General features: G+C 70.9%; 105 protein-coding genes and 4 pseudogenes (2 of these 109 running past the window's edge). 55 read left to right on the top strand and 54 right to left on the bottom strand.

The window, feature by feature from the left end; all coding sequences use genetic code 11:
• Positions 1-464: the 5' portion of a glycoside hydrolase family 75 protein gene (locus ACW4TU_RS42080; protein ID WP_457422309.1), read on the bottom strand. 262 nt of this gene lie to the left of the window's left edge; only the first 464 of its 726 coding nucleotides appear in the window; its start codon is at positions 462-464; the stop codon falls past the left edge of the window.
• A gap of 249 nt (positions 465-713) precedes the next feature.
• On the opposite strand from ACW4TU_RS42080, the gene ACW4TU_RS42075 reads away from it, so the two are divergent.
• On the top strand, positions 714-1,691 hold the full coding sequence (locus ACW4TU_RS42075) for a fibronectin type III domain-containing protein (RefSeq protein ID WP_457422307.1): 978 nt from the start codon (positions 714-716) through the stop codon (positions 1,689-1,691).
• Positions 1,692-1,905: 214 nt separating this feature from the next.
• Positions 1,906-2,439: a hypothetical protein gene (locus tag ACW4TU_RS42070; protein WP_457422305.1), complete on the top strand. Its 534-nt coding sequence runs from the start codon at positions 1,906-1,908 to the stop codon at positions 2,437-2,439.
• A 72-nt stretch (positions 2,440-2,511) separates the two neighbouring features.
• On the opposite strand, the gene ACW4TU_RS42065 is transcribed toward ACW4TU_RS42070, so the two are convergent.
• The 3 genes from ACW4TU_RS42065 to ACW4TU_RS42055 form a co-directional block, all read right to left on the bottom strand.
• A complete protein-coding gene (locus ACW4TU_RS42065) occupies positions 2,512-3,333 on the bottom strand; it encodes a putative protein N(5)-glutamine methyltransferase (protein WP_457422303.1) in 822 nt (273 codons plus the stop codon).
• Between the two features lie 207 nt (positions 3,334-3,540).
• Positions 3,541-4,257 carry a GNAT family N-acetyltransferase gene (locus tag ACW4TU_RS42060; RefSeq protein ID WP_457422301.1) on the bottom strand — a complete coding sequence of 239 codons (717 nt, stop codon included), beginning with the start codon at positions 4,255-4,257 and terminating at the stop codon, positions 3,541-3,543.
• Positions 4,254-5,201 (bottom strand): quinone oxidoreductase family protein, encoded by a 948-nt coding sequence (locus ACW4TU_RS42055; protein ID WP_457422299.1) that lies wholly within the window; start codon positions 5,199-5,201, stop codon positions 4,254-4,256. Before ACW4TU_RS42055 ends, ACW4TU_RS42060 begins: the two co-directional genes overlap by 4 nt.
• 226 nt (positions 5,202-5,427) lie before the next feature.
• On the opposite strand from ACW4TU_RS42055, the gene ACW4TU_RS42050 reads away from it, so the two are divergent.
• From ACW4TU_RS42050 to ACW4TU_RS42040, 3 genes are all read left to right on the top strand, one after another.
• The gene (locus tag ACW4TU_RS42050; protein WP_457422297.1) at positions 5,428-6,033 is read left to right on the top strand and encodes a sulfite oxidase-like oxidoreductase; all 606 of its coding nucleotides are present in this window, start codon (positions 5,428-5,430) and stop codon (positions 6,031-6,033) included.
• The gene (locus tag ACW4TU_RS42045; RefSeq protein ID WP_457422295.1) at positions 6,026-6,811 is read left to right on the top strand and encodes a ferredoxin reductase; all 786 of its coding nucleotides are present in this window, start codon (positions 6,026-6,028) and stop codon (positions 6,809-6,811) included. Before ACW4TU_RS42050 ends, ACW4TU_RS42045 begins: the two co-directional genes overlap by 8 nt.
• A 110-nt stretch (positions 6,812-6,921) precedes the next feature.
• Positions 6,922-7,518, top strand: coding sequence for an Rv1733c family protein (locus tag ACW4TU_RS42040; RefSeq protein ID WP_457422293.1), 597 nt, complete (start codon positions 6,922-6,924; stop codon positions 7,516-7,518).
• A 9-nt stretch (positions 7,519-7,527) separates the two neighbouring features.
• On the opposite strand, the gene ACW4TU_RS42035 is transcribed toward ACW4TU_RS42040, so the two are convergent.
• Positions 7,528-8,886: an 8-oxoguanine deaminase gene (locus tag ACW4TU_RS42035; RefSeq protein WP_457422291.1), complete on the bottom strand. Its 1,359-nt coding sequence runs from the start codon at positions 8,884-8,886 to the stop codon at positions 7,528-7,530.
• 133 nt (positions 8,887-9,019) lie between these two features.
• Between ACW4TU_RS42035 and ACW4TU_RS42030 the strand changes: the two genes are divergently transcribed.
• The 3 genes from ACW4TU_RS42030 (at position 9,020) to ACW4TU_RS42020 (ending at position 12,271) form a co-directional block, all read left to right on the top strand.
• Positions 9,020-9,988 (top strand): acetylxylan esterase, encoded by a 969-nt coding sequence (locus tag ACW4TU_RS42030; protein WP_457422289.1) that lies wholly within the window; start codon positions 9,020-9,022, stop codon positions 9,986-9,988.
• Positions 9,989-10,110: 122 nt separating this feature from the next.
• A complete protein-coding gene (locus tag ACW4TU_RS42025; RefSeq protein ID WP_457422287.1) occupies positions 10,111-11,277 on the top strand; it encodes a serine hydrolase domain-containing protein in 1,167 nt (388 codons plus the stop codon).
• A gap of 172 nt (positions 11,278-11,449) precedes the next feature.
• Positions 11,450-12,271 carry an alpha/beta fold hydrolase gene (locus ACW4TU_RS42020; RefSeq protein WP_457422285.1) on the top strand — a complete coding sequence of 274 codons (822 nt, stop codon included), beginning with the start codon at positions 11,450-11,452 and terminating at the stop codon, positions 12,269-12,271.
• 7 nt (positions 12,272-12,278) lie between these two features.
• On the opposite strand, the gene ACW4TU_RS42015 is transcribed toward ACW4TU_RS42020, so the two are convergent.
• Positions 12,279-13,022, bottom strand: coding sequence for a class I SAM-dependent methyltransferase (locus tag ACW4TU_RS42015; RefSeq protein ID WP_457422283.1), 744 nt, complete (start codon positions 13,020-13,022; stop codon positions 12,279-12,281).
• Positions 13,023-13,098: 76 nt separating this feature from the next.
• On the opposite strand from ACW4TU_RS42015, the gene ACW4TU_RS42010 reads away from it, so the two are divergent.
• The 4 genes and pseudogenes from ACW4TU_RS42010 to ACW4TU_RS41995 all read left to right on the top strand — a co-directional run.
• Complete coding sequence (locus tag ACW4TU_RS42010) at positions 13,099-13,500, top strand: nuclear transport factor 2 family protein (protein ID WP_457422281.1); 402 nt, start codon at positions 13,099-13,101, stop codon at positions 13,498-13,500.
• Positions 13,501-13,540: 40 nt separating this feature from the next.
• Entirely contained in the window at positions 13,541-14,371 is an 831-nt protein-coding gene (locus tag ACW4TU_RS42005) for a class I SAM-dependent methyltransferase (RefSeq protein ID WP_457422279.1), read from the top strand.
• Positions 14,372-14,681: 310 nt separating this feature from the next.
• Entirely contained in the window at positions 14,682-15,827 is a 1,146-nt protein-coding gene (rho, locus tag ACW4TU_RS42000) for a transcription termination factor Rho (protein WP_457422277.1), read from the top strand.
• Positions 15,828-15,936: 109 nt separating this feature from the next.
• A pseudogene (locus ACW4TU_RS41995) lies at positions 15,937-16,761 on the top strand (D-alanyl-D-alanine carboxypeptidase family protein); the annotation flags it as partial.
• 83 nt (positions 16,762-16,844) lie between these two features.
• Here ACW4TU_RS41995 and ACW4TU_RS41990 read toward each other — a convergent pair.
• The 13 genes from ACW4TU_RS41990 to ACW4TU_RS41930 all read right to left on the bottom strand — a co-directional run bounded on the left by ACW4TU_RS41990 (position 16,845) and on the right by ACW4TU_RS41930 (position 32,313).
• Complete coding sequence (locus ACW4TU_RS41990) at positions 16,845-18,233, bottom strand: glycosyltransferase 87 family protein (protein WP_457422275.1); 1,389 nt, start codon at positions 18,231-18,233, stop codon at positions 16,845-16,847.
• Positions 18,230-19,591, bottom strand: coding sequence for a polyprenol phosphomannose-dependent alpha 1,6 mannosyltransferase MptB (mptB, locus tag ACW4TU_RS41985; protein WP_457430581.1), 1,362 nt, complete (start codon positions 19,589-19,591; stop codon positions 18,230-18,232). Before mptB ends, ACW4TU_RS41990 begins: the two co-directional genes overlap by 4 nt.
• 217 nt (positions 19,592-19,808) lie before the next feature.
• The gene (locus tag ACW4TU_RS41980) at positions 19,809-20,762 is read right to left on the bottom strand and encodes a glutaminase (protein ID WP_457422273.1); all 954 of its coding nucleotides are present in this window, start codon (positions 20,760-20,762) and stop codon (positions 19,809-19,811) included.
• A 153-nt stretch (positions 20,763-20,915) separates the two neighbouring features.
• On the bottom strand, positions 20,916-22,319 hold the full coding sequence (gene aspA / locus ACW4TU_RS41975) for an aspartate ammonia-lyase (RefSeq protein WP_457422271.1): 1,404 nt from the start codon (positions 22,317-22,319) through the stop codon (positions 20,916-20,918).
• 261 nt (positions 22,320-22,580) lie between these two features.
• Positions 22,581-23,588, bottom strand: coding sequence for an asparaginase (locus ACW4TU_RS41970; RefSeq protein WP_457430579.1), 1,008 nt, complete (start codon positions 23,586-23,588; stop codon positions 22,581-22,583).
• Between the two features lie 50 nt (positions 23,589-23,638).
• On the bottom strand, positions 23,639-25,150 hold the full coding sequence (locus ACW4TU_RS41965; protein WP_457422269.1) for an amino acid permease: 1,512 nt from the start codon (positions 25,148-25,150) through the stop codon (positions 23,639-23,641).
• Positions 25,147-25,836: a FadR/GntR family transcriptional regulator gene (locus tag ACW4TU_RS41960; protein ID WP_457430577.1), complete on the bottom strand. Its 690-nt coding sequence runs from the start codon at positions 25,834-25,836 to the stop codon at positions 25,147-25,149. The genes ACW4TU_RS41965 and ACW4TU_RS41960 overlap by 4 nt, the downstream gene beginning before the upstream one ends.
• Before the next feature lie 142 nt (positions 25,837-25,978).
• A complete protein-coding gene (locus ACW4TU_RS41955; protein WP_457422267.1) occupies positions 25,979-26,812 on the bottom strand; it encodes an undecaprenyl-diphosphate phosphatase in 834 nt (277 codons plus the stop codon).
• 81 nt (positions 26,813-26,893) lie between these two features.
• The gene (crcB, locus tag ACW4TU_RS41950) at positions 26,894-27,250 is read right to left on the bottom strand and encodes a fluoride efflux transporter CrcB (protein ID WP_457422265.1); all 357 of its coding nucleotides are present in this window, start codon (positions 27,248-27,250) and stop codon (positions 26,894-26,896) included.
• A 118-nt stretch (positions 27,251-27,368) separates the two neighbouring features.
• Positions 27,369-27,827 carry a fluoride efflux transporter CrcB gene (crcB, locus tag ACW4TU_RS41945; protein WP_457422263.1) on the bottom strand — a complete coding sequence of 153 codons (459 nt, stop codon included), beginning with the start codon at positions 27,825-27,827 and terminating at the stop codon, positions 27,369-27,371.
• A 279-nt stretch (positions 27,828-28,106) separates the two neighbouring features.
• Positions 28,107-28,394 (bottom strand): ArsR family transcriptional regulator, encoded by a 288-nt coding sequence (locus ACW4TU_RS41940; RefSeq protein WP_457422261.1) that lies wholly within the window; start codon positions 28,392-28,394, stop codon positions 28,107-28,109.
• A gap of 198 nt (positions 28,395-28,592) precedes the next feature.
• Positions 28,593-30,164: a glycosyl hydrolase 53 family protein gene (locus ACW4TU_RS41935; RefSeq protein ID WP_457422259.1), complete on the bottom strand. Its 1,572-nt coding sequence runs from the start codon at positions 30,162-30,164 to the stop codon at positions 28,593-28,595.
• Positions 30,165-30,291: 127 nt separating this feature from the next.
• Positions 30,292-32,313 carry a beta-galactosidase gene (locus ACW4TU_RS41930; RefSeq protein ID WP_457422257.1) on the bottom strand — a complete coding sequence of 674 codons (2,022 nt, stop codon included), beginning with the start codon at positions 32,311-32,313 and terminating at the stop codon, positions 30,292-30,294.
• A gap of 202 nt (positions 32,314-32,515) precedes the next feature.
• On the opposite strand from ACW4TU_RS41930, the gene ACW4TU_RS41925 reads away from it, so the two are divergent.
• The 5 genes from ACW4TU_RS41925 to ACW4TU_RS41905 all read left to right on the top strand — a co-directional run bounded on the left by ACW4TU_RS41925 (position 32,516) and on the right by ACW4TU_RS41905 (position 37,153).
• Positions 32,516-33,832, top strand: a complete 1,317-nt coding sequence (locus ACW4TU_RS41925) for an ABC transporter substrate-binding protein (RefSeq protein ID WP_457422255.1) — start codon at positions 32,516-32,518, stop codon at positions 33,830-33,832.
• Complete coding sequence (locus ACW4TU_RS41920; protein ID WP_457422253.1) at positions 33,829-34,752, top strand: carbohydrate ABC transporter permease; 924 nt, start codon at positions 33,829-33,831, stop codon at positions 34,750-34,752. Before ACW4TU_RS41925 ends, ACW4TU_RS41920 begins: the two co-directional genes overlap by 4 nt.
• On the top strand, positions 34,749-35,654 hold the full coding sequence (locus ACW4TU_RS41915; protein ID WP_457422251.1) for a carbohydrate ABC transporter permease: 906 nt from the start codon (positions 34,749-34,751) through the stop codon (positions 35,652-35,654). The genes ACW4TU_RS41920 and ACW4TU_RS41915 overlap by 4 nt, the downstream gene beginning before the upstream one ends.
• A complete protein-coding gene (locus ACW4TU_RS41910) occupies positions 35,651-36,682 on the top strand; it encodes a LacI family DNA-binding transcriptional regulator (RefSeq protein WP_457422249.1) in 1,032 nt (343 codons plus the stop codon). Before ACW4TU_RS41915 ends, ACW4TU_RS41910 begins: the two co-directional genes overlap by 4 nt.
• Before the next feature lie 63 nt (positions 36,683-36,745).
• Positions 36,746-37,153 (top strand): MarR family winged helix-turn-helix transcriptional regulator, encoded by a 408-nt coding sequence (locus tag ACW4TU_RS41905; RefSeq protein WP_457422247.1) that lies wholly within the window; start codon positions 36,746-36,748, stop codon positions 37,151-37,153.
• A 107-nt stretch (positions 37,154-37,260) separates the two neighbouring features.
• Here ACW4TU_RS41905 and ACW4TU_RS41900 read toward each other — a convergent pair whose 3' ends face one another.
• Positions 37,261-38,109 (bottom strand): LysR family transcriptional regulator, encoded by an 849-nt coding sequence (locus tag ACW4TU_RS41900; protein WP_457422245.1) that lies wholly within the window; start codon positions 38,107-38,109, stop codon positions 37,261-37,263.
• A 386-nt stretch (positions 38,110-38,495) separates the two neighbouring features.
• Here ACW4TU_RS41900 and ACW4TU_RS41895 point away from each other — a divergent pair, with 386 nt between their 5' ends.
• From ACW4TU_RS41895 to ACW4TU_RS41855, 9 genes are read left to right on the top strand one after another with little or no spacing between them, the layout of a single operon-like run.
• Entirely contained in the window at positions 38,496-39,218 is a 723-nt protein-coding gene (locus ACW4TU_RS41895; RefSeq protein WP_457422243.1) for an alpha/beta hydrolase, read from the top strand.
• Positions 39,215-40,066, top strand: coding sequence for a sulfurtransferase (locus tag ACW4TU_RS41890; RefSeq protein ID WP_457422241.1), 852 nt, complete (start codon positions 39,215-39,217; stop codon positions 40,064-40,066). Before ACW4TU_RS41895 ends, ACW4TU_RS41890 begins: the two co-directional genes overlap by 4 nt.
• 55 nt (positions 40,067-40,121) lie before the next feature.
• On the top strand, positions 40,122-41,003 hold the full coding sequence (locus tag ACW4TU_RS41885) for an ABC transporter permease (protein ID WP_457422239.1): 882 nt from the start codon (positions 40,122-40,124) through the stop codon (positions 41,001-41,003).
• A gap of 5 nt (positions 41,004-41,008) precedes the next feature.
• A complete protein-coding gene (locus tag ACW4TU_RS41880; RefSeq protein ID WP_457422237.1) occupies positions 41,009-41,728 on the top strand; it encodes an ABC transporter ATP-binding protein in 720 nt (239 codons plus the stop codon).
• The gene (locus ACW4TU_RS41875; protein ID WP_457422235.1) at positions 41,725-42,696 is read left to right on the top strand and encodes an ABC transporter substrate-binding protein; all 972 of its coding nucleotides are present in this window, start codon (positions 41,725-41,727) and stop codon (positions 42,694-42,696) included. Before ACW4TU_RS41880 ends, ACW4TU_RS41875 begins: the two co-directional genes overlap by 4 nt.
• Before the next feature lie 23 nt (positions 42,697-42,719).
• Positions 42,720-43,823, top strand: a complete 1,104-nt coding sequence (locus tag ACW4TU_RS41870; RefSeq protein WP_457422233.1) for an LLM class flavin-dependent oxidoreductase — start codon at positions 42,720-42,722, stop codon at positions 43,821-43,823.
• Positions 43,824-43,875: 52 nt separating this feature from the next.
• A complete protein-coding gene (locus tag ACW4TU_RS41865; RefSeq protein WP_457422231.1) occupies positions 43,876-44,892 on the top strand; it encodes an ABC transporter substrate-binding protein in 1,017 nt (338 codons plus the stop codon).
• The gene (locus ACW4TU_RS41860; RefSeq protein WP_457422229.1) at positions 44,889-46,025 is read left to right on the top strand and encodes an acyl-CoA dehydrogenase family protein; all 1,137 of its coding nucleotides are present in this window, start codon (positions 44,889-44,891) and stop codon (positions 46,023-46,025) included. The genes ACW4TU_RS41865 and ACW4TU_RS41860 overlap by 4 nt, the downstream gene beginning before the upstream one ends.
• Positions 46,022-47,398 (top strand): FAD-binding oxidoreductase, encoded by a 1,377-nt coding sequence (locus tag ACW4TU_RS41855; RefSeq protein ID WP_457422227.1) that lies wholly within the window; start codon positions 46,022-46,024, stop codon positions 47,396-47,398. The genes ACW4TU_RS41860 and ACW4TU_RS41855 overlap by 4 nt, the downstream gene beginning before the upstream one ends.
• 11 nt (positions 47,399-47,409) lie before the next feature.
• Here the strand turns inward: ACW4TU_RS41855 and ACW4TU_RS41850 are convergent, their stop codons facing one another.
• Positions 47,410-47,820, bottom strand: a complete 411-nt coding sequence (locus ACW4TU_RS41850) for an SseB family protein (RefSeq protein WP_457422225.1) — start codon at positions 47,818-47,820, stop codon at positions 47,410-47,412.
• A gap of 241 nt (positions 47,821-48,061) precedes the next feature.
• Here ACW4TU_RS41850 and ACW4TU_RS41845 point away from each other — a divergent pair, with 241 nt between their 5' ends.
• A complete protein-coding gene (locus ACW4TU_RS41845) occupies positions 48,062-49,327 on the top strand; it encodes an alpha-L-fucosidase (RefSeq protein WP_457422224.1) in 1,266 nt (421 codons plus the stop codon).
• A 67-nt stretch (positions 49,328-49,394) separates the two neighbouring features.
• Here the strand turns inward: ACW4TU_RS41845 and ACW4TU_RS41840 are convergent, their stop codons facing one another.
• Both ACW4TU_RS41840 and lnt read right to left on the bottom strand, forming a co-directional pair.
• Positions 49,395-49,889 carry an NUDIX hydrolase gene (locus ACW4TU_RS41840; RefSeq protein ID WP_457422222.1) on the bottom strand — a complete coding sequence of 165 codons (495 nt, stop codon included), beginning with the start codon at positions 49,887-49,889 and terminating at the stop codon, positions 49,395-49,397.
• A gap of 66 nt (positions 49,890-49,955) precedes the next feature.
• Positions 49,956-51,566, bottom strand: coding sequence for an apolipoprotein N-acyltransferase (lnt, locus tag ACW4TU_RS41835; RefSeq protein WP_457422220.1), 1,611 nt, complete (start codon positions 51,564-51,566; stop codon positions 49,956-49,958).
• Positions 51,567-51,786: 220 nt separating this feature from the next.
• Here lnt and ACW4TU_RS41830 point away from each other — a divergent pair, with 220 nt between their 5' ends.
• Positions 51,787-52,848 carry an O-antigen ligase family protein gene (locus tag ACW4TU_RS41830; protein WP_457422218.1) on the top strand — a complete coding sequence of 354 codons (1,062 nt, stop codon included), beginning with the start codon at positions 51,787-51,789 and terminating at the stop codon, positions 52,846-52,848.
• 24 nt (positions 52,849-52,872) lie between these two features.
• On the opposite strand, the gene ACW4TU_RS41825 is transcribed toward ACW4TU_RS41830, so the two are convergent.
• Entirely contained in the window at positions 52,873-53,415 is a 543-nt protein-coding gene (locus tag ACW4TU_RS41825) for a hypothetical protein (RefSeq protein ID WP_457422216.1), read from the bottom strand.
• A gap of 84 nt (positions 53,416-53,499) precedes the next feature.
• Positions 53,500-54,285, bottom strand: a complete 786-nt coding sequence (locus tag ACW4TU_RS41820; protein ID WP_457422214.1) for a glutamate racemase — start codon at positions 54,283-54,285, stop codon at positions 53,500-53,502.
• 70 nt (positions 54,286-54,355) lie between these two features.
• Here ACW4TU_RS41820 and ACW4TU_RS41815 point away from each other — a divergent pair, with 70 nt between their 5' ends.
• Complete coding sequence (locus ACW4TU_RS41815) at positions 54,356-55,522, top strand: glycosyltransferase (RefSeq protein WP_457430576.1); 1,167 nt, start codon at positions 54,356-54,358, stop codon at positions 55,520-55,522.
• Positions 55,523-55,532: 10 nt separating this feature from the next.
• Here ACW4TU_RS41815 and ACW4TU_RS41810 read toward each other — a convergent pair whose 3' ends face one another.
• Entirely contained in the window at positions 55,533-56,792 is a 1,260-nt protein-coding gene (locus tag ACW4TU_RS41810; protein WP_457430574.1) for a TerD family protein, read from the bottom strand.
• Between the two features lie 274 nt (positions 56,793-57,066).
• On the opposite strand from ACW4TU_RS41810, the gene ACW4TU_RS41805 reads away from it, so the two are divergent.
• From ACW4TU_RS41805 to ACW4TU_RS41790, 4 genes are all read left to right on the top strand, one after another.
• Entirely contained in the window at positions 57,067-57,498 is a 432-nt protein-coding gene (locus ACW4TU_RS41805) for a DUF6643 family protein (RefSeq protein ID WP_457422212.1), read from the top strand.
• A 41-nt stretch (positions 57,499-57,539) separates the two neighbouring features.
• Positions 57,540-58,364 carry an MOSC domain-containing protein gene (locus ACW4TU_RS41800; RefSeq protein ID WP_457422210.1) on the top strand — a complete coding sequence of 275 codons (825 nt, stop codon included), beginning with the start codon at positions 57,540-57,542 and terminating at the stop codon, positions 58,362-58,364.
• Positions 58,365-58,553: 189 nt separating this feature from the next.
• Positions 58,554-59,159 (top strand): Rv1733c family protein, encoded by a 606-nt coding sequence (locus ACW4TU_RS41795; RefSeq protein ID WP_457422208.1) that lies wholly within the window; start codon positions 58,554-58,556, stop codon positions 59,157-59,159.
• Between the two features lie 117 nt (positions 59,160-59,276).
• Positions 59,277-61,718: a right-handed parallel beta-helix repeat-containing protein gene (locus tag ACW4TU_RS41790; protein WP_457422206.1), complete on the top strand. Its 2,442-nt coding sequence runs from the start codon at positions 59,277-59,279 to the stop codon at positions 61,716-61,718.
• Here the strand turns inward: ACW4TU_RS41790 and ACW4TU_RS41785 are convergent.
• Positions 61,688-64,090, bottom strand: coding sequence for a hypothetical protein (locus ACW4TU_RS41785; protein ID WP_457422204.1), 2,403 nt, complete (start codon positions 64,088-64,090; stop codon positions 61,688-61,690). The two genes, ACW4TU_RS41790 and ACW4TU_RS41785, sit on opposite strands and share 31 nt — an antisense overlap.
• Before the next feature lie 379 nt (positions 64,091-64,469).
• Here ACW4TU_RS41785 and ACW4TU_RS41780 point away from each other — a divergent pair, with 379 nt between their 5' ends.
• The gene (locus ACW4TU_RS41780) at positions 64,470-65,285 is read left to right on the top strand and encodes a DeoR/GlpR family DNA-binding transcription regulator (protein WP_457422202.1); all 816 of its coding nucleotides are present in this window, start codon (positions 64,470-64,472) and stop codon (positions 65,283-65,285) included.
• A gap of 75 nt (positions 65,286-65,360) precedes the next feature.
• Here the strand turns inward: ACW4TU_RS41780 and ACW4TU_RS41775 are convergent, their stop codons facing one another.
• A complete protein-coding gene (locus tag ACW4TU_RS41775; RefSeq protein WP_457422200.1) occupies positions 65,361-66,515 on the bottom strand; it encodes a PLP-dependent cysteine synthase family protein in 1,155 nt (384 codons plus the stop codon).
• Between the two features lie 334 nt (positions 66,516-66,849).
• Here ACW4TU_RS41775 and ACW4TU_RS41770 point away from each other — a divergent pair, with 334 nt between their 5' ends.
• Both ACW4TU_RS41770 and ACW4TU_RS41765 read left to right on the top strand, forming a co-directional pair.
• The gene (locus ACW4TU_RS41770; protein WP_457422199.1) at positions 66,850-67,167 is read left to right on the top strand and encodes a hypothetical protein; all 318 of its coding nucleotides are present in this window, start codon (positions 66,850-66,852) and stop codon (positions 67,165-67,167) included.
• A gap of 241 nt (positions 67,168-67,408) precedes the next feature.
• The gene (locus tag ACW4TU_RS41765) at positions 67,409-67,984 is read left to right on the top strand and encodes an ATP-binding protein (RefSeq protein WP_457422197.1); all 576 of its coding nucleotides are present in this window, start codon (positions 67,409-67,411) and stop codon (positions 67,982-67,984) included.
• A 45-nt stretch (positions 67,985-68,029) separates the two neighbouring features.
• Here the strand turns inward: ACW4TU_RS41765 and ACW4TU_RS41760 are convergent.
• The 4 genes and pseudogenes from ACW4TU_RS41760 to ACW4TU_RS41745 form a co-directional block, all read right to left on the bottom strand.
• Positions 68,030-70,178, bottom strand: a pseudogene (locus tag ACW4TU_RS41760) (ABC transporter permease); the annotation flags it as partial.
• A 65-nt stretch (positions 70,179-70,243) separates the two neighbouring features.
• Positions 70,244-70,561, bottom strand: coding sequence for an SHOCT domain-containing protein (locus tag ACW4TU_RS41755; RefSeq protein WP_457422195.1), 318 nt, complete (start codon positions 70,559-70,561; stop codon positions 70,244-70,246).
• Between the two features lie 425 nt (positions 70,562-70,986).
• Positions 70,987-72,207, bottom strand: a complete 1,221-nt coding sequence (locus ACW4TU_RS41750; protein WP_457422193.1) for an ROK family protein — start codon at positions 72,205-72,207, stop codon at positions 70,987-70,989.
• Positions 72,208-72,255: 48 nt separating this feature from the next.
• Positions 72,256-72,897, bottom strand: coding sequence for an alpha-ketoglutarate-dependent dioxygenase AlkB family protein (locus ACW4TU_RS41745; protein WP_457422191.1), 642 nt, complete (start codon positions 72,895-72,897; stop codon positions 72,256-72,258).
• Between the two features lie 76 nt (positions 72,898-72,973).
• Here ACW4TU_RS41745 and ACW4TU_RS41740 point away from each other — a divergent pair, with 76 nt between their 5' ends.
• Positions 72,974-74,110, top strand: a complete 1,137-nt coding sequence (locus ACW4TU_RS41740) for a methyltransferase (protein ID WP_457430573.1) — start codon at positions 72,974-72,976, stop codon at positions 74,108-74,110.
• Between the two features lie 64 nt (positions 74,111-74,174).
• Here ACW4TU_RS41740 and ACW4TU_RS41735 read toward each other — a convergent pair whose 3' ends face one another.
• Genes ACW4TU_RS41735 through ACW4TU_RS41725 form a run of 3 tightly spaced genes read right to left on the bottom strand, consistent with a single transcriptional unit; the run spans position 74,175 to position 76,792 of the window.
• The gene (locus ACW4TU_RS41735; RefSeq protein WP_457422189.1) at positions 74,175-74,963 is read right to left on the bottom strand and encodes a helix-turn-helix domain-containing protein; all 789 of its coding nucleotides are present in this window, start codon (positions 74,961-74,963) and stop codon (positions 74,175-74,177) included.
• A 28-nt stretch (positions 74,964-74,991) separates the two neighbouring features.
• A complete protein-coding gene (locus ACW4TU_RS41730; protein ID WP_457422187.1) occupies positions 74,992-75,840 on the bottom strand; it encodes a class II fructose-bisphosphate aldolase in 849 nt (282 codons plus the stop codon).
• 52 nt (positions 75,841-75,892) lie between these two features.
• Positions 75,893-76,792, bottom strand: coding sequence for an SIS domain-containing protein (locus ACW4TU_RS41725; protein WP_457422185.1), 900 nt, complete (start codon positions 76,790-76,792; stop codon positions 75,893-75,895).
• A 147-nt stretch (positions 76,793-76,939) separates the two neighbouring features.
• Here ACW4TU_RS41725 and ACW4TU_RS41720 point away from each other — a divergent pair, with 147 nt between their 5' ends.
• On the top strand, positions 76,940-77,719 hold the full coding sequence (locus tag ACW4TU_RS41720; RefSeq protein WP_457422183.1) for a DeoR/GlpR family DNA-binding transcription regulator: 780 nt from the start codon (positions 76,940-76,942) through the stop codon (positions 77,717-77,719).
• A gap of 44 nt (positions 77,720-77,763) precedes the next feature.
• On the opposite strand, the gene ACW4TU_RS41715 is transcribed toward ACW4TU_RS41720, so the two are convergent.
• The 3 genes and pseudogenes from ACW4TU_RS41715 to ACW4TU_RS41705 form a co-directional block, all read right to left on the bottom strand.
• Positions 77,764-78,219, bottom strand: coding sequence for an RpiB/LacA/LacB family sugar-phosphate isomerase (locus ACW4TU_RS41715; RefSeq protein ID WP_457422181.1), 456 nt, complete (start codon positions 78,217-78,219; stop codon positions 77,764-77,766).
• Between the two features lie 41 nt (positions 78,220-78,260).
• Positions 78,261-81,470, bottom strand: coding sequence for an amidohydrolase family protein (locus ACW4TU_RS41710; protein WP_457422179.1), 3,210 nt, complete (start codon positions 81,468-81,470; stop codon positions 78,261-78,263).
• A gap of 214 nt (positions 81,471-81,684) precedes the next feature.
• Positions 81,685-82,069, bottom strand: a pseudogene (locus tag ACW4TU_RS41705) (carbon starvation CstA family protein); the annotation flags it as partial.
• 43 nt (positions 82,070-82,112) lie between these two features.
• Here ACW4TU_RS41705 and ACW4TU_RS41700 point away from each other — a divergent pair.
• The 3 genes from ACW4TU_RS41700 (at position 82,113) to ACW4TU_RS41690 (ending at position 84,224) form a co-directional block, all read left to right on the top strand.
• Positions 82,113-82,988, top strand: a complete 876-nt coding sequence (locus ACW4TU_RS41700) for an alpha/beta fold hydrolase (RefSeq protein ID WP_457422177.1) — start codon at positions 82,113-82,115, stop codon at positions 82,986-82,988.
• Positions 82,988-83,737 (top strand): maleylpyruvate isomerase family mycothiol-dependent enzyme, encoded by a 750-nt coding sequence (locus ACW4TU_RS41695; RefSeq protein WP_457422175.1) that lies wholly within the window; start codon positions 82,988-82,990, stop codon positions 83,735-83,737. The genes ACW4TU_RS41700 and ACW4TU_RS41695 overlap by 1 nt, the downstream gene beginning before the upstream one ends.
• 163 nt (positions 83,738-83,900) lie before the next feature.
• Positions 83,901-84,224, top strand: a complete 324-nt coding sequence (locus tag ACW4TU_RS41690) for a DUF6332 family protein (RefSeq protein WP_457422173.1) — start codon at positions 83,901-83,903, stop codon at positions 84,222-84,224.
• Here ACW4TU_RS41690 and ACW4TU_RS41685 read toward each other — a convergent pair.
• The 3 genes from ACW4TU_RS41685 to ACW4TU_RS41675 form a co-directional block, all read right to left on the bottom strand.
• Positions 84,185-84,850: a response regulator transcription factor gene (locus tag ACW4TU_RS41685; protein WP_457422171.1), complete on the bottom strand. Its 666-nt coding sequence runs from the start codon at positions 84,848-84,850 to the stop codon at positions 84,185-84,187. The two genes, ACW4TU_RS41690 and ACW4TU_RS41685, sit on opposite strands and share 40 nt — an antisense overlap.
• Positions 84,847-86,097: a sensor histidine kinase gene (locus ACW4TU_RS41680; RefSeq protein WP_457422169.1), complete on the bottom strand. Its 1,251-nt coding sequence runs from the start codon at positions 86,095-86,097 to the stop codon at positions 84,847-84,849. Before ACW4TU_RS41680 ends, ACW4TU_RS41685 begins: the two co-directional genes overlap by 4 nt.
• 123 nt (positions 86,098-86,220) lie before the next feature.
• Positions 86,221-86,922, bottom strand: coding sequence for a TetR/AcrR family transcriptional regulator (locus tag ACW4TU_RS41675; protein WP_457422167.1), 702 nt, complete (start codon positions 86,920-86,922; stop codon positions 86,221-86,223).
• Between the two features lie 195 nt (positions 86,923-87,117).
• Between ACW4TU_RS41675 and ACW4TU_RS41670 the strand changes: the two genes are divergently transcribed.
• Positions 87,118-87,573, top strand: a complete 456-nt coding sequence (locus ACW4TU_RS41670) for a nitroreductase family deazaflavin-dependent oxidoreductase (protein ID WP_457422165.1) — start codon at positions 87,118-87,120, stop codon at positions 87,571-87,573.
• Between the two features lie 31 nt (positions 87,574-87,604).
• Here the strand turns inward: ACW4TU_RS41670 and ACW4TU_RS41665 are convergent, their stop codons facing one another.
• Positions 87,605-88,813 (bottom strand): geranylgeranyl reductase family protein, encoded by a 1,209-nt coding sequence (locus tag ACW4TU_RS41665; RefSeq protein WP_457430571.1) that lies wholly within the window; start codon positions 88,811-88,813, stop codon positions 87,605-87,607.
• A 135-nt stretch (positions 88,814-88,948) separates the two neighbouring features.
• Here ACW4TU_RS41665 and ACW4TU_RS41660 point away from each other — a divergent pair, with 135 nt between their 5' ends.
• A complete protein-coding gene (locus tag ACW4TU_RS41660) occupies positions 88,949-90,304 on the top strand; it encodes a dipeptidase (RefSeq protein ID WP_457422163.1) in 1,356 nt (451 codons plus the stop codon).
• A gap of 19 nt (positions 90,305-90,323) precedes the next feature.
• Here the strand turns inward: ACW4TU_RS41660 and ACW4TU_RS41655 are convergent, their stop codons facing one another.
• The 3 genes from ACW4TU_RS41655 to ACW4TU_RS41645 form a co-directional block, all read right to left on the bottom strand.
• Positions 90,324-91,382 carry an NUDIX hydrolase gene (locus ACW4TU_RS41655; protein ID WP_457422162.1) on the bottom strand — a complete coding sequence of 353 codons (1,059 nt, stop codon included), beginning with the start codon at positions 91,380-91,382 and terminating at the stop codon, positions 90,324-90,326.
• A 144-nt stretch (positions 91,383-91,526) separates the two neighbouring features.
• Positions 91,527-91,730: a hypothetical protein gene (locus tag ACW4TU_RS41650; RefSeq protein WP_457422160.1), complete on the bottom strand. Its 204-nt coding sequence runs from the start codon at positions 91,728-91,730 to the stop codon at positions 91,527-91,529.
• A 334-nt stretch (positions 91,731-92,064) separates the two neighbouring features.
• Positions 92,065-93,021, bottom strand: coding sequence for an ROK family protein (locus ACW4TU_RS41645; protein WP_457422158.1), 957 nt, complete (start codon positions 93,019-93,021; stop codon positions 92,065-92,067).
• A 223-nt stretch (positions 93,022-93,244) separates the two neighbouring features.
• Here ACW4TU_RS41645 and ACW4TU_RS41640 point away from each other — a divergent pair, with 223 nt between their 5' ends.
• Together ACW4TU_RS41640 and ACW4TU_RS41635 are read left to right on the top strand one after the other, a co-directional pair.
• Positions 93,245-94,309 carry a LacI family DNA-binding transcriptional regulator gene (locus tag ACW4TU_RS41640; RefSeq protein WP_457422156.1) on the top strand — a complete coding sequence of 355 codons (1,065 nt, stop codon included), beginning with the start codon at positions 93,245-93,247 and terminating at the stop codon, positions 94,307-94,309.
• 8 nt (positions 94,310-94,317) lie between these two features.
• Positions 94,318-95,127 (top strand): hypothetical protein, encoded by an 810-nt coding sequence (locus ACW4TU_RS41635; protein WP_457422154.1) that lies wholly within the window; start codon positions 94,318-94,320, stop codon positions 95,125-95,127.
• Here the strand turns inward: ACW4TU_RS41635 and ACW4TU_RS41630 are convergent.
• A pseudogene (locus ACW4TU_RS41630) lies at positions 95,073-95,234 on the bottom strand (serine/threonine-protein kinase); the annotation flags it as partial. The gene ACW4TU_RS41635 and the pseudogene ACW4TU_RS41630 sit on opposite strands and share 55 nt — an antisense overlap.
• A gap of 641 nt (positions 95,235-95,875) precedes the next feature.
• The gene (locus ACW4TU_RS41625) at positions 95,876-98,014 is read right to left on the bottom strand and encodes a pentapeptide repeat-containing protein (protein ID WP_457422152.1); all 2,139 of its coding nucleotides are present in this window, start codon (positions 98,012-98,014) and stop codon (positions 95,876-95,878) included.
• 74 nt (positions 98,015-98,088) lie between these two features.
• Here ACW4TU_RS41625 and ACW4TU_RS41620 point away from each other — a divergent pair, with 74 nt between their 5' ends.
• The 3 genes from ACW4TU_RS41620 to ACW4TU_RS41610 all read left to right on the top strand — a co-directional run bounded on the left by ACW4TU_RS41620 (position 98,089) and on the right by ACW4TU_RS41610 (position 100,781).
• Positions 98,089-99,003, top strand: a complete 915-nt coding sequence (locus tag ACW4TU_RS41620) for a hypothetical protein (RefSeq protein WP_457422150.1) — start codon at positions 98,089-98,091, stop codon at positions 99,001-99,003.
• A gap of 38 nt (positions 99,004-99,041) precedes the next feature.
• Positions 99,042-100,319, top strand: coding sequence for an IS701 family transposase (locus ACW4TU_RS41615; protein ID WP_457422148.1), 1,278 nt, complete (start codon positions 99,042-99,044; stop codon positions 100,317-100,319).
• 102 nt (positions 100,320-100,421) lie between these two features.
• Positions 100,422-100,781, top strand: a complete 360-nt coding sequence (locus tag ACW4TU_RS41610; protein WP_457422146.1) for a hypothetical protein — start codon at positions 100,422-100,424, stop codon at positions 100,779-100,781.
• A gap of 52 nt (positions 100,782-100,833) precedes the next feature.
• Here the strand turns inward: ACW4TU_RS41610 and ACW4TU_RS41605 are convergent, their stop codons facing one another.
• Positions 100,834-101,319: a hypothetical protein gene (locus ACW4TU_RS41605; protein ID WP_457422144.1), complete on the bottom strand. Its 486-nt coding sequence runs from the start codon at positions 101,317-101,319 to the stop codon at positions 100,834-100,836.
• Positions 101,320-101,637: 318 nt separating this feature from the next.
• On the opposite strand from ACW4TU_RS41605, the gene ACW4TU_RS41600 reads away from it, so the two are divergent.
• From ACW4TU_RS41600 to ACW4TU_RS41575, 6 genes are all read left to right on the top strand, one after another.
• Entirely contained in the window at positions 101,638-102,243 is a 606-nt protein-coding gene (locus ACW4TU_RS41600) for a hypothetical protein (protein ID WP_457422142.1), read from the top strand.
• Positions 102,240-102,851: a toxin gene (locus ACW4TU_RS41595; RefSeq protein ID WP_457422140.1), complete on the top strand. Its 612-nt coding sequence runs from the start codon at positions 102,240-102,242 to the stop codon at positions 102,849-102,851. Before ACW4TU_RS41600 ends, ACW4TU_RS41595 begins: the two co-directional genes overlap by 4 nt.
• Positions 102,851-104,041, top strand: coding sequence for an MAB_1171c family putative transporter (locus ACW4TU_RS41590; protein ID WP_457422138.1), 1,191 nt, complete (start codon positions 102,851-102,853; stop codon positions 104,039-104,041). The genes ACW4TU_RS41595 and ACW4TU_RS41590 overlap by 1 nt, the downstream gene beginning before the upstream one ends.
• Positions 104,034-105,437 carry an NAD(P)/FAD-dependent oxidoreductase gene (locus tag ACW4TU_RS41585; protein WP_457422136.1) on the top strand — a complete coding sequence of 468 codons (1,404 nt, stop codon included), beginning with the start codon at positions 104,034-104,036 and terminating at the stop codon, positions 105,435-105,437. The genes ACW4TU_RS41590 and ACW4TU_RS41585 overlap by 8 nt, the downstream gene beginning before the upstream one ends.
• Positions 105,438-105,916: 479 nt before the next feature.
• Complete coding sequence (locus tag ACW4TU_RS41580; protein WP_457422134.1) at positions 105,917-106,582, top strand: TRADD-N-associated membrane domain-containing protein; 666 nt, start codon at positions 105,917-105,919, stop codon at positions 106,580-106,582.
• 52 nt (positions 106,583-106,634) lie between these two features.
• Complete coding sequence (locus ACW4TU_RS41575; protein WP_457422132.1) at positions 106,635-107,573, top strand: hypothetical protein; 939 nt, start codon at positions 106,635-106,637, stop codon at positions 107,571-107,573.
• Between the two features lie 2 nt (positions 107,574-107,575).
• On the opposite strand, the gene ACW4TU_RS41570 is transcribed toward ACW4TU_RS41575, so the two are convergent.
• The 4 genes from ACW4TU_RS41570 to ACW4TU_RS41555 all read right to left on the bottom strand — a co-directional run bounded on the left by ACW4TU_RS41570 (position 107,576) and on the right by ACW4TU_RS41555 (position 110,134).
• Positions 107,576-107,788 (bottom strand): helix-turn-helix domain-containing protein, encoded by a 213-nt coding sequence (locus tag ACW4TU_RS41570; RefSeq protein WP_457422130.1) that lies wholly within the window; start codon positions 107,786-107,788, stop codon positions 107,576-107,578.
• A gap of 111 nt (positions 107,789-107,899) precedes the next feature.
• Positions 107,900-108,511: a hypothetical protein gene (locus ACW4TU_RS41565; RefSeq protein ID WP_457422128.1), complete on the bottom strand. Its 612-nt coding sequence runs from the start codon at positions 108,509-108,511 to the stop codon at positions 107,900-107,902.
• Between the two features lie 661 nt (positions 108,512-109,172).
• Positions 109,173-109,850, bottom strand: a complete 678-nt coding sequence (locus tag ACW4TU_RS41560; RefSeq protein WP_457422126.1) for a hypothetical protein — start codon at positions 109,848-109,850, stop codon at positions 109,173-109,175.
• A gap of 68 nt (positions 109,851-109,918) precedes the next feature.
• The gene (locus tag ACW4TU_RS41555; protein ID WP_457422124.1) at positions 109,919-110,134 is read right to left on the bottom strand and encodes a hypothetical protein; all 216 of its coding nucleotides are present in this window, start codon (positions 110,132-110,134) and stop codon (positions 109,919-109,921) included.
• Between the two features lie 509 nt (positions 110,135-110,643).
• On the opposite strand from ACW4TU_RS41555, the gene ACW4TU_RS41550 reads away from it, so the two are divergent.
• Positions 110,644-110,781, top strand: coding sequence for a hypothetical protein (locus tag ACW4TU_RS41550; RefSeq protein ID WP_457422122.1), 138 nt, complete (start codon positions 110,644-110,646; stop codon positions 110,779-110,781).
• A gap of 244 nt (positions 110,782-111,025) precedes the next feature.
• Here the strand turns inward: ACW4TU_RS41550 and ACW4TU_RS41545 are convergent, their stop codons facing one another.
• Positions 111,026-111,352 carry a hypothetical protein gene (locus ACW4TU_RS41545; RefSeq protein ID WP_457422120.1) on the bottom strand — a complete coding sequence of 109 codons (327 nt, stop codon included), beginning with the start codon at positions 111,350-111,352 and terminating at the stop codon, positions 111,026-111,028.
• A protein-coding gene (locus tag ACW4TU_RS41540; RefSeq protein ID WP_457422118.1) for a hypothetical protein crosses the window boundary here: on the bottom strand, positions 111,349-111,822 show its 3' portion. 525 nt of this gene lie beyond the right edge of the window; the window shows 474 of its 999 coding nt (coding positions 526-999); its start codon lies beyond the right edge, outside the window; the stop codon is at positions 111,349-111,351. The genes ACW4TU_RS41545 and ACW4TU_RS41540 overlap by 4 nt, the downstream gene beginning before the upstream one ends.

Raw genomic sequence — 111,822 nt, 5'->3', positions numbered from 1 at the left:
TGCACACGGTCCTTGTAGATGACGGCGGCGACCGAGCCGCCCCGGATGCCGTGGTCGCGGTAGTTCCAGATGCCGCTGGCCATCGGGACGACGATGAACGGCAGGCGTTCGGGGTCCAGATAGCGGCCGTCGGACTGCTGGAAGGCGGTGGAGTCGGCGAAGTACGGGTCGGTGCGTCCGTTGCACCGTGGACCGGGCCGGCCGTCACAGTCGATGTCCATGTCGGCCTTCCAGAAGACGGCGTCCTCGGTGCCGCAGACGGGGATGTCCGCGCGGGCTCCGGAGTCGCTGCGGTAGTGGCCGTTGGACACGGGAGCGCAGTCACGCACCCTGGCCAGCAGGTCGGAGGCCCGGACGCTGCCCTCGTACCGCACCGGCTCGTTCGGGCGGACGGCGGCGGGCAGCGTGGTCGGGGCGAGCAGGGCGGCGCCGGCCACGGCGAGCGTCAGCGTCTGGACACGCACGATAGGGGCCTCTCCTGGGGGATCTGACGGACACTCGGTCCAATCTGGTGCCGGTCCGATCACGCGGCCACCGTTAGGGGGCCGTACGGTGCATGCCCCGAACTCCCGACAGGGATTGGGCACCTGAGTACGTGTCGGCTCGGGTCCGGCGACGACAGTTGTTCCGCACCCCTCTTGATGCACACGCCCCACCAGGTCCATATTGGTCCGGACCAATGCCGCGCAGGGAGGTCGGAGGGGGGAGCAGCTGTGCGACGCGTCGCCCGGTACGTCACGTCCGGCTGCGGGGCACTGCTGCTCACCGTCTCCTGCGCCTGGAGCGGGGACGGGAGCGGCACGGACGGCCGACTCCCGCCCGCCCCGGCCGGGGTCACGGCCGCCGCGGGCAGCGCCACGAGCGTGCACGTGATGTGGAACCGGGCGCCGGACGGGCCCGAGGCCGCCGCGTACGAGGTGTATGGCGGCTCGGTGAAGGTCAAGGAGGTACCCGGCTCGGAGTACATGGTGGACGTCGTCGGCCTCGCCCCGTCCACCGCGTACGTCTTCACCGTGCGGGCGCGGAACACCGACGGGCGCTTCGGGCCACGCAGCGAGGGTGTCCGGGCGACGACCCCCGCCTCGTCCGCCACGGACACCACCGCCCCCACCCGCCCCGGCAGCACGCGGGGCACACCCGCCGGCAGCCGGTCGGTCCAGCTGTCCTGGGGCGCGTCGACGGACGAGCGAGGTGTGGTCTCGTACGACATCCACCAGGGCGGGTCGAGAATCCACACCGTCGGCGGGGACCGGACGACGGCCATGGTCACCGGGCTGCGGCCGGGCACCCGCTACACCTTCACCGTCCGCGCCCGCGACGCCGCCGACAACGTCTCCCCCGCAGGCGCACCCGTACGGCTCACCACCGCCCCCGGCACCGACGACGGTCGCGCCACCGCCCCCACCGCCTTCCGTACGGCGACCCGTCGCACGGACGGGGCGTACTACCTCGACCTGTCCTGGACTCCGCCGCGTACCGACGGTCTGATCACGGAGTACGAGATCCAGCTCGACGGGCGTTCGGCCACGTCCCTCGTGTGGGGCGGGCCCGCCCCGCGCGAACGGGCGTCGTACAGCTTCTACGTGGGCCGGGAGACGGGGGCCGCGTACCGGGTGCGGATCAGGGCGCGGCTGCCGGACGGGACGTGGGGCGGGTTCTCGGCGGAGCGGACGGCGGTGACGGCGCCGTAGGGCGTGCGGGCGACGCAGTCGGGCCGGGGCCCGGATCGTCTTGACAGCCCATCAGCGGTGCGCCGTACGAACGAATCCGTCACCTGCCCGGTGGCTGTCCAGGTGCGGGCCGGGCCGGGAGCACTTTGGCTGGCTCCGAGGCGGCACGGGCGATCCCCGACCCTCGGCGGCGCATGGGACGTACCGCCAACCGTGCCACCGAAGGGCAGTCCACATGCGAACCGTTCCCCTCCTCCTCCGATCCGGCCCGACCGTGTCAGCCGCCTTGCTCACGCTCGCCCTGACCGCCCAGACGGCTTCGGCGGCCGGGATCTCCGTGAGCACCAGCGGCTCCACGGTCTCGGTGACCACCAGCGCGTGCCCCACCAGCAGCGGCAGCGGCTACGGCAGCGCCTCGCTCCTCGACAGCAGCCAGCGGTCCTTCGCCGACGGGCGTGTCGTCACGCTCTCGGGGACGAGCACCAGCCAGTCCGCCGTCTGGTCCAACGTGGGAACCGGCACCTACACCGTCACCGTGCGGTGCGCGAACGGCGCCACCGCCGGTTCCCAGGCCGTCATCGTCAGTACCGCCTCGACGCCCACCATCTCCGCCACGGCCTCCCCCACCCGGGGCGTCATGGGCGGTCTCGGGGGCGCCGCCGAGGACTACGGCACCCTCACCTTCGCGGCGGGCGGCGCGCTGGTCGCGTGCGGGCTCGTGGCGACGGCGTGGGTACTGCGCCGGCGTTCGAAGCCCTACCGGCTCTGAGCCCGGACCACACACGGCCGGTGGCCGTCCGCGCGAGCACCCTCGCGCGGACGGCCACCGGCCGTTGCGCGCCTAGGGCCGGACTCCGACCACCACATGCGCGTACATCTCCTCGGACACCGCGAGCCGTGTGACCAGGCGGCCGGCCTCGAAGGCCGCGACCGCCGCCGGCGCCTGGCGTTCACTCGTCTCGACCAGGAGGCAGCCGCCGGGAGCCAGCCAATGCCGTGCCCCGACAGCGACCCGGCGCAGCACGTCGAGGCCGTCGCCGCCGCCGTCCAGGGCGACCAGGGGTTCGTGGTCGCGCGCTTCCGGGGGCAGCAGGCCGACCTCCTCGGTGGGCACGTAGGGCACGTTGGCCGCGAGGATGCCGACCCGGCCCCGCAGGTCGGCGGGCAGGGCGTCGAACAGGTCGCCCTCGTGGGCATGGCCGTCGTACGCGGCGACATTGCGGTGGGCGCAGCGCACGGCCACGGGGTCGATGTCGGCGGCGTGCAGTTCGACTCCGGTGAGTACGGCGGCCAGCGCGGCGCCGACCGCGCCCGAGCCGCAGCACAGGTCCACGACGACGGACGCGTCCGGGGCCTGGGCGAGGGCCTCGGCGACCAGGAACTCGGTACGTCGGCGCGGCACGAAGACACCGGGCTCCACGGCGATGCGCAGGCCGCTGAAATCGGCCCAGCCGAGGACGTGTTCGAGCGGCAGGCCCGAGGCGCGGCGGGCGACCATGGCGGCCACCTCCGCCGGATCGTGGGCGGCGGAGAGTATCAACCGTGCCTCGTCCTCGGCGAAGACACAGCCGGCCGCGCGCAGGGCGGCGGCGACGGAGGCCGGGGAGGAGTCGAACGAAGAGGAACTGGAAGAACCTGAAGAACTGGAAGATCTGGGTGGCATGAAGCCGAGAGCCTTTCGGAAGCCGAAGGGCGCTCTCGCGGTCGCCTAGCGGAGGCGGTCCGTGCTGCCTTGAGGTGAGAGCACCCGAGCTGACACAGCGGTAATGGGTCTCACCTCCCAGGTGATGTCCGGCTGGGGCGTTCCACAGCCGGACGGCAACAGTACCCGAACAGTTCGGTCCGGGCGCCCCAACTCCAGTCGCACCGGCTACGGCACCGCCAACTCCCGCTCGTCGCCCAGGCGTTCGGGTACACGGGCGCCCATGAACGCGGTGGTGCGGCGCAGCCGGAAGCCGAGGGACTCGTACAGCCGGATGGCGTTGGTGTTCTCGGCGGCGGTGTGCAGGAACGGGGTCTCACCGCGGGTGCGGATGCCGTGGGCGACGGCGAGGATCAGCCGGGTCGCGAGGCCCTCGCCGCGCGCGGCCGGGTCGGTGCAGACCGCGCTGATCTCGGTCCAGCCCGGCGGATGCAGCCGCTCCCCCGCCATCGCGACGAGCGCCCCGCCCCGGCGGATCCCGAGGTAGGTACCGAGTTCGATGGTGCGGGGCAGGAAGGGGCCGGGCCTGGTGCGGTCGACCAGGTCCAGCATCTCGGGCACGTCGGCCGGGCCCAGCTCCACGGCCTCCGGGTCCGGGGCGGCGGCCAGTCCGTCGTCCACGAACTGCACGCCCTCAGCGTGGAACGTGATCTCCCAGCCGTCCGGGACCTGCCCTTGGAAACCCAGCAGCGGGACATCGGCGCCGGGGCCGGCGAACGCGGCGAGGTCCGCCCAGTCCCGGTCGTCCAGTTCGGCGGGCAGGGCCAGCCAGGGCGTCACATCGACCGGGTAGCGGACGATCCGGCCCCGCCATTCGGCGAAGTGGGCGTGCGGGCCCGTAAGGGCGGCGAGCGCGGGCTGATCGAGAGGGTGTGGCGTGCTCATGCGCCGGCCTCGGTTTCCGCCGCCGCCCCGACCACGAGGACCGTCTTCCCGCGCGCGTGGCCCTCCTCGACCGTACGCAGCGCCTCGCCGGCCCGGTCGAGCGGGAAGGTGCGGGTCACGTGCGGTGTGAGGTCGCCGCGTACGACGAGGTCCGCGACCGCTTGGAGGACTGAGGCGTCGCGGGCACGGGCGACCCGGGCACCGCCGAGCCGCTCCGCGACGTCCGCGGGCGCGCCCGCCGTGATCAGTTTCGTGCGGTCGGTCAGCAGGGTCGCCGCCTCGGCGAGCACCTCACCGCCGACCAGGTCGTAGACGCCGTCGACACCCTCCGGGGCCGCCGCCCGCACCCGGGCGGCGAAATCGGGGCCGGAGGGGACGTGCACCGCGCCCAGCGACTCGACGAAGTCCTTCTTGCCGTCGCTCGCGACCCCGACGACGCGCAGTCCCCGGGTCCGGGCGATCTGGAGGATCGCGGCGCCGACCCCGCCGCCCGCGCCGGTGACCACCAGGGTCGCGCCCTCCGGCAGGGCGAGCTGGTCGACCCCGTCGTACGCGGTGGCCGCCGCGACGGGCAGGGCCGCCGCGTCCGTGAAGGACAGCGAGCCGGGCTTGGGCGCGGTCACCGTGACGGGCAGCAGCGCGTACTCGGCGTAGCCGCCGGCGACCGGGTTGCCGAAGACCGCGTCCCCGACGGCGAAGCCGATGACGTCCTCGCCGATCTCCGCGACCACCCCGGCGACCTCGTTGCCGAAGACTGCGGGCAGCTCGCGCGCCGCGCCGCCCGCACGGGCGTAGCCGGTGCGCTGCTTCCAGTCGACGGGGTTCACGCCGGCCGCGCGCACCGCCACGAGCAGCTGTCCGGGACCGGGGCGCGGCCGGTCCACGTCGACGAACGCCTCGGTCTCCGGACCGCCGAACCGTGTGAAGACGTACGCCTTGGGCATCTGCTCCCACTCTCCATAGCCAACAGACCGGCCGGCGCCGATCACCACAACCCGCACTCACGGCAAGGCCGATCGCGGGAGTGCTATTCCCGGGGTTGCAGAGACCTGGGGAGAGTTCATACGCCCGCAATGATCACCGCGGGCCCGGGGTCAGGGGCAGGCGCGGCGACCCCGTACGGTGGTACGCGTACCCACTGACCAGGCCTGACCGTGAGGCGCCCACCCTATGAACGTCACCCGAGGCTTCACCGGACGCCCGCGCGTCCAGAACGCCGGGTTGCCGCCCGGCCAGTACGACGCGGGCGACGACTGGCCCGTCCTGTCCGCCGAGGTCACCCCCGATCTGACGCCCGCGGACTGGTCCTTCCGGATCGACGGCCTGGTGGCCGCGCCGCACACCTGGGACTGGGCCGAGGCCCACGCGCTGCCCGCGTCGGCGTACGAGGGCGACATCCACTGTGTGACGAGCTGGTCGAAGTTCGGGGTGCGGTTCGGGGGCGTGTCCCTGGACGCGTTCCTCGACGCGGCGCGGCCCGACGCGTCCGCCACCCATGCCGTCGCCTACTCGCACACCGGGTACACCACGAACCTCCCGCTCGCCGACCTCACGGGCGGCCGGGCCTGGATCGCCTGGGAGTACGACGGGCGGCCACTGGCCGCCGAACACGGCGGCCCGGCACGGCTGCTGGTGCCGCATCTGTACTTCTGGAAGAGCGCCAAGTGGATCGCCGGCCTGCGGCTCCTCGACCACGACGAGCCGGGGTTCTGGGAGCAGAACGGCTATCACGCGCGCGGGAACCCGTGGGAGGAGCAGAGGTACTCCGGTGACTAGGAACACCTCCGACACCACGTCGGCCGACACCTTCGTGCCCCCGACCCGGTTCGCCGTGCCCGGCCGCATCGCCGTCAGCAACCGCGAGGCGGCCCGCTGGCAGACGGCCACACTCACCGAGGTCCGGCGGGAGACGCCCCACGCGTCCACCTTCCGGTTCGCGGTGCCCGGCTGGGCGGGTCATCTGCCCGGCCAGCACCTGATGCTGCGGCTGAGGGCCGACGACGGTTACACGGCCCAGCGGCACTACTCGATCGCCTCGCCCCCGGAAGACGCCGGGCACGTCGAACTGACCCTGGACCATGTCGAGGGCGGCGAGGTGTCCGGCTGGTTCCACACGCTGGCCAAGCCCGGCGACGAGGTGGAGGTACGGGGTCCGCTCAGCGGCTTCTTCGCCTGGCCGGGCGACCGTCCCGCGCTGCTGATCGGCGCCGGCTCCGGGGTCGTACCGCTGATGTCGATGATCCGGCACCACCGCAAGCGCGGACTGACCGTGCCGCTGCGGCTGCTGGTGTCGGCGCACAGTCCCGAGGAGCTGATCTACGCGCGGGAGTACGGGGCCGAGACCACGCCCGTCTTCACCCGCCGGGCGCCCGAAGGTCTGCCGGTCGGGCGGCTGGCGGCCTCCCAGGTGGCGCCGTTGCTGGCCGCCGAGCAGCCGCCGGGCGGGTGGGAGGCGTACGTGTGCGGCTCCAACGCGTTCGCCGAGCACGCCTCGCGGCTGCTGGTGGCGGCGGGCCAGCCCGTGGACCGGATCCGGATCGAACGCTTCGGCTGAGGACGCAGCCCACGGTGGTGCGCCGGACCCACGGGGGCGCGGGCGGGTCGCACGGGCCGACCCTCGTGCGCGGCTCCCGTCGGGCCGGTGTCGCGCGCGACGATGGACGGGTGGCGGTCCGAGGGCGAACGCGGGTGTACGGCTGGCGCTGGCGGCGGAATCCGCTGCGCCGCCGGTCGGACGTGGTGGAGGCGTGGGCGGTGCTCGCCGTCGCCGTGGTGCTGTGCGTCGGCGCGCCCCTGGTCGGCGTGGTCACGGCCCGGTGGGCGTACGACGAGGCGCGGGCGACGGCCACCGTTCAGCGGGCCGAGCGTCATCGCGTCCATGCGGTGGCGGTCGGCGGAGCCGGGGCAGCGGCGCCCTCGGCGGTGGCCGGCAGACAGCACCTGTACCGGGTGCGGGTGCTGTGGACGGAGCCGGGTGCGGGGGCGCGTACGGCTACGGCGCACGTGCCGCCCGGTACGCGGCGCGGTGACACCGTCGTCCTGTGGCTCGACGCGCTCGGGCGACCCGTCGCGCCGCCGCCCAGCGCCGTCGCGGTCCGGCAGCACACGGTGGCGGTGGGCATCTGTGCCGCGGGCCTGGCCGCCGGGGTCGTCCTCCTCGCCCGAACCGCCGTACGCCGTACGGTCGTTCAGCGCCGGCTCGTGGAGTGGGAACGCGCGTGGGCGCGTACGGAGCCGAAGTGGACGGGACGGCGGGCGTGACGGTGGTCCCTACACCATCTCCTGCATCCGGCGGGCGATCCGGCGATGGTCGGTGAGCGCGTCCCGCAGGCCCGGCAGGACGGGCTCGCCCCGGTCGACCAGGACACGGCCGGCGACGACCGTCGTCCACGCGCGGGCCGGTCCGCAGCGCAGCCACGCCTCCACGGGGTCGCTGAGCGCACCGGCGAGCGCGACCTCGTGCAGGTCCCACACGACGAGGTCGGCGCAGGCGCCGGGCCGCAGATGCCCGATCTCGTCGGCGCGACCCAGGCAGCGCGCCGAGCCCCGGGTGGCGATGTCGAGGGCGTCGCGCGCGGTCATCGCACCGGGCCCGCCCCGGTAACGGCCGAGGAGCAGGGCGCCGCGTGTCTCCATCCAGAGCGAGGCGTGGTCGGTGGAGGCGGAGCCGTCGCAGCCGATGCCGACGGGCAGACCCAGTTCGCGCATCTCCTTCACGCGGGCGGTGCCCCCGCCGATGAGCATGTTGGAGCTGGGGCAGTGCGCGACACCGACGCCCGCGGCGGCCAGTCGGCGCAGTTCGGCGTCGTTGGGATAGATGCAGTGCGCGACCCAGGTGCGGTCGCTCATCCAGCCGGCCTCCTCGAAGTACTCGACGGGCCGGCAGCCGTAGGTCTCCAGGCAGTACGTGTCCTCGTCGTGGTCCTCCGCGAGGTGCGTGTGGAGGCGTACGTCGTACCGCTCGGCGAGTTCGGCGGTGGCCGTCATCAGCTCCCTGGTCACCGAGAAGGGCGAGCAGGGCGCGAGGGCGACCCGGATCAGCGCGCCCGGCTCCGGGTCGTGATGGGCCTTGATGAGGCGCTCGCTGTCGGCGAGGACCTCGTCCTCGGTCTGCGTGACGCTCCGGGGCGGCAGTCCGCCGTCCTCCACGGACCGGGTCATCGAGCCACGCGTGGCGTGGAAGCGGAAGCCGATGTCGCGGGCGGCGCGGATCTCTGCGTCGACGAGTCCGGGGCGCGGATGGACGTAGAGGTGGTCGGAGGAGGTGGTGCAGCCGCCCATGAGGAGTTCGGCCATGCCGACGTACGCGGACACGTACGCCGCCTCCTCGTCGAGTGCCGCCCACAGCGGGTAGAGCGTGGTCAGCCAGTCGAAGAGGCTGCCGTTGACGGCGGGCGCGTAGGAGCGGGTGAGGTTCTGGTAGATGTGGTGGTGCGTGTTGATCAGGCCCGGGGTGACGAGCCGCCCGGCCGCCGACACGGTCGTCCGGGCCTCGGGCTCGGTCCCGGCGGCGCCCACGGCGGTGACGCGCCCGCCGTCGACGGCCACCCACCCGCCGGGAATCTCGCGCACGCCGTCCACGACAAGCAGCTCGGCGTCCCTGACCAGGAGTTCCACAGCAGTCGGCATGGCGTCATCGTAGAGGTGAGCGGTCCTCGCGGGGGCCTTGCCCGGGGTATGAGGCCTGGCGGGTCGCCGACCCGCCCACGTACGGTGTGATCATCCGCAAGCGCTTGCCACCACCCCGCAAAGGCGGTCCGACATGGCCCGGTTCGACCTCCCTCTCGACGAACTCCAGGAGTACCGCAGCGCGTCCGTCGAGCCCGAGGACTTCGACGCCTTCTGGTCCAAGACCCTCCAGGAGACGCGGGAACACGAGCTGGACGCCCGTTTCGAGCTGGTGGACACGGGCCTGACCACCGTCGACGTGTACGACGTGACGTTCGCCGGATTCGGCGGTCACCCGGTGAAGGGCTGGCTGCGGCTGCCCGCCGGTGCCTCGGAGCCGCTGCCGGTGGTCGTGGAGTTCATCGGCTACGGCGGCGGGCGTGGTCTGCCGCACGAACACCTGCTGTGGGCGTCGACCGGCCGCGCCCACTTCGCCATGGACACGCGCGGCCAGGGCAGCGCCTGGGGCGGCGGCGGTGGTACGGCCGACCCGGTGGGCAACTCGCCCTCGTACCCCGGATTCATGACCCGTGGCATCGACGCCCCCGAGAACTACTACTACCGGCGGGTGTACACGGACGCGGTGCGCGCGGTGGAGGCGGCCCGCTCGCATCCGCTGGTCGACGCGGCGCGCACGGTGGCCCTCGGTTCCAGTCAGGGCGGCGGGATCACGCTCGCGGTCGGCGGACTGGTCCCCGACCTGGTCGCGGTCGCGCCGGACGTGCCGTTCCTGTGCGACTTCCCGCGCGCTGCGACCCTCACGGACCGTCACCCCTACCGCGAGATCGGCAGCTACCTCAAGACCCACCGGGGCCGCACCGCCGACGCGCTGAACACACTCGCCTACTTCGACGGCGTGCACTTCGCGGCCCGCGGCCGGGCCCCGGCACTCTTCTCGACGGCCCTGGAGGACCAGACCTGCCCGCCGTCCACGGTCTTCGCGGCCTTCAACGCCTGGGCGAACGACGACAAGAAGATCGAGGTCTACGACTTCAACGACCACGAGGGCGGCGGGCCGTTCCAGGAGGCGACGAAGGTGAGCTGGCTGCGCTCGTACGCCTGACGCGCTTGTAACCCGGAACTGGTCGTTTCCGACACCTTCCACGCGATCCGACCAGTCGGTATGTTCATCGGTGCCGGGTCACAGCGTCGTGGCCCGGTGTTCCGGCGGACCACGGAGGGCCCATGTCCGAGCACGTGCCACACGCTCACGGCGACTGCGACGCACGCTTCTCGGCGGTGCGCACGGCGTTCGAGGAGAACTTCCGTGACCGTGGGGAGCTCGGCGCGGCGGTGAGCGTCACGGTCGGCGGCGAGACGGTGGTCGACCTGTGGGGCGGCTGGGCCGACGCGGGGCACACACGCGCGTGGGAGCGCGACACGCTCGTCAACGTGTGGTCGACGTCCAAAGGCCCGGTGGCGCTGTGCGCGCACATCCTCGCCGACCGGGGGCTGCTCGACCTCGACGCCCCGGTGGCCGCGTACTGGCCTGAGTTCGCTGCGGCCGGCAAGGAGGGCGTGCTGGTACGCCACCTGCTGTCGCACCGGGCGGGCCTGTCCGGCCTGCGGGAGCCGCACTCGCTCGCCGACCTCTACGACTGGGAGCTGACGACCCGCCGACTGGCGGCGACGGAGCCCTGGTGGGAGCCGGGGACGCGGTCCGGCTATCACGCGCTGACGTACGGCTTCCTGGTCGGTGAGGTGGTCCGCCGGGTGTCGGGACTGCTGCCGGGCGCCTTCCTGGAGCGGGAGGTGACCGGGCCGTTGGGCATCGACTTCACCATCGGGCTGCCGGAGAAGGAGGCCGGGCGGGCCGCCGAGCTGGTGCGACCACCGGCCGCCTCGACCAGCGAACAGGCCGCGATCTTCGCCCAGTTGACGCCCACGGCGATCGCCGCACTGGCCAATCCCCTCACGGGCCCCGTGGAGGCGAACAGCCCCGAGTGGCGGGCCGCCGAGATACCGGCGGCCAACGGCCACGGCACGGCACGCGCGATCGCCGCGCTGTACGGCGTCTTCGCCGGCCAGGGCTCGTACGGCGGCCTGCGCGTCCTCTCCGCCGAGGCGGCCGAGCGGGTGCGCGAGGGGCAGGGCAGCTGCCGGGACCTGGTGCTCGGCGCCGGTTTCGACCACGAGACGGAGATCGCGCTCGGGCTGTGGCTGAGCGGTACCAACGGCTCGTACGGGCCCAACCCGAGGGCGTACGGCCATGACGGGTTCGGTGGTTCCTGCGGGCTGGCCGACCCGGACGGCGGAGTGTCGATGGGCTATGTGATGAACCGTATGGGTCCTCGTATCGCCGACGACCCGCGGAAGATGGCGCTGATCGACGCCGTGTACAGCGCACTCTGACGCGAGTAAGGACTGAAAATGAGCATTGGGTCGTACAGGGTGAGTGGCAGGTGCAGTCAGATGACAGATTCAGTGGAGGTCGTGGGCGCATAGCGTCGGGGTATGACCGGACGGCGCGCGGCAGATCGTGTGCCTGTCCGATTACGCCCTACCTTTCGAAAGGCACACCCCCATGAGTACGTTCACCACCTCCGACGGCACCGAGATCTTCTTCAAGGACTGGGGCACCGGGCAGCCGGTGGTGTTCAGCCACGGCTGGCCGCTGAACGCGGACGCGTGGGAGGGCCAGTCCCGTCTGGTCGCCGAGCACGGCTTCCGGGCCATCGCGCACGACCGGCGCGGGCACGGCCGTTCCGCACAGCCGTGGCAGGGCAACCACATGGACCAGTACGCGGACGACCTGGCCGAACTGATCGAGTCGCTCGACCTCGACAACGTCATCCTCGTCGGTCACTCGACCGGCGGCGGCGAGGTGACCCGCTACATCGGCCGGCACGGCACGGGTCGCGTCGCCAAGGTCGTGCTGCTGGGCGCGGTGCCGCCGCTGATGCTGAAGACCGACACCAACCCCGAGGGCACGCCCATCGAGGCCTTCGACGGTATCCGCGCGGGCGTCGAGGCGGACCGTTCGCAGTTCTACTGGGACCTCAGCGAGGCCTTCTTCGGCTTCAACCGGCCGGACGCCACCCCGTCCGAGGGCATGCGCCGCGCGTTCTGGCTGTGGAGCATGCAGGTCGGGCTCAAGGCGGCCTACGACTGCGTCAAGCAGTTCTCGGAGACCGACTTCACCGAGGACCTGGGCCGCATCGACGTACCGACGCTGATCGCGCACGGCGCCGATGACCAGATCGTGCCCATCGCCGCGTCGGCGGAGAAGACGGCCCAGCTGGTCAAGGACTCGACGCTGAAGGTCTACCCGGGTGCCCCGCACGGCCTGGTGGGCGACTTCGAGAAGGCGTTCAACGCCGACCTGCTGGAGTTCATCAAGAGCTGACAGGTTGTCACCCGACGGGTGTCCGCGTCGCCACCACCATCCGGCAGCGCGGACTGCCGTCGGGCCTGCGCCCGAACTCGGGCAGGGCACGGGTCTCCACGTCGAAGCCGGCGTTCGTCAACTCCCGTCGTACGTCGCCGAGTCGGAAGGCCCGGTAGTACATGACGAACGGCGGCTTCCACACGGCGTTGCGGACCCTCATCACGGCGTCGAAGCCGAGCAGCGCCCAGTACACGCGCGTTCCCGGCCGGGCCGGCGCCACTACGGGGAACGCGAAGCGCCCGCCCGGCCGCAGTACGGAGTGGACCTGGGCGAACAGCCCCGGCAACTCGCCCGGCAGGAAATGTCCGAACGCCCCGAAGCTGACGACCAGATCGAAGGCGGGGGCGGACGCGAAGGGCAGGGCTCGGGCGTCGCCGCGCACCAGGGTGACGCGCGGACCGCCGGGGCGTTCGCCCGCCCGCCGCCGGGCAACCTCCAGCATGCCCGCACTGATGTCGATGCCGGTGACACTCCCCCGGCACACCTCCTCCAGTACCGCCAGACCGGCGCCGGTACCGCAGCACAGGTCGAGGCCGTCACCGAAGGGCCCGAGGGGCCGAAGCGCCGACGCCACCGCGTCGAGAATCGTGTCCGGCGTACGGAACGGAGTCCGGTCGAACTTCGGCGCCAGCAGGTCGTAGCCACGCTCGACGGACGACAGCGCCTGCACGGCGAGTTCACGGAGGGTGGGTCCTTCGGGGCTGAACATCGGCCCAGTTTAGAAGGAGACCGTGGGTCGCCACCTCGGACACCCGCTGGGGACATTCACCCCTTGGGGTGAGCGGATGCGCGCATTTCGTGAGGCAGTAGAGGCCGGGGATCTCGACGCCGTCGAGAAGCTGCTGGCGGAGAACGTCGTGTTCACCAGTCCGGTCGCGTTCCGGCCGTACCCGGGAAAGGCGATCACCGCGGCGATCCTGCGCGGTGTGTCCCGGGTTTTCGAGGACTTCCGGTACGAGCGGGAGATCGGCGCGTCCGACAGCCGCGACCACGCGCTGGTGTTCACCGCGCGGGTCGGCGAGCGCGAGATTCAGGGCTGCGACTTCCTGCACCTCGACGAGGACGGTCTGATCGACGAGTTGACGGTCATGGTCCGTCCGCTGTCGGCCGCGCAGGCGCTGTCGGCGGCCATGGGCGACCAGTTCGAGCGGATCGCACAGGAGGCGCAGGCCGCCGGGTCCGCCTGAGCGGAGGCGGCCGGCGGGCGCGTTTTGGTTGGATGGCCTCATGACCACAGACGAGCACGCGCGGATGATGCGGGCCAACGAGGCCAACTGGGACGCCCGCACCCCCGTCCATCTCGCCAGCCGTTTCTACGGCCTGGGCGAGAGCCTCGACCCGTCGCGCTGGTTCGCCTCCTGGGAGTGGGAGGACCTCGGCGAACTGGCCGACCGCGATGTGCTCCACCTCCAGTGCCACCTCGGCACGGAGACCCTCGCCTTCGCCGAGCGCGGGGCGCGGGCCGTCGGCCTCGACATTTCCGAGGCGTCCGTGACGGCCGCGCGCGGCATCGCCGCGAAGGCAGGCCTCGACGTGACATACGTACGGGCGAACGTGTACCACGCCGTGGAAGCCCTGGAGCAGCGGGTGTTCGACGTCGTGTACACCGGGAAGGGCGCCCTGTGCTACCTGCCCGACCTGGACCGCTGGGCGGAGACGGTCGTCCAACTCCTGCGCCCCGGCGGCCTGTTGTACATCGTGGAGTTCCATCCGCTGCTCAACTCGCTCGGCCCGAAGCCCGCGCCGGACGACACCGGTGAACTCCTGCTGCGGCACGACTACTTGGGCGCGCCGGGCGTCGCCGTGCACCGCGACGCGACGTTCACGTACACCGACGGGCCGGCCGTGGCCGGGGCCACCGACAGTTTCGAGTGGATGCACGGAATGGACGAGGCGGTCAACGCGTTGATCGGGGCGGGACTGACCATCCGTCGGTTGCGTGAGAGCGACGAACTGCCCTGGCCACGCTGGCCCCGTATGGAACGTACGCAGTCTGGCTGGTGGCGGTTGCCCGAGCCGCGCATCCCGCTCCTGTACGGGCTCCTCGCGAGCCGCTGAGTCACCGTTCACCGCCATACCCGCGCCTCGTGTGGTACGGTGCTGTCAGCACTTGTGTACGCCCCGTTTCGGGCGCCGGTGCAGTTCTTCCTCAGTTCGCTGACCCGCCCGTCGGATTCCGATCGGCGCATCGGCTCTCCCGGTACCACCTCACCAGCTGCGACGTAGTTCTGTCGTACCCGAGGTGTTGCTGTCTCCCGCCGCCCGTCAGCGCGTCCAGCGCGCTCGGTTCTCGCGGCTCTCCCCCTTCCTGTTTCCTCCGCGTGCCTCATGCGGCATGCGTCTTCCGTCCTTGAAAGGACTCCCGACCATGACCACCACACTCGAACACCCCCCAGTAGAACAACTGCCCCCGACCCGGATCGCGACCGGTGTCCTCGACATCGACGGCAACGGGAAGGGGTACCTGCGGGCCGCCGGCAGCTTCCTGCCCACGCCCACCGACCTCCAGGTCTCCCCGGCGCTGATCCGCCGCCACGGTCTGCGCAAGGGCGACCTCGTCGTCGGCGCGCACGGCGGCCAGCGTGCCCTGACCGAGATCGGACTGGTCAACGGCCGTGCGCCCGAAGAGCTGCGCGGCCGTCGCCACTTCCGTGACCTCACCCCGCTGCACCCACGCGACCGCCTGCGTCTCGAACACCCGGCGGCCGGACTCACCGGGCGCGTCACCGATCTGATCGCACCTGTCGGCAAGGGCCAGCGCGGACTGATCGTGGCCCCGCCCAAGACCGGCAAGACCGTACTGCTCCAGCAGGTCGCGGCGGCCGTCGCCGGCAACCACCCCGAGTGCCGCCTGATGGTGGTGCTGCTCGACGAGCGACCCGAGGAGGTCACCGACATGCGGCGCTCCGTGCGCGGCGAGGTGTACGCCTCGACCTTCGACAAGACGCCCAAGCAGCACATCGCGCTCGCCGAACTCGTCGTCGAGCGGGCCAAGCGGCTCGTCGAGGCGGGCGAGGACGTCGTCATCCTCCTGGACTCCCTGACCCGGCTGTGCAGGGCCCACAACAACGCGGCGGCCTCCGGTGGCCGCACCCTCAGCGGCGGGGTCGACGCCGCCGCGATTCTCGGGCCGAAGCGGCTGTTCGGGGCCGCGCGCCTGGCCGAGGAGGGCGGTTCGCTCACGATCCTCGCCACGGCCCTGGTGGAGACCGGCTCCCGTGCCGACGACTTCTTCTTCGAGGAGCTGAAGGGCACGGGCAACATGGAGCTGCGGCTGAGCCGCGAGCTCGCCTCCCGGCGGGTCTATCCGGCCGTCGACATCAACCCGTCCGGCACCCGTCGCGAGGAACTCCTGCTGTCCCCGGCCGAGTTGACGACCGTACAGGGCCTGCGGCGGGCCCTGCAGACGCGGGACGGCCAGGCGAGCCTGGAGACCCTCCTGGAGCGGCTCCGCGACACCCCGGACAACGCGACCTTCCTACGCCGCATCCAGCCGACACTGCCCGCCGAGTAGCCACACCTTTGGGCGCCTGTGTGCTCCCCGGTGTGGCATCCGGGTGTTCGGGGCCGGTCTTCGGCCCCGGCAGCGCCTCGTGCGGCACGTCCATTCTTACGTTTGCGGTATGACCATCAGATTCTCTTCCCGGATCGCCGCCTCCTGCTGTGCGCTGTGCGTGACGGGCGTGCTGGCGCTCACGCCCGTCACGGCGTCCGCCCGCACCGGTGCCGACCCGGTCACGCCGACGGCGGCGGGCGCGCGGCTGCTGTACCGCTCCGGCACCCAGGCCCGGCTCCGCCCCGGAGCGCCCCGCCTTCCCCGGGACGTGTCCGCGCTGTCGTGGCTGGTGGCCGACGCCGGCACCGGTGAGGTGCTCGCCGCGCACAACGCGCACCGCAAACTGCCACCGGCCAGCACGCTCAAGACACTCTTCGCCCTCACCGTGCTGCCCACCCTGCCCGCGGGCCTGCGGCACAAGGTCACCGAGGCCGATCTGGCGGGCATCGGGGCCGGCAGCAGTCTGGTCGGGGTCGCGGCGGGGCGTACGTACCGTGTCTCCGACCTGTGGCGGGGGGTGTTCCTCAACTCCGGGAACGACGCCGTGCACGTCCTATCCGCCATGAGCGGGGGCTGGCGCGACACCGCCGTCCGGATGCAGGCCAAGGCCCGCTCGCTGGGCGCCCGCGACACCCACGTGCGTTCGCCCGACGGCTACGACACGTCGGGGCAGGTGTCGTCGGCGTACGACCTCGCGGTGTTCGGCCGGACCGGGCTGCGCAACGCCGACTTCGCCGCGTACTGCGGCACGGCCTACGCGAGGTTCCCGGGCGGGGGCGGCTGGTCGTACGAGATCCAGAACACCAACCGGCTGCTGACCGGCGCCAACGGCGTCGAGCGCTACCGGGGGGTGATCGGCGTCAAGAACGGCTACACCAGCAAGGCCGGCAACACACTGGTCGCCGCCGCGCGCCGGGGCGGGCGCACCCTGGTCGTCACGGTGATGAACCCTCAGGACGGCGGTGGGTTCGCCGTCTACGAGGAGGCCCGCTCGCTGCTCGACTGGGGCTTCGGGGCCGCCGGACGCGTGACTCCCGTCGGCTCGCTGGTCGCCGCGCGGCCTGTGGCGCAGGCGGGCCCGGAGGCATCGGTGCCGGTGCCGGTGCCGGTCCCCGCCACCGTGGCGTCCGACAGCGGGCCGGGCTGGCCGGAGACCTGGACGATCCTCGGAGCGGCCGTGGTCGGTGCCGGAGCGGTGTCGCTGGTGTTGCGGATCGTGGTCCCGAAGCGGGTCTGAACGGCGTCGTCCACCGGCAGCCACAGCAGCAGCCCGAGGGTGACCCAGACGTACGCGCTGCCGCCGACGAAGCCGTCGACACCGGACGCGTCGTCGAACCACAGCCACACGACACTCGTACACAGCACCGCGTACACAGCGCCCGCCACGCGCGCGTGCCCGGTGCGCAGCAGGACGGCGAACGACGGGAGCAGCCAGACGAGATGGTGGACCCAGGTGATCGGGCTGACCAGACACGCGGTCAGCCCGGTGAGGGCGAACGCGGCCCACCAGTCCCCCACGGCGACGGCCCGGCGAGCCCGCCACGTCCAGACAGCGAGGACGACCACCACCAACACCAGCCACACGGCACGGCTGGGTTCACCCGGTGCCGCCAGCCGCGCCAGCACACCCTGGAGCGACTGGTTGGAGACGTACGCCGCCTTCCCGATGCGCTCGGTGTCCCACAACGCATCGCTCCAGTAGAAGCGCGAGGCGTCCGGCGCGACCCACACCGCGAGCGCGGTGGCCGCCGCGGCGACGGCCGTCGCGACCCCGGCGGCCCGCCGCCGCCCGGCGAGCAGCAGCAACCCGATGAAGAGCGCGGGAGTCAGCTTGATGGCAGCGGCGAGCCCGATCCCGATCCCCGCCCAGCGGGTCCGCCCGGTCGTCAGCAGCCAGGCGTCGGTGAGGACGAGGGCCAGCAGGACGAGGTTCACCTGGCCGAAGCTGACGGTGTCGCGGACGGGTTCGAACAGTGCCAGCACACAGCCGGTCAGGGCCCAGCCGTACCAGCCGTACGGGCGCAGCACGGGTCCGGCGGTCATCCACACCACCGCGCCGAGCGCCGCCAGGTTGAGGAGCAACGCGGCGGTGATCGCGGCGCGCAGCCCGAGCAGCGCCATCGGCAGCATGCTGACGGCCGCGAACGGCGGATAGGTGAAGCCGTACGTCGTGCCGGGCACCCGGTAGTCGTAGATCCGGCCGCCGTGGTGGACCCAGGTGTCGACGGTCCCGTAGTAGACCCGCAGGTCGAACCAGCCGCGCAGCAGCGGCACGGTCGCCGTGAACACGGTCACCGTGACGACGAGGACGAGCACCAGGAGCAGCCGTTCCCGGTCGGTGCGGGGCAGTCTCACCGGGCTCATACCGTGCTCTCCCTCAGAGGTGTCCTGGCCGTCTGGTGGGCCTGCCAGAGGACGACCACGGCCAGCGCGCCACCGGAGACGGCAAGGATCAGTTCCTCGGTCCCGGCGGGCGCACCGCTCGGCATGGCCAGGAGCGCGACGACCCCGGTGACGGCGGCGAGGCGGTGGCGTACGGAGGTGCTGGGCGCCGCGGCGGCGATGAGGAACAGGGCCCACAGGGCGTACCAGGGCCGGATCGCCGGGCCGAGGACGACCACGACGGCCAGGCTGAGGCCGAGGGCGTAGAGCGGGCTGAGTCGTGGGCGGCGCAGCCATATGAAGGCGACGGCGAGGACCGTGACGGCGATGCCGAGCAGATGCCAGGCCGGGACGGCGAGCGGTGCCAGATCGCTGCCGATCTTCGTGAGCGCGGCGGCCGTCGCGCGCCCGAGAAGACTGGTGAGAGCCCAGTTCTGGGGTGACACCGGGGTTTTCAGGGCGCCTATCCAGCCGTAGCCGGTTCCGGCCAGCGCGGTGACGCCGACGGTGGTGGCGGCTGCCGCGCCCGCGGTGGTCAGTACCGCCCGCACCGGGCTGCGGCCCGCGCGGATCTGGAGCGCCACGACCGCGGCGAGGCCGAGAACGGCGGGTGCCTTGACGAGGGCGGCGAGCGTGACGAGTACGGCGCCGAGTACCGGCCACCGGCCCAGCGCGGCCACCAGGCCGACGCCGAGCAGCCCGAGCATGATCGCGTCGTTGTGGGCGCCTGCCACCAGGTGCAGCAGGACCAGCGGGTTGAGGGCACCGAGCCAGAGCGCGGCGGCCGGGTCGGCGCCGCTGTGCCGGGCGAGACGGGGCAGGGCCGCCGCCATCAGCGCCACGCCGAGCAACGCGACCAGCCGCAGGCCGAACAGGCCGGCGGGGATCTCGCCCCGGGTCAGTCCGGAGAGCCCGGACGCGACGGCGAGGAACACCGGGCCGTAGGGGGCGCCGGTCTGCTGCCACACCGGGGCGACCTCGGCGGCGAGCGGCCCGCCGAGCAGGGCGGGGCCTTGCGTGTACACATCCATGTGCGCGTCGACCATCGCGCCCTGGGCCAGATAGCTGTAGACGTCCCGGCTGAACAGGGGTGGGGCGAGGAGGAGCGGGGCCGCCCAGACGACGAGGACGAGCATCAGGGACCGTACGGTGGGCGGCTCCGGGCCCCGGACGAGTCTGCCGAGCAGGATCCAGGCGGCTATCAGCAGGACGACGCCGAAGTAGACGCCTACCAGGCCCAGTGCGGCGCGGCCGGTGGAGGGTGCGATGAGTTCCCGTACGGGGAGGGCTCCGGCGGTCTCGCCGCCGAGGGCGAGGCATGCGGTGCCGATCAGGCCCATGGCCTGGCATCGGGAGAGGGTTGTCGGGGGAGCCTTCACCTGTGCAGCGTGGCAAGGGTTGGTGGACGGAGGGCTACGGGGTGCCTTCCGGGTGGGGGCCTGTGCGTTACCGCTGGGTGGGTGTGGTCGGCTGCCGGCCGGTGGGGCTTGTCACTCCCCCACTCTCGGCGGTAGCCGCATCACGCACAGCCCCGCGCCCCTGGGGGCGCGCCCCTCATCAGAAGACCGATACTCCCGTCAGTGTCGTGAAGCGGTCCAGGGCTGCCACCCCAGCCACCGAGTTGCCCCGCTCGTCCAGCCCTGGGCTCCACACGCACAGCGTGCAGCGGCCCGGGACGATCGCGATGATGCCGCCGCCCACTCCGCTCTTGCCGGGGAGGCCCACGCGGTAGGCGAAGTCGCCTGCCGCGTCGTAGGTGCCGCAGGTCAGCATGATGGCGTTGATCTGTTTGGACTGGCTCTGGGTAAGGAGTCGGGTGCCGTCGGCCCGGACACCGTGGCGGGCCAGGAAGGCCGATGCGAGGGCGAGGTCGGCGCAGGACGCCTCGACCGAGCACTGACGGAAGTACTGCTCCAGCAGCTCGGGGACGGGGTTGTCGATGTTGCCGTACGAGGCCATGAAGTGGGCGAGGGCGGCGTTGCGGTGACCGCGTCCGGCCTCGGAGGCGGCCACCTCCTTGTCGAAGGTGAGCCCGGGGTTGCCGGACTCCGTGCGCAAAAAGTCGAGGAGCGTGCCGGCCGCGTCCCCGGTACGGGTGTGCAGGCGGTCGGTGACGACGAGGGCGCCCGCGTTGATGAACGGGTTGCGCGGGATGCCGCTCTCGTACTCCAGCTGGATCAGGGAGTTGAAGGGATTGCCGGACGGTTCGCGGCCGACGTGCTCCCAGAGTTCGTCGCCCTCGCGGGCCAGGTCGAGGGCGAGGGTGAAGACCTTGGTGACGGACTGCGCGGAGAACGGTTCCCGCCAGTCCCCCACCCCGTACACCGTGCCGTCGAGTTCGGCGACGGCCATGCCGAAGCTGCGTGGGTCGCGGGCGGCGAGCGCCGGGATGTAGTCGGCGGGGCGCCCGCGGCCGGGAGTGCGTTCGATCTCCTCGGCGATGCGCTCCAGGACCGGCAGGAAGGTCGGGGGCGAGGACGAGGGCGAAGGAGCTGGTGCCATGATCGCCATTCTCCCTTCGTACCGGTCCTGGTGCGCGTTCGTGCCTGAGCGGTCCTGGTGAAGTCGCGTGCGCGACAACGCCCCGACAGGGGCGCGGGGCTGTGTCGATATGCGGCTCCGCCACACGGGCACGACCGGCCCCCGCCGGCCCGCAGCGGAGCGCTATGCGCCGTTGCCCGCCAGGATCTCGGGGCGCAGCAGGTCGGCGAGTCGTTCGGCGGGCAACAGACCCTTTTCCAGGACGAGTTCGGCGACGCCCCGGCCGCTGACGAGCGCCTCCTTGGCGATGTCGGTGGCCGCCGTGTACCCGATGTAAGGGTTGAGAGCGGTGACCAGGCCGATGGAGTTCTCCACGCTTGCGCGCAGCGCCTCGGTGTTGGCGGTGATGCCGTCGACGCAGCGTTCGGCGAGCGTGAGGCAGGCGGCGCGCAGGTGGGTGATGGACTCCGAGAGGGAGTGCAGGATGATCGGCTCGAAGGCGTTGAGCTGGAGCTGTCCGGCCTCCGCGGCCATGGTGATGGTGACGTCGTTGCCGATCACCTCGAACGCGACCTGGTTGACGACCTCGGGGATCACCGGGTTCACCTTGCCGGGCATGATCGACGAACCCGCCTGCACCGGCGGCAGGTTGATCTCGCCGAGCCCGGCGCGCGGCCCGGAGGACAGCAGGCGCAGGTCGTTGCAGCTCTTGGAGAGCTTGACGGCGACCCTCTTGAGCACCCCCGACATCTGGACGAACGCCCCGCAGTCCTGGGTGGCTTCGACCAGGTTGGCGGCCGTGACGAGCGGCAGTCCGGTGATCGCGGAGAGGTGACGGCGGGCCGACTCGGCATATCCGGCGGGGGCGTTGAGGCCCGTGCCGATGGCGGTGGCGCCGAGGTTGATCTCGTGGATCAGCTCGACCGCCTCCGCGAGACGGCTGCGGTCCTCCTCGATCATCACGGCGTACGCCGAGAACTCCTGCCCGAGTGTCATCGGAACGGCGTCCTGGAGCTGCGTACGCCCCATCTTCAGCACGTCGTGGAACTCGACCGCCTTGCGGGCGAAGGCGTCCTGGAGCACGGTCATCGCCTTGAGCAGTTCCCGCACCGCGAAGACGGTCGCGACCTTGACGGCGGTCGGGTAGACGTCGTTGGTGGACTGTCCGAGGTTGACGTCCTCGTTGGGGTGCAGGTGCTGGTACTGGCCCTTCTCGTGGCCCAGCAGCTCCAACGCCCGGTTGGCGACCACCTCGTTGGCGTTCATGTTCGTCGAGGTGCCCGCCCCGCCCTGGATGACGTCCACCACGAACTGGTCGTGCAGCCCGCCGCCCCGGATCTCCCGGCACGCCTCGGCTATCGCGGCGGCCTTCCTCGGCTCCAGCAGCCCGAGTTCCTCGTTGGCGAGGGCGGCGGCCTCCTTGACGGCGGCGAGGGCGTCGATGAGGTGCGGGTAGGCGGAGATGGTCATGCCGGTGATGGGAAAGTTCTCCGTGGCGCGCAGGGTGTGGACACCCCAGTACGCCTCGGCGGGAACGTCACGGTCGCCGAGCAGGTCGTGTTCGCTGCGGGTGGCTGCGGCGGTCATGGCTGGGTGGGCCTGCTTTCGTGAAGGGGGCTGGCGATTCAGCCCGTCTGGGGGTACCCCCCTCTGGGGGAGTTCGAGAACGAGGCCCGCCTATCCAGCCCGTCCGGCGTTTGAGGACGAAGCCCACCTATCCAGCCCGTCCGGCGTTTGAGGACGAGGCCCCTTCAGGGCCGAAGGGGGGTCTGGGGGCGCAGCCCCCAGGAACGGGATGGGCCGGGCAGGGCAGGGGCGGCGGGGGCGAAGAAATCCGCGCGGATCCCCCTACCGCCGCGGTACCGGATCGAGCGCACGGGCAGGTCGGACCCGTCCGACCTCACGGCCGCCGCCCAGCAGAGCCTCACCCGCGAACTCGGTGAGCAACTCCGGGTCCACGCCGACCCGGGCAAGTGCCGCCGCCGTCACCGGAACGCGGGCCCGGTTCGCGCCGTCGGCGATCTTCACCGCGACAGCCCGGCCGTCCGGGAGGGCGGCGACCTGGACGCCCTCGAAGCCGTCCTTGCTGAGCAGCCCGGGTACGGCCCGCATCAGCGCGGCCACGTCCCGGCCGGAACCGGAGGCCATCTCGGCGTGGTCGCGCATCGCGTCGGCGACCAGCGCCTCCGGGGTGCCCGGGGCGGCGGTGGTGATCCGGGCCGCGGCGCGGGCAAGGCCATGCAGGGAGATGGAGAAGAGGGGTGCTCCGCAGCCGTCGACGGTCACCCGGGCGATGCGCTGGCCGGTGAGGTCCTCGACGATCTCGGCGATCGCCTGCTGGAGGGGGTGGCCCGGGTCGAGGTAGCTGTCGAGGGGCCAGCCGCCCAGCTCGCAGGTGTAGAGCATGGCCGCGTGCTTGCCGGAGCAGTTCTGGGCGAGACGGGAGGGCAGCCGGCCCTCGCGTATCCAGGTGTCCCGGACGACCGGGTCGAACGGCAGGTCCGGCACGTTGCGCAGATCGTCCTCGGCCAGGCCGGCCAGCTCCAGGATGCGGCGCGAGCCTGCCAGGTGGCGTTCCTCGCCGGAGTGGCTGGCGGCGGCCAGGGAGAGCAGTTCGCCGTCGAGGGGCAGTCCTGCCCTGAGCATGGCCACCGCCTGCACCGGCTTCAGGGCCGAGCGCGGATAGAAGGCCGCCTCGATGTCGCCCACCTGCAGCTCCACCTGGCCGTCGGCGCCGAGGACGACGACGGAACCGTAGTGGATGCCCTCGGTGACCCCGCCGCGCACCAGGTGCGCGACGGGCGAGTGGAGGGGTTCGCGGATCGCGGGGGCGTCCGCCAGAGAACTGCCGTACATGGCTGTCTGCGCTGCTTCCTGCATTACTTCATCCTGCATCACCGCGTGGTTCACGCGTCGGCTCCGGCCGACCCGCCGGCTTGGGTGGATTCGCCGGCCGCGTTCGCTTCGGCGGCCTTGCGGGCCACCTGTCCGCGGACGCCGTACCAGCCGGCGACCAGTACCCCGGCGATCAGCGGGAGACACAGCACGGTGGTGCGGCCGGCGCCGCCGTCGGCGTACATCAGGACGAGGACCGAGGCGAGGAAGGCCAGCGTCACGAGTTCGGTCCACGGGGAGCCGGGGAGGCGGTAGCTCGGGCGGGTCAGCTCGCCGTTCTCGGTCTTCCGCCAGAACACCAGGTGGCAGACCATGATCATGCCCCAGGTGGCGAGGATGCCGATCGCGGCGAAGTTCAGCACGATCTCGAACGCGTCGGCGGGGACGACGAAGTTCAGGCCGACACCGAGTACGCAGAAACCGCTGGTGAGCAGGATGCCGCCGTACGGGACCTGGCTGCGGCTCATGTTGCCGGTGAACTTCGGCGCGGAGCCGGACATCGCCATCGAGCGCAGGATGCGGCCGGTGGAGTACAGGCCCGAGTTGAGGGACGACATGGCCGCCGTGAGGACGACCAGGTTCATCACGCCGCCCGCTGCCGGGATGCCGATGTTGGACAGGACGGTCACGAAGGGGCTCTCGCCCGACGTGTACTTGTTCCACGGCAGCAGCATCGAGAGGAGGACGACCGAGCCGACGTAGAAGAGACCGACACGCCACATGATCGAGTTGATCGCCTTCGGCATGATCTTCTCGGGGTTCTCGGTCTCGCCCGCCGCGACACCCACGAGTTCGACGGAGGCGTAGGCGAAGACGACGCCCTGGATGATCAGCAGCATGGGCAGCAGGCCGTTGGGGAAGACGCCGCCGTTGTCGGTGATCAGGGACGGGCCGGGGGTGGTGCCGTCGACCTCGTGCTGGGTGACCAGCAGGAAGATGCCGATCAGCATGAAGACGACGAGGGCGCTGACCTTGATGATGGCGAACCAGAACTCCATCTCGCCGAACATCCTCACCGAGATCAGGTTCACGGTGAGGACGACCGCCAGGGCGATCAGCGCGAGCACCCACTGCGGGATGTCGGAGAACAGGCCCCAGTAGTGGGTGTAGAGGGCCACCGCGGTGATGTCGGCGATGCCGGTGGTGGCCCAGTTCAGGAAGTACATCCAGCCTGCGATGTAGGCGCCCTTCTCGCCCAGGAACTCACGGGCGTACGACACGAAGGCGCCGGACGAGGGCCGGTACAGGACGAGCTCGCCCAGTGCCCGGACGACGAGGAAGGCGAAGACGCCGCAGACCGCGTAGGCGATGAAGAGGGACGGGCCGGCGTCGGCCAGCCGGCCGCCGGCGCCGAGGAACAGGCCGGTGCCGATGGCTCCGCCGATGGCGATCATGTTGACGTGCCGGGCCTTCAGCGACTTGCTGTAGCCCGCGTCCCCGGCGTCGACGTGTACGGCCTTCTTCTGCGCCGTACCGTTCGCCGCACTGTTCTTCGTGCCGTCCTGCAGGGATTGCTCGCTCACGCCTCGGGTCCGCCTTCCGGGGATGTCTCGTGGGGGGTGTCCGTGTGCGCGGCGCGCACGATGTCGGTGAGGGTCGTGGAGACCCGGTCGAGGTGATGGGACATGGCCGCGACCGCGTCGTCCTCGCTGCGGTCGATCAGCGCCTCGACGATCGCCCGGTGCTCGCGGTTGGACTGCTCGCGTCGGCCGCCCAGTTCGTTCAGGAAGGCCGACTGACGGGCCAGCGCGTCCCGGATCTCCTCGATCACCCGGCGGAACACCGGGTTCTGGGCGGCCTGCGCCACGGCCAGATGGAAGAGGGTGTCCATGGCGACCCACGCGGTGGTGTCGGTCTCGTGCTCCATGCGGTCCAGCAGGTGCGCGAGGTGGTCGAGGTCCTCGGGGGTCCGCCGCAGGGCCGCGTAGCCGGCGACCGGGATCTCGACGTGCCGGCGGACTTCGAGGAGGTCGCTGGCCGCGTAGTCGCCGAAGGTGGGGTCCTCGACGGTGCTGGACACCACGAAGGTGCCCTTGCCGGTCCTGGAGACGGTCAGGCCCATGGTCTGCAGGGCCCGCAGGGCCTCCCGCAGCACGGGCCGGCTCACCTCCAGGCGTCGGCACAGCTCGGCCTCGGAGGGGAGCTTGTCCCCGACGGCGTAATCTCCGCGCTCGATGGCGCTGCGCAGATGACCGAGGACCGCTTCCATCGCGCTGACGCGCCGCGGCACCGAGCCACCTGTCTGGCTGTCTGACAGGTTCACGGGGGTGATCCTGCGGGTGAAGGGACGGCACTGTCAAGGGTGTGAGGCCGGGGACCGCCTTTCGCCCCGGCCTCGGACCCCGGCCGGCTCAGTTCAGTACACCCGCGCCCAGCAGCCCGAACAGCAGTACGCCCACGACGATCCGGTAGATCACGAAGGCGTTGAAGGAGTGCTTGGCGACGAACTTCAGCAGCCAGGCGATGGAGCCGTAGGCGACGACGAAGGACACCGCCGTGCCGACGGCCAGCGGCGCGACGCCCACGCCCGCACCCAGGGCGTCCTTCAGCTCGTACAGCCCGGCGCCGGTCAGGGCGGGAATGCCGAGGAAGAAGGAGAGCCGGGTGGCGGCGACCCGGTCGAGGTCGAGGATCAGCGCCGTCGACATGGTGGCGCCGGAGCGGGAGAAGCCGGGGAACAGCAGGGCGAGGATCTGTGAACTGCCCACCAGCATCGCGTCCTTGAAGGTGGTGTCGTCCTCGCCGCGCTTGTGCCGGCCCATCTGGTCCGCGGCCCACATCACCCCGCTCCCGACGATCAGCGAGGCGGCGACCACCCACAGCGAGGCCAGCGGGCCCTCGATCAGCGGCTTGGCGGCGAGGCCCACGACGACGATCGGGATGGTGGCGTAGATGACCCACCAGGCGAACTTGTAGTCGTGGTGGTCACGCTCGTCGCGGTTCCGCAGGCCCCTCCCCCAGGCGGAGACGATCCGGACGATGTCCTTGAAGAAGTACACGAACACGGCGGCGATCGCGCCGACCTGGATGACGGCCGAGAACCCGACCACGGCGTCGTCGTCGACGGGGATACTCATCAGCCCCTCGACGATCTTCAGATGGCCGGTCGAGGAGACCGGCAGGAACTCGGTCACCCCCTCGACGGCTCCGAGGACGACGGCCTGACCGACGGAGATGGCGCTCATGGAATCCAGTTCTGCTGGGGAGGGACGGGCAGCGGCGGGGTCAGTCCTACTACACACCGGCAAGGCCCGGACGCCCCCTGTCTACAGCGCCCCGCCCACCCACACGCCCGCGAAAGCCGCCCCGAGACCGGCCACCACGCTCACCATGACGTTGGCGACGGCGAAGAGACCGGCCCCGTCCTCGGCCAGCCGCAGCGTCTCGTACGAGAAGGTCGAGTACGTGGTCAGCGCGCCGCACAGTCCCGTACCCAGGAGCAGCTGGAGGTTCGGGCCCGGGGCGGCGCCGGTGAGCAGGCCGAGGATCAGGCAACCGGTGACGTTGACGGCGAGGGTGCCCCAGGGGAGGACCGTGTCGTGGCGGGACCGGACGATCCTGTCGGTGAGATAGCGGAGGGGCGCGCCGACCATTCCGCCCGCGATCACGAGCAGCCAGTTCACAACGAGTTCTTACCTTTCCCATCCGTTTTGCCCGGTTCGGCCTTGGTCCGGCGGACATTCCGGATGACCTCGCCGTCGATGAGGAGGGTCACACACGGGGCGCCGCCGGTCAGCCTTGTCATCGTCGCCTCCGCTTCAGGACCCGGCGGGTCGCGGTCGCGGCGAGCGTCACGGCGGCGAGGGCCGCGAGCAGGGTCGTGGCGAGGTACGCGAGCCCGGTGCCGGGGTGGCCGTGGTCGACCAGTTTCTGGATGTCGACGGCGTACGTCGAGAAGGTGGTGAAGCCGCCGAGCACTCCGGTGCCGAAGAAGGGGCGTACGAGGCGGCGGGCGGTCCAGATCTCCGTGACGGCCACCATGAACACGCCGATCACGGCACAGCCGACGACGTTGACCCAGAAAGTGGTCCAGGGGAAGCCGCCGGTCCGCGCGGGCCACGCCAACGAGGCCGCGTACCGGGCGCAGGCGCCGATCGCGCCGCCGATCGCGACCACCGCGACGACGGGTGCCTGCCCGAGGAGGACGGATGGGCGCGGCTGGGCGGCGGCGGTCCCGGTCGGGATGTCGGGGGCTGTCATGGCCGTACGTCTCCTACGCGCCTGTATGCGCAAGCAGGGACTCGGTTCGGATACGGCGGGCCCCACCGCCGCGCCGCGCGCGGGGATCGCGGCCGGTCAACAGGGTAATGCGGGGGGTACGGGGGCCGCGTCCCGACAGGGGCGCCGGGCCGTACCGATCTGCGGCTCCGCGCGATGGGGGTCCCCCAGGCCCTTGAGGCGCTGAGGGAGAAGCCCTGAGCGAGGGGGCGACAAGCCCCCGCCGGCCCGCAGAACACTCCGCCGACGGACAGCCCTCTACTACCAACCCTTCTCGAACATGCGGGCCACCTCCGCGATGCGCACCTCGTCGGGCCGATAGAAGGTGCGCCAGCGGATCCGTTTCGTCCGGACCGCGCCGATGCCCGCCAGAAGGCCCAGATGGGTCGTGGCGACGGAGAGGGGGACGCCGAGTTTCGCGGCGACGGCCGCCGCCGTCACGCCGTCCTCGACGGGATCGCCGTGTCGTTGGGGCGGGAAGTGCGCGCCCGGGTCCTTCAGCCACTCCAGGATCTCCAGGCGTTGCCCGCCTACCGGTCTCTTCAGCATCGCGCCTCCTCGTCCCGGTCACCGCGTGCCGTGTCTCCCAATGTCCCGCAGTCGGGGCCGCCGCGTCCGGGGCTTCGCTCCTCTTGGCCGAGGTCGAACTCTTTCCGTCACGCACGTGAGTTCGAACAAGCCCTTGCATCCCCACGCGCAGAGGCCCGGCCACCCCCCTCAGGCAGCCGGGCCCCGGTCACTTCCGGCTCAGCGGTGGCTGAACCACGTCATCGCGGGGAGCGCCTTGTCGTCGTAGCCGAACAGGGCCTGGTTCTCCCAGCCGTTGCCGGAGGAGGCGTCCGTGGGGTCCCAGCCGTTGCCGGTGACCGCGGTCCAGGTCGCCTCCCAGTAGAAGACCCCGAGGCCGCGGCCGTTCGGAACGGCCTCCACGATGTTCAGGATGTCCCGGAACCAGGCCGACTGCCCGGCCGTGGACGCCGCGTACCCGGAGACGAGCTCACCAGTCGTGTCGATGATGTTCTCGTGCGCGTCCTTGCTGTCCAGCCGGAACGGGTAGGCCGTCTCGGCGACGAACACCGGCTTGCCGTAGCGGGAGGCCGCGTCGTCCAGAGTGGTCTGGAAGTCGTAGAGCGAACCGTGCCAGTAGCCGTAGTACGACAGGCCGATGGCGTCGAACTTCACGCCGTTGGAGACCGCGCTGTCGAACCACCAGCGGGTGCCCGACAGATCGCCGCCCTTGGCCAGGTGCAGCGCCACGGCCGTGCCGGAGTTGACCGCCTTGACCGCGTTGTAGCCGGAGTTGAGCAGCCCGGCGAGCTGCGACCAGTTGTCGGTCGAGCCCTCGGACCACAGCATGCCGCCGTTGATCTCGTTGCCGACCTGGACCATGTCGGCGGTGGTGCCCTGGGACTTGAGGGCGCCCAGAACGTCGTACGTGTGGTTGTAGACGTCGGTCTTCAGCTGGCTGTACGAGTGTCCGGCCCACGCGGACGGCTTGGTCTGGGCACCCGGGTCGGCCCAGATGTCCGAGTAGTGGAAGTCGACCAGCAGCTTCATGCCCTGCGCCTTGATGCGCTTGGCGAGGGCGAGAACGCGCGCCTTGTTGTTGTAGTTGTCGGCCGGGTTGACCCAGACCTTGACCCGCGCGTAGTTCATGCCCGAGTTCTTCAGGACGGTGAGCGCGTCCGAGGTCGTACCGGAGCTGGTCTTGTAAGTGCCGCCCAGCGCCTCGCTCTTGGGAAGGGAGGAGATGTCGGCGCCCTTGACGGACAGCCCGCCCGTGCCGGAGGCGAAGGCCAGGTCGTCGACGTTGATCCAGTTGCCCGCGTTGGCATCGGAGTTGACGCTGATCGTGCACTGGTTGTTCGTCACCGCGATCGGCACGACGATGCGGATCCAGCCGCTGGCGGAGACGGGCAGGTCGGTGCGCTGCTCGGCGCTGCCGCAGTTCTTCAGCGCTATGTAGGCCGACTTCTGGCCGCCACCCGAGCGCACCCACGCGGTGAGCTTGTAGTTGCCGTTGGTCAGCCCGGACAGGTACTGGTAGGTCTCCACCTTGTAGGCGGAGGCGGAGTAGTGGGACAGGCGGTAACTGCCGCCGTGGCCACCGGACTCCACGTAGGAGGCAGCCGTGTCGCCGTACTCCGACCAGCCGCCCGGGACGGCCGCGCCCGAACCGTCGGCCTCGAAGCCGCCGTTGGTGAGCGTACTGGCCGCCTGGGCCGAGGTGGCGGGGAGCGCGGTGAGGGCGAGGCCCGCGGCGAGCGGGAGCAGCAGGGCCCTGAGTGTGCGCCTGGGTGTGCGTCTGGGATGGAACATCGTCGTCCGTCGTCCCTTCGACGTGATGGGTTGGGGGTGTCCCTCCCGAGGGGTAGGAGGGGCCCCTCCGCCCGCGGCTCTCGTGGCACGCACGGGCGGAGGGGAACTTGCGGCTCAGCCGTCGAGTTCAGCCGTCGAGTCGTACGACCCGGACGGCCCCGGCGGGCAGCGCGAGGCGGCCCGCGGCTCGTTCGCCCGTCAGCAGTTCGGTGCCGGGTGCCTCCAGGGGCACCTTGGCGTCCGACGCGGTGTGGTTGACGGCGAACAGGTAGGTGCCCGACTCGCCGGTACGGCGGACGAGTTCGACGTCGTGCGGGAGGTCGGCGCGGGCTGCGATGCCGGCCTCCTCGGCGGCCCGGCCGAGCAGGGCGTCCAGGCCGTGCGCGTCGAGGCGGGTCGACACGTACCAGGCGGTGCCCTCGCCGAGGCGGTGGCGGGTGACGGCAGGTTGGCCGGCGGTGAGTCCGTCGGCGTACGTCCAGACGGTCTCGGCGCCGCGCGGCACGACGAACTCGGTCCACACGTCGCCGGTCAGCTCGGAGCCGTCGGGGCCGGTGATGCGCACGGAGTCGCCCTGGAGCAACGGCGAGAACTCCTCGACGGTCAGGCCGAGTACGTCGCGCAGGGCACCCGGGTAGGGGCCCTCGTGCACGGCGTCGTGCTCGTCGACGATGCCGGAGAAGTACGAGACGACGAGGGTGCCGCCGTTCTCGACGTACTCCCTGAGGTTGTTCCCGGCGGCCTCCGTCATCAGGTACAGGGCGGGAACGACGACAAGGGGACAGGCCGACAAGTCGGCTTCCGGGTGGGCGAAGTCGACGGTGAGGTGGCGGTCGTACAGGGCCTCGTAGAAGGCGTCGGCGCGCTCGCGCGGGTCGTGGTCCTCGCTGGGGCGCCACTGGAGGTTCTGCGCCCACCAGGAGTGCCAGTCCCACAGGACGGCGACGTCGGCGACCGTACGGGTGGCGCGGATGGAGGCCAACGAGTCGAGGGAGGCGCCGAGCTCGACGACCTCGCGCCAGACGCGGGTCTCGGTGCCGCCGTGCGGGAGCATCGCCGAGTGGAACTTCTCGGCGCCGCGCCGGGACTGGCGCCACTGGAAGAACATCGCGCCCTCGGAGCCCCGGGCCACATGGGCGAGGGAGTTGCGGGCCATCTGGCCCGGTGCCTTCGCGGGGTTGCGGGCCTGCCAGTTGACGCCCGAGGTGGAGTGCTCCAGCAGGATCCAGGGGGCGCCGCCGCCGACGGAGCGGGTGAGGTCGGCGGCCATCGCCAGGTTGACGTGGGTGCGGCGGCCGTCGGTGATCAGGTAGTGGTCGTTGGTGACGATGTCGACCTCGCGGCCCCAGGCCCAGTAGTCGACGGAGTCGCACTGGCTGAGCGCGGTCATGAAGTTGGTGGTGACCGGGATGCCGGGCGCCAGACGGTGCAGGATGTCCCGCTCCATCACGAAGTTCTCACGCATGGTGGCGTCGGCGAACCGCTTGTAGTCGAGGGCCTGGCCCGGGTTGCCGACCGTGGGTGCGGCGCGCGGCGGGTTGATCTGTTCGAAGGTGGTGTACCGCTGGCCCCAGAAGGCCGTTCCCCAGGCCTCGTTGACGCCGTCGACCGTCCCGTACGCCGTCTCCAGCCAGCGGCGGAAGTGGGCCGCGCAGGAGTCGCAGTAGCAGGCGGAGACGGGGACGCCGTACTCGTTGTGCACGTGCCACATGGCGAGCGCCGGGTGGGCGCCGTAGCGCTCGGCGAGCCGCGTGGTGATGTCGGCGGCGGCGGCGCGGTAGTCGGCGTTGCTGTGACAGATCGCGGCGCGGGAGCCGAACTCGTAGCGCACGCCCTCGGGCGTGACGGGCAGCGCGTCCGGGTGCTCGCGGTAGAACCAGGCCGGCGGGGCCACCGTGGGCGTACCGAGGTCGGCGCGGATGCCGTTCTCGTGGAGCAGGTCCAGCAGACGGTCGAGCCAGCCGAAGTCGTACACCCCGGGCGCGGTCTCCAGCAGGGCCCACGAGAAGATTCCGACGCTGACCATCGTGACGCCGGCCTCACGCATCAGCCGGACGTCCTCCGGCCAGACGCTTTCCGGCCACTGCTCGGGGTTGTAGTCCCCGCCGAAGGCAAGCCCGGTGAGGCCTGTGGGGGTGGTCTCCGGCATGGAATGTCTCCCGGTTGGTGGGTCACTGTGGAACATATCTTGGGAACGTGCACACACAGCTTTCGCGGTGCGGGCCCTAGATAACCGCACTGAAACAACCATTGACAAGTGTCCGGTGTGTTTCTCTACTGTGAACGCTCACAGAAGGATGGCGGGTCTTCGCAACAGGCGAGGACCCCACCAGGTCAGGGGAGAACGTTCCATGCCGAACACGAAGCAGTGGCGCCTCGTGGCAACCGCAGTCGCCGTCACGCTCGGCGCCACCACACTCGCCGCTTGCGGGTCGGACGACGACAGCGAAGCCCAGTCGGGCCCGGTGTCGCTGACGTACTGGACCTGGACGCCCGGCATGGACAAGGTCGTCGACCTGTGGAACAAGGGGCCGGGCAAGGAGCAGCAGATCACCGTCACGGTGAAGAAGCAGGCCTCCGGCGACACCCTGGTCACCAAGATCCTCACCGCGCACAAGGCCAAGAAGGCGCCGGACCTGGTGCAGGCCGAGTACCAGGCGCTGCCGACCCTGGTCAGCAATGACGCGCTCGCGGACATCTCGGGCGAGGTCGGCGACGTGAAGAAGGACTTCGCCGACGGTGTCTGGCAGCAGACGACGCTGGGCACGGACGCGGTGTACGCGGTGCCGCAGGACATCGGGCCGATGATGTTCTACTACCGCGAGGACCTCTTCAAGGAGTACGGCCTGAAGGTCCCGACCACCTGGGCCGAGTTCGCCCAGACCGCCCGGGACCTGAAGAAGAAGGCCCCGGACAAGGACCTCACCACCTTCTCCGCCAACGACTCCGGTCTCTTCGCGGGTCTGGCCCAGCAGGCCGGCGCCAAGTGGTGGACGACCTCCGGCGAGAAGTGGAAGGTCGGCATCGACGACGCGGCGACCGAGAAGGTCGCCAAGTTCTGGGGCGACCTCGTCAAGGAGGACGCCATCGACAACCAGCCGATGTACACCCCGGCCTGGAACAAGGCGCTCGACACCGGCAAGCAGATCGCGTGGGTCAGCGCGGTGTGGGCGCCGGGCACGCTGACGACGGCCGCCCCGGACACCAAGGGCAAGTGGGCCATGGCCCCGCTCCCCCAGTGGTCGGCGAGCGAGGACGTGACGGGCAGCTGGGGCGGCTCCTCCACCGCCGTCACCACCGACTCGGGCCACAAGTCGGCCGCCGCGAAGTTCGCCGCCTGGCTGAACACCGACCGTGCCGCGCTGGCCGCGCTCGCCAAGGAGGGCGGGATCTACCCGGCCGCCACGGGCGCCCAGCTCAGCGGCGCGTTCGTCAAGTCGCCCGACTTCTTCTCCAACCAGGCGGACTTCTACACCCAGGCCGCCGAGATCGCGAAGACCACGGCGCCCTCCGCGTGGGGCCCGAACGTGAACGTGGCGTACACCTCGTTCAAGGACGCGTTCGCCTCGGCCGCGAAGAACAAGTCGGACTTCGGTGCCGCCCTGAAGACGATGCAGGACGACACGGTCGCCGACCTGAAGAAGCAGGGCTTCGGGGTCGCGGAGTGACCAACGCACGCCGGAGGTCGTACGGGGTCAGGTCGGCCCCGTACGCCTTCCTCCTTCCCGCGGTGATCCTGTTCGCCCTCTTCTTCGCGCTGCCCATCGGTTACGCGCTCTGGCTGAGCCTGCACAAGGTGAAGGTCTCCGGCCTGGGCCTCGGTGCCGGGGCGCGCAAGGAGGTCTGGGCGGGCATCGGCAACTACACCGACGCCCTCACCGACAGCGAGCTGCTCAGCGGCGCCCTTCGCGTGGTCGGCTACGGCGCGATCGTGGTCCCGGTGATGCTGGGGCTCGCCCTCGTCTTCGCGCTGATGCTCGACGCGGAAAAGGTGCGGCTCACCCCCTTCACCCGGCTCGCGATCTTCCTGCCGTACGCCGTTCCGGGTGTCGTCGCCGCGCTGCTCTGGGGCTTCCTGTACCTGCCGGACGTCAGCCCGTTCTACTTCGTCCTCGACAAACTGGGGATGCCGCAGCCGGACCTGTTGGACGGCGGTCCGCTGTACATCGCCCTCTCCAACATCGCGGTGTGGGGCGGTACCGGCTTCAACATGATCGTCATCTACACCTCGTTGCGGTCCATCCCGGCCGAGGTGTACGAGGCGGCGAAGCTGGACGGCGCCACCCCGCTGCAGATCGCGCTGCGGATCAAGATCCCGATGGTGGCGCCCTCGCTGGTGCTGACATTCTTCTTCTCGATCATCGCGACGCTCCAGGTGTTCAGCGAGCCGACCACCCTCAAGCCGCTCACCAACTCCGTGTCCACGACGTGGAGTCCGCTGATGAAGGTGTACCAGGACGCCTTCGGCAGGGGCGACATCTACTCGGCCGCGGCCGAGGCGACGATCATCGCGATCGTCACGCTGGTCCTCTCGTTCGGCTTCCTGCGAACCGCGAACTCCCGTAACAAGCAGGAGGCAGCACGATGAGTTCTCTTGCCGTGGGCAAGGCCGAGACGGCGGCGGGCACCAGGCCGGGCACCACGCAGCGCCCACCACTGCGCAGCCGGATCGCCCTCGTCCCGACGATCACCCTGCTGCTGGGCGCCCTGTACTGCCTGCTGCCGGTGGCGTGGGTGGTGATCGCGGCGACGAAGTCGGGCAGTGAGCTGTTCTCCACGTTCACGTTCCTGCCCGGCAGCGGCTTCACGGACAACGTGAAGGAGCTTAGCGCCTACCGCGACGGCGTCTACTGGAAGTGGATGGGCAACTCCGCCCTCTACGCCGGCCTCGGCGCCCTCCTCTCGGCGGCCGTCTCGGCGGTCAGCGGCTACGCGCTGGCGATCTACCGCTTCCGGGGCCGGGAGACGGTGTTCAGCGTCCTGATGGCGGGTGTGCTGATGCCGCCGGTGATCCTCGCGATCCCCCAGTACCTGCTGCTGGCGAAGGCCGACATCACGGACTCCTACGCGTCCGTGCTGCTGCCGCTGATCCTCTCCCCGTACGGCATCTACCTCGCGCGGATCTACGCCGCCGCGGCGGTGCCTGCCGACGTGGTCGAGGCCGGGCGGATGGACGGCGCGAGCGAGTGGCGCATCTTCACCAGGGTCGCGCTGCCGATGATGATCCCTGGCCTCGTGACGGTGTTCCTGTTCCAGTTCGTGGCCGTGTGGAACAACTTCCTGCTCCCTTACATCATGCTCAGCGACGACGAGAAGTTCCCGATCACCCTGGGTCTGTTCACGCTTCTGGAACAGGGAGCGAACACCCCGGCCCTCTACACACTGGTGATCACGGGCGCGCTCCTGGCGATCATCCCGCTCATCGCTCTATTCCTGGTCATCCAGCGGTTCTGGAGCCTCGACCTGCTCTCCGGAGCCGTAAAGTCATGACCATGAGCAATACCGCGGGCCGGCGCAAACCGCCGACGATCCACGACGTGGCACGCGAGGCGGGAGTGTCCCGAGGCACCGTCTCGCGCGTGCTCAACGGCGGGCACTACGTCAGCCCGACCGCCCACGAGGCGGTGAACGCCGCCATCCGCAAGACGGGTTACGTGGTGAACCGCCACGCCCGTTCGCTCATCACCGGACGTTCCGACTCGATCGGCTTCCTGCTGACGGAGCCTCAGGAACGCTTCTTCGAGGACCCCAACTTCAATGTCCTGCTGCGGGGTTGCACCCAGGCACTGGCGGCGCACGACATCCCGCTGCTGCTGATGCTGGCGGGCACGGACGACGAACGGCGGCGCATCACGCGGTACATCACCGCCGGCCATGTCGACGGGGTACTGCTGGTCTCCAGCCACTCCGGTGACCCGGTCGCGCAGGAGCTGTGCGAGGCGGGCGTACCGCTGGTCGCGTGCGGCAAGCCGATCGGCCTCGGCTCCAAGGTGAGCTACGTGGCGGCGGACGACCGGGACGGCGCCCGGGACATGGTCCGCCATCTCCTGTCGCTGGGCCGCCGCCGCATCGGCGTGGTGACCGGCCCGCTCGACACCCCGGGCGGTGTGGAACGCCTCGCCGGTTACCGCGAGGTTCTCGCCGAGGAGGGCATCGACTACGACGACCGCCTCGTCGTCTCCGGCGACTACAGCCGGGCCAGCGGCGAGGCCGGCGCGGAACAGCTGCTGGCCCGGGCCCCGGACCTGGACGCCGTGTTCGTCGCGTCCGACCTGATGGCACAGGGTGTGCTCACGGCACTGGAGCGGGCGGGACGCAGCGTCCCAGGGGATGTGTCGGTGGGCGGCTTCGACGACTCCTCCGCCGCCCTGGCCGCCCGGCCCCAGCTGACGACCATCCGGCAGCCCTACGACCGGATCAGCGCCGAGATGGTCCGGGTACTGCTCGCCCAGATCGGCGGCGAGGACCCGGCGGCGGTCATCCTGCCCACCGAGCTGATCAAGCGGGGATCCGCCTGAGCCGCCGGTCACATATCACCTCGGCCACGTCGTTTTTTATGCATACGCATTAACATGGGGTGCATGGCAACGAACAAGGCCGGTGCGGGGCTGGCGGACCAGTGGCGGGACATCCTGGCGGCGCACGCCCGCACGATGTGCGAGATCGACCGCGCACTGCATCCGCACGGTCTGGGCGCCAGTGACTTCGAGGTGCTCGACGTCCTAGTCGCCGAGGCGGCCTGTGCGGCGGACGCCTCCGACCCGGGCGAGCAGTGCCGGGTGCAGGACATCGCCGGGCGGGTCCATCTCAGCCAGAGCGCCCTGTCGCGGCTCATCGGGCGGCTGGAGAAGGACGGGCTGGTTGAGCGGAGCATGTGTGTGGAGGACCGGCGGGGGGTCCGGGTCGCTCTGACCGCTCGGGGGCGTGAGCTGCACGAGGAGGTTCTGCCGCTGCAACGTGCCGCTCTGGCGCGGACGTTGGGAAGCTGAGCCGATAGGTAGCTCGTTTGCTGCGGGCCGGGTGAGGGCCTTTCGCGCAGTTCCCCGCGCCCCTATCGGGGCGCTGTACCGCACCCCTGATTCATCGATCCGAGCACTCAGCTCAACAATTGTCGTACTGCCGCGAAAGCCGCCTCCACCGTCGCCGGGTCCGCTCCCGGGCGGGCCAGGGCGCTCATCGGAATCGGAGGCACCGGCGGCAGGCCCTCGTACGGGGTGAGGCCGTCGGGGGCCGGGCCCACCGTGGCCAGGAGGGCCACGCCCCGGCCGGTGCGGGCCAGGTCGAGGACGCCCGCCAGATAGCCCGCGTCGCCGACCACCGATGCCGCGACGCCCTGCTCGGCGAGGGTCGCGATGGCCCGGCGGCGGATGGCGCAGGGGTCCTCGATCGCGACCAGCGGAACAGGCGCCGGGGCGGCCGGGGGCGCCCAGCCGGGCGGAGCGTGCCAGGTCAGCGGCAGGCCACCGACCGACGTGCCCTCCGTCGCGGCGGCCTCCGTGACGTACACGGCGACATCGACGCTGCCGCGCTCCACCGCCTCCACCAGCCGCGCCGACCGGTCGATACGGAACCGCACCCGACAGCCGGGACGCACCGCCTCGACGGCCGCCGTCAGCAGGGGCAAAAACTGGTCGGCGGCGTGCTCGGTGGAGCCGAGGGTGATGGTGTCGCCGTCGACGTCGAGCAGGGTGCGTACGGCCTCGTCGTGGACGGCGAGGACACGGCGTGCCTGTTCGAGCAGCAGCCGGCCCTCGGGGGTGAACCGCGTGCCCCGGCCCTCGCGCTCGACGACGGGCTTGCCCAGCATCTTCTCCAGGCGGCGGACATGCTGGCTGACCGCGGACTGGCTGAGGGCGAGCGCCTGGGCCGCGCGATGGAAGCCGCCGTGGTCGGCGATCGCGGTCAGGCTGCGCAACGCCACGATGTCGAGCACTGGTTGGGGCATAGGGCGACCGTAGCCCGCACGGATCTCCGATCGCCATTCCCGATCGATCACGGATTCCGATCGATTTCGATGCGGAATCGTCGTTGGACGTGGCGCACCGGTGCCGGTCATGATGAGCGCATGGCGTATCCGACCGCATTTGCTGCTCTTCTCACGCAGCGCCGAGTCATTGACTTCGGCGTGGCGTGCACAGCGCGCTGTCGTTGATCCCACGCCGCCTCCCGGCGTTTCCGTACGGCCTCCACTGATCGGCTTCCCGCTGCTCACGTGCCGGTAGGCCGTCCCCCCGCTCCCCCCTTCCTCTCCGTTCTCTCTCTCCATTCCTTCTCCCCATCCCCTCTCTCCGCGCGCCCTTTTGCCTGCCCTGAAACGGGAGTTGCCCCCTCATGTCCTCTTCCTCGCCCTCCTCCGCACCCACCTCCTGGGACGAACCCGAAGGTCTCGCCGCGCGCGGCACGCTGATCGTGCTGCCGGGCCGGGGCGAACACGGCGGTGTGTACGAGCGGTTCGGCCGCCGTCTCGCCTTCGACGCCTACCGTGTAAGGGCGTTGGGCGACCCCTCCGCCGATCCGTCCGTGCTCGACGAAGCGGCCAAGCTCCTCGCCGACGAGTCGCTGCCGGGCCCGAAGGTACTCGTCGGCTCGGACACGGGTGCCCGGTACGCCCTTCAGGTCGCCGCCGAGCACCCGGCGGGCGTCGACGCGCTGATTCTCGTGGGCCTGCCCACCGGCCCCTGGGAGTCCGGGAGTTGGGACGACGAGCTGGCGGCGCGAACCGCCTGCCCGACCCACCGGGCCCGCCTCGCCAACGATCCCGCCTTCCGGCGCGGCGCGATCGAGGCGGCCGTCGACCTGCCGGAGCCGCACCTCGACCGGATCCAGCTGCCCATACTCGCCCTGCACGGCAAGGACGACCCGGTCAGCCCGCTCGACCGGGCGCTGAGCGTCTACGAAGGCCACGGACACGTCCGGGCCGTGACCTTCGACGGTGGCCGCCACGACGTGCTCAACGACGCGCTGCATCGCACCGCCGCCGCCACGGTCGTCCTCTTCCTCGAACGGCTGCGCCTCTCCCCCGAGCTGCCCGCGATCGCGGAGGGTCTCGCATGAGCCGGTCACGTGTGACGACGACCGTCGCCGAGTTGCGCGACGCCCTCACCTCCGAGAACCCGCCCCTCGTCCTCGACGTCCGCTGGGCACTCGGCGACCCGTACGGCCGCGACCACTACGCGGACGCGCACATCCCGGGTGCGGTGTACGTCGACCTGGACACCGAGTTGGCCGGGCCGCCCAGCCCGGAGGGCGGCCGGCATCCGCTGCCGGAGCTGGCGGAGTTGCAGGCGGCAGCCCGCAGTTGGGGGCTCGGGCAAGGCCAACCGGTGGTCGTGTACGACGACTTGGGCAACACCGCCGCCGCTCGGGCCTGGTGGCTGCTCCGGTACGCCGGAGTGACCGACGTGACGCTGCTGGACGGGGCGTTGGGTGCCTGGCGGTCGGCGGGACTGCCGCAGGAGTCCGGGATTCCCGCCGATCGGGAACACGGCGACGTCGTTCTGAGCCCGGGCGGACTGCCGCTCACCGATGCGGACGGTGCCGTCGAACTCGCCCGCGACGGGCTCCTGTTGGACGCCCGCGCCGGCGAACGGTACCGGGGCGAGGTGGAACCGGTCGACCCACGCGCGGGACACATCCCGGGCGCGGTCTCCGCACCCACCGGGGAGAACCTCGCGGCCGACGGGACCTTCCTGTCGCCCGAGCTGCTGCGTAAGCGGTTCGAGGACCTGGGTGCCGGGGACGCGTCGTGCATCGGCGTGTACTGCGGTTCCGGTGTCACCGCCGCCCACCAGATCGTCGCGCTCACCCTAGCCGGTTTCGACGCGACCCTCTTCGCCGGTTCCTGGTCCGCCTGGTCCGCCGATCCCACCCGCCCGGCCGCGACCGGACCCGCCTCCTCCTGACCCCTGGGCCCACAGCTGCCCCCGGGCTCCAGGGCCCCGCGAGAGGAACCCCACCATGACGACCAAACCGCTCGACGCGGCGCCCCTGGCCCCGCCGCCGCCTCCCGACACTCCCCCGGACCGGGCACCCCGGGTCACGATCCGCGGCGCCGCCCGCACCACACTCCGCTTCCAGCTGCCGCGTTCGGTGCGCCGGGCCGCCGGACCCGTGGGCCTCGTACTCCTCTGGTTCCTGACCTCGGCCACCGGTGTGCTGCCCGAGTCGGTGCTCGCCTCCCCCGTGGACGTCCTGAAACAGGCCGTCGACCTGACGAAGAACGGTGAACTGCCCAGCGCCATCGCCGCGTCGGGCCGCCGGGCCGCCGTCGGCTTCCTCATCGGGGCGACCGTCGCGCTCGTTCTCTCCCTGCTCGCCGGGCTGTTCCGGCTCGGCGAGGACGTCATCGACTCCTCGATGGGCATGTTCCGGGCGATCCCCTGGGTGGGTCTGATCCCGCTGTTCATCGTCTGGTTCGGCATCGAGGAGACCCCGAAGATCGCGCTGGTCGCCCTCGGCGTCACCTACCCGCTGTACTTCAACATCTACGGCGGGATCAGGTCCACCGACGCCCAACTCGTCGAAGCCGCGCGGATGATGGGACTCGGCCGGTTCGGGCTGATCAAGTACGTCATCCTGCCGAGCGCACTGCCCGGAGCACTCGTGGGGCTCCGGTACGCACTCTCCACCGCCTGGCTCGCCCTTGTCTTCGCCGAGCAGATCAACGCGGACGCGGGGCTCGGCTATCTGATGAGCAACGCCCAGCAGTACTTCCGTACCGACATCATCGTGCTCTGCCTCGCCGTGTACGCACTGCTCGGCCTCGCCTGCGACTTCGCCGTACGGGTCCTGTCCCGCCGCCTGCTGACCTGGCGGGCCAACTTCGAGGGCGAGGCGTGATCGCCATGGCCAACAGCGTGGAAATACGGGGGCTTTCGCGGGCCTTCGACGGCAACACCGTGCTGCACGAGCTCGATCTCGACATCAAGGAGGGCGAGTTCGTGGCCCTGCTCGGGCACAGCGGCTGCGGCAAGTCGACGCTGCTGCGCGTCCTCGCCGGGCTCGACGACGAGATCGGCGGTGAGGTGACGGTGCCCGCGCGGCGCAGCGCGGCCTTCCAGTCGCCACGGCTGCTGCCCTGGCTGAAGGTGTGGCGCAACGTCGTCCTCGGACTGCCCGGGCGGCCCGACCGGGCACTCGCCGCGAAGGCGCTGGACGAGGTCGGTATCGCCGACCGCGCGACCGTCTGGCCCAAGACGCTGTCCGGCGGCCAGGCCCAGCGGGTATCGCTGGCCCGCGCCCTGGTCCGCGAACCCGAACTCCTGCTCCTCGACGAGCCGTTCGGGGCGCTCGACGCGCTGACGCGCGGCAAGGTGCAGCAGCTGGTCGCCGAGCTGTGGCAGCGCCACGGCTGCGCGATCCTCCTGGTCACCCATGACGTGGAGGAGGCACTGCTGCTCGCCGACCGCGTCCTGGTGATGGACGAGGGCCGTATCGCCCACGACCTCACCGTCGACCTGCCCCGCCCGCGCGATCTCACCTCACCCGAGTTCGTCACCCTCCGCGCCCGCCTCCTCGGCTGGCTCGGCGTCACCGCACACACCCTCGAAGGGACCCCCTCGTGATACGCAGACTCGCCACCGCCGCGCTGAGCGTCACCGCCCTGCTGGCGCTGACCGCCTGCGGCGCGGACTCCTCGGCCGACGCCGCCGGGAGCAGCTCCCGGGTGACCCTCACCCTCGGCGACCAGGCCAAGACACTCCAGACGCTCGTCAACGCGTCCGGCGCTCTCAAGGGCGCCAAGTACAAGGTGAAGTGGGCCGAGTTCGAGGGCGCTGCCCCGCTGTTCCAGGCCGTGCAGGCGGGCGCCGCCGACACCACCTTCTCCGCCGATCTGCCCGCGTTGCAGGCACTCAGCGGTGGCGTGAAGTTCAAGAACGTGGCCGCGCTGAAGAACGACGGCCACCACACCGGGATCATCGTCCGCAAGGACTCTGACGTGCGAAGCGTCAAGGACCTCAAGGGCAGGAAGGTCGTCGTGTCCTCGGCCAAGGGCAGCATCGCCGAGTACCTGCTCGCCAACGTGCTGCGGCAGAACGGCCTCAAGTACTCCGATGTGAAGGTGCAGTACCTGCTGCCCACGGACGCACAGGCCGCGTTCTCCTCCGGGAAGATCGACGTCTGGGCCACCTTCGGCGTCTACCAGGCGGTCGGACTCCAGCAGGGCGGCCGGCTGCTGATCGACGGCGCGGACGGCAGGATCAGCGGCTACGGCTTCATCGGCGCCTCCGAGAAGGCCCTCGCCGACCCCGCGAAGAAGGCCGCGCTCGGTGACTTCCTGAAGCGGCTCGGTACGGCACTGACGTGGACGAGCACCCACCGGGACGCGTACGCCGACGCCATCGTCGAGCGCAACGGCGCCGACCCGGCGATCGCGAAGACGCTCGCCTCGGCCGTGTACAGCAAGGTCCTGCCGATCACGCCGGAGGTCAGCTCGACCGTCCAGGACGTGGCCGACCTCATGAACGGCATCGGAGTCCTCGATCCGAACGTCGACGTGGCGAAGTCGGCCGACACCTCCGTCCTCAAGTAACCGATACCGCAAGGGAGTTCATCATGACTGTCGAGTTCATCAGTGCCGTGCACACCGACTCCGGGGCCTCCGGCCCTGCCGCGGCCGGCCGCACCGGGTTCGACCCCGACCACCTCCGCAAGTACGCCCGCGCCCTCGACGACGGCGGCTTCGACCACACCCTGGTCGCCTACCACTCGGCCTCGCCGGACGCCTTCCAGGTGGCCCAGTTCGTCGCCACGCACACCGAGCGGGTACGGCCGATCCTGGCCCACCGGCCCGGCGTGATCTTCCCGACGCACGCGGCCCGGGCGCTGGCCACGCTGGACCGGATCAGCGACGGCCGGCTGACGCTGCACATCATCTCCGGGGGCAGCGACGAGGAGCAGCGCCGTGAGGGCGACTACCTCGACAAGCGGGAGCGGTACGAGCGTTCGGACGAGTACATCCAGATCCTGCGCAAGGTGTGGCAGGCCGAGGGGCCGGTCTCGCACGAGGGCAAGTACTTCCGCTTCGAGGGCTACTACTCCGATGTGAAGCCGGTGAACGGGCTGGTGCCGATCTCCGTCGGCGGGTCGTCCCAGGACGCCTACCGGGTCGGCGGTCAGCAGGGCGACATCTTCGGGCTGTGGGGCGAGCCGCTCAAGGAGACGGCCGAGCAGATCGCCGCCGTCAACGCGGTCGCCAGGGCCGCCGGACGCCCTGACCCCCGTATCTGGGTGTCGTTCCGCCCGATCATCGCGCCCACCGACGAACTGGCCTGGGAGAAGGCGCACCGCACGCTCGGCGTGCTCAAGGACCAGTCGTCGAACACCGAGATACTGCGCCACTACCGGACCAACGGCCGCCCCGCGAACGTCGGTTCGCAGCGGTTGCTGGACATCGCCGAGCGGGGCGAGGTCCACGACCGGTGCCTGTGGACCGCCCCGGCCGTCGCGACCAACGCGGCCGGCGCCTCGACCGCACTGGTCGGCTCACCCGAGACCGTAGCCAAGGCGCTCCTCGACTACGTCGACATCGGCTGCGACCTGCTGTCCATCCGCGGCTACGACCCGCTCAACGACGCGATCGACTACGCCCGTTACGTCCTTCCGCTGGTCCGCCAGGAACTCGCCCACCGCGCGGCGACGACCGCCCGGGCCGCCTGACCCCACCAACTTCCCACCCCGTCCCGTTTGTGAACACCCCTATGGAGACCCCGTGTTCCGCCGCTCACGTTCACTACGCACGTCCGCCGCCGTCCTGCTGCTCGCCCTCACCGCGGCCTGCGGGAGCCAGGCCCAGGCCGAATCGCCGTCCGACCAGTCCGCCGTCACCCTGAAGGTCGGCACTACCGGCTGGAAGGTCGAGGAGGCGATTCTGAAGTTCGCCCACCTCGACGACACCCCCTACAAGGTCAAGTGGAACGTCTTCCAGGGAGGTGACCTCCAGCTCCAGGCGATCCGCGCCGGCGCCCTCGACGTCGCCACCTCCAGCGAGATCCCGCCGATCTTCGCCGCCGCCGACGGAAACCCGAACTTCAAGGTCGTCGCCGTGCAGCGCGCCGCCACGCTCAATCAGGAGGTCGTCGTCCCCAAGGGCTCGAAGGTGACCGACATCGCAGGCCTGAAGGGCAAGAAGGTCGGCTACGTCCAGAACACCACCGCCCACTACTTCCTCTACCAACTGCTGAAGCAGGCGGGCCTGAAGTGGTCCGATGTCGACGCCAAGCCTCTTCTGCCCAACGACGGCCTCGCGGCGCTGAACGGCGGTGGCATCGACGCCTTCGCCTCCTACGGCACGTCGATCATCACCGCCCACCAGCAGGGCGCCACCACGGTCGGCTCGGGCAAGGACATCCTGTCGGGCAACTTCCTCTGGACAGCCCGCGACAGCGTCCTGAAGAACCCCGCCCAGCAGGCGGCGACGGCCGATCTGATCGCCCGGATCAACCAGGCGTACGCGTACGTCAGGGACGGCCGCGAGGCCGAGTTCGCGAAGATCGTGTCGTCCAACACCCACCAGCCCCTGGCCCAGGCCAAGCAGGACCTGGTCGCCCAGCAGGCCCAGCGCCCGACACAGGCCCGCACGGTCGGCGACGACACCATCGCCTCGCAGCAGAAGGTGGCGGACGTCTTCACCGAACTCGGCGCGCTCAAGGAGCACTTGGACGTGAAGTCGTTCTGGTCCACCAAGCTCAACACCGATCTCGCCGCCGACCTGAAGAAGACACTGTGACCGCCCGCATCGCCGAACTGGCCGCCGACCACGACCGGTCGGGCGCCTTCCCCGCCGAGTCCCTGAAGGTCGCCCACGAGGCCGGCCTGCTCACCGCCACCATCGGTGAGCGGTACGGCGGCCAGGGCGCCGGCGTCGAGGAGACCGCGCGCATCCTGCACACCCTCGGCCAGGGCGACCCGTCCGTCGCCCTGATCGCCGCGATGACCCTCACCACCCACGGCCGGCAGTCCGTCCAGCCGCACTGGCCCGAAGAGCTGTACGCGTGGGTCGTCAAGGAGTCGTTCGTACGACCTGTGCTCATCAACCACGCCCGCGTGGAACCCGAGTTGGGCTCCCCCGCCCGGGGCGGGCTGCCTGCCACCCGGGCCCGGCGCACCGGGGACGGCTGGTCGGTCAGCGGGACGAAGCGCTTCGTCACCGGCGCCGAGGGCCTGGACTGGTTCCTGGTGTGGGCCACCACCGACGAGCCGGAGCCGCGCGTGGGCACCTTTCTGGTGCCCGGCGACTCCCCCGGCATCGAAGTCACCGGCCACTGGGACCAGTTGGGGCTGCGGGCGAGCGGCAGCCACGACGTGACGTTCCGGGACGTGGAGGTGCCGTACGAGCACGTCATCGGGCTCGCGCCGTACGGTCCGGCCGCCGAGCAGGACAACCGTGCGGGCGCCTCCCTCCATCTGCCGCTCGCCGCCCTGTACTTGGGGGTCGCACGGGCCGCGCAGGCGTACTTCCACACGTTCGCGCAGACCCGGGTGCCCGCCAACCTCGGGCATCCCGTGGCGCGTACGGAACGGTTCCGGCGGACAGCCGGGGAGATCGAGGTGCTCCTCAACGGAGCCGAGCAGCTCGTCTTCGGCGGTGCGGCCCGGGTCGACGCCGCCGACACCTCGTACACCCCCGAACAGGCCCTGGGGGCACGGGTGTTGGCGGACCGCCACGGCGTACAGGCGGTCGGGCTGGCCGTGCGGCTGCTCGGCAATCCGGGGCTGGCCCGGGGCAACCCGCTGGAACGGCACTTCCGTGACATCCAGTGCGCGCCCGTGCACGCGCCGCAGGAGGACATCTCCGTACTCGCGATCGGCACCAAGGTCTTGGAGGCGAAGACGTCGGCCGCAGCGGACGGGGCCCGGTGACCGCCCCGACGACGACCGCGTCCGCCCAGCTCCTGGGCCTCCTGGCTCGCGACCTGCCGCCCGACCGGCTGGCCACCGACCCGGTGACGCTGGCCGCGCACGCCACCGACCGCTCCGGCACCAGGGCGTACGGCGGTCCGCTCGCCGTCGTGCACGCCCGGCGGACCGAGGACGTGACCGTCACCCTCCGGCACGCGCACGCCCTGCGCGTACCGGTGGTGCCGCGCGGCGCGGGCACCGGTCTGTCGGGCGGTGCGACGGCCGGCGAAGGCACCCTTGTACTCGACCTTTCCGGCATGAACCGCATTCTGGAACTGTCGGCGGACGACCAGCTCGCCGTCGTCGAACCCGGCGTCATCACGGCCGAGTTGGACCGGGCGGCGGGCGCGCACGGCCTGCGGTACGCACCCGATCCGGCGAGCGCGGCCCTGTCGACGATCGGCGGGAACATCGCGACCAACGCGGGCGGACTGCGCTGCGCCAAGTACGGGGTGACGCGGGACAGTGTGCTCGGTCTGGAGGCGGTCCTCGCGGACGGCACGGTGGTGCGCACCGGCCGCCGTACCGTCAAGGGCGTCACCGGCTACGACCTGACCGCGCTGCTCACCGGCTCGGAAGGCACCCTCGCGGTGATCACTTCGGCGACGCTTCGGCTGCGCCCGCTGCCGGTTGCCACGGCCACCCTCGCCGCCTACTTCCCGTCCTTCGAGGCAGCCGCCGAGGCCTCGTACGCGATCGGCAGGGCCGGGGTCGTACCGGCGCTGGCCGAGCTGGTCGACGGGCCGGTGCTGCACGCCGTCGACCCGGCGCTGCGGGAGCGGGGCGCGGCGCTGCTGCTGGTGCAGTGCGACGGGGCCGGTGCCGGGGTGGAGGCGGCGGCGGTCGCCGAGGTCCTCGCCGGGACGGGGGCGACGTCGGTCGAGCGGACCGAGGACCCGGCCGAGGCCGAGGCTCTGCTCGCCGCCCGCCGGGGCGCCCTGCCCGCGCTGGAACGGCTGGGCCGCCCGCTGATCGAGGACATCGCGGTACCCCGCTCCCGGCTCGCGGAGGCGGCCCGGGAGATCCGGGCCATCTCACGGCGCCACGACGTCCCGGTGTTCACCATCGCCCACGCGGCGGACGGGAACCTGCACCCGATCATCGTCGTCGACCCGGTCCTGGACGGGCTGCCGGACGCGGCCTGGGAGGCGGCGGGCGAGATCTTCGCCCTGGCGCTGCGGCTCGGCGGGACGCTGACCGGCGAGCACGGCGTGGGAGTGCTGAAGCGGCAGTGGGTCGCCGACGAACTGGGGCCCGCCGCCCATGCGTTGCAGCGGCGCATCAAGGACGCGTTCGATCCGCGGGGCATCCTCAACCCGGGCAAGTCCCTCTAGCCGGGCGGGGTTCAGTACTCGAACGGCCTGGCCAGCAGGTTGCGTACGCCCTCGGAGGTGATCGTCAGACCGTGTGGGGAGGCCGCGTCGATGGTGAGCGCGAGGTCGCCGGCGGGCCACTGGTCGGCGAGTGCGCCCAGCGGGATCAGACGGTAGCGGGAGACGGCCGGCAGCAGCCCGGCCAGCTCCGGCTCCGAGGTGAACACGGGCACGGCCTCCCGCCCGTCCCGCTCCTCCAGGACGGGCAGTGCCACGGTCGAGGGGTTGCCGGCGTCCACGTCACTGACGTCGTCCGGTACGGGCACCAGCACGTCGCTCATCGCGAGGACGTCCAACGCGGTCGGGTCCTGGTTGTCGTCGGCCAGGGCGTCGAGTGCCCGACGGGCCGATGTGGCGGTGTGATGGTGTGCGGGCGTCTCCATGGTGGGTCCCCTGGTAGCTCTACGGTTGTACGGGCCGCCCGGGACACGGTCGGCCCCGGGCATGGTGCCAGGCGCCTACCCGGCCGGGTCCAGGGCATGCAGGACCCGGCGCGTCAGCGAAACCGCCGCCCTCGCCGTCACGCGAACCGATCGCACAGCGATCGCCGCGATGGTGAAAACGGACCAGTGATGGTGACCGGCGCCCACGCGCGCGCCGACAGCCCGTGCCTAGCGTGGGCGTATGCCGATGCAACCCTGGTTCCCCGATGCCAAGCTGGGCATCTTCATCCACTACGGCATCTACGCCGTGGACGGCTGGGCCGAGTCGTGGTCCTTCTTCACGGGTGAGGTCACGCACGAGGAGTACATGAAACAGCTCGACCGTTTCACCGCCTCGCGCTACGACCCGCAGGCCTGGGCGGAGCTGTTCGCCCGCGTCGGCGCCCAGTACGCCGTCCTCACCACCAAGCACCACGACGGCGTGGCCCTGTGGGACACCGGCCACCGCGGTCTGGACGTGGTCCGGGACACCCCGGCCGGCCGCGACCTGGTCACCGGCTTCGTCGACGCCCTGCGCGAGCGGAACCTGAAGGTCGGCCTCTACTACTCGCACTCCGACTGGAACCACCCCGACTACGCGAGCGAACGCCACCCCGGCCCCCACATCGTCGAGCCCAACGACTACTCCCACGCCCGCCCCGGCGAGGAGGACCCGGAGGCCTGGGCGCGCTATCTCGCCTACCGCGACGGCCAGGTGGGCGAGCTGGTCGAGCGCTTCCGCCCCGACGTCCTCTGGTTCGACGGCGAGTGGGAGCGCACGGAGGAGCAGTGGCGGATGCGGGAGCTGTCCGAGCTGATCCTCGCGGGCAACCCGGACACCATCCTCAACGCCCGGATGCTCGGCTACGGCGACTACGCCACCCCCGAGCAGGGCGTTCCGCTGATCGCCCCGGACGGCCCGTGGGAGCTGTGCCTGACGATCAACGACTCGTGGAGCTACCGGGCCAAGGACCGCGACTTCAAGTCGGTCCGCCAGCTCGTGCGCTACTTCACGGAGACGATCGGCATGGGGGGCAACCTGCTGCTGGGGGCCGGTCCGATGGAGGACGGCACGATTCCGCCGGAGCAGGTCGAGCGCCTGGAGGGCCTCGGCACCTGGGTCACGAAGCACGCCGACGCCGTGTACGGCACGATCGCGGGGCTGCCTGCCGGGCACCACTACGGTCCGAGCACGCTCTCCGCCGACCGGCGCACCCTGTACCTGGTCTGCTTCGACGCGCCCCGCGAGGCCGTGTCGATCCGGGGCCTGCGCAACGCGGTCCGGCGCGTCTCGGTGGTCGGCACGGGCACCGAGCTGGGCCACCACGTCACCGGGGGCCTGGACAAGGTGCCGGGCGTGACCTGGATCGACGCGCCCGGGGCGGCCGACCTCGACGAGTACGCGACCGTCCTGGCCGTGGAACTCGACGGCGAGCTGGACCTCTACCGGGGCACGGGCCGGGACTGACGGGCGAACGCGCGCAGGACGGCTCACGGCCGTCCTGCCGCCGGCCCCGGAACGAGAAACGGTCAGGTCATTCGAAACTCGCGAAACCCGTGGCGTCGAACCAGGTGGGCGCCTCGCCGTCGGACATCGCCTGCTTGATCCGGAACAGCGCGAACTCGTTCAGTTCCGGCAGCGCGTCCACCGCGAACCAGCCGACGTCCAGCGACTCGTCGTCATTGACCCGCGCCTCCCCGCCGACGGCCCGGCAGCGGAAGGTGATGTCCATGTACTGGCAGACGTCCCCGTTCTCGTACGTCACCGGGTCCAGGGCCTGGACGAGCACGACCCGTTCGGGTACGCACCGGACCGCCGTCTCCTCGTAGACCTCCCGCACCGCGCAGGCCGCCGGCTGCTCGCCCGGGTCCGGGATGCCGCCGACCACCGACCACTCGCGGGTGTCGGTGCGCCGGCCCAGGAGCACTCTGCCCTCGTCGTCGAAGACGAGGGCGGTGACACCCGGGAGCCAGAGCAACTGGCGTCCGGCGGAGGCACGGAGAGCGCTGATGAAGTCAGGAGTAGCCATGCCCCGACCCTAACCGGGCGGCCCTGTCACTCCTGTTGATCACGGGGGCGGGCACCCGGCGTACGGCTACACGCCACCGGCGCGCCGCCCGCGCACACCGGCGCCGATCGCCCAGCCGAGACCGCCGGCGGCGACCAGGACGAGGAGCATCTCGGGCAGGATGCCGAGCCTGGTGGCGGGCGTCTCGGAGGAGCGCAGGGGCACCTTCTGGACGAGGGAGTCGGCGACGAACATGCTCGTCTTCTGGCTGATCCTCCCGTCCGGCATGATGATCGCGCTGACGCCGCTGGTCACCGGGACCGTGACGGTCCGGCTGTGCTCGACGGCGCGGACACGGGACATCGCGAGCTGCTGGTAGGTCATCTCGCTGCGGTCGAAGGTGGCGTTGTTGCTCGGCACGGAGATCAGCTGGGCGCCGTGGGTGACGGTGTCGCGCACCGCCCAGTCGAAGGCGGCCTCGTAGCAGGTGGCCAGGCCGACCTTGGCGCCGTCCATGGTGAACACACCCGGCTCGGTGCCCCGGCTGAAGTCCTGGCGGACCATGGTGGTCCAGTTCTTGTTGATGTGTCCGAGCATCGAGCGCAGCGGGAGGTACTCGCCGAAGGGCTGCACCTGCCGCTTGTCGTACGTGTCGGTCGGGCCCTTCGCCGGGTCCCACAGGATCTGCTCGTTGTAGAGCTTGCCGTCCCGTTCGACGACACCGCCCACCGAGATGGGCGCGCCGATCGCCTTGGCCGCGTCCTCGATGACCGCGGCGGCGTCGGGGTTGGCGAAGGGGTCGATGTCGGAGGAGTTCTCCGGCCACAGCACGAAGTCGGGCCGGGCGACCTTGCCCGCCCTGACCTGGGCGGCCAGCCGCAGGGTCTCACGCGCGTGGTAGTCGAGCACGGCACGCCGCTGGGCGTTGAAGTCGAGGCCCGCGCGGGGCACGTTGCCCTGGATGACGGCGACGGTCGCGGTGCCGTCCTCGGCCTTGTCGCTCACCAGTGTCCGCGCGGCCAGGGCGCCCACCACGGGGACGGCCACGCTCAGCGCGGCGACGATCGCGGTGACGCGCGGTACGGCACCGGTACGGCGCCACTCGATCACCCTGCGCACGGCCTCGTACAGCCCGAATCCGCACAGGACGACGGCGAAGCCGAGCACCGGGGTGCCGCCCAGCGCGGCGAGCGGCAGGAAGACGCCGTCCGCCTGGCCGAAGGCGATCTTGCCCCAGGGGAAGCCGCGGAACGGCACGCGCGCGCGTGCCGCCTCGCCCGCGATCCACACGGCCGCAGCCCACAGCGGCCACCCGGGCAGCTTCGACACGGCGGCGATGCCCGCGCCGACCAGCGCGACGAAGACCGCCTCGATGACGACCAGTGCCAGCCAGGGCCCGGCGCCGACCTCCACACCGGTCCACACCAGCAGTGGCAGCAGGAAACCGAGACCGAACAGGTAGCCGAGACCGAGCCCCGCCTTCCAGGACCGGCCGCGCAGCACCCAGCCGAAGAGCCCGAAGGCCGGCAGGGCGAGCCACCACAGGGTGCGGGGCGGGAAGCTGACGTACAGCAGCACTCCGGCGAGCGCGGCGGTGGCGGCCGGCCAGAGGCGCAGCAGCCGCGCACGGCGCGAAGCGGGCGCGAGCTGCGGTTCGAGCTGGTCGGGCTCGTCTATGGAAGGAGCGGTGGCGGTCACTCCGGGAGTGTACGGCGCCTCCCCCCGGCGCCGACAGCACGGTCGAGCCCGTACAGGTAGGCCCGCCACCGCCCGTCCGCTCCATCGTTTCTGCGCGACTCGTCCACAAATGCCACATCAGCCGTTACGGTGTGCCGGAGCCTCTGACGTGCGCGCCTTGACGGCCCCGTGCGTCAGGGCCCGTCACAGGTCGGGGGGCGGCGGGGTGGGGTCCACGGGGATGGCGTCTGCGGCCGGTGCGCCGCCGGACGGTGAGCGACGAAACGTTTCCGACGCGGCGGGTGTCGTCGTGCTGGGCGCCTGTGCGGCCTGGTCGCTGATCACAGCGGCCACCCATGACGGCCGTCCCGAGGGTGTACTGCTGGCAGTCCTCGCGGTGGCCGCCGGTTACGCGGCCGGACGGATCTGCGGGGCGCTGCTGCCGGTCGCCGCTCCCGGTGCGGCGGCGCTGGCCGGGCTGGGCCTCGCGGTCGCCGCGCCGCACACGCTGCCGGGGCCGCAGACCACCGCCCCGCCCGGGCACCTCGGGGGCATGGCCGCGCTGCTGGTCCTGGCGACCGGCGCCGTCTGCTGCGCCGCCTGGGAGGCCCGCCCGCCGTTGCGACTGGCGCTGCGCGCCCTGGCCGTGGTGATCACGGTGGCGTCGGCGGTTCTCGGCCCGCTCGCCGGATTCGTCCTCTGCTCCGCAGTCCTGCTCTGCTCGCTCGCCGCCGGCCACATGCCGCGCCGGGGCGTGGGCCTCGCCGGGCTGGCGCTGACGACGGCCCTGGTGACCGGGACGGCGTGGGCGGTCGCCGAGGACGTACTGCCGACCGGACTCGCCGATTCCCTGGAGGGGCAGGTCGGCGGTCACCGGCTCGACCTGTGGCACGACGCCCTGCTGCTGGCCCACAGGGATCCTGCGACGGGGGTGGGACCGGGCAGGTTCGGGGAACTCGGCCTGACGGCCTCCCAGTCGCTGCCGGTCGAGGCCAGACCGCACTCCGCGCCCCTTCAGCAGGCCGCCGAGCAGGGCGTGGTGGGCGTGGCCCTGCTCGCGGCGGTCTTCTGCTGGGTGCTGTACGCCCTGTGGCACAGTCCGCGTTCCACTTCCGTCGCACTGACCGCGGGCGCGGCCCTGACCGGTCTGGCGGCGCTCGCGACGGTCGGCAACGTGCTGAGCTTCACCACGGTGACCGTGGGCGCGGGCCTCCTCGCGGGCCTGGCGACGGCCCGTCCGTTCGGCTACGAGACACCGGACACGGCGCCGACACGCGCGCGGGAACAACGGGAACACCGGTAGGGCGCCGGGAGAACGGCCGGCACGTCAGTGCGCGGCCCCCGCCGCACCCGACCGCAGCCGGTCCCTGATGACGCGTACGGCCACCTCGGCGTTGTCCACCGTGATCGTGAACGTGTGCCCGTCGCCGAGGCGCAGCACCACGCCCTCACCCCGGCGGACGACGACCGCGGTGCCCTGCTGGGGCCGCCAGCGGTAGCCCCATCCGCCCCACTGGCGCGGGGTGACCCTTGCCACGAACTCGGCGCCGACGATCTGGGACAGCGGAATACGGCGGCGCGGCACACCGATGTGGCCGCAGCGCACCTCGAGGGAGTCCTTGTCCACCTTCACGGCGACATGCACGAACGCGATGGTGCCGAAGAGGACGAGCAGCCCGGCCGCGATGCAGCCCACGACGGACATGGCGAGCGGTGCGACGCCGGACGTCCACGCCGAGTCGACCGCCAGTTCGATACCGAGCGCCATGAAGGCGCAGCCACCGAGCGCCAGCAGCCACTGGGCACGGTTGGTCGCCCGGCCGGTCCAGATCTCGGTCGGCACGGTTTCGTCGTGGGAGGTGTCCCTCATGCCTACGAGACTACTCAGGTTCCGCTGCGCGGGCACCGGCTTGCGGAGGGTGACTGCTCCGCCCGGCCGCCCCGCGCCCCTCGCTCAGCGGACGGGGGTGGCCGCCTGCAGCAGCCGGCCTTCCTCGTAGGTCAGCGCGGCGGCGGGCAGCGGGCCCGCGGTGCCGTTCAGCAGGGCGGTGAGGGTGCCGTCCGCCGGCGCCCCGGGGGCGGCGTGCGCGCCGAGCCTGCGGAGCGTCTGCGCGGCCACCGCGTCGGCCGAGCCGTGCAGGACGAGCGGCGGGCGGCCGGGCTGCTGGACGGCCTCGCGGATGCGTTCGGCGACGAGTTCGTAATGGGTGCAGCCCAGGACGACGGTCGTTACCTCGTCGGGGGTGAGGGCAGCCGCGGCGGCGATGGCGGCTTCGATCGCCGACTCGTCCGCGTGTTCGACGGCCTCCGCCAGTCCCCAGCAGGGCACCTCGGTGACCGCGACACCCTCGGCGAAGTCCCGGATGAGGCCGCGCTGGTAGGGGCTGCCGGTGGTGGCGGGGGTGGCCCAGATCGCGAAGGGCCCGCCTCCCGCGGCGGCGGGTTTGATCGCCGGGACCGTACCGATGACGGGAAGCTCCGGTTCGAGGCGGGCGCGCAGGGCGGTCAGAGCGTGCACGGTCGCGGTGTTGCAGCCGACGATCAGGGCGTCGGGCCGCTGCGCGGCGGCGGCCTCGGCGACGGCGAGCGCGCGCTCGGTGAGATCCTGCGGGGTGCGCGGGCCCCAGGGCATGCCCGCGGGGTCCAGGGAGAGCACGAGATCCGCGTCGGGCCGCAGCCGCCGTACCGCCGCGGCCGCCGGCAGAAGTCCGATTCCGGAGTCCATCAGCGCGATCTTCACCCGGTCACTATAAACGGGGTCCCCCTACGGGCCTCCGGGGTGGGGCAGACTGCGGCGGGTGAGCGCCGTTGTGTGGATCGCCGTCGGATCACTCGCCGCCTGGCTGTGGCTGCTGCTGTGCCAGGGTTTCTTCTGGCGTACGGACGTCAGACTGCCGTCCTACGCCCGGGAGCCGGAGTCCTGGCCCGCCGTCTGTGTCGTCGTGCCGGCGCGCGACGAGGCCGCCGTACTGCCCGCGAGCCTGCCGTCGCTGCTCGCGCAGGACTATCCGGGGCGGGCCGAGGTCTTCCTGGTCGACGACGGCAGTTCGGACGGCACCGGGGAACTGGCCCGGGAGCTGGCACGGCGCCACGGTGGACTGCCGCTCACCGTGGACTCGCCCGGTGAACCGCCCGCGGGCTGGACGGGCAAGCTGTGGGCCGTACGCCATGGCATCGGCCTGGCACGCGCGCGTGGACCCGAGTTCCTGCTGCTGACGGACGCGGACATCGCCCACACGCCGGACAGTCTGCGGGAGCTGGTGGCGGCGGCGCTGGGCGGCGGCTTCGACGCCGTGTCGCTGATGGCCAGGCTGCGGGTGGAGAGCGTCTGGGAGCGGCTCGTCGTGCCGGCCTTCGTGTACTTCTTCGCGCAGCTCTATCCCTTCCGCCGGATCGGCAGAAAGGGGACCCGGACGGCGGCTGCCGCCGGCGGGTGCGTGCTGCTGCGCACGGAGGCGGCCGAGCGGGCGCGGATCCCGGACGCCATCCGCCACGCCGTCATCGACGACGTGGCGCTCGCGCGGGCCGTCAAGGGCGGCGGGGGCCACATCTGGCTGGGGCTCGCCGAGCGGGTGGACAGTGTGCGGCCCTACCCGCGGCTGGACGACCTGTGGCGGATGGTCTCGCGCAGCGCGTACGCGCAGTTGCGCCACAGCCCGCCGCTCCTGCTCGGCACGGTGCTCGGCCTCGCCCTGGTGTACCTGGTGCCCCCGTTCGCCGTGCTGGCCGGGCTCGCCACCGGGACGACGGTCGCGGCGGTGTGCGGCGGCCTCGCGTGGCTCGTGATGGCGGGGACGTACGCCCCGATGCTGCGCTACTACCGGCAGCCGCTGTGGCTCGCTCCCCTGCTGCCGTTCACCGCGTTCCTGTACCTCCTCATGACGGTCGACTCGGCGGTGCAGCACTACCGGGGGCGCGGCGCCGCCTGGAAGGGACGGACGTACGCGCGTCCGGAAACCGCAGCGGACGAGAGCTGAGCCGCGTGGGTCACTTGCGGCCGGGGGTCCAGTTCATGCCCCAGCCGTAGACGTGGTCGACGGTCCGCTGCGGGCTCACCCCGCGGTCGGGCACCAGATAGCGGGCCTCGCGCTGGACGATCAGATCGCCGCCGTTGTTAGTGATCAGGGCGAGCGCGCACACCGTGGAGGGCACCGTGCACTCGTCGAGCGAGAAGTCGACCGCCGCTCCGTTCGCCGGGGTCAGGGTGACCGTGGCGTGCAGGTCGGCGAAGGAACGCGCCCCCGCGTAGATGGTCACGAAGATGAGGATGCGCCGGAAGGCCTGCTTGTGGTCCAGGTTGACGGTGAGGTTCTCGCCGCTGGACACGGCTCCGGTGCGGTCGTCGCCGTCGAGGTGGATGTACGGCGGCTGGTGCAGCGCGCCGAAGGCGTTGCCGAGGGACTGCACGACGCCCTTGCTGCCGTCGGAGAGTTCGAAGAGGGCGCACAGGTCGAGGTCGAGATCGGAGTGCTGGGCGACCGCGCGGCCGAGTTTGCTGCCCCACCCGGAGAACTGCTTGTGGACCTGCCAGTTGAGGTTGACGCGCAGGGCGCCCGAGGTGCCGCCCTGCTTGGTGAGCGAGACGGACGGGGCCTCCTTGGTGAGCGTCACCTTGGTCAGGCGTACCGGCGTCGCGGGAGGCGCGGTCACGGGCCGTGCGGGCGGCGGGGGCATGGTCACCGGAGGTGCGACGGGCGGCATGGCCTGCGGGGCGGGCGGCGCGGGCCGGGGCTCGTCCACGGTGATGCCGTAGTCCGTGGCCAGGCCTGCCAGTCCGCTGCTGTAGCCCTGTCCGACCGCGCGGAACTTCCAGGCGCCCTGGCGACGGTAGAACTCGCCGAGCACGAACGCGGTCTCGACACTCGCGCCCGCGTTGTCGAAGCGGGCGACCACCGTGCCCTGAGCCGCGTCGCGGACCTCGATGTACAGATCGGGGACCTGCCCGAACGTTCCTCCGTCGGCGGAGGCGGCGACGACCACGGTCTCGACGGCCGGCTCCACGCGCGCGAGGTCGACGAGAAGGGTGTCCGTCACCCGGCCTCCGCCGTCCCGCTTGCCCTCGTGCCGGACCGCCTCGGAGGAGTGCACGGGCTGGTTGTAGAAGACGAAGTCGCTGTCGGAACGGACCTTTCCGGCCACCAGCAGCAACGCGGAGGCGTCCGCGTCGGGCACGCCCGGCCCGGAGCGCCAGCCCAGCTCGACCCGGAGCGCCGCCGTGGGCACCGGAGCATTCGATCCCTTAGCCATGGACATGACCGCCCCCATCTCTGCTGGACTCGCGACCAAACCTATTCTCCCGGGCCTGTGAACTCCTGTTGAACTGACCTGCCGAACGCGGGAAGAACGCGGGGCGACCCGTCGGTAACCCGCCCGGAACCTGGCCTTTACCTGATGTCGGCATGACCCGATGCCCCTTTTTGGCGAGTTCGCTCGCATTGGGGGTCCCACGTCGCTGCCGACACGGAAAACAACCCTCTTATCGGTCTCCCCAACCAGCTCATGTGGGTTTAACTTATGTGCCATGACCTCCCCCCGCTCCACCTACGGCGGCGGCTACTACTCCGCCTTCCCGGACACTCCGATCTACGACTCGCTCGTCGCCGAGCGGGGGGCCCCACAGATCGCACCGATCCGGGTCCCCGCCGCGTACGACACGGGCAACAACCTGCCCGCGCTGCCGTCTGGGCTTCCCGCACTGCCGGCCGGCCCGTCCCAGCAGGCCCCCTCCTACGGCTACCAGCAGGCGCAGCAGCCCTCGCCGCTCCAGCAGGCCCCGGCGGCGTACATCCCGCAGCAGGCACCGCAGCGCGGTTATCCCGGCGGCGGCCAGCCGGTGCAGCAGCAGCGTCCGGCGGCGGCCACCGGTTACGAGGCGATGCGTCCCGCCGCTCCCCGGCCCGCGCAGCCGCAGTACCAGGACCCGTACAACAACCAGCAGTACCGCGGGTACTGATCTCACCCCGGAGTGTCCGTGCCTGCTGGCACGATGGCGGTATGGGGAATGCGGAGCTGCACTCGATTCACATTCATCCGGTCAAGGCGTTCCGGGGCCAGGCACCCCGGCAGGCCGTGGTGGAGCCCTGGGGGCTGGCCGGAGACCGGCGCTGGGTACTGACTGACGCCGGGGGAAAGGTCGTCACTCAGCGCCAGCAGCCGCGTCTGGCGCAGGCAGCCGCCGAACTGCTGCCCGGCGGCGGAGTCCGTCTGTCCGCACCCGGTCGCGCGCCCCTGACCGTGCCCGTCCCGGAGGTGACGGGCACGACGACGGTGGACATCTTCGGCACCAAGGTGCAGGCGGTCCTCGCGGGCGACGACGCGCACGACTGGTGCGGCGGGTACCTGGGCGAGGACGTGCGTCTCCTGCACATGGACGACCCCGCCACGCGCCGCGCGATCGACCCGGAGTTCGCGCGGCCCGGCGAGACCGTGAGCTTCGCCGACGGCTACCCGCTGCTCCTCACCGCACTCACGTCGCTCGACGCCCTCAACTCCCTGATCGCACAAGGCGATCAGCCGCAGGAGGGCCCGCTGCCCATGAACCGCTTCCGGCCCAACGTGGTCGTGTCGGGGACGGCCGCCTGGGCCGAGGACGGCTGGTCCCGGATCGCCATCGGCGAGGTCTCCTTCCGGGTCGCCAAGATGTGCGGGCGGTGCGTGGTGACCACCACCGACCAGGACACCTCCGAACGCGGGCGGGAACCGCTGCGCACGCTCGGGCGCCATCGTCGTTTCGGCAACCAGCTGGTCTTCGGCCAGAACCTGGTGCCCGAAAATCCCGGCACGATCAGCGTCGGCGATCCGTTCAGGATTCTCGAATAGGCGGGCACGATCCTCCGATTGGTCCCGGGGGGCGGGAACACCGGCACAGGGCCTGGCCGTTGGGTTCGTGAGAAGTTCACGAGACGGCCGGTGGGATCCGGTGAGGGGTGATTTCACTCTCTCTTCGACCGGCATCGTGCGTGAACTGCTCCGACCGGGGTTATCACGGAGCGGGAAGGGGGTGCGGCTGTGCGGGCGATCGTCGGACTCTGGCGCTGGCGCCACAATCCGCTGCGCCGCGCGACCGACCTCGCGGAGGCCTGGCTGGCGCTGGCGGCCCTCCTGCTGATCCTGCTGGCGGCGCCCCTGCTCGGCGTCCTCGTCGGCGGTGCCGCCCAGGGCGCGCTGCAACAGGCCGTACGGGACCAGCGCGAGGCCCGCCATCTCGTGACGGCCACCGTGGTCAAGAAGCTGGCCCGCTCCCCGCTGGAGCCCGACCCCGAGTCGGCGTCCCCCCGGGAGGCGCAAAGCCGCGTGGAGGCGGACTGGGCGGGGCCGGACGGCACGGAGCAGCACGGCACGGTCATGGCGAGCCTCAAGTCCCCGCATCCCGGCGACCACTTCACGCTGTGGACGGACGCACACGGGCGAATAGCCGCCCGACCCCTGGACACCGCCACCGCGACGACGCACGCGGTCCTCGCCGGGTTCGGTGCGACCGTCCTGTCGGCCGGGTTCGTGGAGGGCGGTCGGCGCCTGATCCTCTGGCGCATGGTCCGTCGCCGGCACGCCCGTTGGGACCGGGCCTGGGACCGGGCCGGACCCGACTGGGGCCGGACCGGGACAGGCAGTTGACCGCCTTCCGGCTCTGGTCAACCCACCGTGCCCGCGCACGCTACGGTGGACCGGCCGACATCGTGCGGCACCTTCCGCTACATCCCGCGTTCCACGAGGTGGGGGCACAGCAGCGCCATGGCACAGGGCACGGTCCAGGTGACGCACACCGGTACATCGAGGTGGCGGCGCCGCACGGGTGAGTACACGTCGCTCGCCGCGGCCCTGGAGGCCGCGGCGGACGGTGACGTCCTCATCGTCGCGCCCGGCACCTACCGGGAGAACCTCGTCGTCGAGCGGGCGGTGACGCTGCGCGGCCCGGAGGGCTCCCCGGGCTCGGTGCGCATCGCGCCCGTGGACGGCGTGCCGCTCACCGTGCGCGCCTCGGCGGTGGTCCAGGACCTGCATGTGGAGGGCCAGGACTCGACGGCGGCGGCGGTGCTCGTCGAGGAGGGCACACCGGAGCTGCTGGACCTGCGGATCGTCACGCGCTCCGCCGCGGGCATCGAGGTGCGCGGCGGCGCCCGACCGACGGTACGGCGCTGCACGATCGACAACCCGGCGGGCGCCGGCATCGCCGTACTGGACGACGCGGGCGGGGTCTTCGAGGAGTGCGAGGTCGTCGCGGCCGGCCAGGCGGGTGTGACCGTGCGCGACGGCGGCCATCCGCGTCTGGAGCGCTGCCGGGTGCACCACGCCTCGGGCGTCGGCCTGTCCGTCTCGGGCGAGAACTCGGCGCTGGAAGCGGTCGGTTGTGAGATCTACGAGGTCAAGGGCAGCGGCGTCCAGATCACCGGCCGGGCCACCGCCCACCTCACCGACTGCGATGTGCACCGCACGTCGGCGGACGGCGTGACGCTCGACACCGACGCCGTGCTGACACTCGCCGACTGCCGCATCCACGACATCCCGGAGAACGCGGTCGACCTGCGCTCCCGCTCGGTCCTCACCCTGACCCGCACGACGGTGCGTCAGTTCGGGCGCAACGGGCTGTCGGTGTGGGACCCGGGCACGCGCGTGGACGCCAACCAGTGCGAGATCTTCGACAGCACCGGCGACTATCCGGCGGTGTGGATCAGCGACGGCGCCACGGCGGTTCTCGAGTCCTGCCGGGTGCACGACGTGCCGGACGCCCTGTTCGTGCTCGACCGGGGCTCCCGCGCGGACGTCATCGACAGCGACCTCTCCCAGGTCCGCAACACGGCCGTGTCGGTCAGTGACGGCGCGACGGCGCAGCTCGACGACTGCCGGATCCGGGACGCGGCGACGGGCGCCTGGTTCCGCGACCACGGCAGCGGCGGCACGCTCAACGGCTGCACCGTGGTCGGCACCCAGACGGGCGTGATCGTCACCAAGGGCGCCGATCCCACCATCGAGCGCTGCACGGTCGACTCCCCCGCCGAGGCGGGCTTCTATGTGTCGGCGGGCGGCCGGGGCAGCTTCCTGCAGTGCCGGGTGACGGGCAGTGAGGGCTACGGCTTCCATGTGATAGACGGCTGCCGTTCGACGCTCACGAAGTGCCGTACGGAGCGGTGCGCGCGCGGTGGTTACGAGTTCGCCGACGGCGGGTCCGGCGCGGCCTCCGGTGGCGGGCCGCTCGTCGAGGACTGCACCAGCGACGAGAGCGCGGCACTGCGGACCCCCTCGCCGCCGGAGACGGCGGTCCAAGCGGCGGTGGCTCAGTCGTCGGGGCTGCTGGGCTCCATCCCGGGCCGGCGCACCGCCGAGCCGGAGCCGGTGGTCACCGGCCCGGAGTCGGAGGTGGCCGCGCGGTCCCCCAAGGACGTCCTCGGCGAACTCGACGCGCTGGTGGGCCTGGAGAGCGTCAAGCGCGAGGTGCGGGCCCTCACCGACATGATCGAGGTCGGCCGACGCCGGCAGCAGGCGGGCCTCAAGGCGGCCTCCGCCCGACGCCATCTGGTCTTCACGGGCTCCCCCGGTACCGGCAAGACGACGGTCGCCCGGCTCTACGGCGAGATCCTGGCCGCGCTCGGCGTCCTGGAGAAGGGCCATCTCGTCGAGGTGTCCCGGGTGGACCTGGTCGGCGAGCACATCGGTTCGACGGCGATCCGCACCCAGGAGGCCTTCGACCGGGCGCGCGGCGGGGTGCTGTTCATCGACGAGGCGTACGCGCTGTCCCCGGAGGACTCCGGCCGTGACTTCGGCAAGGAGGCCATCGACACGCTGGTGAAGCTGATGGAGGACCACCGGGAGGCGGTGGTGGTGATCGTCGCGGGCTACACGGCCGAGATGGAGCGCTTCCTGTCGGTCAACCCCGGTGTCGCGTCCCGTTTCTCGCGGACCATCACCTTCGGTGACTACGGCCCCGAGGAACTGCTGCGGATCGTGGAACAGCAGGCGGAGGAGCACGAGTACCGGCTCGGCCCGGGCGCCTCCGACGCCCTGCTGAAGTACTTCGAGGAGATCCCCAAGGGGGCCACGTTCGGCAACGGCCGCACGTCACGGCAGACGTTCGAGGCGATGGTCGAGCGGCACGCGGGCCGGGTCGCCCAGCACGTCGAGCCGAGCACGGACGACCTGACCCTGCTCTACCCGGAGGACCTGCCGGAACTGCCCTGAGCCCCGCCCTCGGGCCGCGGCCCGGGCAGCGACTCGCGGGGCAGCAGCCGCCCGAGCAGCTCTTCGCGCTCCTCGGCGAATGCGGGGTCGGCCTGGTAGTCGGAGTGGCCGAGGATCGGCGAGGGCAGCGGATGCTCCTTGTTGCGGCCGTAGGAGAGCGGGTCCCTGAGCGGCGCGCGGTCCACCTCGGGGCCGCAGTCGCCGGGCAGGTGTACGGGGCCGCCGATGGGGTCGGTGAGCCGGTACAGGTTGCGCCAGCAGGCCACGTCGTGATGCAGCGAGGTGAGCGCGGCCGGCCCGAAGTGGGCCGGGAACCAGCGTCCGTACAGGCGCTCCAGCGGTGAGCCGTACGTCAGCAGAGCGACGCGCGCCCGCACGGCGGGTTTCAGCTGCCAGGCGGCGGCTGCCGCGAGGACGCTGCCCTGGGAGTGCCCGGAGATGACCAGGCGCCCGCCGGTGGCCTCGGTCCAGGTAGCCATCCGCCAGGTCAGGTCGGGCACGGCGCGCTCGGCGTAGCAGGGCGGTGCGAAGGGGTGGGAGGCGCGCGGCCAGAAGGTGCCGACGTCCCACAGGATGCCGATGGTGCGCCGCGCCGCCGGGTCCTTGTAGGCGCGCCGCCCCCAGGTGACGAACAGCAGGAAACCGAATCCGATCAGCCAGGACCCGAGGGCCTGGGCGGTCTCGGCGGCGCCCTGGACGACCCCGTACGCGCCGTGCGAGGCCTCTCCCGGCGTGTCGTCCGTGGTCCGGGCGCCGACCAGTGCGGCGGCGCCCAGGAACAGCGTCACCGTGGAGGTGATGCCGACGATGCGGGGAGCCCGGTCGGTGAGCGCGGCCATCGCGCGCATGCCGGCGATCCGGCGGGTGCGGGTGACGTCCATGGGCTCCCCGGAACCGTCGTCGTAGTCCTGCTCCACGGCGTCCAGCTCGGTCCGGCGCAGTTGCAGGGTGCGCCGGGCAAGCCAGCCGACGAGGCCCAGGACGACCAGGAGGACGGCCGGGATCACGGATGCCTGCCAGGTCAGCAGGACGGGCGGGCCCGCGATGGTGCCGCCGGTGCCGTCCAGCCAGTCGGCGACGCGCTGGGACACGCCGCCGGACATCACGCCGCCCAGCGCGCAGGCGAGCGTCGTGACGGCGGGTCCGCCGAGGCCGCGCATGGCGGACCGCGGGTCGGGGTGGGCGCTGTAGAGCAGGTGGGCGACGAGGGCCAGGACGATGACGACGATGCCCTGGAGCAGGGTGAGGGCGCCGAAGGTCGTGTCGCCGGGCAGCCGCCCCGCCGACCGCCACCCGGGGCGCGACCAGCCGGCGTACACGGCCGTCAGGAGCAGCAGGGCCAGCGCGCCGCCCGGGAGGAGGCGGACGAGCCGGGCGTCGAGTTCCTGGTCCAGGCGTCTCTCGCTGCGTCCTCTGCGGCACACCACCCACACCACGGCGACGGCCCCGGCGACCAGCGCCATGTACAGGAGCCCGGCCAGGGTCGCCAGGGCCGCCGGGCCGCCGGGCTCGCGGTCGTGACGGGCGGCGGTGGAGCCCAGGGCGGCGGCGACCGTCAGCAGGCCGGCCGCGGTGTGCGCGGCGCGCAGCCGGGCGACCAGCCGCCGTCCGTACCAGAACCCGGGCCGCCCCAGCGCGGTACGGATGTTCTCGTCGGCGGGCTCGGAGGCGCGGGCCATCGGCCGCTGGGACTCGTACGCGCTCCAGGTGCGGCGCGACAGGAACCACAGCAGGCCGGTGAGCGCGGCGGGCACCACGGCGGCCAGGGCCAGGCGGCGGCCCGGCGCGCTCCACCAGCCGCCGCCCGACTCGGTCGGGGAGAGGAAACCGAGCCAGGAGTGCGCCTCGGCGCACGCACGCGTGCCCGCGCACTGCCAGGCCGTGAGATCAAGGGCCACCTCGCAGGCGGCGGCGACCAGGAGCACGGTGAGGCTCAGACCGGCGAGGCGCACCAGGAGGCCGTAGAGACGGACCGTGCCCTGCCGGTTGCGGGCGGTCGGGCGCATCCAGTGGGCGAGGTTGACCACCATGAAAGGCAGCAGCAACAGCCACAGGGCGCGTGTGCCGTTGCCGGAGGTCAGGTTGCACCAGACGTACGCCTCGCGGACCGGTGCGCCGTGCGGGTCGGCCGGCCCGTCCTCCGCCCCGGCGTCGTCCGCGCGCCGGAAGACGGCGGCCGTTTCGTCGCCGGTGATGCGGACGGTCCGCGGATCGTTGAGCATCTTCTCGGGCGTGGCACCGCCCACGCCGTGGACCAGTAATTCCAGGGCGATGCCGGTGGTCGTCCCCGCCCCGGTCCGCTCGGCCCCTCCGCGCGGCTCGGCCGCGCCGTTCACCCCGGTCGTCGAGGCCCCTTCCTGTGCACGCTCCACTGTTCGCCCTTCCCCCGTTGTTCGTGCTTCCCCCGTGCCACACGGGCGGCCCGCGCCCTGTCCGCGGCGATGCCGCGCGGGACTGGAGGATCTCCGCCCGGTGGGCTCCGTACACCTGTCGGCACGGAATCTCCCTGATCCGTGTGACGAACGGGGAGCCGGTGTTGCCAGAGTGACATGTTCGCGTCGTGACGGGCAGTGGCGCGACGAGTACCGGCCCATGCGAGTATGGGACGTCCGCCGGGCCGCTAGCAGGAGGAAAGTCCTTGTCGGAGCGGGTTCGCAGCAGGTTCGCAGCGGGTGTGCGGGACGTGTCGGAGATGGTGGGGGCGAGTGGACCGACAGGCCCGAAAGAACCCCGGAAGGACGTGGAGCGGTCGTGAATGACAACCAGAACCTCCTCGCGGAGCAGCGCCGCGCCCTGATCCTGGACGAGGTACGACGCCGTGGGGGCGTGCGCGTCAACGAACTGACCCGCAAGCTCGGCGTGTCCGACATGACGGTCCGCCGTGACCTCGACGCGCTGGCCCGCCAGGGCGTCCTGGAGAAGGTGCACGGCGGTGCGGTGCCGGTGGTCGAGGCAAGCACCCACGAGCCGGGGTTCGAGGCGAAGTCCGGCATGGAACTGACGGCCAAGGAGGACATCGCCCGGGCCGCGGCGGAGCTGGTCGCGCCGGGCTCGGCGATCGCCCTGTCGGGTGGTACGACGACGTACGCGCTGGCGCATCAGCTGCTGGACGTGCCGGATCTGACCGTGGTGACCAACTCGGTGCGCGTGGCCGATGTCTTCCACACCGCGCAGCGCGTGTCGGGGCAGCGGCAGGGGGCGGCGACGGTGGTGCTGACCGGTGGGGTGCGGACGCCGTCCGACTCGCTGGTGGGGCCGGTGGCCGACCAGGCCATCGCGTCGCTCCACTTCGACGTGCTGTTCCTGGGTGTGCACGGGATATCGGTCGAGGCGGGGCTGTCCACGCCGAACCTCGCGGAGGCGGAGACGAATCGGCGGCTCGTGCAGTCCGCTCGGCGGGTCGTGGTGGTTGCCGACCACACCAAGTGGGGGACGGTGGGGCTCAGTTCGTTCGCGGCGTTGGAGCAGGTGGATACGTTGGTGACGGACTCGGGACTGGTGCCTGAGGCTCGGAGTGAGGTTTCGGAGCATCTGCGGCGGCTGGTCGTCGCCGGTGAGGCTGCCTGAGAGGGCGCGTCGGCAGGTGCGTTCACGGGTGCGGGTCCGCTGTGGCTTGTCGCCCACGCGGTGGAGCCGCACATGTCACCGCCCCGCGCCCCTGGGGGAGCCGGTCCACACGCCCGATTCCAGCAGAGCCTCGATGGCGCTCAGGTATGGGGCGATGTCCAAACCCTGCTCGGCCAGCCATGCGTCCGAGTAGTACTTGTCCAGGTAGCGGTTGCCGTGGTCGCACAGAAGGGTGACGACGCTGCCCCGCCGGCCCTCCGCGATCATCTCCGCGACGATCTTGAGGGCGCTCCACAGGCCTGTGCCCGTGGAGGCGCCCGCCTTGCGGCCGATGGCTCGGTCCAGGGCTCTCACCGCGGCGATGCTGGCCGCGTCCGGGACCTTCATCATGCGGTCCACCGCGCCGGGGACGAAACTGGGTTCCATGCGGGGGCGGCCGATGCCCTCGATACGGGAGCCGCAGTCACAGGTGACGTCCGGATCGCCGGTGGTCCAGCCCTCGAAGAAGCAGGAGTTCTCCGGATCGGCGACACAGATCCGGGTGTCGCGCTGCGTGTAGTGCACGTAGCGGGCGAGCGTCGCCGAGGTGCCGCCGGTGCCGGCCGTGGCGACGATCCATACCGGCTCCGGAAAACGTTCCGACTCCAGCTGCCGGAAGATGGATTCGGCGATGTTGTTGTTTCCGCGCCAGTCCGTGGCCCGTTCCGCGTAGGTGAACTGGTCCATGTAGTGGCCGCCCGTCTCCGCGGCTAGGGCTGCCGAGGCCTCGTACATCTTCCGGGAGTCGTCCACGAAGTGGCACCGACCGCCGTGGAACTCGATGAGGCGGCACTTCTCGGCGCTGGTCGTACGGGGCATCACCGCGATGAAGGGCACCCCGATCAGTTTCGCGAAGTACGCCTCCGAGACGGCGGTGGAGCCGCTGGACGCCTCGATCACCGGGCGGCCGGGGCGGATCCAGCCATTGCACAGACCGTAGAGGAAGAGCGAGCGGGCGAGGCGGTGTTTGAGGCTTCCGGTGGGGTGGGTCGACTCGTCCTTCAGGTACAGGTCGACACCCCACTCCTCGGGCAGCGGAAAGCGCAGCAGGTGCGTGTCGGCCGAGCGGTTGGCGTCGGCCTGGACCTTGCGGACGGCCTCTTTGAGCCAGGCGCGGTAGTCGGCGTCGCTTCGGTCCACGTCGAGCGTGTCCGGGGTTTCGGCGGTCCCGGTGGGGTCGGGGTTGCTCACGTCAGGCTCCTTGCGCTGCACGGCACCGGCGGCTTCTCCGGCGGCCGGACACAACCGATCATAGACACCTTCCGCACGCTCCTCACCTGCATAAACATCCCTTTGGGCGGCTCAAAGGCCGGCCTGGGGTGAGGGGGCGGGGGCAGCCGGGCAGCGGCCGGAAGGGCCCGGGGCGCATCCCGGTGAGTGCTTCCACCGGTTGCCGGAGAGCGCCGTACGCACTGGTGCTCGACGCCGGGGGCGGGCAGACTGCTCGGCACGGGGGCGCACACTGGATCACGTTCCACGGGATCACCACGCATCTCGGCGGAAGCCGACAAGGGGGCGGAGCATCATGGCGGAGCCGGAGTTCACGGCCACGGGCGTGCGGATCGGGAAGAGGCTGCGCTCCCTCACCCGGGCCGGGCAGGTCCGGATCAGCGGCGGCAGGCTGGAGTTGCTCACCAGTTACGGCAGCGAGATCGACAGCGCTCCCGTGCAGGCGGTGCGCGCATCGAAGCCCTGGTTCGCGGCCGACGACCGGGCACTGGCGGACCTCAACGGCAAGCGTTACCAGCTGACGCTGGGGGAACACGACCCCGCGCCGGGCCGGCCCGGGCCACCCGCGGCGCGCCGGTTCATCGAGGCCGTGCGCAGGGCGGCGGGGCACTGAACCGGGCGGGGACGGTGGGGCCGTACCTCGCGTGACACCGGGCGTGCCGGGAGAACCGTGCCGCGAGTTGCGGGTTTCCGTCCCCTGAGCCACGCTTGTCACACATCACTCTGGGTTTACCGGCGATAACGCTGCGAACCAGCCCGCCGGCCATCGACAGCAGGCGGCCCATGCACTCAGGCACTCTGCTGGATCGGATCTCGTGTCTTCTTCCGGACCTCAATTCGGGGAGTCGCAAGCCGTGATCAGTCACCCAAGCAGGCAATGCACGGTGGAGCTCCAAGCCCTGCCGTCGCGGATCGGCCAGGTCCGCAGAATCGTCTCTGCACAATTGCGCTACTGGCATCTGGATCCCTTGATAGACCGGGCCTCGCTCGGTGTGACCGAACTGCTCACCAACGTCCACCGGCACGCGCAGCCCGACAAGATGTGCACCGTGGACATCGAGGTCCTGCTCGACCGGCTCACGGTCTCGGTGCACGACCACGACCCGCGCATTCCCGAGCTGCGGGACGCGGATCCCACCGCCACCTGTGGCCGCGGCCTCGCGATGGTCGCCGCCGTCAGCGAGAGCTGGGGAGTGCGGCCGGACGGCGAGTCGGGCAAGGTCGTGTGGTTCACCCTGCCGACGCTCACGCCGGTGGTGGCGACCCCGGAGACCAGGCCCGCGACCGCGGCGCCCGCACTCCGGCCGTTCGACGAGCAGCTGTGCGACGGTCCCGGGTACGACGAACCGCCGTACGACAAGGGACACAAGCCGGGGGTACTCCGGCGCAGGCCGGAACACGCTCCCGCCCGGTCGGCCGTTGGCGGCTGACCGGGCGGTGACCAGCGGTGTCCCTCCCCCGCCCGCGTCCGTACGTCACTCGGTCGCGATGGCACGCAGTACGTCCAGACGTGCCGCCCGCCGGGCCGGGCGCAGACCCGCGAGCGCGCCGGCCGCGACGCCCACCAGGGCCACGATCACGAGCTGTGCGGGCGGCAGCGCGAAGGTGAACACACTGTCGCTCGCGCCGTCCGAGGCCCTCACCAGCACCCAGCCGAGAAAGCCGCCGAGGGCGAGCCCGCCCACCGTGCCGAACGCGGCGACGAGGACCGACTCCCAGCGGACCATGGCGCGCAGTTGGCCGCGGGTCTGACCGACCGCCCTCAACAGGTCCAGTTCGCGGGTGCGTTCATGGATCGCGAGGGTCATCGTGTTGGCGATGCCGAGGAGTGCGATGAGCACCGCGAGGGCGAGCAGCGCGTAGACGAGGGTCAGCATCATGTCGATGCCTCCGGCCGACGACCGGGCGTACTCGTCGCGGGTCTGCACCTCGGGGTCGCCGTACCGTGCGGCGACCCGCTCCACGACGGCCTTGCCCGCGTCCGTGCTCACGCCGTCCTTGAAGGAGACGGCGACCAGCGTGTCGGAGTCCTGGGTGCGGTGCGGGGCCCAGGCGGCGCGGGTGATGACGTACTCGCCGGCGAGTTCCGGCCGGCCGTAGACCGCGCGGACGGTGAAGTGCTCCTTCCGGCCGTCGGTGAAGGTGAGCCGGGTCGTGTCGCCGGCCTTCAGACCCTGTCGGTCGGCCTCCGCCTCGGTGACGGCGATGCCGTCGGTGCCGAGGTCGTCAAGCGAGCCGCGGATGTCGCCGAGGTCGAAGACCCTGCCGGGGGTGACGAGGCCGGTGACGGTCGCCCTCCCCTTGCCGTCGACTTCGGCGACTCCTCTGCCGAGCCCGACCGCGTCCGCCACCTCGGGGCGCTGGGCGATCGCGGGCGCGAGGGCGGGGCTGAGGCCGCTGCCGCCCGCCCCGAACGACGGGGTGCTCACGGCCACATCGCCCGCGAAGGACCGCGACACGGTCTGGTTCATGGTGGCCTTCAGCCAGGCGCCGAACACGGTGAACAGGGAGACGACGGCAACGCCGATCATCAGTGCGCTCGCCGTGGCGGCGGTCCGCTTCGGGCTGCGCAGGGCGTTGCGCCGGGCGAGGCCGCCGGTGACTCCGCGCAGCCGGTCGAGGGGGCCGCCGAGGACCCGTACCACCGTCGTCGACGCCACCGGGCCCAGGACCACGAAGGCCGCGAGGGCCAGTACGGCGCCAAGTCCCGCCAGCCACAAGGACGGTGAGATGAGGACGCCGGTCAGCGTCATGGCGAGCGCGGGGGCGCAGAGGCCGACGCCGGTGACCGCCCGGACGAGGCGCCCGACCGGTCGACGGCTGCCTCACGGAGGGCGGCCAGCGGTACGGTGCGTCCGGCGCGGACTGCGGGCAGCAGGACGGAGCCCAGACAGACCGCGATGCCGACCGCCAGTGGCAGCAGCATGGACAGCCGGCTGATCACCAAGTCGCCTTCGGGGAAAGGGAATCCGATGGCCGGGAACAGTGCCTGGAGGCCTGCGGCGATGCCGATGCCGCCCGCGAGGCCCGCGATCGACGCCGTCACGGCGACCGCGATCGCCTCGGTGAGGGTGGCCGCGGTGACCTGTCGGCGGGAGGCCCCCAGCGCCCGCAACCGGGCGTTCTCGCGGGGGCGTTGGGCGACGACGATCGCGAAGGTGTCGTGGATGGAGAAGGTCGCGACCAGGATCGCCACGCCCGAGAAGACCAGGAGGAAGAGGGTGAAGATGGTCAGGAACCGGCTGGAGATCATCTCGGTGTTCTCCTCGGCCGAAGCCTGACCGGTGATCGCCTCAACTCCCTTGGGCAGCACGGACGTCAGCCGGTCGGCCAGTTCCTGCTGACCGACCCGGGGCCTGCCCTCACCTGGATGCTCGCCGCCTCACCGGGCTTCGCGGTCAGGAAGCCCATCCGGTCGCGGCGCAGGAGCGTGAGGCGGCGGTCGTCGAGCGCGCCCAGTTCGGTGTCGCCGATGAACGCTGCTCCGGAGGTGAGGGTGTCCAGGCCTGCCACGCAGTGCATCAGGGTGGACTTGCCGGAGCCAGACGGCCCCGTGATCGCGGTGAACCGCCCGGCCGGAAAGCCGACACTCACCCCGTCGAGGGCCCGTACGACGGTGTCGCCACCCCCGTACACCTTCACCGCGTCGACGACCCGGGCCGCCGTACGGGTCGTGGTGGAGGTGGTGGTCATACCGCACCGCCCTTGCCCGCACGGCCGCCCGCGCCACCGAACTGCTCGTCCAGGACGGAGAGCCGCCGCCAGTACTCGTCCTCGTCGATCTCGCCGGAGGCGAAGCGCCGGCCCAGCACGGCGAGGGGCGCGTCGCCCGCGAGGCGGTCCTGGGCGTCGTGGCGGCCGTCCATGGCACGCCACGGGCCACGGGGACCGCGCCCGGCCGTGCGGCGCAGGACGGTGACGACGCCGATCACGACGGCCGCCCAGATCAGCGGGAAGAACAGGATCCACGGGCCGGGGCCGCCGTTCCAGTTCGCGAGGGTCTGCATGTCGAGTCATCTCCCGGGTCGGGTTTTCGGTTGATGACCCGAGGTTCGCGCCGGGAGGGGGTCCGGGTCGTCGTACGGCCGGCGGCAGTGGGCGTACGTCCCCGGGAGTACGTGGGGCTCCTGCGGCTGCTTCCCGGGGGTGTCGGGCCACGGGGATGTCCACGGGCGGCGGCGGGACCGGTGGCGACTGCCGGGTCAGCCCGGCGGCGCTCACCCGGTACGGGCAACGGCTGGAGTCGGCCACCGGCTGTTGGGCCGGGGGCCACGTGAGGTGTGCCGCGTGACCGCCCAATCCGACAGTCACGAAGCGTTGTTGACGCTGGTCGCCCTGGACAGCGGGACGGGGATCGTGCCCGTCCCGTTCAAGGGCGCAGGGCCGGGCCCGGTTTCGATCGGGCTGTGCGTGCGGCGGGCCCCGACGGCGACTACGCCAGTGCCCCGAGGGGATCGTCCAGCACCGGCTGCCACGCCAACTCGGCTGCTCCGACCAGGCTGTTGTGGTCCAGTGTGCAGGCGAGGATGGGGACGCTGCCGCTGCGGCCCCACAGGCTGCGGTCGGCGACCACCGCGCGCAGGCGGTCCGGGTCGGCGTCGAGGAGGGTGCGATGCAGGCCACCGAGGATGACGCGGTCCGGGTTGAGGATGTTCACGAGACCTGCCAGGCCCAGGCCAAGGCGGTCGATGAGGGTCTCGGTGGCCGTACGGATCGCCGGGTCGGTGTACTGGTCGCGGATCAGGTCGTTGGCCTGCTGGAGCAGGGACACCTCGGGGCCTGGGTCGCGGCCCGCCACCGTGAGGAAGGCGAGCGGGTCGGCCTCGACGTCCAGGCAGCCCCGGCCGCCGCAGTGGCAGGGACGCCCCTCGGGGTTGACGGTGAGGTGACCGACTTCGAGCGCGAGGCCCGAACTGCCCGTGTGCAGACGCCCGTCGAGGACCAGCGCGCCGCCGACACCCCGGTGCCCGGTGGCCACGCACAGCAGGTCGCGGGCGCCGCGTCCGGCGCCGTGCCGGTGTTCGGCGAGCGCGGCGAGGTTGACGTCGTTGCCAGCGAAGGCCGGTCCGGCGATGCCCGCCGCCCGTACCCGCTCGGCGAAGATCTCCCGTACCGCCGCGCCGGCCGGCCAGGCGAGGTGCAGCGGGTTCAGGGCCAGGCCCTCGGGTTCGGCGACGGCCGACGGCACGGCGAGACCGGCGCCCGCGCACCGGCGCCCGGTTTCGTGCAGCAGGTCGGCGCCCGCCTCGACGACGGAGCCGAGCACCTTCGCCGGGTCGGCGTCGACCGTCTCGCAGCCGGGCGCGGTGGCGACGATACGCCCGCCGAGCCCGACCAGCGCGGCCCGGAACCCGTCGGCGTGCACCTGTGCGGCCAGCACGACCGGCCCGTCCTCGGCGATGTCGAGCCGGTGCGAGGGGCGCCCCTGTGAACCGGCCGCCGCCCCGGGCCGCGCGTCCACGCTGATCAGCCCGAGCGCCTCCAGCTCGGCGGCGACCGCACCGGCCGTCGCCCGGGTGACCCCCAGCTCGGCGGTGAGCACGGCCCGGGTGGGCGCCCGCCCGGTGTGCACGAGCTCCAGGGCGGGCCCGAGTGCGCCGCGCCCCCGGTCCAACCGCGTCCTTGAGGTGGTCCCCTCGCCCTTGCCGCTCATGAGGGCGAGTCTCCCATGATCCGTACGGGCGCCGACCGCGGCGTCGGCCTAGAAACCGCTGGCCCGAAGCGTGATGTTCAACCGGCCGGTCAGCCCCAACTCGGGCGGCGCCGTGTCCTCGTACACCCGCGGTACCCCGTGGTACGCGAGCCGGGACGCGCCGCCGAACACGAAAAGGTCACCGCTGCGCAGCTCGACGTCGGTGTACGGCCGGGTTCGCGTCGCCGTGTTCCCGAAGCGGAAGAGGCAGGTGTCGCCGAGACTCAGGGACACCACGGGCGCGTCCGACTTCTCGTCGCTGTCGCGGTGCATGCCCATGCGAGCGTCGGCGTCGTAGAAGTTGATCAGCGCGATGTCGTAGTCGACGTCACCGTCGTACGCCGCTGCCGTGGCCGCCTTCCTCCCCAGCTCGCCCAGCCACTCGGGGAACGGCTTCACGGGCGAGCCGTCGCCGTCGACGACCGTGCTCGCATAGCCGTACGGGTACCAGTGGCGGCCGAGACAGACCTGCCGGGCGGTCATCGTGCCGCCGCCGGGCGTCCGGACCGTGCGCAGACCGGCGGGCGGGCGCGCCCAGTCGCGGCACGCGTCCAGCAGCTCGCGCTGACGCCCCGCGTCCAGCCAGTCCGGCACGTGCACCGCGCCCGGCGCGATCTCCGTACGGGCTCTGGGAAACAGCTCGCCGTCCATGGTTCCCATCCTGCCCGACCGGGCCGACGGGGCGTGAGCTGCGGATCGGTAGGGTGGGACCACGATGACCGACCGTATGGCGACTCCCTGGTCCGAGCTGACCCTGACCCGTTTCCCCGCCGACCCGCGTGAGCGGATGCGCGCCTGGGACGCCTCCGACGACTACCTCCTCGGGCATCTCGCGGAGTCCGGGACCGATCTGTCCGGCACGGTCGTGGTCGTCGGCGACCGCTGGGGCGCGCTCACCACGGCGCTCGCGGCGCACCGGCCGACGCAGATCACCGACTCGTTCCTGGCCCAGGAGGCGACGCGGGCGAACCTGCGGCGAGCCGGCGCGGACGAGGATTCCGTACGGCTGCTCACCACCCAGGACCCGCCGCCCGAGCGGGTCGACGTGCTGCTCGTCCGGATTCCGAAGAGCCTGGCGCTGCTCGAGGACCAGCTGCTGCGGCTGGCGCCCGCGCTGCACGAGGGCACGGTCGTCGTCGGCGCCGGCATGGTCAAGGAGATCCACACCTCGACGCTGAAGCTGTTCGACCGGATCATCGGCCCCACCCGGACCTCCCTCGCGGAGAGGAAGGCCCGGCTCGTCCACGCCACCGTCGATCCGTCGGCCGACCGGGGTGCCAGTCCCTGGCCGTACCGCTATGAGCTGCCCGACGGCATCGGCCCGGCGTCGGGGCGCCCTGTCGTCAACCACGCGGGCGTCTTCTGCGCCGAGCGCCTCGACATCGGCACCCGGTTCTTCCTCCAGCATCTGCCGGAACCGTCGGGCGCCGCCCGGGTGGTGGACCTGGGCTGCGGGAACGGTGTGGTCGGTACGGCGGTGGCACTGGCCGCGCCGGAGGCCGAGCTGCTGTTCGTCGACGAGTCGTTCCAGGCGGTGGCCTCGGCGGAGGAGACGTACCGGGGCAACGGGCTGCCGGACGGGCGCGCCGAGTTCCGGGTCGGGGACGGGCTGGCCGGGATCGCGGACGAGAGCGTCGACCTCGTGCTCAACAATCCGCCGTTCCACACCCACCAGGCGACGTCGGACGCCACGGCCTGGCGGATGTTCACGGGCGCGCGGCGGGCGCTTCGGCCGGGCGGTGAGCTGTATGTGATCGGCAACCGGCATCTCGGCTATCACCTCAAGCTGCGGAAGCTGTTCGGCAACAGCCGGCTCGTCGCGAGCGACGCCAAGTTCGTGGTCCTGAAGGCCGTGAAGCAGTGAGGTGGTCGGGTGGTCGGCCAGGTAGTCGGGTAGGCGGGTAATCGAGTAGTGAATTTGGACCACTTCACGGAATGGTCGGGGCTGTCTCTCCCCTGAGGGCGCGGGGTGACGCGCCGAGTTCGCGGCGGCAGGCCTTGTTGAAGGCCTGCAGGTCGGGGATGCCCACGGAGGCGGCCACGGCGGGGATGGAGAGGGTCGAGGCGCGCAGCAGGTGGCGGGCGCGGTCGAGTCTGCGGCGGCGGACGTAGCCGACCACGGTGTCGCCGGTCGCGGCCTTGAACAGCCTGGTCAGATGGTTGTGCGAGACGCCCGCCGCCTGGGCGACGGCGGGCACGGTGAGCGGGGCGGCCAGCCTGCCCTCGATGTACGCGATGGCGGCACCGACCGCCGGATGCGGGCCGGGACCGGGGCGTTCGGTGTCCGGGGTGAGGTGGGCGATGCGCCACAGCGCGGTCCAGATCTCGGCTCTGGTGTGCTCGGGTGCGCGCGGCACGGCGGCGATCGCCGCGAGCAACAGACCGGTGAGGTTGGGGAGTTCGGGGCCGGCGTCCTGGACGACGGGCACCGTGCGGGACGGGCCGACGGCCGGGACGCGCAGGTGCGCGTAGAGGTGCTCGGAGCGGCCCTGGTAGCGGTAGCGGACCGTGCTGCCGGGTGGTACGAGGCTGACCCGGCCCGGGCGGACCGCGTGCACGGTGCCGTCGACGGTGAGTTCGGCCTCGTACTGGTAGAGGTGCAGCTGCCACAGCTCCGGCAGCCGGAAGACGTCGGTGCGGCTCGCGACGCCGTGCACGCCGACGCCGGCGTTCGCCACATGGGGCGGCTCACCGAGGTACAGCTCAGTTTCACGCATGGTGAAAAACTACCAGCGTTTCCCTCTGTCAGCTCAGCACGCCGATGATCTGTGTCACCGCACGGGCCATCGCCTCCCGGCCCACGCTGAGGTACCTGCGCGAGTCGACCGCCTCGGGGTGGGCGTCAAGGAACTCCCTGATGGCGCCGGTCATGGCGATGTTGAGGGCCGTACCGACATTGACCTTGGTGATGCCGGCCGCGACAGCGGCCACGAGCTGGTCGTCCGGTACGCCCGACGAGCCGTGCAGGACGAGCGGGACGTCCAGGGTGGCGGACAGCCGCTTCAGCAGGTCCTGGTCGAGGGCTGCCGTACGGGTGGTCATGGCGTGCGAGCTGCCGACCGCCACGGCCAGGGCGTCTACCCCCGACTCGGTGACGAAGGCACGGGCCTCGGCGGGGTCGGTACGGGCACCGGGTTCGTGCGCGTCCAGCGGGGCCCGTCCGTCTTTGCCGCCGACCTGTCCCAACTCGGCCTCGATCCAGAGCCCTTGGGCATGCGCCCAGTCGGCGGCGGCCCGCGTCGCGGCGAGGTTCTCGGCGTACGGCAGCCGGGCCGCGTCGTACATCACGGAGCTGAACCCGGCGCCGGGTGCCTGCCGCAGCAGGTCGTCGCTCTGTACGTGGTCCAGGTGCAACGCGACGGGTACGGCGGCACGTTCGGCGGCCGAGACTGCGGCACGGGCCAGCGGGAGGAGCCGTCCGTAGCGGAATCTGACGGCGTTCTCGCTGACCTGGAGGACGACGGGTGAACCCGCCTTCTCGGCACCGGCGATGACGGCCTCGACATGCTCCAGGGTGATGACGTTGAACGCGGCGACCGCCGAGCGCGCGGTGGCGGCCCGGGTGATGAGCTCGCCGGTGGTGACGATCGGCACCTGTCACTCCTTTCGGTCAACAACTGCGTGCGAACTGGATGTCGACGGGTCCTCAGGGCGTGAGGATCACCGAGCGGGTGAGGTGACGCGGGCGGTCCGGATCGAGGCCCCGCGCCGCCGCCACCGCGACCGCGAGGCGCTGCGCGCGCACGAGTTCGGCGAGCGGATCGAGAGTCCCGGCCACCCACAACGCCCCGGTGTCCCGCACCTGTTGGGCCAGCCCTTCCGGTGCCTCGCCGAACATCCAGGTCGCCGTACCCCGGGTGGTGACGCTGATGGGACCGTGCCGGTACTCCATCGCCGGGTACGCCTCGGTCCAGGACAGGGACGCCTCACGCATCTTCAGTCCGGCCTCGTTGGCGAGCCCCACCGTCCAGCCCTTGCCGAGGAAGGTGAACTGCGCGCACTCGACGAGCCCTTCGGGCAACGGAGTCGCCAGTGCCGTACGGCAGTCGTCGACCACGCCCTCGTCGTGCAGTCCCAGGTGGGCGCGGAGAAGCGTGAGGGCGGTGGTCGCGAACCGCGTCTGCACGACGGACCGTTCGTCCGCGTAGCCGAGGACGACGAGGTCATCGGCAGCTTCCCGTACGGGAGTTCGCGGGTCGGCGGTTATGGCGGTCGTCCGCGTCCGCGCACCCGCGGGCGCGGCGCCCCGCAGTCGTCCGAGCAGTTCGAGCACCTCGGTGGTGGTGCCGGAGCGAGTGAGGGCGACCACCCGGTCGTACGGGCGGCCGTACGGGAACTCGGAGGCGGCGAAGGCGTCCGTCTCGCCCTGGCCCGCGCCTTCCCGCAGGGCCGCGGCGGCCTGCGCCATGAAGTACGAGGTGCCGCAGCCCACGATCGCGACCCGCTCCCCCGCCTCCGGCAGCGCACCGGCGTGTCCGGCCGCCTCCGTTGCGGCGCGGGTCCAGCACTCGGGCTGGCTGTTCAGCTCGTCCTCTACATGGGTCATGCCCTGCTCCTCCCCCAGAGAGTCAATGTGATGCTCTTTTCTGCAAGATATAGCTAGCTTTCGAGCAAAATCAAGCATTCAGATGAAGGAGTGATGAGAACTTTCGGTGCGCTAAGGTCGCCGAAGATCGAGGAACGGAGAGTCCGGATGTCCCAGGACGCCCGCTGGAAGTCCCTGCTGGAGCTGCTCGTCGAGCGGGACCGGCTGGAGGTCGAGGAGGCGGCGGCCGAGCTCGGGGTGTCGGCCGCGACGATCCGCCGCGACTTCGACCAGCTCGCCGAGCAGCAGATGCTCGTGCGCACCAGGGGCGGCGCGGTCGTGCACGGCGTGTCCTACGAACTGCCGCTCCGCTACAAGACCGCTCGCCGCGCCTCCGAGAAACAGCGCATCGCGAGAGCGGTCGCGGGCCTGGTCACCCCCGGTGAGGCGGTGGGCCTGACGGGTGGCACGACCACGACGGAGGTGGCGCGCGCGTTGGCCGTACGCGGCGATCTGACCGCCGGGTCGCCCGCGCTGACGATCGTCACGAACGCGCTGAACGTCGCCAATGAGCTCGCCGTACGACCCCAGTTCAAGATCGTGGTGACGGGCGGGGTCGCTCGCCCGCAGTCGTACGAACTCGTCGGGCCGCTCGCCGACGGGGTGCTGGGCCAGATCACGGTCGACCTGGCCGTGCTGGGCGTGGTCGCCTTCGACGTCAGGCACGGAGCGGCGGCGAACGACGAGGCGGAGGCCGCGATCAACCGGCTGCTGTGTGAGCGCGCCGAGCGCGTGGTGGTCGCCGCCGACTCCAGCAAGCTGGGGCGGCGGGCGTTCGCCCGGATCTGCGCGGTGGAGGCCGTGGACACACTGGTCACGGACACGGCGGCGGACGAGGAGACGGTGGGACGGTTCGAGGAGGCCGGACTCAGGGTCATCACGGTCTGAGCGGCGCACCGTCGCCCGGTACCGGCCCGCTCAACTCCCTTGATTCACTCGGCACTTCTGCCGTTGTCCAGTCGTTCGACCCGGGCCACGTTCTCCCGGTCCGCGGTGTCCCCGCTCGCCTCGGCGGCGAACCAGGCGTCGAGGATCTCCTTGAGCAGCGGCTCCGACGTCAGACGCAGGCTGAGCGCGAGCACATTGGCGTCGTTCCAGCGGCGCGCGCCGTCCGCCGTGTAGGCGTCCGTGCACAGGGCCGCGCGTACACCGGGCACCTTGTTCGCGGCGATGGCCGCGCCCGTACCGGTCCAGCAGCACACGACGGCCTGGTCGGCGCTTCCGGCGGCGACCTCGCGGGCCGCCGCCGCCGAGCAGGCGGCCCACTGCGGATCGTCGCCGGGGCTCAGCGCCCCGTACGTCACCACTTCGTGGCCGCGGTCGCGCAGTTGCCCGAGGAGCGCGCGAGCCACGGGTTCGTCCATGTCCGAGGAGACGGAGATCCGCATGCCCTGAGACTACCCAGCCGAGGGACGGCCGACGGCCTCGGTCACCCCCCGCTCTCGGGGGAGCAGCAGCCCTCCCGTCGCATCTGGCGGCTGACCTCCAGCCAGTCCTCGGCCGAGGCCGACCGCCGTGGGTCGAGGTCACGCGTGGAGGTGGACTCGAAGGCGTCGACCAGATCCGCCTGCTCGAAGGGGATGCCGCCGCGCAGGACCGTCACGGTGCGGATCAGGGTGGCGAAGTCGGTGAACGGGTCGCCGTCCACGACCGTCAGGTCGGCGAGCTTGCCCTCCTCCAGCGTGCCCAGATCGGCGTCGGCGCCGAAGACCCGTGCGGGCAGGAGGGTGGCGGTGCGCAGCGCCTCCGCCGGTGACAGGCCGGCGCGGTGCAGTGCGCGCAGGGCCAGGTGCAGGTGCAGGCCCACCGGGACGAGCGGCTGGTCCGTGCCGAGCGCGACCAGGCCGCCCGCCCCGAGGATCCGTAGGTAGACGGCCAATTCCCGGTCCAGAGTGGCCAGTTGGGCCTCGGTGGGCGGCACCGCGGCCTGCTGCCGGACGAGGGCGGTGTCCCACGGTGGCATGAGTGTGGTGACGCGTGGGTCGTCCGCGAGCGCGGGGTCGGCGCCGAGCAGCGGAAACGCCGTGAACGGGGTGGCGACGAGGTGGAAGTCGGTACGGGTGTAGATCTCCTCCACGTCCTGGTAGGCGCGCCCGGTGGCCGTGGTCGCGTGCCCGAACTCCAGTCGCTGGGTGGCCTGCAGATGGGTCGTCAGATCCTGGGCCAGCTGTACGCCAGGGCTGCACAGATGGCTGCCGCTGCGTACACCGAGCCGGTCGTGGGCGAAGTCGGCGGCCTCCTTCATCACCCAGCCGGGGGCTCGTACGTACGTCTTCACGAAGTCCCACTCCAGCGCCTCCGCACGCGCCAGCGAGCGGCGCAGGCCCTCGGGGGTGCGATGGGCGCGGGCCATGCTGTAGGCGACGCGATCCCCGTCGAGCAGTTCGCCGGTGGACAGCAGCCGGGGTCCGGCGAGTGCGCCCGCGGCGACCGCCTCCCGGATGCGGGCCTGCTCGTAGGCGAAGCCGCCGAGGGAGACGGCCGTCGTGATGCCGTACGCGACCTGCAGCGCGGTCTGACGGCCGCCGTACGTCGACTGCCAGGGGTGGGTGTGCGCGTCCCACAGGCCCGGGATCACGGTGCGTTCGCTCGCGTCGATCCGGCGCACGGCCGGGCGGCCGGCCCGGTGCGGGGCGACCTCCGCGATCCGGCCGCCCCGGACCACGACGTCGACGTCCTCACGGACGTCGGGCCCCGTGCCGTCCCAGAAGCGGCCCGCGTGCACGACCGTGTCGGCCGGACGGGGCCTGCGGTAGTCAAGCGGGACGCGGAAGGTACGAGTACTGCCGTCGGTGATGTCGATCAGGCGCGGGGTGCCCGCCGAGAGGTAGAGGATGGTCCGGGCGTCGGCGGACCAGGACGGATGATCGGCCGGTTCGGTGGTGAGCCTGCGGGGCTCCCCGTCCGGGGTGCCGTCGGCGCGGACCGGCAGCAGCCAGAGCGCCGACTCGACGACGACCGCCATCCAGCGGCCGTCCGGGGACCAGACGGGGCCACAGGCGTAGCGGTCGGCGATCGAGGTGTGCGGGGCGACGGCGTGCAGGGCGGCGGTGCCGGTGGCGGTGTCGACGACCCGGATGAGGTTGTGGCCCTCACGGAATCGCTGGTTGACACGGTTCCGGTCGCACAGGGCGACGTACCGGCCGTCGGGCGACCAACTGGGCCTGCCGGGCAGGCCGCCGGCGCCGAGCGCTGCGGCGAGGATCCGTTCGGCGCCGTCGGGCAGGTCCCGCACCACGAGGTTGCCCGACATGTCCAGGCAGGCCAGCCGTGTCCCGTCGGGCGAGAGGGCGGGGAAGACGCGTCCGCCCTCCGCGAGCACCGTTTCCGCGCCGGAGCCGAGGTCGCGGCGCCGTACGGTGAACAGGCCGTCGCGGTCGTCGGCGTACACCAGCGCTGTGCCGTCGGGGGTCCAGGTCGGCGCCAACACGTAGCGTGTGGCGGGGACTTGGAGAATCCTGCGGGGCGGACGCCCACCCTTGGTGCCGACGGTCCACAGCGCGTTGAGCGCGGCGAAGGCGACGGAGCGGCCGTCCGGGGAGAGGGTGGGCAGATGGAGGGCGCGGACGGGACGCACGCCGGCACCTTCGAAGTCGTACGCCTTGGTGCGGTAGTCGGGCCGGTGCACGGGCAGCGTGGCCGTGAACGGGATCTCCTCGCCGTCGTCCGGCGCGTCCGGGTCGACCAGGCGGAAGTGGCCGTCGATGTTCAGCAGCAGCCGCTCACCGTCCGCCCAGCGGGGCGGCGCCGGGAGAAGGTCGCCCTCGACGGCGACCGGCGTGCCGTCCACGACGAGGGTGCAGGAGGCGGCCGGCGCGGCCGTGGTGCGGAGGTGGACGAGGCGTCCGGCGGGCGAGACGGCGGGGGTCATGAGCTGGGCGCCGGAGCCGTCGGTGTGCTCCGTGGTGACCGGGCCCGAGCCGTCGGCGGCCACCGACGCGATGGTGGCCGCGCGCAGGGTGCCCGGCACGGGGACGGTCGCGCGCACAAACAGCACCCGCTCACCGTCGGGCGACCACGTGGGATCGAAGTCCTCCCAGGCGGTGTCCTGACCGGGACCCTGCTGGCCGGGGCGCCCGGTGAGCCGGGTCGGCGCGCCGGTACGCACGTCCACGATCCAGACTCGGTACGGGGCGCCGGTCACGGTGTCGCCCCCGCGCTCGGAGGCGAACACGATCCGGGTGCCGTCCGGGGACCAGGCGGGCCCTCGGTCGTCCCACGGCCCGTCGGTGAGCTGCCGCAGCCCGCTGCCGTCGGGACGCAGCGTCCAGAGGTGGAAGCCTCCGCCTCGGTAGGCGCATACGACGAGACGGCTGCCGTCGGGCGAGAACTGCGGGCGTGTGGGTTCGAGACCGGGCGAGGTCAGCGCGACGGCGGTTCCTCCGGTGCGCGGCACGGACCACAGCACGTTCTGGACCTCGGCGATCAGCCGGTCACCGGAGGGGTCGAGGGTCGCGGAGCCGCCAGTGGCGGCGGTGAAGGTGAGGCTGGTCGCCGCAGGGGGCGTGGCGGACGCGACCGGCGTACCGGCGGTGGCGAGCGCGGTGGCCGTCGCGGTGGCCTGGAGGAATCTGCGGCGGGAGAGCGGGTCGAACCCGGTGTCGTCGTCCGAGGTGCCTGAGGTGTCTTCGGTGGCCAAGGGAGCTCCCGGTGGGCGGAGTTGGCATGTCGGACAGGTCGGACAGGTCGGACAGCAGCGACCAGTGGGGAAACCGTACGGGGTGGAGCCCGTTCCCGGACGCCGCCCCGATGCTTCTCGGCCGGTCGCCACCAGATCCCGGAGACTGCGGGCCAGGAGTCAGCAGCGGCTCCGGGGGTGGGTCTCCCGGTGCGGGGTGCGCAGTACGGCGACTCGTCGTCGGGAGCGGAACGGGCGAACGCACGGCTCGTACGCCCACCACGGCCGCGTTGGCGATGACCACCGGGACCAACAACTGAACAGGGCGGTCAGGACACCGTCGACCGTGGGGTCGGTGACCACGGTGTGCGTGTCGTCGAGGTCTTGGCGGGCGGCAGGGCCTGACCGGCGTCGATGACGTCGGCGTACTTGGCGCGCTGGGCGGAGAAGCCGATGGGCTTCCGGACGTTGCCCGGCATGTCCTGGAGCATGAAGCGTCCGGCCCTGGTGCCCGCGTCGACCGTCGCGAGGACGAACAACGCCTCGAACATGATGGCGAAGAGGTACCAGAAGGCCTTCAGGGCCACCCCGCCGAAGACTGCGGGTCCGGCCTCGCCCAAAACCCGGTTGCCCGGTCGGAACTCCGCTGCGACAGTCATGGCCATGTCTGTCTTCTCCGCGTACGACGGAACCAAGCTGGCCTGTCGCGAACTCGGGGAGGGGCCGCCGCTGGTCTGTCTGCCCGGCGGCCCGATGCAGGACTCCGTCTATCTCGGGGACCTCGGCGGCCTGTCCGCGCACCGGCGGCTGATCATGCTCGACCTCCGCGGCACCGGTCGCTCGGCGGTCCCGGAGGACCCGGCGTCCTACCGCTGCGACCGCCTCGTAGAGGACGTCGAGGCCCTGCGCGAGCACCTCGGCCTGGACCGGCTTGACCTGCTCGGCCACTCCGCGGGCACCAACCTGGCCGTGCTGTACGCGGCCCGGCACCCCGAACGCGTGGGCAGGCTCGCGCTGATCACCCCCAGCGTGGCGGCCCTCGGCATCACCGTCACCGGCGACACGCGGATCGGGACGGCACGGTCGCGCCGGGACGAGCCGTGGTTCCCGGAGGCGTTCGCGGCCCTGGAGAAGCTCGTCGCCGGCCAGGCCGGCGACGACACCTTTCAGGCCATCGCCCCTTTCTGGTACGGCCGTTGGGACGAGAGCGCCCGGGCTCACCGGGCCGCGGAGGACGGGCAGCGCAACGCCGAGGCCGCTGCGGTGTTCGCCGCCGAGGGCGCCTTCGACCCGACCGGCACCAGGGCGGCACTCGCCCGCCTCCCCTCACCGGTCCTCGTACTGGCCGGGGAGGTCGACCTCAACTCCCCGCCGCCCGCGATGGCCGAGCTGTCGGGGCTGTTCCCGCGCGCCCGGCTGGTCGTCCAGGACGGGGCCGGACACTTTCCGTGGCTCGACGACGCGAAGCGGTTCGCGGCAACCACCGAAACGTTCCTGAGACAGGGAACCACCTCGATCCCACAATGGAGAATGCCTTGATGGAGACCGCGCGCTTCGTGGAAATCCTGGACGTGGAGGGCCAGTTGCTGGCCGCTGCGGCCGAGCAGGCGGGGACCGACGCCAAGGTGCCCACCTGCCCGGACTGGCAGGTCCGCGACCTGGTGCGGCACATGGGCGCGGTGCACCGCTGGGCCACGTCGTACGTCGCCGAGGGTCACACCGCGCCTCAGCGCCTCGGCGTCCTGCCCGACCTCGACGGCGGCGCGCTGCTCACCTGGTTCCGGGAGGGCCATCGCACCCTCGTCGACACCCTCGCCTCAGCTCCGTCCGACGTCGAGTGCTGGAGTTTCCTGCCCGCCCCCTCACCGCTCGCGTTCTGGGCCAGGCGGCAGGCCCATGAGACCGCCGTCCACCGGGTGGACGCCCAGTCCGCCCTCGGCACCGCGCCCTCCCCGCTCGACCCGGACTTCGCCACCGACGGCATCGACGAACTCCTGCTCGGTTTCCACGCCCGCGCCAAGAGCCGGGCCCGCACGGACGAGCCCCGGGTACTGCGGGTCCGGGCGACCGACAGGGACGACGCGGTGTGGACCGTACGGCTCTCGTCGGAGCCACCGGCGGCCGAGCGGACCTCGGAGCAAGCCGATCAGGCGGCCCAGGAAGCCGACTGCGAGGTGACCGGCCCCGCCGCCGCTCTCTACCTGGCGCTGTGGAACCGGCAGCCGTTCCCCGGCGTGCACGGCGATCCCGCGCTCGCCGCCCTGTGGCAGGCGAGGTCCGCCGTCTGAAGCCGACCTCCTCATGTGACGCGCCGGCTGGTCGCGCTCATCTGCCGTACGAGCATTACATGCACTTGCATTCGATGTATGCCCGCGACCAGGAACCGCTCCGACGTGTGTGCCCGGCCGGGATCGCTTGCCCGGCCGGGCACCCGCCTGTTTCACTCGGCGGATGGACAACCACGGGGGACACATGGGCCAGGGCCGCGCTCGGGGCACCCAGGCGCGGCGGGACGCGGTCACCGTGGAGATCGGATACGCCCTGTGCAGCGCCCTGCTCCTGGCGGCCCTCGTCTTCGGGGTGGTGGCCGGACCTGCGTGGGTCTTCGCACTGTCCGATTCCGTGCGGGACACGCTCGTCGCCTCGGGGGCGACACTGGGCGCCGTCCTGTTCACCGTGCGGGTGGTGAGCGTACTGAACCGCTTCGCCCGCGAGGACGACGGCACCGGCGGGGCTCAGCCCAGCCAGCCCGGCCGCACCAACCCCGACTCGTAGGCCAGCACGACCAGTTGAGCCCGGTCGCGGACCCCCAGCTTCACCATCGTGCGGCTCACATGGGTCTTCGCGGTGAGCGGGCTGACGACCAGGCGCCGGGCGATCTCCCCGTTGGACAGGCCGAGTCCGACCAGGGCCATCACCTCCCGCTCCCGCTCGGTGAGCCGGGCAAGGACGTCAGCGGCGACCGGTTCCTTCGAACGGGCGGCGAACTCGCCGATCAGGCGCCGGGTGACCCCGGGCGAGAGCAGCGCGTCACCCGCGACCACCGCCCTTACGGCGCGCAGGAGTTCGTCCGGTTCGGTGTCCTTCACCAGAAAGCCGGAGGCACCGCAGCGGATCGCCTCGAAGACGTACTCGTCGAGTTCGAAGGTGGTCAGCATGACCACCCGGACATCGTTCAGCGCCACGTCACCGGTGATCCGGCGGGTCGCGGCCAGCCCGTCCAGCGCGGGCATCCGGATGTCCATCAGGACGACGTCGGGGCGCAGTTCACGTACCCCGCGCAGCGCCTCCTCGCCGTCGGCGGCCTCCCCGGCCACCTCGATGTCGGGCTGCGCGTCGAGCAGCGCCCTGAACCCGGCGCGGACCAACGACTGGTCATCGGCGAGCAGTACACGGATCACCGGTCCTCCTTCACCCTGAGCGGCAGCACCGCCAGCACCCGGAATCCACCGTCCGCGCGCGGCCCCGCCTCGATCGTGCCACCGAGCGCGGCGGCCCGCTCCCGCATCCCCGCCAGGCCGTTCCCGCTGCCACCCGCGTCGGCGCCGGTCGCGGGCCCGTCGTCGTCGACGCACAACCGCAGGGCGCCGTCCGCCTCGTCGACCCGCACACGCGCGTGCCGTGAACCCGAATGCCGTACGACATTGGTGAGGGCCTCCTGGACGATCCGGAAGGCGGCCAGACCGGTGCCCGGCGAAAGCTTCGGGGCCGTGCCCCGCACCTCGACGTTCAGTCCCGCTCCCGCCGCCTGCTCCACCAGCTCGGACAGCCGGTCGAGCCCAGGCGCCGGAGCGCGCGGCGCGTCCCCCGGCGTACGCAGCGTGTCGAGCACCTGACGCACCTCCCCGAGCGCCTCCTTGCTCGCCGCCTTGATGGTGGTGAGCGCGCTCCGGGCCTGCTCGGGGTCGGAGTCGAGCAGCGCGAGACCGACCCCGGCCTGCACGTTGATGACCGAAATGCTGTGCGCGAGTACGTCGTGCAGCTCGCGCGCGATCCGCAGCCGCTCCTCGTCGGCGCGCCGCCGGGCGGCCCGGGCGCGCTCGGCGCGCTCCCGGTCCCACTGCTCCCGCCGTACCCGGACCAGCTCGGCCACCGCCACGACGGCCATCACCCAGGCGGCGGCGACGACCTCCTGGCCCCAGGGGGCAGCCTGGTCGCCGGACGGCGGCAGCCACCGGTACAGCCGGTGGGCGATCAGGACATGCCCGGCCCAGAGCATCCCGACGGCCGTCCAGGCCGCCTTGCGGTGCCCGGCGACGACAGCGCCGAAGCAGCCGAGGGCCACGGTCAGGAAGACCGGCCCGTACGGGTACCCGGCGCCGAGATAGACCATGGCGGCCGTGGCCGTGCCGAAGACGACGAGCACCGGGTACCGCTGCCGCCACAGCAGCAGCCCCGAGCCGGCGACGAGCAGGAGCCGTGCGAAGAGGTCCAGGTGGGCGCGCCCGCCCACCTGTTGGTCGGCGGCGAACTTCGAGCCGGCGAGCACGAAGGCGGTCAGCAGGACGGTGGAACGCCAGGGCCAACGGCCGACGCCCCTGTCCGTCCCGGGCCGGCCCTCCCCGTACCGGCGCTCCCGCCACGGGGGCCCGTGCCCCCACCACCGAGGCGGGCCTCCCCCGCTTTCGCGCACCCGCTGCTCGTCCATGTCCGCCACGCTAGACGGCCCCACCCGGCGACGGCGTCCGCCGGGCGAGGTGATCACCCGTACTCCCCGGGGAGTACGGGGCCCGTGGCAGCTCGCGCCTGCGCCCTCCCCTGTTCCCGCCCCCTAGTCCTTCTCGGGGAAGACCAGTCCCACCCCGTGGGCGATCCGGCTGACCGCATACCGGAAGAACCTCTCCCGGTCCTCCACCACGCGGTTGAACTGGCCGAACAGCTCGAACCCGACCAGCCCGTACACCTGCGCCCAGGCCGCGACGAGCGCCATCGCCACCTCCGGCGGGAGGTCGGGGGCGAGGTCGGCGGTCAACCGCTCGGCCTCGGGGCGCAGTTCGGCGGGGATCGGGGTACGCGCCACCCCGACGCCTCGGTGGGCGTCACGCACGATGCCGGTCAGCAGCAGGCCGACCCGGGAAGCGGCCGGCACGGTCGTGTCGGGCGCCTTGTAGCCGGGGACCGGCGAGCCGTAGATCAGCGCGTACTCGTGGGGGTGGCCCAGCGCCCAGCCTCGCACCGCCTCGCACACCGCGACCCAGCGCCGCAGCGGGCCGGTGTCCTCGGCGGCGGTGTGGGCGGCCTCGGCGGCCTCGCCCAGGGAGTCGTAGGCGTCGATGATGAGAGCGGTCAGCAGGTCGTCGCGGCTGGGGAAGTAGCGGTACAGCGCGGAGGAGACCATGCCGAGCTCGCGGGCGACGGCCCGCAGTGAGAGCTTGGCGGCGCCTTCCGCCGCGAGTTGTCTGCGCGCCTCGTCCTTGATCGCCGAGGTGACTTCGATCCGGGCGCGGGCGCGGGCTCCTTGTGCGGTGCTCATGGATGCGAGTGTTCCATGTTTTCAGAGCAGTGCACACAAACAAGAGCACTGAACTAAAAAGAGAGCAGTGCTCTTGCGTTGGATCACCGATCTCCGACAGACTGTTCTCAAGCGAGAGCAGTGCTCTCGCAAGCAAGGCTCCAGCGCTCCGGCATTGTCTGATGCCACGTTTCGCCAGGTCCCCAGGAGGACACCATGCCGTCACCGTCGACCCACTACGTGAAGCCCAAGGGCTTCGACAAGGTCATGAACGGGTTCATCGGCTGGCTCGCTCGCCACGGCGTGAGCCTCATGGGCACAGCCGAACTCTCCGTGCTCGGCCGCAAGAGCGGCGAGTGGCGCCAGGTGCCCGTCAACCCGCTGCCCTACGAGGGCGGCCCGTACCTCGTCTCGGCGCGCGGCCACTCCGAATGGGTCCGGAACATGCGCGCCGCCGGCGGCGGACAGCTCAAGGTCGGCCGCCGGGTGCAGGAGTTCACCGCGGTCGAGCTGCCCGACGCGGAGAAGCCGGTCGTGCTGCGCACCTACCTCAAGAAGTGGGGCTGGGAAGTGGGGCGCTTCTTCGGCGACGTCGACGTGAACTCCACCGACGAGGAACTGCTCGCCGCCGCTCCCAAGCACCCCGTCTTCCGGATCACCGTCAAACCGTGACCGCCCCGCCGGACCCGTACGAGGCGAGGCCTCAGGGCCGGTCGAGCACGGTCAGGGCGCGGCCCGCCATGGGGTGGCTGCGCACCAGCTCGCCCAGTGAGGTGGAGCCGCGGGTGATGTCCCGGAAAGCGTTCCACGCGGGGCGGAAGCCGGTCAGAGCGGCGTGGAACATTCCGGGGCGCCGCTCGAACGCCTTCAGCATGCTCCGGCCGACGGCCATCTCGACGCCGAGCCCCGCCTTGATCGCGAACGCGTAGTTCAGGGCCTGGCGGCGCGTGTCCACGGCGTCGTGGGCCTCCGCGATCCGTACCGCCCACTCCCCCGCGAGCCGCCCCGACCGCAGCGCGAACGAGATGCCCTCGCGGGTCCACGGCTCCAGCAGGCCCGCCGCGTCACCGCAGACCAGCACCCGGCCCCGGGAGAGCGGCGAGTCGTCGGCGCGGCAGCGCGTCAGGTGGCCCGAGGAGATGCTCGGTTCGAAGCCGGCCAGCCCCAGCCGGGCGATGAAGTCCTCCAGGTACCGCTTGGTGGCCGCGCCCTCACCACGCGCGGAGATCACACCCACCGTCAGCGTGTCCCCCTTGGGGAACACCCAGCCGTAACTGCCGGGCATCGGGCCCCAGTCGATGAGCACCCGCCCCTGCCAGTCCTCCGCGACGGTCTCCGGCACCGGGATCTCCGCCTCCAGGCCGAGATCCACCTGGTCGAGTTTCACCCCGACGTGTGCTCCTATGCGGCTGGCGCTGCCGTCCGCGCCCACGACGGCGCGGGCGAGCACGGTCTCGCCGCCCTGCAGGACCACGGCGACCGTCCGCCGGTCCGGCACCGCAGAACCGTGCTGCTCGACCCGCGACACCGTGACACCCGTACGCAGCTCGGCGCCCGCCTTCTGGGCGTGCTCGACGAGCTGCTGGTCGAACTCGGGCCGGTTGATGAGGCCGAACAGCATCTGCTTGGAGCGGCGGGTGCGGGTGAAGCGGCCGTTGTTGGAGAACGTGACCGCGTGCACCCGGTCCCGGAAGGGCAGTTCGAATCCGGGCGGCAGGGAGTCCCGCGAGGGGCCGATGATCCCGCCGCCGCACGTCTTGTAGCGCGGCAGTTCCGCCTTCTCCAGCAACAGCACACTGCGGCCCGCGACCGCCGTGGCGTACGCGGCCGAAGCCCCCGCGGGTCCCGCGCCCACCACAACGACGTCCCACACCTGCGCCACGTCGTCCGCCGAAGAGTTCTCGCTGCTCACGATGGTCTGCTGCTCCTGATCCATCCGCCTGCCGCACCTGTTCCTCCGCATCCTACGGCGGGCTTCGCCGCAGTCCGCTGTGGGAGGATCACAGGACTTCCCTCGTACAACGTCGCACCCACAAGGAGCGTGCCCATGTCCTCGAATCCGGTCGCCGAGACCGTCGCCTCCCTCATGCCGAGGGCACGGGCGGAGCTCACCGAACTGGTGGCGTTCAAGTCGGTGGCGGACTTCGAGCAGTTCCCGAGGAGCGAGAGCGAGGCCGCCGCGAACTGGGTCGCCGACGCGCTGCGCGCCGACGGCTTCCAGGACGTGGCCCTGCTCGACACCCCGGACGGCACGCAGTCGGTGTACGGCTTCCTGCCCGGCCCCGAGGGCGCGAAGACGGTCCTCCTCTACGCCCACTACGACGTGCAGCCGCCGCTCGACGAAGCGGGCTGGGCGACCCCGCCGTTCGAGCTGACCGAGCGCGACGGCCGCTGGTACGGGCGCGGCGCCGCCGACTGCAAGGGCGGCCTCATCATGCACCTGCTCGCGCTGCGCGCCCTGAAGGCGAACGGCGGCGTCCCGGTCAACGTCAAGGTGATCGCCGAGGGTTCGGAGGAGATGGGCACGGGCGGTCTGCAGCGGTACGCCGAGCAACACCCGGAGCTGCTCGCCGCCGACACGATCGTCATCGGCGACTCCGGCAACTTCCGGTTGGGTCTGCCGACGGTCACCGCGACGCTGCGCGGCATGGCTCTTGTACGCATCCGCATCGACACTCTCGAGGGCAACCTCCACTCGGGCCAGTTCGGCGGGGCCGCGCCCGACGCGCTGGGCGCGCTGATCCGCGTACTCGACTCGCTGCGGGCCGAGGACGGTTCGACGACGGTCGACGGGCTGACGGACGAGGCGTCGTGGGACGGGCTCCAGTACGACGAGGAGCAGTTCCGTACGGACGCCAAGGTGCTCGACGGTGTGGAGCTGATCGGCTCCGGCACGGTCGCCGACCGGATCTGGGCGCGTCCGGCGGTCACGGTCCTCGGCATCGACTGCCCGCCGGTGGTCGGCGCCACCCCGTCCGTGCAGGCGAGCGCCCGCGCGCTGGTCAGCCTGCGGGTGCCGCCGGGCGTGGACGCGGCGGCGGCGACCAAGCTCCTGGAGGCGCATCTGACAGCGCACACGCCGTGGGGCGCGCGGGTGAGCATGGAGCAGATCGGCGAGGGCCAGCCCTTCCGAGCCGACACCGCCAGCCCGGCGTACGCGGCGATGGCCGAGGCCATGGCGGTCGCGTACCCGGGCCAGGAGATGCAGTACGCGGGCCAGGGAGGCTCGATCCCCCTCTGCAGCACCCTCGCGTCGCTCTACCCGCGGGCCGAGATCCTGCTGATCGGCCTGAGCGAGCCGGAGGCACAGATCCACGCGGTGAACGAGAGCGTGTCCCCGGAGGAACTGGAGCGCCTGTCGGTGACAGAGGCCCTGTTCCTCCGGAACTACGCCGCGTCCTGAGCCCGCCGGGAAACCTGCCCTACTCCACCTCGGCCTGTCCCACCGCCACCCCCGCCTCCAGATAGAGCGCGGCGCCCCGTTCGCGGGCCCGCAGCGCCCCGCGCAGACGCTCGTAGCGGACGGGAGGGAGCAGGCCGGCGGCCTCCTCCTCGGTGACGAAGCGCCAGTCACGCAGTTCGGGGCCGGGCAGCAGCAGCCGCCCGGCCTCGGCGCTGTCGAGCCGCCCGCCGTCGAAGAGCAGGCGCAGTCCGCCGTATCCGGGTGGTGCGGGCGGCTCCCAGTCGATGACGAGGAGCCGGGGTACGTCGGTGAGGTGGATGCCCGTCTCCTCGGCGACCTCGCGGATGCCCGCGCGCGCGGGTGCCTCGCCCCGCTCGACGACCCCGCCGGGGAACTCCCAGCCGGCCTTGTAGGTCGGGTCGACGAGCAGGACCCGGTCGTGCTCGTCGAAGAGCAGGACCCCGGAGGCCACCGTCTCGCCGGTGGGTTCCGGGGTCTGCACGATGTCGCACACGGGCGCGGTCCCGGTGCTGACGGCTTCGGCGATCCGTACGGCCGTCTCGTACGGGGTGAGGGCACTGGTGTCGACCGGGTGGGCGTCGGCGGTGAGCCAGGAGGCGAGCGCCGTCCGGTACGGCTCAATCTGGTCGTACGACCACTGCCGTACGCGTATCTCGCCGTCCGGGAGGTCCGGTGGGATCTCCCGGGTGGCTATTCGCTCGCGCAGGATCGTTTCCGCCGGAGCGAGGAGCACATGCCGGACCGCGATCCGGCGGGCGGCGAGACCGCCGAAGATCTCGTCGCGGTACTCCTGGCGGAGCAGCGTCATGGGCACCACCAGGGTGCCTCCGAGCTCGGCGAGCATCGCAGCCGCGGTGTCCACGACGAGCCGCCGCCAGATCGGCAGGTCCTGGAAGTCGCCGACCTCGGCGAGGCGCTTGGGCGGGAGCAGGTGCGCGAGTGCGCCGCCGATGACCTCGGGGTCGAAGAGCGTGCTGTTCGGGATCAGTTCGTTCAGTTCCCGTGCGGTGGTGGTCTTCCCCGCGCCGAACGCGCCGTTGACCCAGACGACGATCACGTTTCCCCCTCTTCTGTTGGACCCCTGAGGCTTGCCCGCTCCACCCTGCCACGGAAACCAGATCCAGTTGAGGCCGCCGACACAGTGGCGCCGGTGCCCCGTCACACGGGTGCACCGGCGCCACTTCGACCACATTTGGGCTCGTCAGCCGGTGGTGCTGTCGCCTCCCAGCGGGTTCTGGTCCACGGCCAGGCTGTCGCTGGCGACGGTGTGGTCGAGGGCGCTGAGCGTGTCGTCCACGCTCAGATCACCGAGGGCGTCGGCCCCGAGACCGTGGGAGGGGGTGATCGCCGCGACGACGAACCCGGTGGCGAGGGAGGCGATGGCGAGCATGCTGCGCTTCTTCATGCCCGGTTCAACTGTTGAACCGGGGCCGGGGTCACGGCGTTCGCGCATCGCGTCACATTTCCGGTGGCCGCACCGTCCTACTACTGAGGCACACTCCACGGATCGCGGATGTCGACGCCCCGGATCGCCGGGATCCAGGGCGTCGTCAACGCCCTCTCACAGCCGCGCCGGCCCGGCACCCAGCCGACCCGACACCGCACGGCACGGCAGAACCCCCCGGCACAGCCGGACGCCGCCAACACCCCTGCTGCTGCCAGGAGGTCCCTGTCGTTCGCGTCACTTCACCGGCTTCCACCGGCTCCCCACCCGGATCGGGCGAGTCGGCTCGTGGTTCTCAGACGCTCGCCTCGGCCGTGTCGTCCGCCCTGCGTGTCAGAGCCGCCGCTGCCGCGCCGACCAGGCCCGCGTCCGTGCCCATCTGCGCCGGTACGATCTCCAGGCGCTGGACGAACGAGAGCGTGGCGTAGGTCTTCAGGGCCGCGCGCAGGGGCGTGAACAGGACGTCGCCGGCCTTGCCCACGCCGCCGCCGATCACGGCGACGTCGATCTCCACGAGGGTCGCGGTGGCGGCGATGCCCGCCGCGAGCGCCTGGGCCGCCCGCTCGAAGGAGGCGACCGCGACCGGGTCGCCGGCCCGCGCCGCCTCGGCCACGGCTGCGGCCGAGATGTCGCCGCCGGGGCCCGGCTGCCAGCCGTTCGCCAGTGCGCGGCGCGCGATGTTCGGACCGCTGGCGATGCGTTCCACGCAGCCCCGGGAGCCGCAGGCGCAGAGCTCACCGTCGAGTTCGACGCTGATGTGCCCGATGTGGCCGGCGTTGCCGGTGGGCCCGGGGTGCAGCCGTCCGCCCAGGACCAGGCCACCGCCGACGCCGGTCGAGACGACCATGCACAGCGCGTTGTCGTGGCCTCGGGCGGCGCCCTGCCAGTGTTCGGCCGCCGTGATCGCCACGCCGTCGCCGATCAGTTCGACGGGCAGGCCACCGGTCACGGCCCTGACGCGTTCGACGAGCGGAAAGCCGCGCCAGCCGGGTACGTTCACCGGGCTCACCGTGCCCGCGGAGGCGTCCACCGGCCCCGCGCTGCCGATACCGACGGCCGTCGCGCGTACCCACAGCGGCGATCCGGTCAGCTCGGCGACAACCTCCTCGACGGCCCGCATCACGCTCTCGCCGGCCTCCAGCGCGGGCGTCGGGCGCTGTGCGCGCAGCAGGATCCGGCCGTGGCCGTCCACCAGCGCTCCGGCGATCTTGGTGCCGCCGATGTCGAGCGCGGCCACGAGGTCGGTGTGCATCAGTGTCTGATCTCCCTGTCAACCATGGCAAAAGCGGGCAGGCCGGTCTGATGGTGGGGGCCCAGGCCGGAGTTGGCGGTGGACAGTGTCTCCTGCATCTGACAACGTTGTCCAGGCTCTATGCTCGACGCCACATCCTCATACACAACCTGGGACGACGCATCCCCCGTACGCATCACGGTCCGGAGCATCGCAGTGATCGCCGCGGACCGGCCGTCATCCCGTGGACGACAGGACAGGACAGCGCATCGTGGCCGACATTGCCCGCCGCCCGGAGAACCGCTACGGCAACCGTCCGACCATGAAGGACGTGGCCGCACGCGCCGGGGTCGGTCTGAAGACGGTCTCGCGGGTCGTCAACGCCGAGCCGGGGGTCACCCCGGAGACCGAGCGGCGCGTCCAGGAGGCCATCGACGCGCTGGGGTTCCGCCGCAACGACAGTGCGCGGGTGCTGCGCAAGGGCAGTACGGCGAGCATCGGCCTCGTCCTCGAGGACCTCGCCGACCCGTTCTACGGCCCCCTGAGCCGGGCGGTCGAGGAGATCGCCCGGGCACACGGCGCCCTGCTGATCAACGGGTCGAGCGCCGAGGACCCGGACCGTGAGCAGGAGCTGGTGCTGGCGCTGTGCGCACGGCGCGTGGACGGGCTGGTGATCATTCCGGCCGGTGACGACCACCGGTACCTGGAGCCCGAGCTGAAGGCGGGCGTCGCCACGGTGTTCGTGGACCGGCCGGCCGGGCAGATCGACGCCGACGTCGTCCTGTCGGACAGTTTCGGCGGCGCCCGCGACGGGGTGGCCCATCTGATCGCGCACGGCCACCGCCGGATCGGCTTCATCGGCGACATGCCCCGCATCCACACCTCCGTCGAGCGGCTTCGCGGCTACCGCGCGGCGATGGAGGACGCGGGCATACCGGTCGAGGACGCGTGGATGTCGCTCGGCGTCACCGACCCGGAGCGGGTGCGCCGCGCGGCCGAGGAGATGCTCACCGCGCCGTCCCCGGTCACGGCGGTCTTCGCGGGGAACAACCGGGTGACGGTGACGGTCGTCCGGGTCCTCAACGAACAGCGCCGTCCCGTCGCCCTCGTGGGTTTCGACGACTTCGAACTCGCCGACCTGCTCCGGCCGGGCGTCACCGTCGTCGCCCAGGACGCGGCCCAACTCGGCCGCACGGCCGCCGAACGCCTCTTCCGCCAGCTGGACGGCACGCTGCTCACCCCGGAGCGCATCGAACTCCCGACCCGCCTGATCACCCGGGGGTCGGGAGAACTGCCCCCGGCGGACTGATCCCGGGGATGCCCACACTCGAGTCCCTCGGCCTCGCCGAGGCGCCGCGCGAGCATCCGCTCACCTATCCGGGCGTGTGGCCGAGCGAGTCGGGGATCCTGGACGGCGACCGGTTCCTCCCCCTCCCCGTCGGCCCGCCGCCCGACCTCCCCGGCCTCTTTCCCGACCGTGTGCCCGTCCTCGCCGTCGGCTCCAACGCCTGTCCGGGTCAACTGCGGCACAAGATGGCGGAGTTCGACATCCGCGAGCCGCTCCCGATGACCCGGGCCCTGGTCACCGGGATCGAGGTCGGCGTCTCGGCCCATGTGAGCCGACTGGGGTATGTCTCCGCGTCACCCTTCAACGCCCCGGGGAACGCAAGGGAGTTGTTCGTCACCTGGCTCGACGCGGACCAGCTGGCCGTCATCGACGCCAGCGAGGGAGTGCCGGTCCCGACAGGCCCGTACGACCGTGCCTGGCTGCCCTCCCCCGAGGTGGGCGTCGAGTTGGAGTCGGGCGAACGGCTCTCCGGCGTGTACGCCTACGTCAACCGGCGCGGGGTGCTGCACGACGGGTCCGGAACTCCACGCCCACATCCGGGAGAACGCCGGCTGCTCACCGAACTCCTCGGCCAGTCACCGGGGTTGAGGGACCTGTTCGGCGGCACGCCCGAGGAGTTCTGCGCCCGGGCCCGCTTCGACCGGGACCGGTGCGATCGCGGTACCCGGCTGTTCGCGGCGGAGGGGCTGGTGGTCGCGTCCGGTCTGGAGGCGTATGTGCGGGCTCAGCAGACCGGGAGTCCGGGCACGGGGGCGTCGTTGTCGCCGCCCTTGAGGTAGACGTCGCTGACGTAGACACCGGCGTTGCCGCTGTCGTCGTCGGTCTTCGCCCACCAGACGTTGGTCCACTCGCCGTATGTCTCGCGCCGGCCCAGATTCTGCTGGCAGGAGAGTCACCGCACCGCTATCACCTGCGTAGCCATGCAGATTGCCCCCCTCCATGGCTACCTTGATGGCTACTTAAGCTCCCAACCCTGCTTCATGCCTGCGCAGTTGCGCTTCCGGCGCGGCACCAGCGATGGCCCCCGAGTCCATCGGCTTTCTAGAGAACAGCGAGAGGGCATCGGTCTGCGGCCCAGCCAAGGGGCGTCCAGCATGTGGACACCATCCGTGATGCACGTCACATGGCCGTAGGGATCTGTACAGCAGATGTGCATTTCCGGCGCAGGTGCCTCGTGAACTCAGAAAACCCAGGCTGGAACAGACCATAAATATCCTCGAACGGGTTACCTCCCGGCATTGACTTGCTCTGACCAAGGCAGACGGATTGGTTGCAGTCCGACCCCCGACAGAGGCCGACGACTCTGCTCTGAGGCATGCCCGACGACGGGGCTCGGCCCAAATTTACGGGCCGGCGACCAGCCTCGAAGACCGGAGACACGCCCCTGGTGAAGACTGATAGGCAGAACTGGAGGGCTACATAAGAGGGCTTCTGAGAAGACTCGTTCAGAGGACAGCTTTACACTCCGGTGCAGCAGGAGCATGCCCGTTCACGTGCACTGGTTGCTTCAGTGCCGGGTGGGCGAGGTCAGCGTTTTACACGGTTGCGGATGGCTAGGACCGCGAGGGCCAGGAGGACGGGCTCGGTCAGGCGGGAGGTCATCTCGATGTAGGTGCCAGCGGTGGTCAGGTCCTGCTCGGCGGAGCGGAAGACCACCGAGTTGAGGGTGACGTTCAGAGCCTTCTCGAAGCGCTCGCCGGTGAACCGGTTCCCGGTGGGGTTGCGCGGATCGTCCTTGTCGATCTCGAAGGTCACTCGCCCGCCGCCAGACGGCACGGTGCCGGTCGCTTCCTGCTTCGGATCGTCCTTGGGGAGTCCGAAGCCCATCAGCAGCAGGATGGTGACGAGCATGGCGGCGGCGAGCCAGCCTAGCGCCCGGGAAGCGCGCAGGCCGTAGCCGGACAGCAGCCAGTAGCTGTGCAGCAGTCCACGTTCGGCGCGGGTGGTGCCGGTGTGGTCGTGGCGGCGCATCTCCATCTCGCCGTAGTAGAAATCTGCCGCACCCGGCTCGTTCTTGCTGTCCTCCAAGGCCTTGCGCAGCGCCCGGTACACCGGTGCCAGCTGTGCTGGTCCGACTTGCCCAGCTCCAAATACGGCTACGTTCCAGCCCGGGACGGTTGTCGGCTGACTTGCGCGCCAGTGGTGCTCTTCAGCGAGCGTGCGGCGCTGAGTGAACCGCACCAGGCGCCCGGCTTGCCAGTGTGTACCGGGTGGGACCGTGTCGAAGGAGCAGGTGCCTTCCAGGCGGAGCTGGTCGAGGTGCACAGTCCCGGTGAACAGGCATCCCGCGAGTCCGACGTCGGCGAGGACCAGGTGGGCCGCGTCCACTCCGCGCAGCGAGGCGATGCGCGCCTTGGCGTCGGGCGCGCCAGTGAAGGGCACTTCTGCCATCTGCTGGCCGTCGGAGAGCACGAACGGATCTGGCTCTGCCGCAATGGTCAGGGGATATTCGAAGACCGCATGGGCGAAATCCACCGTGGCGTAGCGCAAACGCAACTCCGCCGTCGACGACCAGCGGGTCCGCCGGCACTCCAGGCGGCGCGCAGCAAACGAGAGGGTTACCGGGCCGCCGAACACCGCCCCGGACAACGTGACCCGCCCGGCGCACACAAACGGCCCGAGACTCAATGCCCTCTCGAAGGTCGCCGACCTGAACAACGCGTCGCTCTCGAAGGTTGCCGACTCGAACCAGGCGTCGCTCTCGAAGGTCGCCGACACGAACCAGGCGTTGCCCTTGACGGTCACCGACTCGAACCTGGCGACGCCCTCGAAGGCCGCCGACCCGAACCAGGCGTCGCTCTCGAAGGTCGCCGACACGAACCAGGCGTTGCCCTTGACGGTCACCGACTCGAACCTGGCGTTGCCCTCGAAGGTCGCCGACACGAACCAGGCGTTGCCCTTGACGATCACCGACTCGAACCTGGCGACGCCCTCGAAGGCCGCCGACACGAACCTGGCGGCGCCCTCGAAGGCCGCCGAATCGAACCACGCGTTGCCCTCGAAGGTCGCCGAATCGAACCACGCGCCGCCCTTGAAGGTCGCCGACCGGAACCAGGCGTCACCCTTGACAGTCACCGAATCGAACCACGCGTCGCTCTCGAAGGACACCGACTCGAACCCGGCGACGCCCTTGAAGGTCGCCGACTCGAACCAGGCGACGCCCTCGAAGGCCGCCGAATCGAACCACGCGTCGCTCTCGAAGGACACCGAGCGAAACCAGGCGTCGCTCTCGAAGGTCGCCGACTCGAACCTGGCGACGCTCTCGAAGGTCGCCGACTCAAACCTGGCGTCACTCTCGAAGGTCGCCGAATCGAACCACGCGTCGCCCTTGAAGGTCGCCGACCGGAACCTGGCGATGCCCTCGAAGGTCGCCGACCGGAACTCGGCGGCGCCAAGGCGGGGGTGTCCGGTGGAAGGGTCGCGGAGAACGCTGAGGAGGGCATCGAGAAGTGGTTCGGTGAAGGGGGTGCCGCGGTGGTCGATGTCGGCGCCGGGGGTCAGGCTGGCCAGATAGACGTCACGGTCGGAGTCATCCAGGTGGGCAAGGCATGACGTGTGGCCGGCAACGTGGATGCCTCGGCAACCGACTGGGTCAGTCGGGCTGCTGCGGCCGCAGTGTGGCCACGAAGGCGGAGTTGGGGACGGTGCAGGGCTTGGGTGCGGCATACCCGAAGGACGGCTGAGTACGGGCCAGCGGTTGCCTGCGTCCAGATCACGCGTTCTGCCACCTACATCGATTCGTGCTGAAGACGCGAGCGCCGTCGACGGTTCTTCGCGTTCCGGCCGTCACTGCCATCGGGATGGGTGACACTGCCGATGTGTTGAGGATCGGTCTTTCAATCGTGGTCAATCTGGTGATCTGGGTCGCGATCCCTCTGCTCGTCTTTCCTGGGCCGGTTCAGCGCTGGTCGTCGCGGCTTTTGGAGGACTTTGAGCGACTGCGGGTCGCCTCGGGGGTGCGTCGAGCTGCTCCGCTTCTGATGCAGATGATGCTGCTGCCGCCTCGAATACGAGATCGGGTCGACGGCCACGGATTGGCCCCGCTGTATGTCATGCGGTGGTGGCGCGCTTTGCCCCTGGCCACGGCGATCAAGACACTCCAGTTCCTCTTACTGCTGTTCGTCGCGGCGAACGTCGACGACATGGCCGACTGGGAGCATCTGCGGTTGAGCGCGGATCCTGGGCCGCAGCCCGGCGTGGTGCAAGCACTGCTGAGCAGCATCGTGGCTTTACCAACGATGGTGCGGCTCTGGGACTTTGGCGCGATCGGCAAAGTCCCGCCCTTCCTGTTCTGGGCCCTGATCTTGATCGTTGAAGTACGGCTCGCCAACCGCATAAACCTGACCAGTTCTGGCAACCGAGGGACGGTTGCCGCCTATGACCTGGAGTACCTCACTGGACTCCGGGACAAGGAGAGCGCGCGAATGGAGTACCGGCGCTGTTGGGCTGTCGTTGCGCTACTGACGGTCGCAGCCCAGTGCGCCACAGTTCTCCGGCGTTGGGAGGAGACCCAACCGGACTGCCAGATCCCGCGCGTTTCCATGCAACCGGTTGAGCATGCCATCTGGAGGGCCCATCGCACCCGCCGCGCTAGAGCTAGACGGCACAATGAGCGGCAGTTCAAGGCGCATGCGGCACTAGTAGGACTCCGTTAGGTCTTTCTGTCGGTGGTGTTCAGCGGCATGGTGGGTGTGTGGACGCACATGAAGTGAACCGTGCTCGGGCGAAGTTGGCGTTGTTCGTGGCTGATGTGTTCTCCTCGGTGCCGCGCAAGGACCAGCGGGCCAAGGGCGACTGCTATCTGCGGGGGCTGATGGTGGACGGGCGGCGCAAGTCCATCCAGGCCATGGCTGCGCGGCTGCCGGACGGCAACGAGCAGAACCTGCAGCAGTTCGTGAACCAGTCGCCGTGGGATCCGGTGCCGGTGCGGCGGCGGATCGCGGAACGGATGGTGCCGCTGATCGGCCCGGATGCCTGGGCCATCGACGACGTGTCGTTTCCCAAGGACGGGAGGATGTCGGTCGCCGTGGCTCACCAGTACTGCGGGGCCCTGGGCAAGCAGGCGAACTGTCAGGTGGCGGTCAGCGTGCACGCGGTCACCGATGCCGCCTCCGTCCCGCTTCAGTGGCGGCTGTTCCTGCCCAGGGAGTGGGACAGCGACGCCGAACGCCGGCTTCGCTGCCAGGTGCCCGATGAGGTCGGGCACCGGGAGAAGTGGCGCCTGGCCCTGGACACCCTCGACGAACTGGCCGGGTGGGGGCTGGTGCCGCCGGTGGTGGTGGCCGACGCCGGCTACGGGCAGAACGCCGACTTCCGCGACGGCCTGACCGGCCGGGGCATCGGATATGTCGTAGCGGTCCGTTCGGATGTGACCGTGCACCCGCACCATGCGCAGCCCGCCGCCCCGGCCTGGTCCGGGAACGGCCGCAAACCGCAGGCCCGTTACCGGGACAAGCCGTCCTCCGTGTCCGTTCTGGCCGTTGGTCACGGGCGACAGGCATTCACCGAGGTCACCTGGCGTGAAGGCTCCCGCGGGCCGATGCGCTCGCGCTTCCTGGCACTGCGGGTGCGGCCGGCCGGGGTCCGGGCCCGCCGCCTGGCCCGGGCCGCCGCGACCGCGCAGGAGGGCTTGTGGGACGGTGTCCTGCCCGAGGTCACGCTGCTGGCCGAGTGGCCCGAAGGCGCCGAAGCACCCACCGACTACTGGCTGTCGAACCTGCCCGCCGGCACCCCGCTGGCCGAACTGGTCCGCCTGGCCAAGATCCGCTGGCGCATCGAGCACGACTACCGGGAACTCAAGCACGGCCTCGGCCTGGACCACTTCGAGGGACGTTCCTGGGCGGGGTGGCATCACCACGTCACCCTGGTCACCGCCGCCCACGCCTTCCTCACCGAACAGCGCCTGGCCCCAAAAGCCGATACGGCGGACTCACCCTCTACCAGATCCTCGACACCATCCAGGACCTGCTGAACTGCTGGACCGGCACCTGCACCACCTGCCACCGCCCCCTGCCCAGAACCTCCGCCACCAGACCAAACCCAAGAGCCAAAGCAACCTAACGGAGTCCTACTAGTGGTGGGCGCGTTAAGACGGGCCGAAGCGCGGCAGGACTCCGAGCCGGGTCGCGCCCTTGAAGACCTCATCGTGATGCTGCTGACAATCGCCGAACGCTACGCCGAGGGCCGCATCGACGACCTTCTCGACGCCGATCAACTAACCGGTGTGGATCCGGCCACACCGAGGGAGCGATTGCGAATGGTCGTGGTGGGGGTCGCGGTCGTGCTGGTCATGGCTTGTGCGGCCGTCCTCGGGTTGCCCGAAGCTGCGCTCGTTCCTTTGCTGCCGGTGGTGGTGCTGTTTGTCGCGGTTGTCTTCAACCGCGGTCGGATGCCAACGGCGGGGCAGCTCAGCGAGCTGATCATCCCTCGGTGAGGTTGAACAGCCCGTATTGAAGCCCCAGCCGCCTCACCTCATAGAACACCGCCTAAACCTTCGACCGAACTGGAATGGACGCCCAGGTCGCGAACCCGTTGTCATCGCCGCGGTGTTGGCCGATGTCGTCGGCCAGGCGGTGCACGAGGAACAAGCCCGGCTCCTCGTGCGGGCCAGGCAACGGGCGGCTCATCTCTCCGACGGTGATCAGGACGTGCTCACCGTCGTACGAAATCCGCCCACTCAGATCGGTGCTGGCACGGTGCCGGGCGGTGACGTCGACGAGTTCGGTCAGCACCGAGAGGACCGCTTCGTCAACGACTTCGGCGTTGGGCGCTGCGACGAGCAGTGCGGGGAGCACCTTCGTGACGAAGCCGCGCGCTCGGCGCATGCTCTCGATGGGTGTGTACTGGGGGCCGAGACGGAACTCGACTGAGTTCTCTACGTTGAGAACCCTCGGCACGGCAGGGGCTTTGTCGGCCGCGGGTTTCCGCAGGCTGGATGCCCAGAGCTGTGGCATGGCGTCGGAGATCGTCACGGTGCTGTCCGTCCCGTCGACTACGTCGTGCGAATGCTGGTTCGAAGCTTTCTCGAGGTTCGGCTGGTGTTGCTGTTTCGTGTGCTTCCATGCACCGGCTTAGCCCTCCGTGAGGTGTTGCGTCGCTGGGTCGCGTCGCGAGTCGTTGCCGGATACGGGGTGTGCTGATACCCGTCGGTAGCGTAGACACGGATCTTGCTACGACTCATGACACCTGTCAACGATCGTTTTCAGGCGGGAAACGATCGTTGGCTCTAGGGTGGGTCTCCACGTAGTGTTCGAGCCCCCAACGACTCACCCACACCAGGAGCGCAATCGGTGGAGCCACATCTCCCCGAGACTCTTCGGCGCCTCAACGCGCGCATCGAGGAGCAGGGCCTTGCAAGATCGGAACTACTCGACCCTCGTGAACTGGCTGCTCAGACTGCCCTTTCGGAGGAAGACGTCAGTGCCCTCTTGCGCGGCGAAACTCCGTCGCCCGGCACCGTTGAGCAACGGGTTTGCGCACGTATCAGGACGTTGGCCGACGGCCGTTTGGTTCGCACCAACATCCGCATGTCGGAGCTCGCAGCGGACGTGGCTGAGCGGCTGGCTATCTCTCAGGTGTGGGCGCGCAAGCTCCTCGCCGGCGAGAAGGTTCCCAACGTCACCCTCCTGCACGGTCTCGCAGAGTTCTTTGACGTAGAGGGTGGCGAAGCGTTCTTCACCGCGCCGCCCGACGAGGCCCTCAACCGGGTTCTCCTGCCCCGGTTGTTGAAGTACGAGAATCCGGTGCAGGACCCTCTCCAGGCACTTATGGAGAAGCACGGCGTGGTCGGTGTCGACCTGCGCCTCCATGGCTCGCTGACGTCCGACCAGATCGAGGAGCTTCTGGTGAACGTCCTCCGGTCTATCGTCCCGCCGACGGGAGACGCCCCACGATGAGCATCAAAGAGATGAAGTCCTTACTTGCCGTCCTTGGCCGGGAGGCGGGCAAGGTGATTACGCGGCCGGCCGACCCCCAGGCCGTCATGGCTGAGTTTTGCAAGGCCATGAGCGTGCGCGTCAACCGGCCCATCCAGCTTGTGTTCAACGCTTTTCCCGAGGACATTGCTGTTTCCGGCGTACGCCTCGACCTCGGTGATTCCTCGGTGATCGTCGTCGAAGAACGGGCTGTCCCGGAATCCCAACTGGTCATCCTTGGACATGAGTTATGGCACGAGGAGAAAGGCGATTGTGGCCACCACGTGGACGGGAACATCCCCGCAGCCGCCCGCAGCCTCACGGCTGATCAGGCTCCCGACGCAGTCCATCGTGCCGTGCAGCAGATCATCGTGGCCCAGCAGATCCCACGTGAAGCACTCCTGACCGTGGCGGCACGCGCCGACTCCCACGACGACCACGAGGTCGACGCTGAGACATTCGGCCTGTTGTTCGGCCGCGAGGTACGTACCTGGATTCCTGGACGGTACGCAGAGGGCCCGGTGAACCCCGACACGGTGGAGGGCCGGATCAATCTGTCGCTGAGCAACCGCGGCGGGCGCATCCTCTGATGGAACTCAGCGACTTCCACATCCCCTACGCCCTTCCCACCCTGCTGCTGGCGATAGCCCTCATTTTCAAGCTTCCCACGCTCGCACGCGCCTGGCGTGACCCCGACGTACGCGCAACAGCCCTGCTCCTGGCCCTGGCTACGGCCGTCTTCGTCTCGGTCACTCCGGCCAACATCCACCGGATCAACGTGATGACGGGCGTCCCGAACATCGCCGCGCCCTGGACCTATTCACTTTTGACCGCCTTCTGCGCCACCTGTCTGAACATGATCAGGCGGTGGCGAGAGGGGCCCTCCGCCAAGCGCCAACGGAAGATGAAGCGGGTCTACTTCATCTACACCGGGATCATCGTCGCGCTGTGGGTCACTTTCTTCCTCGCCGACGTGTCCAGGGAACGGGTCTACGACCTCGATACCTACTACGCCAATACGCCGTGGATGCGTGAGCACGTGCTCTTGTACCTGGTCGCCCACATGGTCTCGGCCATGGTCGCCGCGTACATGATCGGCACCTGGTTCTCCAAGGTCGGGAACCGCTGGCTGAAGACGGGACTCGTCTGTCTGCAGGCGGGCTATGCATCCGGCCTGGTCTTTGACGTCGCCAAGATCGTCGCTATGGGTGCTCGCTGGTCCGGCACCAACTGGGACTTCCTCAGCACCCAAGTGGCACCGCCCTTCGCGCTCCTGGACGCGGTCCTGGTCGCGATCGGATTCATCATTCCCCAGGCCGGCCCGGCAATCAGGAGATGGATCCAAGAACGCGCCGAGTACCGCCGTCTTCAACCGCTCTGGCGAGCGCTGCGAGTCATCCAAAGGTCCTCCGCACAGGCCAGGGTGAGCCGCTGGGCGCCGCTCGACCTGCGCCTACTCCAACGCCAGCAGAGCATCCATGACGCACTGCTCCGTCTCGCCCCTTACTTCGATCACGGCCGGTACTACCAGACGTACGAAAAGGTCCGCGCTGACGACAACGAGACCACGGCTCGTGGAGCTGCCGGTGCCGCTGCCATCCGGGCAGCCATCGACGCTCTCCGTGAAGGAGCGCCCTACGCCTCCAACGACCAACCCGCCCAGATCGGAACCGATGTCACCGACCACATCATCGCCATCTCCGATGCCTTCCGCCGCCACCGCCTCGTCGACACCATCCGCCAGCGGGCGACCACAAGAGAGAGCGTTAGCCATGTCTGACAGCCTGACAACCCGTCGGCCCACCGCCATCGTCATAGGCGCCAGCGCTGCCGGCCTCTTCGCCGCCGCCGCGCTCAGCGAGTTCGCCAACGTCACCATCGTCGAACGCGACTCCCTCCCCAGCGGCCCCCAGGCCCGCCGAGGCGTCCCTCAAGCCCGCCATGCCCACCTCGTATGGAGCGGCGGGGTCAAGGCCTTCAACGAACTGCTCCCCGGCATCGTCGGGGACGTCGTGGCCAGCGGCGCCCGCCTCGTCCACATCATGGGCGACATGGTCTCCAGGGCCCCCAACGAGGTCTGGTTCCGGCGTTTCATGACAACCCACCACCGCAACCTGGTCTGTTCCCGCGACCTGCTCGACTGGCAACTCCGAGAACGCGTCCTCAGCATCGAGCACATCTCCGTTATGCAGGACACCACCGTCCTCGGCCTGGATGGCAGCGCCACGCGCGTCACCGGGGTCCGCGTTCGTGACGGTGCCGACAACGAGCTCACGCTGGACGCCGACATGGTCGTCGACGCATCCGGCCGCGGCTCCCATGCTCCCCAGTGGCTCACAGCCCTACGACTGCCACAGGTCACGGAGCGCAAAGTCGACGCCGGCGTCGCGTACGCCACCCGGCTCTTCCGGGCCCCCGGCACCGCGGGCGACATCAACTTCCCGCTGGTCAACGTACAGGCCAACCCCGACAAGGCTCCCGGACAGGGCGGCATCATCCTGCCCGTCGAAGACCGCCAATGGGTCGTCACCCTCTCCGGCACCCGGGGCGGCGAACCCACCAAGGACCCAGACGCCTTCGTCGACTTCGCACTCGGCCTCGGCGACCCCATCATCGGCGAACTATTGCAGGACGCCGAACCCCTCGGCGACGTCGCCACCACTCGCAGCACCGCCAACATTCGCCGCTACTACGAGAAAATGGCCTCCTGGCCCGACGGCTTCATCGTCCTCGGCGATGCCATCGCCGGCTACAACCCCGTCTACGGGCACGGCCTCACGGTCGCGGCACAGTGCGCCATCGCAGTCCGCGACATCCTGCGCACCACCAGCATCACCGTTCCCGGCACTGCGCGGCGTCTCCAGCAGGCCGCAGCCCGCCCCGTCGCCGCATCGTGGGATCTGGCCGTCGGTCAAGACATCTTCTACCCGGGGGCAACCGACACCCCGCCCACCAGTACCGAGAAGTTCCTCGCCCGGTTCATCGACCGCGCCGTTAAGACCGGAGCCCGCAACCCCAGAGCCCTTGGCGCACTGTTGGACGTGATGAGCCTGGAAGCGCCCCCTACACGCCTACTTTCCCCGGACATGCTCATTCCGATGCTCTTCGGCCCGAAACGCTCGTTCCTTCACGGCCCGCCTCTGACGGAGCGAGAGCGGAAGACCGTCATCCGCTAAGCAAGATCATTTTTGCCCAACCAGGAGACACCGCGCCCGGACGGGTGACCGTACGGGGCCCTCCCACACAGATCTGGCGTACCGAAACGGGCATCACCAAAGATGGCCCCGGACTTCAGAGGGCGATACGGGAGTCTTCCTGCGTCAACGGCAGCCCTGACTGCCTCCCTGTCGAAGGAGAGCCCGAGGCGCTGAGCGTGGTTCGAGGGTCGTGCCGACGGACCACTCCATCTGACGGGCGATCTCGTTGCGGCTGACACCGTCAGCGTGGAGCTGACGGAGGGTCTCCTCGTCCTCGGGGCAGAAGGTGCGGGCCACGGCCGGCTCACCCCCTCACACGCGTGTGGTGTCGGGTGACCGGTCAGGGCGAAATCCCCCGAAGAAGCTGGTGCCACTGACAGGATCAAGGGGTGGATACAGGCGTTGTAGCACTTGTCGGGTCGTTGGCCGGAGCCGTAGCTACGGGGCTTTCGGCCTTCGTGACGAACAGGTTCGGGAAGGCTGTCGACCGAGAACGGGCTGCGCTGACCGAGGAACTCCTGCCGGAGAGCGTTGCGCCTGAGCACCCGACGCCAGAGGAGAAGGACAGCGCCAAGTTCACCAAGCTCCTGATCCGCTACTACAGCTATGGGCTGACCCAAGCGCGGGCGAGCTTCTACGTGAGCCTGTTCGCTTCGATCATCGGCGGTGGGGTCCTGATCACCGGAGTTGGTCTGGCGATTTTCCGTGCGGACACCATCGGTGATCAGTACGCCTCGATCGTCTCCAGCGTGGCGGGACTGCTGACGGTGGCGATCGGCACCTTGTTCCACAAGCGCGCTGATGCCGCCCTGCGTCATATGGAATCCCAGAGCAGGGGGCTCCGTGAGGACATGAAGGTAGAGAGGGATACGGACCAGGCCATTCAGCTACTCCAAGAGGTGAATGAAGACCATCTGAAGTCCCATCTCCAAGCTGCGTTGATCCTCAAGTTTTCGGGCTCCGAGATGCCGGACCTCAGCAAGGTGGTAACACGGGTCGACCTGTTCGAGAGGCTGCGTATCTCGGGTGTGGTCACGCCCATCGAACTGGCCGAAATCCGCAGGCACCTGACAGCGCCGCTGTTCGTTGGAGATGACACTCCCTCTCCGCCCCCGCTTGCGTAGTGACGGGCGGCTGGTCAGGCGCTGACGGGCGTGAGAGGCCTAGGATCCGCGCATGACAGACGAGCCTGAGTCCGAGGATGGCATTCCCGTCACGTTCACCGTGCCGATCACCGAGCCTTTCGCGCGGGCTGCTGCCACAGTGCTGAAGGACATGCGGGAGTTGGCTGCGAATGCCTTTCCGGACGAGATCGGCGGTCCTGATACACCGTTCAGACGTGAAGCGGCGGCCTTCGATGCTCTCCCCGAGCCGACGCGAGAAGCCCGGCGGTCGATGCACGCCATGATCTTGGACGTGGGACCGCTGTCGTGGTCCAACGCTCTCGATCACGTGAGGGCTCTCGAACAGGATGTGGTGATGCAGCCGCCTCCTGTCTGGTCGCCGTTGACCCTGAGCCGAGCGGTGATGGAGAACTGCCTCTTTCTCCACTACCTGATGGACCCCGGGATCTCGGGTGCAAAGCGGTTGGCGCGTTGTGCGGGCTTGTGGCGAACCGACGTTGACCATATGGAAAAGGCGGCTCGCGCGTTCGGTCCGGCTCAGGTCGCGGAGATCGCCAAGACCAAGGACTACGTACTGACGGCTCTCAGCGACGTTGGAGCTGTGGAGCGGATAAACGCCCAGGGCCGACTGATCGGTTACGAAGTCGATGGTGAAAAGGCCAGCCTCGATATCAACATCACCGAGGAGGCGAAGGCCATGCCCCCCAGCATGCCAGCGCCATACCGCATTCTGTCTGGGGCCGCGCACGGGCGTCCGTGGATGACTGGCCGAGCGCGGGAACTCGCACGAGACACAGAGGAAGATCTAGTAGGCGAGGCGGCGACCGTCATGACGGCCGTCATGGTTGTTGGAGGGGCTCTTGAGACAGCGCTGAAGACGTGGCGGGACTACCTCGGCCTTGATCTTGGTGACACGCTGGAGCATCTGGATGGGCTCTACAGGATGTTCTTCATCGACGCTGTCAACCTGATCGTCGGAGATGCAGAGTAGGTTCAGGCAGCAGGGACCAGCACGCGTTTGGCCTTGATCCGGGTGGCCAACTCGGCCTGGGCGACGTCCGCATGACGGAAGCGCTTCTGGCCCCGGTGGTCCAGGCCCTCGACCTTCAGGCGCCCCTCGGAGGTCCAGCGGTAGATCGTCTTGTTGCTGACACCGAAGTGAAGGGCGGCCTCGTTGGCCGTCATCCAGATTGCGTCCTCCGTCATGACGGCCTCCTGAACGCACGAAAGGCCCCGGATCTCCGGAGGAGTCGGGGACTGTTCGGGAAGACAAGGGTGATGCTGGCATGCATTCTCGCATGCGCTAGCCGTCGTGTGCTAGCTCCCACTTCCGCGAGCTTCATTCACACTTTCGGTGTGCATATAGTCGTCCTCAGTCACGATCTCGTCATTTGAGGCGAAACGGCTGATGGGCGGAGGCAACTCTTCCTCGCGAAGGTGCGCGGACGTACACCGGACGCCTTCTCGTACGGCCGCATGCAGCCACATCAGGTTGTAGTAGTAGGTGGGGCCCGCGAGGTGTTCACGGCCCGCGACGTAGACCACCCGCTGGAGCCGCTCGCGGACTTGAGCTTCGGGAATCCTGTGCAGGAGTGCCTCTATCCGTTCGAGGTGCTCCTTCACGGGGCTTTCCCACTCCCACTCCAGCTCCTCTTCCTGTTGTGGGGTCAAGCGCTGGCGTATGTACTGATCGATGATCTTCCCAAGTGCCTGCCATTCGAGGAGCGTCGCATCCAGGGCAGCTCTCGCAAGCTCGAACAGTCGCTGCTCTTTGGCGTCAGCGACCTCATGCTCGCGGGTGAGCAGAGCCTGTTGAGCCGCATGCTTCTGGCTGTTCCTGGTTGCCCATATCGAGGCCATCGCGCCGACTGACGCGCCTCCGAGCCCCGCCAGACCACCGATCCACCCCGCTGCCACTGTCGCGTCCATGGACAGATCATGCCGACGGGACCAACCCTCATGGGGCTGATCCCATCAAGTCCTCGGCGGCCGGCTCCGTTCTGGGCCGGTCATCTCTCTGTCGTTCTAAGCCTCAAGCACATCGCTGAGGGGCGTCATGACGAGGTCGGTGCGTCCGGAAAATAAAGGCCTGAAGGAAACGATTGCCGCCGCAGCACGGTGCCCATGACTGTCCGAACGTCGTCACACAAAAGCTGGTACAGAGGGACGGGTATTCCCTCCTCGCCTTCACGGAGTCTCACCCCACGATGGTCGATCCTGGCGTGAATCCACTCCAGGAAGTGCCGCACCTCGGGATCCGCGAACCTGAGGGCCTGCTGTTCCAGGAGACGATTCAGCTCGCGTAGACGGGAGGACCAGCCCGCGAACTCGCTGCTGAAGGGGTCCACCTCTACGTCTTCTTCGCAGTGGTCCTGGAGTTCGTAGCTCAGTCGGATGACCTCACAGCCGCTTCGGCAAGCCCCAACAGGTGTGTTCGTTCGGCCTCATGGGCGGTCTTCCTCTGCTGCCAGATCACGGCCCCCGTCGAGACGGCTGCACCCACCACGGCACCGGCGAGACCCATGAGGCCCGCCAACGTCTCTGCCTGCACTGTCGCCAACCTCCCAGGGCGTCCCTGCTCTGACGGGCGTCATGACAGGGTGCCCGAGCCTCCTTCCGGAGCCTCCGGTGGGTGTGACTGCCCCAGGTACTCCTCAAGTTCTCGTGCCCGCTGCATGCTCTCCTCGCTGAGCCCCGTGCCGTACTCGCCCTCGTTGTTCAGGGCCTCCAGCTCCCGGTGGGCCTCCTGCCGCCGGTAGTGCTCGATATCCCGGGTGATGACCTCGGTCATGTCGCGCTTCTCTGGGACGTCCGAGCCCCGGACGAAGAGGCCGAGGAACTTCAGCGCCTCGGAGAGGAGGAGGCTGGTCCCCAGCTTGTACTCGGGCCAGGGGGGCAGACCTTCCCAGCGCTTGATCGTGCGAAGCAGCATCAAAACCTGGTTGCGCGTCTCCTTGTACTCGTCCGGCAGCAGCATGACGGCGCTGTTGGCCGTGGTGGTCAGGGTCTCGCACTCCCGGTTCCAGGTCGCCCGACTCTCCCCGCTGCCGATGCCCTGGAAGGTCTGCGCCTCCAGATGCACCTTGAGCTGGGTCAGGAAGTCGAAACCGCGCTGGGCGTTCGCCTTGGCCTGCGTCAGTGCAGCCGCCTTGTTGCTGCTCCGGGCCTGAAGCCACGACCCGAGGATGGTGAACGCGCCACCGGCCAGGGCACCCAGCAATGCCGCGCCGAACTCCATCGAAATGACCTTGTCCCAGAAGTCGTTCATGGCGGTCATCATGCCGACGGGATCAACCCCGTGGGGCTGATCCCGTCAAGTCCATGCTGGCCGGTCCCCTACTGATCGGGGAAGTCCTCCAGGAAGTCGTCCGAGTACTTCAGGAGGTACCGGTACGCGGCCTCGGGGTTCTCGTGCTTCCGGGACAACTCCCGAAGCCGTACGCCATAGTGGGCCGTGAAGCCCACGTACTCGTTGAACCCGAGGACCTGGGCCTCCGTCAGCTCCCGCTCGATCGTCGACTCGTCCTCGGCGTACCGGTCTTCGTCTTCCATGCCGTGCCCCTCGTCCTCTCAGTCTGCGGACATCGTGCGTCACGGGTACGGCTCGACGTCACCGCGCCTCGTGGTACTGCCGGGCGGGCGCACCGGGGTGTTTGTGACAGGTTCAGTTGGCCCCACTTTGGCCATGATCGGCATTCGTTCTGGCCCCACCCCCGGCGGAGAGCCAGCAGCGGACCGAGGAACGAGACGGCCGCCTCTAACTGCGTCTTTGTCTGTGACGCCCTCCCCAGCAGCGCCCGGCATTCGAACGTCTGGTGGGGCTAACTTCCGCGCCGGAGTGGGCCCAATTCACTTGCCACAAACACTGGGGCGTCGGACCTCGCGTCGTAGCAATCCCCCTCGCAGGCCAGGCCGAGGTACGCGACCATCCAGCCAGCCGGAGCCGACGTCGTCCCGCAGTGGTCGCCGTGCTTCGCCCGGCCGGCCGGGCAGGTGGAGGAGGGCCTCGGCTCGTTCTTGTACCGGTCCAACGTTTCCTCCCGGTCGAGGTGGAGCTGCGTGTGCCGCCACGACGCCTCGCCGAGGAGGCGCCGCCAGTCGACGGCCACGGCGACCCGCTTGAGGATCGCGGCCAGCGCGTCCGTAACGGCGTCGTACGCGTCGTACGCGTCGGGGGGGCGATCTCGCCGAACGAGTAGTTGTGGTGGGGGCCGATGACGTCCTAGCGGAGCGACCAGACGACGGCGAGCTGATTGGGCATGGGCGTTCCGTTCTCGGGGCGAGCGGTCAGACACTACGGGACGGACCGGCTCGGGAGCTCGAGCGGCCACAGCCGACGGCGGGCGTACTCAGTGCGGTCGGCCCTCCAGCGGCCGGAGTTCGGCTTGCGGCGGCGGGGCGTGACGTTCCAGCGCATGACAGTGCCTCTCTGGGCGTGTGGGGTCAAGCGGCTTCGGTGCCAGGACGGCCGTCCTGGGCCGGGGGCGGGACAAGCCAGAGGTGCTGGCGCAGGTCCGCGGTCTGGCGCGCGTGAGCGCGGTTGTACTCGCGCTTGCGGTCCGCGGCCGGGGACTTCTCCTGCCAGGTCGACAGGGCAGCCTCGAGGTCGGCGAGGTGCTGCGTCTGCTCCTCCGGCGTCCAGGGCCGTATCGGGCGGCGCTCCGGCGGGCGTTCGGGCAGGGGCGGCAGGGAGCGGCGCTGTACGGGCTCGGCGCGGCCGAACTTGCCGGTGGGCCACTGCTCGGCCATGAGGCGTTCGTACGGCGTCATCTCGCATCTCCTGCCGGGGTGGGACGGGGGCCGGGCGCGTGGGACGCCCGGCCTGAGCGGCTATCGGCTAACGGGCCCGCGCTGTTCGCGTCCGTCTTCGGGGTGCCGCAGTAGATGCAGGCGATCGGCGAGTCGGAGAGGGCACCCTTCTTGAAGAAGTGGCCGCCGACGTCTCCGTCGATCACGTTGCGGGGGCATCCCTTCGGCCCGGCGAGAGCTGCATTCAGCTCGGCGTCAGCAAGTTCCTTCCGGGCGAGCGTCTTGACGCAGGCCTGGCACGACACGGCGGTGCCCGAGTCATCGAGGCTGCTCTCCATGTCCCGCGGGAAGTACATGCCGCACACGCCGATGTCGCCGATGCCGTCGTCGGTCTGCCTGGTGGCGTGCACCGCGCGACCGCGGTTCGCCTTCTTCCGGCCCGGGTAGCCGTCGGGGTCGGCCGCCCGGTCCAGGCGGGCCAGAGCCTCGCG

This window comes from Streptomyces kryoterrae, from assembly GCF_054072135.1.
Note: the sequence above shows the minus strand (reverse complement) of the source record. Positions and strands in the feature narration are given on the sequence as shown.

Excerpts from the sequence above, each read along its gene's own strand:
- ACW4TU_RS42070 (WP_457422305.1), top strand. The coding sequence starts at position 1,906 with ATGCGAACCGTTCCCCTCCTCCTCCGATCCGGCCCGACCGTGTCAGCC.
- ACW4TU_RS42065 (WP_457422303.1), bottom strand. The coding sequence starts at position 3,333 with ATGCCACCCAGATCTTCCAGTTCTTCAGGTTCTTCCAGTTCCTCTTCG.
- ACW4TU_RS42060 (WP_457422301.1), bottom strand. The coding sequence starts at position 4,257 with ATGAGCACGCCACACCCTCTCGATCAGCCCGCGCTCGCCGCCCTTACG.
- ACW4TU_RS42055 (WP_457422299.1), bottom strand. The coding sequence starts at position 5,201 with ATGCCCAAGGCGTACGTCTTCACACGGTTCGGCGGTCCGGAGACCGAG.
- ACW4TU_RS42050 (WP_457422297.1), top strand. The coding sequence starts at position 5,428 with ATGAACGTCACCCGAGGCTTCACCGGACGCCCGCGCGTCCAGAACGCC.
- ACW4TU_RS42035 (WP_457422291.1), bottom strand. The coding sequence starts at position 8,886 with ATGCCGACTGCTGTGGAACTCCTGGTCAGGGACGCCGAGCTGCTTGTC.
- ACW4TU_RS42030 (WP_457422289.1), top strand. The coding sequence starts at position 9,020 with ATGGCCCGGTTCGACCTCCCTCTCGACGAACTCCAGGAGTACCGCAGC.
- ACW4TU_RS42025 (WP_457422287.1), top strand. The coding sequence starts at position 10,111 with ATGTCCGAGCACGTGCCACACGCTCACGGCGACTGCGACGCACGCTTC.
- ACW4TU_RS42020 (WP_457422285.1), top strand. The coding sequence starts at position 11,450 with ATGAGTACGTTCACCACCTCCGACGGCACCGAGATCTTCTTCAAGGAC.
- ACW4TU_RS42015 (WP_457422283.1), bottom strand. The coding sequence starts at position 13,022 with ATGTTCAGCCCCGAAGGACCCACCCTCCGTGAACTCGCCGTGCAGGCG.
- ACW4TU_RS42010 (WP_457422281.1), top strand. The coding sequence starts at position 13,099 with ATGCGCGCATTTCGTGAGGCAGTAGAGGCCGGGGATCTCGACGCCGTC.
- ACW4TU_RS42005 (WP_457422279.1), top strand. The coding sequence starts at position 13,541 with ATGACCACAGACGAGCACGCGCGGATGATGCGGGCCAACGAGGCCAAC.
- rho (WP_457422277.1), top strand. The coding sequence starts at position 14,682 with ATGACCACCACACTCGAACACCCCCCAGTAGAACAACTGCCCCCGACC.
- ACW4TU_RS41990 (WP_457422275.1), bottom strand. The coding sequence starts at position 18,233 with ATGAGCCCGGTGAGACTGCCCCGCACCGACCGGGAACGGCTGCTCCTG.
- mptB (WP_457430581.1), bottom strand. The coding sequence starts at position 19,591 with ATGGGCCTGATCGGCACCGCATGCCTCGCCCTCGGCGGCGAGACCGCC.
- ACW4TU_RS41980 (WP_457422273.1), bottom strand. The coding sequence starts at position 20,762 with ATGGCGATCATGGCACCAGCTCCTTCGCCCTCGTCCTCGCCCCCGACC.
- aspA (WP_457422271.1), bottom strand. The coding sequence starts at position 22,319 with ATGACCGCCGCAGCCACCCGCAGCGAACACGACCTGCTCGGCGACCGT.
- ACW4TU_RS41970 (WP_457430579.1), bottom strand. The coding sequence starts at position 23,588 with ATGTACGGCAGTTCTCTGGCGGACGCCCCCGCGATCCGCGAACCCCTC.
- ACW4TU_RS41960 (WP_457430577.1), bottom strand. The coding sequence starts at position 25,836 with ATGGAAGCGGTCCTCGGTCATCTGCGCAGCGCCATCGAGCGCGGAGAT.
- ACW4TU_RS41955 (WP_457422267.1), bottom strand. The coding sequence starts at position 26,812 with ATGAGCGCCATCTCCGTCGGTCAGGCCGTCGTCCTCGGAGCCGTCGAG.
- crcB (WP_457422263.1), bottom strand. The coding sequence starts at position 27,827 with ATGACAGCCCCCGACATCCCGACCGGGACCGCCGCCGCCCAGCCGCGC.
- ACW4TU_RS41940 (WP_457422261.1), bottom strand. The coding sequence starts at position 28,394 with ATGCTGAAGAGACCGGTAGGCGGGCAACGCCTGGAGATCCTGGAGTGG.
- ACW4TU_RS41935 (WP_457422259.1), bottom strand. The coding sequence starts at position 30,164 with ATGTTCCATCCCAGACGCACACCCAGGCGCACACTCAGGGCCCTGCTG.
- ACW4TU_RS41930 (WP_457422257.1), bottom strand. The coding sequence starts at position 32,313 with ATGCCGGAGACCACCCCCACAGGCCTCACCGGGCTTGCCTTCGGCGGG.
- ACW4TU_RS41925 (WP_457422255.1), top strand. The coding sequence starts at position 32,516 with ATGCCGAACACGAAGCAGTGGCGCCTCGTGGCAACCGCAGTCGCCGTC.
- ACW4TU_RS41915 (WP_457422251.1), top strand. The coding sequence starts at position 34,749 with ATGAGTTCTCTTGCCGTGGGCAAGGCCGAGACGGCGGCGGGCACCAGG.
- ACW4TU_RS41910 (WP_457422249.1), top strand. The coding sequence starts at position 35,651 with ATGACCATGAGCAATACCGCGGGCCGGCGCAAACCGCCGACGATCCAC.
- ACW4TU_RS41905 (WP_457422247.1), top strand. The coding sequence starts at position 36,746 with ATGGCAACGAACAAGGCCGGTGCGGGGCTGGCGGACCAGTGGCGGGAC.
- ACW4TU_RS41900 (WP_457422245.1), bottom strand. The coding sequence starts at position 38,109 with ATGCCCCAACCAGTGCTCGACATCGTGGCGTTGCGCAGCCTGACCGCG.
- ACW4TU_RS41895 (WP_457422243.1), top strand. The coding sequence starts at position 38,496 with ATGTCCTCTTCCTCGCCCTCCTCCGCACCCACCTCCTGGGACGAACCC.
- ACW4TU_RS41890 (WP_457422241.1), top strand. The coding sequence starts at position 39,215 with ATGAGCCGGTCACGTGTGACGACGACCGTCGCCGAGTTGCGCGACGCC.
- ACW4TU_RS41885 (WP_457422239.1), top strand. The coding sequence starts at position 40,122 with ATGACGACCAAACCGCTCGACGCGGCGCCCCTGGCCCCGCCGCCGCCT.
- ACW4TU_RS41880 (WP_457422237.1), top strand. The coding sequence starts at position 41,009 with ATGGCCAACAGCGTGGAAATACGGGGGCTTTCGCGGGCCTTCGACGGC.
- ACW4TU_RS41870 (WP_457422233.1), top strand. The coding sequence starts at position 42,720 with ATGACTGTCGAGTTCATCAGTGCCGTGCACACCGACTCCGGGGCCTCC.
- ACW4TU_RS41850 (WP_457422225.1), bottom strand. The coding sequence starts at position 47,820 with ATGGAGACGCCCGCACACCATCACACCGCCACATCGGCCCGTCGGGCA.
- ACW4TU_RS41845 (WP_457422224.1), top strand. The coding sequence starts at position 48,062 with ATGCCGATGCAACCCTGGTTCCCCGATGCCAAGCTGGGCATCTTCATC.
- ACW4TU_RS41840 (WP_457422222.1), bottom strand. The coding sequence starts at position 49,889 with ATGGCTACTCCTGACTTCATCAGCGCTCTCCGTGCCTCCGCCGGACGC.
- ACW4TU_RS41830 (WP_457422218.1), top strand. The coding sequence starts at position 51,787 with ATGGCGTCTGCGGCCGGTGCGCCGCCGGACGGTGAGCGACGAAACGTT.
- ACW4TU_RS41825 (WP_457422216.1), bottom strand. The coding sequence starts at position 53,415 with ATGAGGGACACCTCCCACGACGAAACCGTGCCGACCGAGATCTGGACC.
- ACW4TU_RS41810 (WP_457430574.1), bottom strand. The coding sequence starts at position 56,792 with ATGGCTAAGGGATCGAATGCTCCGGTGCCCACGGCGGCGCTCCGGGTC.
- ACW4TU_RS41805 (WP_457422212.1), top strand. The coding sequence starts at position 57,067 with ATGACCTCCCCCCGCTCCACCTACGGCGGCGGCTACTACTCCGCCTTC.
- ACW4TU_RS41800 (WP_457422210.1), top strand. The coding sequence starts at position 57,540 with ATGGGGAATGCGGAGCTGCACTCGATTCACATTCATCCGGTCAAGGCG.
- ACW4TU_RS41790 (WP_457422206.1), top strand. The coding sequence starts at position 59,277 with ATGGCACAGGGCACGGTCCAGGTGACGCACACCGGTACATCGAGGTGG.
- ACW4TU_RS41770 (WP_457422199.1), top strand. The coding sequence starts at position 66,850 with ATGGCGGAGCCGGAGTTCACGGCCACGGGCGTGCGGATCGGGAAGAGG.
- ACW4TU_RS41755 (WP_457422195.1), bottom strand. The coding sequence starts at position 70,561 with ATGCAGACCCTCGCGAACTGGAACGGCGGCCCCGGCCCGTGGATCCTG.
- ACW4TU_RS41750 (WP_457422193.1), bottom strand. The coding sequence starts at position 72,207 with ATGAGCGGCAAGGGCGAGGGGACCACCTCAAGGACGCGGTTGGACCGG.
- ACW4TU_RS41745 (WP_457422191.1), bottom strand. The coding sequence starts at position 72,897 with ATGGACGGCGAGCTGTTTCCCAGAGCCCGTACGGAGATCGCGCCGGGC.
- ACW4TU_RS41740 (WP_457430573.1), top strand. The coding sequence starts at position 72,974 with ATGGCGACTCCCTGGTCCGAGCTGACCCTGACCCGTTTCCCCGCCGAC.
- ACW4TU_RS41735 (WP_457422189.1), bottom strand. The coding sequence starts at position 74,963 with ATGCGTGAAACTGAGCTGTACCTCGGTGAGCCGCCCCATGTGGCGAAC.
- ACW4TU_RS41725 (WP_457422185.1), bottom strand. The coding sequence starts at position 76,792 with ATGACCCATGTAGAGGACGAGCTGAACAGCCAGCCCGAGTGCTGGACC.
- ACW4TU_RS41720 (WP_457422183.1), top strand. The coding sequence starts at position 76,940 with ATGTCCCAGGACGCCCGCTGGAAGTCCCTGCTGGAGCTGCTCGTCGAG.
- ACW4TU_RS41715 (WP_457422181.1), bottom strand. The coding sequence starts at position 78,219 with ATGCGGATCTCCGTCTCCTCGGACATGGACGAACCCGTGGCTCGCGCG.
- ACW4TU_RS41700 (WP_457422177.1), top strand. The coding sequence starts at position 82,113 with ATGTCTGTCTTCTCCGCGTACGACGGAACCAAGCTGGCCTGTCGCGAA.
- ACW4TU_RS41695 (WP_457422175.1), top strand. The coding sequence starts at position 82,988 with ATGGAGACCGCGCGCTTCGTGGAAATCCTGGACGTGGAGGGCCAGTTG.
- ACW4TU_RS41690 (WP_457422173.1), top strand. The coding sequence starts at position 83,901 with ATGGACAACCACGGGGGACACATGGGCCAGGGCCGCGCTCGGGGCACC.
- ACW4TU_RS41680 (WP_457422169.1), bottom strand. The coding sequence starts at position 86,097 with ATGGACGAGCAGCGGGTGCGCGAAAGCGGGGGAGGCCCGCCTCGGTGG.
- ACW4TU_RS41675 (WP_457422167.1), bottom strand. The coding sequence starts at position 86,922 with ATGAGCACCGCACAAGGAGCCCGCGCCCGCGCCCGGATCGAAGTCACC.
- ACW4TU_RS41670 (WP_457422165.1), top strand. The coding sequence starts at position 87,118 with ATGCCGTCACCGTCGACCCACTACGTGAAGCCCAAGGGCTTCGACAAG.
- ACW4TU_RS41660 (WP_457422163.1), top strand. The coding sequence starts at position 88,949 with ATGTCCTCGAATCCGGTCGCCGAGACCGTCGCCTCCCTCATGCCGAGG.
- ACW4TU_RS41650 (WP_457422160.1), bottom strand. The coding sequence starts at position 91,730 with ATGAAGAAGCGCAGCATGCTCGCCATCGCCTCCCTCGCCACCGGGTTC.
- ACW4TU_RS41645 (WP_457422158.1), bottom strand. The coding sequence starts at position 93,021 with ATGCACACCGACCTCGTGGCCGCGCTCGACATCGGCGGCACCAAGATC.
- ACW4TU_RS41635 (WP_457422154.1), top strand. The coding sequence starts at position 94,318 with ATGCCCACACTCGAGTCCCTCGGCCTCGCCGAGGCGCCGCGCGAGCAT.
- ACW4TU_RS41625 (WP_457422152.1), bottom strand. The coding sequence starts at position 98,014 with ATGCCGCACCCAAGCCCTGCACCGTCCCCAACTCCGCCTTCGTGGCCA.
- ACW4TU_RS41595 (WP_457422140.1), top strand. The coding sequence starts at position 102,240 with ATGAGCATCAAAGAGATGAAGTCCTTACTTGCCGTCCTTGGCCGGGAG.
- ACW4TU_RS41590 (WP_457422138.1), top strand. The coding sequence starts at position 102,851 with ATGGAACTCAGCGACTTCCACATCCCCTACGCCCTTCCCACCCTGCTG.
- ACW4TU_RS41585 (WP_457422136.1), top strand. The coding sequence starts at position 104,034 with ATGTCTGACAGCCTGACAACCCGTCGGCCCACCGCCATCGTCATAGGC.
- ACW4TU_RS41575 (WP_457422132.1), top strand. The coding sequence starts at position 106,635 with ATGACAGACGAGCCTGAGTCCGAGGATGGCATTCCCGTCACGTTCACC.
- ACW4TU_RS41570 (WP_457422130.1), bottom strand. The coding sequence starts at position 107,788 with ATGACGGAGGACGCAATCTGGATGACGGCCAACGAGGCCGCCCTTCAC.
- ACW4TU_RS41565 (WP_457422128.1), bottom strand. The coding sequence starts at position 108,511 with ATGGACGCGACAGTGGCAGCGGGGTGGATCGGTGGTCTGGCGGGGCTC.
- ACW4TU_RS41560 (WP_457422126.1), bottom strand. The coding sequence starts at position 109,850 with ATGAACGACTTCTGGGACAAGGTCATTTCGATGGAGTTCGGCGCGGCA.
- ACW4TU_RS41555 (WP_457422124.1), bottom strand. The coding sequence starts at position 110,134 with ATGGAAGACGAAGACCGGTACGCCGAGGACGAGTCGACGATCGAGCGG.
- ACW4TU_RS41545 (WP_457422120.1), bottom strand. The coding sequence starts at position 111,352 with ATGACGCCGTACGAACGCCTCATGGCCGAGCAGTGGCCCACCGGCAAG.